The sequence below is a fragment of the Candidatus Villigracilis affinis genome (genome assembly GCF_016705895.1).
GTDB classification, from domain to species: domain Bacteria; phylum Chloroflexota; class Anaerolineae; order Anaerolineales; family Villigracilaceae; genus Villigracilis; species Villigracilis affinis.
On record NZ_JADJKT010000023.1, the window covers coordinates 55,397 to 170,739 of the forward strand.

Genomic DNA, 115,343 nt, shown 5'->3' on the forward strand with positions numbered 1-115,343 from the left:
TTCATGCGCGCCATCCACGGCTATGCCGGTGGGATATCCAACCTATGATCCATTTCTCCCCATCTCGGAGGGGACTTTCGTTGCATCGCCCAACATCCCCACAGTAACGATCACCAGTACACCGCCCCCTCCGACCGCAACACGCGAACCCACCCCGACACGCATGCCGCTGACCATCATATTGCCAACTTCAGCGCCCACAGACCAGCCACTCACCTCACCCACGCCCGATGTGGAACGCGTACTACCAACCCCGAGACAGGATGAAGCCCAATATGTAGTCCAATTCGGTGACACACTTGGCGGAATCGCATTCATGTACGGCATCAGCGTGGAAGCGTTAATGGAATCCAACAACATCACAGATGCAAATCTATTGGATGTCGGCATGACGTTAAATGTACCCGCTCCCAACCCCGGTGAGGGCGGAACGGCATTCAAAGTAATTCCCGATTCTGAAATGGTATATAGCCCCGGCAGTGTATATTTCAATATTCAGGAATTCATCAACAGCCAGAACGGATATCTGGAAATCTACGAACAGGATGTGAATGGATTCATATTATCGGGCTATGAAATCGTCTGGATCGTAGCTCGCAACTATTCAGTGAATCCACGCCTGCTTCTTGCGCTGCTTGAATATCAAAGTGGATGGGTCACCAATCCCGAACCATTCAACACAGCCTACCCAATGGGGCTTGCTGACGATGCGCATTATGGCCTGTATCGGCAACTGACATGGGCTGCAAACACCTTGAATCAGGGTTATTACCTGTGGAGGGCAAATGCGGTTTCAACCTGGGTTTTAAATGATGGAACAGTTGTCCCAGTCGACCCGACCATCAATGCCGGCACGGCTGCCTTGCAATATTTCTTTGCCCAACTCGATGACCGCGCCGTCTGGGAACAGGACGTCAGCGGCACGGGCTTGCTTCTTTCTTATTATGTTTTCTTTGGCAATCCGTTCGACTATGCCATTGAGCCGCTTGTATCGCCCTTCCTATCACAGCCGACCATGTATCTGCCATTCAACGAAGGCGAAAGCTGGTATTTCACAGGCGGCCCACACGGCGGCTGGGATTACGGCTCAGCATGGGCCGCGCTCGATTTCGCCCCACCCGGAGATAACGGCGGCTGCGGGACGAGTCCGCTTTGGGTTACGGCAGTTGCCGACGGCCTCGTGCTGCGTGCATCCAACGGCGCCTTGATTCAGGACCTCGATAATGACGGTTACGAACAAACAGGCTGGGTCATCCTTTACATGCACATCGCTGAGGAAGACCGAGCAGAGCCTGGTGAATACCTGTTCGCTGGTGAACCCATAGGCCATGCCTCCTGCGAAGGCGGCGTATCAAACGCCACTCACGTACACCTCGCCAGAAAATACAACGGCGAGTGGATCGCAGCGGATGGACCGTTGCCTTTCAATCTCGATGGCTGGATATCAAGCGGAGGCGGCCGGGAGTACGATGGATACCTCACACGCGGAAATATCACCATCGAAGCCCTCGACAGCGCCAACGAGCTTAATCTGATCTATCGATAATTCATCTGGACTTAATCCAGGCGGATATAATCAACATACTTATGTATCGTCCACTCGCCATTCTCATCATATTGTCGCTCATATTGTCGGCCTGTATATCGTCTTCCCCCTCCATTTGGGGAGTCCCACAGACGCCCACACCCAACACTTTGGATCAGTTTTCGCTTCCCATCGACCCGTTTGCTGTTCAAGACAACCCGATCATTTTCCCCACCTCGACCATTCCACCTTCGATCGCAACGGAAAATGCATACACTCCGACCCTGACCATCACACCAAACAGTTCAACCCCGGTCATCGAACCGACGTATACCCTTGCCTATGACGCCGCTCCTTTTCTCTACTACGCTCAAAGCGGTGACATGCTCTCCGCTGTGGCAAGCAGATTCGGCGTGGACGAATCCGAGATCACATCGGATGCAGACCTGACCAAAACCACACTGATCGACCCCGGTACCCTGCTGGTCATCCCCAATCGGATCACAGAGGCGATGACACCCAACATTCAGATTATGCCGATGCCGAGATCATCTTCTCGTACACAGCAGTTGACTTTGACGTAAAAGAATATGTCCAGCAATCTGACGGGTACCTGAGCGATTTCAAAGACTATCTCGGCTCGACAGGTTGGATCGATGGAGATGCAGCTATCGAACGCCTTGCAATCGAAAACTCCATCAACCCACGTTTGATTCTCGCCATGCTTGAATTTGAAAGCCGCTGGGTACGCGGCCAGCCCGTGGACGAACTTCACAGAGATTATCCAATGGGCTTCAACGACTATCACTACAAAGGCATGTCGGTGCAGTTAGTGTGGGCCATCAACAACCTCGCCATCGCGTATTACAGCTGGCGCGCAGGCACACTCACTCACCTGGAATTCCCCGATGGCTCGACAATTCGCCTTGACCCGCGCCTGAACGCAGGCACGGTTGCGATCCAATATTTTTTCTCGCGCAATCACAGCCGCTCGCAATGGGAGCAGATCATCGATCCCAATTCAGGCTTTCCCGCCATGTATCTGGAAATGTTCGGCGACCCATGGGCGCGCGCCGACGTGGTCAATCCCATTTTCCCATCCGCGTTAAATCAGCCGACGTTGGTGCTGCCCTTTGAACCCGATGTGGAATGGAGCATGACGGGCGGTCCGCACAATGCCTGGGGGCAGATCAACCCAAAGGTGTACGGACCAAAAAACAGTGTGTTTGCCGCGATCGATTTCGCTCCAGCCACCGATCACGGCGGATGCGATCCCACTCCAACCTGGGTCACGGCCGCGGCGCCGGGTCTCGTTGTACGTTCGAACAATGGCGCGGTGATGGTTGACCTGGATGGCGACGGCTACGAGCAAACAGGCTGGAACATTCTTTACATGCACATCGGCTCAAGAGACCGCGTGCCCGTGGGAACCTGGCTGGAGGTCAATGACAAGATCGGGCATGCCTCTTGTGAAGGCGGCGTTTCAACAGGGACACATTTACACTTTGCGAGAAAATACAACGGCGAATGGGTAACCGCAGATGGTCCCATCCCGTTCATCATGAGCGGCTGGCGCGTGGTCGCCGGTGAAAAGGCATACGAAGGTAAACTTGTCCGCGGGGATGAAGTTGTGATCGCCGATCCCGTCGGGCAAAAATGGTCGAACATCTTCCGAAAAGAGAATGAATAATTTCCCAAAAATAAAACAAAGACTGCTTCACGCGCTTTTGGTTACAACATTGTTTCTCTCAGCCTGTGATCTTGAAGCCTCGGCTGAAAAACCAGTCAGCACTCCTACTTCCAATATCGCCCCGTATAGTTTCGCGGCAACCCCGCTCCCCACGCGCCCAACTTACAAGCCCGGGGAACTGGTGGATTACAACGCACAAAACGGCGATACAATCCCCGCGCTTGCAGCACGTTTCAACACCACCGTAGAGGAGATCTTTCAGGCCAATCCACAGATCCCCCGTGAGGCAACCACCATGCCGCCGGGGATGCCGATGAAGATCCCCATTTATTTTCTGGCGCTATGGTCCAGTCCATTTCAGATCATTCCAGATCATGCCTTCGTAAATGGACCCACGGTAACAGGCTTCAACACATCCGCATTTGTGGCCACGCAGCCTGGCTGGCTGAAGGATTATCGTGTTTATGCCGGTGGAGAGTGGCGCAGCGGCGCAGAAATGGTGGATTATGTCTCCATCAATTACAGCATCAATCCGCGTCTTCTGCTCGCGATCCTTGAATATCAGGGCGGTGCGCTCACTGCGGCTGAGCCTCCTGTAAAAAAGAATCTGCTCGGCTTCACACGCCGCTATTGGGAAAACCCATATCTGCAACTGGTGATCGCCGCCAACACATTGAACAACGGTTATTACGGCTGGCGCACCGGTGACCTGATCGAATTCGAAGATACAAACGAGATCATCATCCGACCCGACCCGTGGCAGAATGCCGCTTCCGTCTCAATCCAATATTATTATTCAAGATTATTCGATGGAGAAAAGTACGCGGTCGCCGTTGGACCTCAGGGCCTGTTCCTGACATTCGAGAAATATTTCGGCAACCCGTGGCAGGACTCGATGATCATCATCCCAGGCAGCTTGCAGCAGCCGCAGCTCCAACTTCCATTCCCAAGCGACCAGACGTGGTATTACACGGGAGGTCCGCATACAGGCTGGGGAACTGGCGAGCCGTTGGCTGGCGTGGATTTTGCACCACCCTCCGACAAATCAGGCTGTTTTATCGCAGACGATAAAAACTTTTCCACGGCCATGGCCGACGGACTTGTTGTACGCTCCAGCATTGAGGGCGTAGTTCTTGACCTTGATAAAGATGGAAATGAACGCACAGGCTGGGTTATTTTCTATTTGCATCTTTCATCCAAAGAGCGCGCACCCCTTGGCGCCGAGCTAAAAACAGGAGACAAGGTCGGCTATCCATCCTGTGAAGGCGGACGTGCCACAGGTTCGCATGTTCACATTGCCCGCAAATACAACGGTGAATGGATCATGGCAGATGGTGTTCTTCCTTTTGTTATGAATGGCTGGGTCACTCACAACGGCGCCCGCGAATATCTGGGCACACTCACCAAGGGTCCGTCCATCGTCACCGCCTGTGAGTGTGGGGATGCCTTTACGGCGATCAGCGGCAGTTTCCCATAACAAAACGGAGATTCAATTTAAATTGAATCTCCGTTTTTCTTTATTTATCTTCGTTTTTCACAAATTCATCAAACCGATTCATGTTTTGCGAAGTATTCGCCTTCGTTGATAACTTCCCCGCTGTCATTCAATATCTTATATGTCATCCGAATGGGGAATGCCTTGGAAAGCATGGCCTGCGCGGGGCAATACTTTTCGGCAGAAAGCTCGATAGCGCGCAACAAGGCAGCCTCATCAACATCACTGCCTGTCACGAGATATTCGATTATTGCCTCCGTGAACACCTTGGGATGTTCATCCGCCCGCTCGGCATGAAGCTGAACTTTGAAATCAGAAACAGGCTGTTTCTTCTTCTGTAAAATGGAGATGACATCCATGGCGGTGCAACCCGCCAGCCCAAGCGCGATGAATTCCATTGGGCGGGCACCGCTATCATCGCCGCCGACGGAAGCGTCCGTATCCAGTTTCTGCACAAACCCCGAACCACCCACCCCTTCAAATAACATTCTGCCCTTCCAATTTAGTATCACATCCATTTTCTGTTTACTCCTTAATCAGATCAGGTACATATTTTTCAAGGTTTCGTTTTGAGATTCCGCCGATCCACATCAGGCGGACCCTCCCCTCACGGTCGATCACATAAGAACTGGGAAGATTCATCGTTTTAAATTCACGCTGAGCCAGATAATCGATATCCAGCCAGACGGGGAAGGTCAATCCAAATTCATTTATGAACGGCTCAACAACTTCGCGAGTCTCTTCCTGGTCAATGGCAAGCAGGACAAATCCATCATCCTTATATTTCTCATAGAAGGTTTGCAGGGTGGGCATTTCCTCCCTACATGGCGGGCACCAGGTTGCCCAAAGGTTGACCAATACCACGCTCCCCAAATAATCATCGAGAGAGACATCCTTTCCCGAAAGATCGACGAGATCAAGATCAGGAGCGGCATAATCCACTTTGACGGGGACTGCCCTTAGCAGCATGAAGAACATGATCCCCACTGCGATCAATCCGACACCGATCATTAAACCAGCCATGAATCGTGCTGTAGGAGGCTGGGAAGGTTGAAGAGATTCTGTCATTGTTCACATCCAATAATATTTGCCCGCACGGGACAAACGGAAATTTATCAGGTACACCCGCCGCCTTCACCATTAACAAAACCACATGCGGGGCACTCCAATTGCAGCAGTCCGTTATAGTCGAGTTTACCTATATTACATTTTGGGCAGATCAAACCTTTTCGAAGTGGTTCAACAAGATCAAGCGTAGCAGGCTTATCGATTCCAAGCAACAGCCTTTCGAGTGAGGAGAGTTTGCTTATTTCAGTCATCTTATCTTTGAAGAGGTCAAACCTTGGAAAATTACTTATTTCACAAAGTATAACCGAGGAAAAATGTCACATTCTGAAAGAGGAAAAATGTCATCAAGTTTATGATATTTGATACTGGATAGTTGTAGAGACATTGGTTACCATGCTATAAATGCTTGATATCTTGCCAAACATCCCACTTTTTGAAAACCTTGACCCAGCACAAATAGCCCTGCTCAAACCACTTTTTGAGCAATTTATCCGCCCTGCGAATACAACGATCTTCGAGCAGGGCGAACCGGCAAGTTATTTGTATTTGCTCATCAAAGGTGAAGTTATCATTCGCTTCAAACCTTACGATACCCCGCCTATCACATTGACCCGCCTGCGGGCGGGGATGTCTTTGGCTGGTCGGCCGTGCTCGGAAGCACACACTACACATCAAGCCTTGTGAGCGAAACCGAGATCGAGACCATACGCATTCGCGGCAGCCATTTACTGGCACTGGTACGAGACCATCCCGAAACTGGAAAGATCATTATGGATCGCCTTGCAAATGTAGTATCATCACGTTGGAAGAACGCGCGCACTCAGGTTCAGGCCCTTTTGAATTCAACCAATCAAGATAAACGGGAGTAAAGCCATGGTCGCACCAGAAATCAAGACTCAGGAAGCTCAACTGCGTGGTTTTGCTTGAAAAACTCAGCGCCTATGTGGAGCAGTTCCACGGCGGCACGGTAGAGTTTGGATCGTTTGACGGCAAGACCCTTCGAGTCCATCTCGGCGGAGCCTGCCTGAACTGTCCGTTGCTCCCCTCCACCCTGCACGGCTGGGTGGCAGGAACGGTCCATCAATTTTTTCCTGGCATAGAAGTCGTTGAAGAAAAATAGAATCAGTCACAGACACGAAAATGCCTCCGCGACCGCGGAGGCATTTTTATTTTTCGAGAAAAAATTTCTACGAACTTCGGCTGGAGAAATAACGGAAGAGCATGAAACCGCCCGCTATGATCATAACCACTGCCCAAAGATAATTTGCCACTTCCAACAGTGAGACGATACCGAGCAAGCCCATGATGCCGAGACCAAGTGCAGGCCAGTAAGCCCAGCGCATGCCTGCCAAAACCGCCACAAGCAGGAATGTGATCGCAAGCCCAAAAAAGAAAATGCCAGCGGTTTGGAATTCACCAAAACGTTCCGCGGCAATGGTGACCACTGCGAGCGTAGCCAATACCCCGGCGGGGATCAATGCCCACCAACGCCCGTCACGATCTGTGAGGAAGACGATGAGGAAGGCAATGCCAATACCGCCAAGGAAGATCGCCCCGCCCAGGTCTTCATATCTTTCGGCGGCAACGATCATCACCGCCAGGGCAGAGAGCACACAGGCTGGAATGATCGCCCACCATCGATCCGCGCGATCCGTGAAGTACACATACCAAAATGACAAGCCAATGCTGCCGAGGAAAAGTGCCCCGCCAAAATCATCAAGAGATTCAGGCAGAAGTATCAGAGCGCCAAGGCCCACAAGGGTGAAACCGGGAAAAGCCGCCCACCAATGTCCGCCAAAAAGAAGGGTGAGAAAGACTAGGCCAATCGCAAGGAACGTGCCGCCCCAAAAAAGGCCTGTTGCATTCTCAAGATAACCCATGGTCTGTGCCAGCGCCAAACCGCCGCCCACCAACAGCAGAAAACCAAAAACGATATTTGGATCAAACCTTTTCATTTCATACCTCGCTATTTGATCTTTATCGAAGCCGCGCCTGCATCCACGGTCAGGTCAACGGAATTGGCGGCGGTGTCAAAGTCTTGCGATTGATAATAACCGCCATTGCGCGGAAAGCGCATCTCGTCCACTTTCAAATCAACAGCGCCAACGGAAGTGCGGATTCGAGCGGAGAGTCCTTCGGGGATGATCACTTCAAGGGAAGCCGCACCAAGATCGAGGTCGGCGCGGAAGCGGCCGCGCGATGGCAGAGTCAGCTTTGTTTCGCTGGCACCCGTTTCCAGTTTCAAGTCAGTGATATTCATGTCGCGCAAATCCAGCGTGGCTTTGTTCGCACCGAGATTCATGGTCAGCGCAGTGGGGATGTCTGCATTCAGAGCGACGTCCCAATCGAGGCGATTTTGAGGGCCAAAGAAGGGGAAGTCGACAAAATCTTTTGCGGGTCTCATGCGGACCTCGAGACTGTCACCGTTTCGAGAGGCTTTTTGATCCAACCCGCCAGAGAACGTGCCATGCATGATCTCATTCGAAGCCGCGCCGCTGTGGATCTTCAACTCACCCGCGCCGTGATTGATTCGCACGCTGGCAGATGAAGCGCCTTGAAGATCGATCGAGGCGTTTTCATCCTCGATCTTGCCGCGCATAAATACACCAAACAAGATCCAGCCGCCCGCCAATAATAGACCAATTGGCCAGAAGAGACTGGAAATCGAGGAGCCGTTCGGGAGCCTTACGCCCATGGCATCGACAAGTAATAGCAGCCCCCACAACAAGAGGACCGAACCCCAGAATAATTGACTGCGGCGCATGTTATTCCTCCTCGCTTCGGTTTCGGAAGGAACGATATAGGCCGCGTCCCAACACATACACGCCGAGCAGGATCAGCAGGATCGGAGCGCCGTAATTGCCAAGCACATTCCAGCCGCCGAGGAATGCCGAAAACACGAGGAAGAGCACTGCACTTACGACCATCAAATTCAAGCCGCGCCGCAGGTTGTAGGCGGTATTCTCACCGAGCAAACCCTGCAACACCGTGCCGACCCCCACAAAGCCCGGAATGAGCGCCCACATGTAAGACCATGAACCAGAGTCTCTGGTCATTTCCTGATAATAGAAAATGCCGCCGATCCCCGCCACAATCGCCGCAGGGACAGACAAACCAGGCTGACCCAAAACCAAACCGACGATGAAAATCGCGCCGCCGATCAACAGCATGTTGGTGGGCCATTCGGTATATTTATCGAAAAAACTGTGAAATGCTGGCATTGTTCTATCCAGCAGGAACCAGGCGCCCAGCAGAATCAGGAGGACACCCAGTGCGAGTTGTGTACGACCTTGTTTGTTCATAATTAAGTTCTCCTTGAAATGCGGATTTCGAATTTAGTTTATTACTGTTCGAACGAAAAGAAAAGTCCAAGATAGTATACGCAGAAAAACGGGGAAAGTTGTCAGGCCAAGGGTGCAGAGGCAAACTCGAGGACGGCCTCAAATAAAGCAGACAGGCCAGCCTGCGCAGGACGCAAATCGCCAGACATGCTCCACCTGCCGCCAGCCAGCGAATCTGAAATGGAAAAGGCAGCCAATGCGGGCAATCCATTTGCTTTTGCAACCGCGTACATGGCCGCCGCCTCCATATCCACCGCCAAAACACCACGCTGTTGATAGGCAAGCACATCCCTGCGTAACTCACGAAAAGGGGCATCCGTTGTCCATGTGAGACCGTGAAAATACGAGTGATTCCGTTTTGAAAGAATTGCCCCCACTCCCTCCGCCATTTCTTGAGACGCCTCCACAGATTCTGCCTCGGGAAGATAATGCCGCGTCACTCCCTCGCCGCGAATTGCTCCTGTTGAAAGAATCAGACTCCCCGCTGAAAGATTCTCCTGCAACCCACCCGCCATGCCGATCAATGCAAAGCGGCGAACACCCAGCGCAACGAATTCATCTGTCAGTCCAGCGATGACAGGTGACCCTATGCCAAACCCAGCGGAAAAGGCAACCCTCCCATTGCTTTTTTTAAGCAGGTAAAAACTGCCTAAAAATCCCTTCACCTGCCTGACCCAATATTTCCGAAGGACATAATCGGCGAGGCTTTTTTGTGGCACGAAAATGACCGTTTCAGGCGGGGGAAAATTCTGCAAAGACTTCGCTGCACGACGATATGCAAGAAGTTCAACTGGCGTAAGAATGGGGTCATCAAGGTTCATAAATTCGTAATCCTCCTGAGATAATAAACTGTAAACACAGACGCCTGAAGGCATTCACCGATCAGGGCAGACCAGATCGCCCCGCGCAATCCAGCAAATGGAATCAGAGCCAGATATAGAATGACGTTTCCAAAAAGCGAAACCAAGGCAGATTTAACCACATCAGATTCATATCCACGGACAATGAGGCTGTAGGAAACGAAAGAAGAAATCGTGTACGGAAGTAAACTCCAACCGAGTAAAACAAGCAAAGACGACGCTTGAATAAAATCTTTCCCATACAAAAGCAAAATGATCGGGCTGGCAAGAAAGGTTAATATAGCAGAGAAAAACAGGCTAACCGCCATCAAAAGGATAAAAGCCCTGCGGAAACTATTCCACGAAGCGGAGTTGCCGCTTGAAAGCGCAGGGAGCAAGGCACCCAAAATGGCGTAATGTCCAAACTTGAGTCCATCCACCACGCGGGTGATGGAAGAAAATAACCCTGTTGCCGCGTCATCCAGTATGGCTGAGACAAATAAAATACCAAGCCGCTGGATCAAGACCAACAGAATCGTCAACGCGGCAAAAGGGAGAAGCAACTTGAGGATGGGGTCAAATCTCTTAATGGGAAACAGGTTGAAGGTCGGCAGGGAGGAGCGGCAGATCGAGTAGGAAACGGCTGAAAGGAGAATCTGCCCGATGAAAAGAAAAAGGCACAAAGTCAGGACATCCGCAGCAAGAAAAGCAGCCAGAATTTGGATCGCGCCATTCAAGAGGCTGAGCCGCCAAAATAAATCCATGCGATTCAAAGCGCGCAGTAAGGCGTTATTGACGGAAAAAATTGCCAGCGGAAAAAGCGCAAGAGAATAGAATAACAGAGGTGCATTGCGGAAGGCAATCATCGCAAGGCAATACAACAACGAAAGCAGCAACTGCAAACTTAGCGCCTGCGCCGCAATTTCAGTAATCCGTCCCGCACGCGCGATCTCGCGGACAAGAAATGTGTCTGTGCCAAAATTGGTGAATGTATTGCCGATCAAAACAAGGGAAGCGATGAACGAGAATTTTCCAAAATCATCCACGCCCAGTTTGCGCGCAATGACGGCCGTAAACAAAATCGCAAGCGTCTGCGCCGTGAAACGCGCAAGCAAAAGCCAGAATGAATTTCGCCGTATTGACGCGGCCACGGGGAGTAAAGTCTCCAAATCTGAAATCAGCGACTTATGCCGTTTGAAGCCACAAGAGACACGATCGTAAAATCACCCCAATATTTGAACGGGAATCTTGATGCCAGCACATCATCGAGCTTACTGAGAGTTTCAAACAAATGCGGACGCTTAAGGGCGAATTCTTTATTCGTGGCGGGCGGAGTGATGACCGAAAGTGCCTCGACTGTTTCGAGGTGATATTCATTGCCCCATGCTTTGGCTACCTGTTTGGGGGTGTAGTAAAAAACAGGGTAATTCAAGCCTTCCTTAAACACTGTGGATTTGCCAGCAAAACGACGGGTGGCAAGTTTGAATTTTCCGCGCAGGAGCATGGCTGATTCCCACAAGCAAAATGGGGGCATGAGCGCCCAAACCACACGCCCGCCTTGATTCATCAACGGACGAACGCTATCGGCTACAAGTTTCATATCGGCAACACAATTCAAACCGCCAAAGTTGGAGAAGGTCAGGTCGAAGCGGCCAATATTGGCTTCCTTCAAATCGGTGTAGGATAATTGCTCGAAGGACAAACGGTCTTGTAGATTCAAGTCCTTCGCTTTTTGTTTTGCGCGCTCAAGCATTTCACCCGAAATATCCACACCGAACACGGAATATCCATTTTGCGCAAGCCAGACCGCATCGGTGCCAGTGCCACAGGCAAGGTCGAGAATGCGTGAACCTTTTGGCAGCCGCGCCGTGATGAATTTATACACACGCTGACGCATCCGCATGAGATTGGGATTGTTCTCGATGAATTCATCGTACTTATCGGCATTACGGTCGTAGGCGTCAGCAACAATCTGAAAAGCAGGGTTAATCAGGGGCATAGGTCTCCAAATTCAGTAAATCAGCGGTTCAATATATCAGCGTATTGTTAAGTCGGCAGATTGGGTCGAAGTAAATCTATGCAATTGCAGATCACTCTTCAAAATACCAAGCAAATAGTATGGAGAGCGGATAATTCCCCGCATATCTCGTTTTCGCCATGCGCGGCGCATGCGGAATTCATGATGGACCCGTCCGTGCAGCACCCGATAAAAATCCTGCGGAAACGGTCCGCGATAAAGCATGGCGAGGTCATCCGAATCCACCCAGTTCTGCTTCTCGCCCAATTCCATTTTCACGCGCTCGAAAAAACTTCGTGCCAGGCAGTGGATATGAAACCGAAATGCCAATATCATCGGGCATACATTCGCGCACCATTTTCAAGGTTTTTTGCACATCGGCCCAGCTTTCGCCAGGGTAACCAAATTGCAAAAAGAAACCAACCTCGATTTTATTTTCGTGCAGCAGATGCGCGGCAAGGTAAATATCCTCCACCTTGTCCCCTTTATCCATCGCATCCAAAATTTTCTGCGAACCTGATTCGGCACCAATCCACACAGTTTTACAGCCCGCCTTCGCCAACGCCAACGCAGTTTTCTCCGTCACAAGGTCCGCCCGTTTCAAACATTTGAACGGGATGACAGCATTCAACTCATGTAGCAATTCCGCGAATCTTTCCACCCAATTCGGCTTCAATCCCAAAATATCATCGGCAAACCAAATGTGATCGGGTGCAAAATTTTCCTTCAACCATTTCATTTCCGCGGCCACATTCTCAGGCGAACGCGAGTTATAACGCTGACCCCAGATCGGCTTGGCGCACCAGTTACAATGATACGGGCATCCACGTGTCGTCACCATATTCATCGAAAAATATCCGTGCCGCTCACGCCAAAGCATTTTGTATTTTTGAACATCCACCAGATCCCAGGCAGGAAACGGAAGAGAATCAAGTTCCTTGATATCGGGTCGACGCATATTTTTGACGACGGAAGATTGTCCTTCGTCAGCATACGCTAATCCTAGAATCGATGAAAATCCCGCATCCCGCTGACCCGATAACTGATCCAGCAATTCTGCGAGAGTCTCCTCCCCTTCACCAAGCAGGCAGTAATCCGCGCCGCGTTCGAGATATTGATCATAATGATCGGTCGCATCCGCCCCGCACAAGATGACCACGCATCCGTGTTCCTTCGCCATTTGGATCATCGTGAACGCCGCTTCACGCATCCGCAGCAGGCACATCTTGGAAAGATAATTGAAGTTATCTTCAAAAATGACCGCATATTTCGGCTTGTGTTCATCCAGTGACTTGGCCCCTCCTCCTCCGACTCGGCCAACATGGCATCGAAGAGCGCTACGTCATATCCACGCGAGCGGATGTAACTGGCCGCGTACAAAGTGCCGAGAGGCGGATAAGGCATCATCGCATCCCAAAGTTTGGGGTCGAAACGCAGATAATAAGATTGTCCAAAAAGGATCTGTGTCATTTTTCAACCTGTAAACCGATCAACCGATCTTCAAGAGCTTTCAACGCCCATAAGCCGTGATGGTCAAAATTGCCCTGGCAAATATCTGCGGAAAAATTCGTCTCTGCGCCATAGCCTTGCTGTTTTTTGAAGCGGGCGATCTTGCGATCCATCTCCCATTGTTCAAAGCGATCACCTAATTTCCCGTTGAAGAAAAATTCAAAGAGATTGCGGCGGTTGGGGTTCGAGCCTGTCTCGAACCTATCAACACTCGGAAAAGCATTGGGCAAAAAATCAGTCACCCACGCATTGACCTCGATCAGGCGGCGATACACATCCATCCCACTGATGGGAATCATCTGCGCGAATTCACGGGCGGCGTAAATATTCCTCGTGTTCCACTCAAGTGTCCGTTCGGAAACGATCACGTTCGGGCAAATGACATCGCCAAAAAGACGCGCAATCCGATCCAACAGCAAGGCAAAAGCCCGAGCCGTCCACACCCGTCCATGCCTGGCGACGATCAAATAATCCATGTCGCTATTTTTCGATAGGTTGAGCATGGCGAGAGAGCCAGTCAATGCCGCCATGCGGATGAACGGCAGGCGGCCAAGAATACGCCCGTAAAACACGGCACGCTTGAAGGCTTTTTGTGAATGGACTTCACGCGTCTGTCGAATATCCAAAATCTCTGTGCGGTGAGCAAGGAAGTAATAACCATCTTTGCAAGCCACAGCATCCATGCCTGCAGCGCATTTCTCGATCTCATCTTGCGGCGCAGAAGCAACCAAAAATTTGTGGAGTTCACCCAAAGTCAGCGGGTGATCGAACACATCGGAATACGCCAAAGTCTCGAGAATAGCCTGTTTCAAGTTCATGATATAGAAGATGAAATATACTTTGCAAGTGAAAATCCCGCAACGTACATTTATATGGATACACGTTGTCTAATTCGCATATTAATGGAATAATCCCAGCCTCTTATGCATCTAACCGTAGTCAGCCCGTTTCCTCCAACGATCACAGGTATTGGACAATACGGATTCCATATCACAAGGGCAATCGAAAAGTCAGGTCTATTTTCACGCATCACCGTCCTCGCAGGCGCGAAGGCTGGCAGTGACCACACCCCTGTGTTGAATCACGCCGAGATCGATTATTGCTGGCAGCCCGACGATCTGAAAACACGCAAGATCATCCTCTCACGCTTGAAGCACCTGAAGCCCGACCTGGTCTGGTTCAACCTCGGCGCAAGTGTCTTTGGCAAATCACCACTGGCGAATTTATCGGCAATGTTCACGCCCATGCTCACGCGGAAAATGGGACTCCCAACCATTGTCACTCTGCATGAACTTGTGGAACTCGCCGACCTACGCGCGCTCAATGCACCTGGCGGTTTTCTCGCCCCTCTCGGCGCACGGCTCCTGACGGAGGTCGCAACACAAGCCGACCTGGTCTGCCTCACCATGCAACACTACGTAGACTGGCTTTCCGCCCGCCACATCAACTGCACGCACATCCCGATCGGCTCCTATCACGAGCCCGAACTTTTGGAAGAGACCGACGAACAGGAGCTATTATTCTTCACCACGCTCGCCCCATTTAAAGGATTGGAAATCCTGCTCGAAGCCTTCAAGGAACTAAAGCTCGAATTCCCAAATTTACGTCTTTCCATTGCAGGGGCAGAACATACCCGCTTCCCGAATTATTCAAATGATCTTAGAAAAAAATGCGACGCATCAAATAACATCCGCTGGCTGGGGCAGGTTCCCGAAGAACAAGTCAAGGAACTGTTCCAGAGTGCGCAGATCGTCGTCCTGCCATATACAGCCTCAACGGGATCATCCAGCGTCTTGTATCAATCCGCCACCTGGGGGCGCGCTATCGTTGCATCAGACTTAAACGAACACAAATATCTGGCAAAAGAAAACAACCTGCAAATCCAATTCTTTGAAAATGGAAATGTACCAAGCCTGAAGAATTCCCTGCATGAATTGCTCAAAAACCGTGAACTTCGCAAACAACAAACCGCGCACAATCTCAATGCGATCCAAAAACTAACCCCCAGCGAAACATGCAGACATTACATCCAGGCATTCAATCACGCGCTTGAAACATGCAGCAGCCAAAAGCGGATCATCGTACCGCACAAGGAAATGAAGCTTTCATGATCCCGCGCCGCGTACTTCTCGCCGTTCTGTTCGCTTTCCTGCTGCACGGATTCTTCATCCTCACTGCGCGCTACCGCTTAAGCTACGACGCCTTCACCCACATGTTTTTCGCCGACCATTATGCGAGAGATTGGTTCTCCTTGTGGGAAACGCGCTGGTACACAGGTTTCAGCGTGGTTTCGTATCCGCCGCTCGTGCATCAACTCATCGCCATCTTCATTCCCATTCTCGGCTTCGACAAGGCCTATGCCCTGATTCTATGGGTCGTCACAACCTTATTTCCGCTGGGCATTTACACATTCAGCAGGATCTTCACAGGCAGAAACGCATCTTCCTACGCCGCCATTACATCGGCCATTTTGCTTCCCATTTATGTCACAGCGCATATTTTCGGCCAGCTTCCATTCCTCACCGCAACGCTCATTACGCTTTTCGGAATGGCCGCCCTCGCAAAGTTTTTACGCGAAGGAGGCCTGCTTAATTTTTTACTGGCAGTCTCGTTTACCGCAACCACCATGGCCGCACATCATGCCACATTGATGATCCAGCCATTTTTTATTTTCGCAATTACGATTTACCAGCTCAATAAAAACAATTGGAAAAAGCTTTTCATCAGGCTTGCTGCATTTTCCCTGGCAGCGATCCCCGCTGGCCTCGCCGTCATCTGGCCTTTCTGGAAATGGGGCCTACAGCAGCAAATGCAAACGCCCATTGACCACCTCTCACGTCACAACTTCATCGCCGAGCCATTCGCCCTGCTCATTTTTTTCTGGCCTTTTTATCTTCCCATCGTGATCGTCATCCCATTTATTTTTCGAGGTTGGAAAAGGAGCTTTCTCGGCCTGCAAATTTCCTTTGTCATCCTTTTCATCCTCGGCCTCGGCGGCACAACCACGCTCCCCGCTCTCCTATTCGGCAAAGGCTGGGAATGGCTCACGTACGACCGCTTCGCATTTTGGGCATCCCTTACCCTGCTTCCATTCCTCGGGATTCTTTTCATTCGCTTCCGAAGATTCAAGCGGATGAAGAGCCGCTTCGCGCTTAAGCCGATGCCTGCCACGCTTCGAAGGAAATTGATCTCCGCCTTTGCATTCATCCTCTTTTCGGGGACCGCAACCCTGCTCTGGTTCATGCCTCTGGTTTTCCCCACCCAGCCCGACCCCATAGACATGCAGCCCATCGTCGATTTCATGGCTGCTGAAGATCATTCCTACTGGCGTTACATTACCTTTGGTTTTGGCGACCAGTTCGCATACCTCAACCTGCTCACCGAAAAAGCCGCCACCCTCGATGGAAGCTACCACACCGCGCGCACCATCCCCGAATTGCGCGAAAGTGGAATCGGCCAAATAGACACAGCCTATTGGGCAAAAGAAGGCATCCCAGCCATCGGACCGATCTTGCAAGCCTCAGGCAAATACGGTGTCCGTTGGGGATTTGTCAATTTACGCGCATTCGTCCCCGAGCTTAAAAAGAACGGCTGGGAATTTTTCAAATATCTCCCAAATGGGATTCAAATTTGGGAGAATCCAGATTTCACCTTCCAGAAGCCGATCGTTCCACCCACTGACCCATTCGAATCCTTTTCATGGGGCTTTTTCCCAATGTTTTCATTGTTCACAACGCTTACACTCGGCATTACTGCTCTCAGGCGTGAACGCGGCATAAAACTCATTCGAAACGTGCATGCCGTCATTATTGGCCTGCTTCCACTTAGCCTCGGATTTTGGTATTACAAGATCATCTTCGAATTCAAACATGAGCAGGTTTATTTCACCTACGATCACGCCCTCTTTTTTATAAGCGACGGGCTGGCATTCCTGTCGATCATTCTCTGGCTTGTTATAAAAGTGCAAACCAATGAAATGCCCAGGATTCTTCCTTTCCACAAATTGATCTTCACCCTTTGCGCGTGGATCACACTCAGCGCAACCTGGTCCATGGACTGGCGCACATCCCTGTACATCGCAGCCCATTTCTGGCTGATCTCCCTGCTGATTCTTTCCCTGCAAGATCAACCCAAAGCATGGAACGGCGCTCTGGCTGGCACAACCCTTGCATTACTTGTTCAGGCTCTTGCTGGCTTCATCGAATTCAACTCTCAATCCACGCAATTTCTTAAACCGCTCAATTTACACTGGCCAGGCTTGATCGATGCAACCTCCAAAGGCGCCAGCATTTTGAAATTCGCAAATGACGAAAACTTCCTGCGGGTATACGGTTTGTTTCCGCACCCAAATATTCTGGCAGGCTTCGCATTGTTTGGAATTGCGGCGGCAGTCGGTTTTATTTTCAGCAGTAAAAGAACAAGCTGGTTCATAGTGACGCCATTTCTAATGATCGGTACAGCCCTGCTTGCAGTTACATTTTCCCGCTCCGCATGGCTTGGGCTTGCCGCCTTCTTTTTGGTACTCCTATTGAAATCAAAACTACTCGACAGAAAAAAAATATGGTTTGCAATCTCCCTCTCCCTCATTGTGTTTGCTTCGGTCATGATTCCCCTTCGAGAATTGTTTCTTAGTAGAACAACTTCTCCCACAACCAATATCGAAAAGTCTTCACTGGTTGGCCGCACCTGGCTCAACCAGCAGGCACTGAGTTATGCAAAAGAAAAACCGTTGACAGGCATCGGTGCGGGATCCTTCGTCATTCAACTTGCAGAGCGGGCGGGTGAATTCAACTTCGTCGAGCCAGTTCACAACGTCCCGTTGCTGATTCTCTCCGAGTTAGGGTTGATCGGGATCGTCATCCTCATTGCACTCGTGTTTTTGATTGCAAAAAGTATCGTAAACGCCAACACCCCGCAGGCGATCATCGCTGGTGCACTTCTGACTGGGTTTGGGGTCATCGCGCTTTTCGATCATTATCTCTGGTCGCTTGCGCCAGGCCGCATGATGCTAGGCCTCGCCCTTGGTTTGTGGCAGGGACAAATGCAGGCCGCCGATGAGTAACATCGCCACGAACGGCCGCTGCCTCACCCGCCGCATCACAGGCGTGGAACGATACGCCCGCGAGATCAGCAAAAGGCTGGAGGCGAATCGCATCATCCAACCTCAAAACGGAACAGGTCAAATTGCAGGGAATCTTTGGGAACAGGTCGTTCTGCCCAATCAACTGAAACGCCATGAAATTCTCTGGTCACCCGCCAATGCAGGGCCGTGGTTCGTAAAAAATCAAGTGGTCACCATCCACGACGCGAGTGTGTTCGACCACCCCGAATGGTTCAAACCCTCCTTCGCCGCATGGACGCGGCTCTCGTGGAAGATCCTCGCGCACAGAGTCAAAGCCATCATCACCGTTTCGAATTTTTCCCGCGAACGGTTGAAACTTCATCTGGGAATTCCAGCACAGAAGATTCATGTCGTTCATAACGGAGTCGGAAAACCTTTTGAGCCGCAGGCACAAAATCAAATTGAAGCAGTGAAGTCAAAATACGGGATTCAAAAACCCTATTTCCTTTTCGTCGGCACGATCGAGCCTAGAAAAAACCTAGGCGGGCTGTTGAAAGCCTGGAAACAAGCGAACATCACAACGCATGAACTTTTCATCGCTGGCGCAAAAGGCAGGGTTTTTCAACCCGTAGGCGGCACATTAAACGTGGTCTACGACGTACACGATGACGACCTGCCTGCATTGTATTCAGGCGCCGCCGCTTTTGTCATCCCATCGTCCTACGAAGGCTTTGGCCTGACCGCGCTTGAAGCCATGGCCTGTGGCACGCCTGTCATTGCTTCGAACACCAGCGTCTTCCCAGAATCACTCGGGGATGCGGCATTGCTTATCGACCCGCACAACCCAGGCGAACTTGCAGACTCAATGAGAAACATCCTCGAAGATAGGTCACTTGCAGATACCCTGCGTGAGCGCGGACTGAAACACGCCGCGAAATTTTCATGGGATGAGTCAGCAGGAAAAACGCAGGAAATACTTTGTCACTTTGGCGGCTCATGAATCTTGCGATCATCCATGAATGGCTGAATGTGTTCGGCGGCTCCGAACGCCTGCTCGCGGAGATCCTCGGCATATATCCGCAGGCCCAACTACACGCGCTGATTCACAACAGCGAAAACCTCATCGGCACACCGCTCGAAAATCGCAGTGTCAAGACATCCTTTATGCAAAAGATTCCGCAAGTCGAGAAACTCTATCGCGGTTTACTCCCCCTCATGCCGCTCGCCATCGAAAGCATGAATGTTCGCAGTCACGATGTTATCCTTTCGATCTCGCACGCGGTCGCGCATGGGATCAAAACGCGCAAGGATCAGATCCATATTTCATATGTCTGCACGCCGATGCGCTACGCCTGGCATTTACAGGATGATTACCTGCACCTCCATCATTTGGATAAGCCCCTGATCGGGGCCGCCGCACGCCTAACCCTGAGCCTGCTCCGCCGTTGGGACAGAGAATCAGCGTCTCGAGCAGACCACCTGCTCGCCATCTCCCACTGGACGGCACAGAAGATCCAGCAAGCCTGGGGGCGCGAATCACAAGTCATTTACCCGCCTGTGGACATTTCCAGATTCGATCCCGCAAAAGAGCGCGGTGATTTTTACCTGCACGTTTCCCGACTCGTGCCCTACAAAATGACCGCTGAGATCGTCCGCGCATTCAATGAATTGAACCTGCCGCTCATCATCATCGGTGATGGGCCTGAGATGCCGCACCTGCAAAAGCTGGCGAAGGAAAACATCAAACTGCTCGGGCATCAACCTGATGAAGTTGTCGCTGACCTGATGAATCGCGCGATGGGATTCGTATATATGGCCGTTGAAGATTTTGGCATCGCAATGGTCGAGGCACAGGCGGCGGGCTGCCCAGTCATCGCCTATGGAATGGGCGGCGCGGCGGAGATCATTCAAAACGGAGAGACAGGCCTGTTGTTTCAGGAGCAGTCGTCCCGTAGTTTGATCGAAGCGGTTCTTCAATTCCAAAAGATGAAATTAAACAGCAAGACCGCATCTGAGAATGCGGCCCGCTTTTCATCCGAAAGATTTAGAAACGAATTTACAGCCTATATGGATTCGGTTACAGCATCCCGATTCCCCGCGCCATCAACGGGGCAGCAAACAAAATAAGCACGAGCCCAGCCAGCTCCAGCCACAACATCAGGCGCACATTCCTAAATTCAGCTTCGGGGATTTCAGGCGAACGATTTTCAGACAGGACAGAATTCCATTTGATAAATCGAACGGTGGGGTAAATTGAAAGCAGCCCGACGATGGTGAACAATGCCATCTTCGTCCAGAAAATATAGTTGTTGAAATAAAAGTTCGAACCTTTTTCAAAGAAGAACACGCGCAGCAAACCGACCGCGATCAGCAAGCCCGCTGAAATCCCGTAGACCAGATCCACGCGCTGGATCCTGCGCGCCTCTTCAACGCCCAGACCTTTTCGATAAGCAACAAATTCATAGATCAAACAGGCGGTCAGCACGAACGCGCACAAGTGATGTAGAGTTGCCATGATGGAATTTACGATTGCCATTTCTCTCTCCTCGCTTTTTTCTCACTGAAATCTTTAGCAGTGATCTATTGGTTACTTCTTTTCAGGATGACTCTTGTACCAGGCAACCGCTTCTTTGATCGCCGTCTTCATGGGTGTGGCTTTCACATCAAATGTCTTTTCGAATTTGCTTGAATCTACAATAAAGGGCTGCTCGAACTCATACATCATTTCGACAGTTTCCTTCGCCTCAGGGATGAACAAGCCGCCGATTCGCATCATCGTTTTTCCCATCGCGCCCATCTTCGCTGGGATGCCCATTTCAGCCGCGATCATCTTCACCATCTCCCGTTGGGTTACATGCGGGTTATCGTTCGGCACATGCCAGGCTTGTCCATCCGCTTCAGGGCGTTCACCAAGAACCACCAGCGCTTTTCCGAAATCGGGCACGTAGGTATGTGTGTGTGGAACATCAATATTTCCAACCAACCCCGCCGCCTTGCCATGCAGCATCGGGTAGAACGTGCGCTCGCCCATCGCCGCAGTCGGCAGCCCCCACGGGCCAAAGAAATCGGAGCCGCGCGCGGCAGTCACTTTCAACTTCCCAGCACAATGCGCTTCGAATGCGGCTTTGCTCAATTCGCTGCGAGTCTTTCCCTTTTTTGTATGGGCATTGTGCGGCATGTCCTCGGTCATGGGTTTGCCCTGGGTGTCTCCATACATGTACAGGTTTTCAACGAGGACCAATTTCACATCATTTCCTGTCAGCCCATCGATGATCGACTTCTGCAGGGACGGGAATTTTTCGGGCCATTGTGTGTACTCGGGCTGGGAAGCCTGATACACCACCTTGGCACCAAGCGTCACTTCCCTGACCCTGGACTGATCATACAGATCCGCAGCCACCACTTCCACCCCATCAGGGACTTCGTCCATTTTTCCAGAGCGGTTCACCATGCGCACAGATTCACCGCGTCTGACGAGTTCATTCATCACAGCGCGGCCAATCGCGCCCGTTCCCAACACCACATGATTTGTTGTCATCTAAATTCTCCTTTATTTCAACCAATCCAAAATAATTCTATTCACTTCATCGGGCTTTTCCTGATGGACAAAATGGTCGGCATCGAGCATCACGGTCTTCGGTTCATGCTTGAGCCAGCGCGCATTGTGCTCATGCCCCGATGCAATCAAGAAACGGTCACGCTTCCCGTGAATCACCAGGGTTGGCGCTTCGATCATCGTCAAATTTTCATCCAATGCATACGGCTCGCGCGGATAACTCAGCCGATAAAACGATGTAATCGCATCGGGGTCGGTACGGCGGTCTGCCGCAAGATACAGCGGGAACGCAAGCGGGTCGAGTAGTAAGCTGATTTGCCATGTGCGAAACATTGGCTTCGCGCCTTCCTTCGACATTGTCCGCGCATACTCACTGGCCTCGTATTGCTCGCCGCGCTCTGCAAGTTCTTCGCGCAATGCATTGGGATGGGGAACGCTCAGGATGACGAGACGCTCCGTCAATTCGGGATGGATCGCCGCGAAATGCCACGCCAGCCAGGCCCCCGCGTCATGACCGACGATCACGGCCTGCTTCCGTCCGAGATGCTGCATCAACGCTGCGACATCTTCTACCAACCGCTCCACCCGATACCCATCTGTAGAAGCGGGTCTACCCGACTCATTGAATCCGCGCTGGTCAATTGCCACCACTTGGTAATTTGCAGATAACGCCTCGATCTGATGCCGCCACGAATACCAAAATTCAGGGAAGCCGTGAATCAACACCACAAGCGGACCTTCGCCAAGTGTGACGTAATGCAGGCGGATGCCGCCATTCTCAAAGAAACCACCTTGAACACGTCGCGCGACAGGATGAAGCAACGGCCAGTTTTTCGCGAGATTCATAAAGTATTCTCTCTACGCTGGCGGGTTGGGAGCGGTGAAACCTGATTGCATCAACTCTGGCGCGGTGCGCCCAGCGGCATGCAAAGGTGAAGGATGCTTGACCTTGGAAAGTTTGCCTTCGGTCAACATACGGTGGTGGGCATCCTCCCAAGTTGGCAGGTCAGTTTCGAGTTGCTGCCAGCGCGCAACGGAGGCTTCATTGCACAATTCAGAGAGGACGCGCATGGCGATCTGGTGTGCACCAGAACCGCGGTATTTTTTCATTGCGGCTTCATCTGTCCAGGCGGTTTTTGTCCAAACCACGTTGTTTTTTTCGAAGCGGGTTTCCACGCCGAGAATGCCATCTGCTTTTTGCGCCTGTGTACCGGTCCGCAGGGCATGGAGCAGGAATACGGGCATATAAAAGATGGAGCGAACACGAAGACGGGTGATGGATACGTTGTACATTTTTATTTTCCTTTGGTTTCCAATAAATATGGTCTTGCTTTAAGTTGGTCTTGCACACCATATTGTTTGGCCTGCTGTTTCCAGCCAAAGCCGCCGAACATTTTGTAAAGCCAGTTGGGAATGACTGGCTTGGCCAGCAAATCACGCGCAGATTGAGGAATGGGCTGTCCGCTTGCGAGTGCTTCCGCGGCGAGGTCGAGAGATCTCTTGATGGGGATGGCTCGGCCGTCCATTTCAGCGAGTGGGACACCGTGAACCAATCCTTCACCGCCACCGAGAGCAAGGGAGCCCATCCATTCAAGGCCATTGGAACTGGCAAATTCTGCACAGACGGCCAGAGCCGTGTCGTTGTGATGCGCTTCGGGAAATCCACAGTTTGCGATCGCGGCGAATCTTGCGCGGGATGGTTTACCCAGGCAATGTTGATTTATTTTTTCAAGTGCAGAGATCACAGGCGCGGGCAGGCTATCCACATACAGTGGGAAAGCGAGCACGATCAAATCGGCGCGGTCAACCGCCTCGTACATGGTTTTCATGCGTTCCTGTGAATTGAGCGAGGTGTAGATCTGCATGGTTTCTATTTCCACGCCGAGGCGATTCAATTGGTCGAATAAATATCCGCCAAGGGATGCGGATGTGCTCTTGCGCGTACGCGGACTGCCTACAAGAAGCAAGGCACGGCGAACGGGAGTGGCAACAGCGGAGGAAATGCTTTGGGTTGGCAGAGCAGGCACGGGGTCCGATTCGAAGCGTTCGGTTTTCGTCAGCCAGAGATTCAGCGAGGCATCCAATTCATCATGGGTTTGGTTTCCGTAAGCAACTCCACAGACATTCACTTGTGAATACATGTTGAGCGAATTACGGTAGGCCAGATGCCGAAAAACCGATTCGGCATTTGCGTTGGGCCCATCGAGCCAGCCAATGGTGACAACGTGCGGATACGATGCGTAACGCTTCTGGTGATGGATCTCACCGTTGATACTGGTGAAGAAAGGCGAGATGTTTTGAATTTGATGATCGACCATGCGTTTGAGCGTGGAAGAATATCCGCCAAACGTGATGGGCGTGAGATAAATGACAAGGTCGCTTGCAATGATTTTTTCGGCGATGTCGCGATTATCGTCATCCACGTTGCATACGCCAGGGCTGCGCATCCAGCAGAAAAAATCACCTGCGCAGTTGCCGATCTTTTTCTCACGCAAAGTCACCGTCTCGGAAGACCATCCGCGCGCGGCAAGGTTATTTTGCAAATGACTCACGACCCGCCCACCCATCGCGTCGCTCGAAAGAGATCCATCTAGGATTAAAGTTTTCATGGTTACTCCTTTACAAACTGCCTGACAATCGACTCGAGTTCATAATGATAGAGGGCAGACCCATCCACGCCAAAGGGCGGCAGATTGTTAGAGATCTCCAATGAGACCAATCCATGCACACGGCTCCAAATGATCATGGAAACGGAAAGGGAGAGGATGTCGTAATTGCCGGCGAATCCCTTCCAAACTTCAAACTGGGGCTCGTACCCAGGCTGGATCTTCGGGTAATCTTGTGACTGTAATTTATTGGCTATACGCAAATCGTCAATTACACTGACCAACGCACTCAACGAACGTGCCCCAGATGGCAGAACTTCCATTAGGGGGGCTTGATAGCCTGGAAGAGGCGTACCAAAGATCAATTGATACCGCTGAGGATACGTCCTCGCCCACTGACGGTACATTTCGCCAATCGCTTTGAGACGCTCAATGAGCTGATCAGCGGGAATCGCATCGCGCGCGGCGAGTTGAAAATCTCCAAAAGAAGTGTAGGCATCAATGATGAGCGCAGTCACCAGCGCATCACGGTCTGGAAAATAATTGTAGATGGCGGGCGCGGTGATATTCAAGGCTCGCGCAATCGCCCGCAGGGATAAGGCGGGCGCACCGAATTCAGCGATCTGATTCCATGCCGTTTCTTTGATGGCTTCTTGAAGATTGGGTATCTGTTGTTTTTTGCTGGGCCTGACCATATTGACTCCTTATTTACTATACACTGTAAATATACGGCGTATAGTAAATTTTGTCAAGGGTAAATCGTGGCATTTCGCCGATTGGACGGAATAAAAAAGGCCTCCCAGTGAATTTGTCAGCCATCACAAACTTCACCAGGAGGTCTATCTTTTCTGACATTTTTTTCAACGTGTCAGAATCATACTGTTATTCTTTCTTATTAAATCTAGTACTCTATCCCCTGCTTATCTCATTCGTGTACATGATACGGCACGTTGATAATTACAATGCCATGTTGACGCTTCAGCTGACTACGAAGCAAGTCAGCTGTATTCGTATGCAATAAAGCGGTCACGCGACTGTCTGAAACAAATTCAGGCACAACAATCGTGATGGTTTCGCCGGGCTGACGTTGACGGGAAATGGCCGAAATATATCCCAGCAAAGGTTCAAGAAAGAGTCGATATGGAGAAGCCAGCATCACAATGCGGACCCCTTCACCCCATGTCTCCCATTTCTGGCGGACCTTTTCCGCTTCCGCTGGTTCAATTGTGACATGAACCGCTGTAATATCATCTGATAACATGCGCGCATAATGAAGCGCGGCCAGTGTACCCTGATGGACACCACTCACCGGCACAATGACACGATGGCGAATGGCTTGCGGGGGAATGGCCCCGAAATTATCAAGGGAGAGCTTTTTGGCAAGCCCCTTGTAGTGATGATGGATCGAAAAGAAGATGCCCACCAAAACTGGGGTCAAAATAAGCACAACCCAGGCGCCTTCCGAGAATTTTGTGACGGCAAAAACAACCATCACAACTGCTGTGCAAATGGCACCGAACCCGTTAATCAGCATTCTATATTGCCATCCACTTTCATACTTCAGCGTGGAACCAGGCTCGACGATCTCGACACCCTCTTTCAGATGACCTATCTTCCACCAACGGCGTGCCATACCCGCCTGTGAGAGCGTGAAGGAAAGGAACACGCCAATCGCATAAAGCGGAATAAGACGAGTCACACTGGCCTGAAAAATAATGATCAACAAAGAGGCAATGACCGCCAGAGACACAATACCACGCGAATAAACCAAACGACTCCCACGATACGTGAGCTGACGCGGAAGAAAGCCATCGCCCGCGTGAAGCGCTCCCAGGCGGGGGAAATCTGCAAAGGCCGTGTTCGCAGCCATGATCAAGATGACCGTTGTGCCGGTTAGCAACATCAGGTACGGAATTCCCCTGCCTCCGTAAATCGTCCTCGCCAGTTGGGAGATAACGGTTTCCTCTTCTGAAAACACGGCGTGTACTTTTCCGGTCAAAAATGAAAGCCCGAGAAATAAAGCGCCAAGGATCAAAGACATCCACACCAGGGTAATGCCTGCGTTCTTACTGCGAGGTTCCTTGAAAGCGGTAATGCCATTGGAGATCGCCTCCACACCTGTCAGGGCGGTGGTGCCATTGGCGAATGCGTGAAGCAAAATAAAGGGCGTAATGACCGAGATCACATGGCTGGCTTCAAAATGCGGAGGGTCCACCACCATTCCCAACGAACCGGTAAAGTAGCGGAATATTCCATATCCCACAGTGGCGACCATTAGAACTACAAAGAAATAAGTTGGGATGGCAAACGCTGTGCCAGACTCTTTTACACCCCTCAGGTTTACCAACATGACCAAAAGCACTGCGATCACCGCAATCGCCACCCGATATGGAAACAACTCAGGGTAGGCAGATACGATCTGGGCGACACCCGCAGAAATGGAAACGGACACAGTCAGGATGTAATCGGTAAGCAGCGCCGCGCCCGCTGTCTGCGCTGGGAGTTCACCGAGGTTGTCACGTGCCACAATATAGGCGCCACCTCCACCGGGGTAGGCGTGAATCGTCTGTTCGTAGGAAATAGTTACGATCGCCAGCAAGGTAATAATGGCAAGAGAGATGGGAAACAGGTATCCATAGGCAATCGTCCCGGCGGCGGCAATGACACCCAAAATTTCCTGGGTGGCATATGCGGTGGAGGAAAGTGCATCGGAGGCAAACACAGCCAGCCCAACGACTTTGCCAATTGTTTGATGGGATGCATCGGCAGTGGATAAAGGACGGCCAATGAGCCAGGAACGCAAGGTACGCGGCGGTTTGTAATCAATATCCAGTTCAATAATGGAGGTTTGTGAGTTCTTATTTTCGTTTGTATTGATCATATATTCCAACTTAATTCAGGATTCGCTTTCGCGGGCTAATCGACCAGCTTGTTCCACAACCAGATCCCGCCAACTTCAGCAAAAAGGGATAAGTAGAGCAGGAGTGTATGGCTCCAATCATGCGGCAATTGAACGATCCTCGTTTGCAGCCAAAAGAAGCCGAGAACAAGCCCTATAGACCCACCCCAGGCTAAAGTTTCAGAAATCCACTTTGAAGGCAGGCGAGATTTCTGACGGAGAGCGCCATCAAGTACATAAACTGTGGATTTCAAATTCGATTCCAGAAATTGGTGCAGAGGCTTGCGGGCAAAGCCCGGGTATTGCGCCGAGAAACAGGCGATCACATCCTCATAACGCAGCTCAGAGTGAAGGGCATTCGGCCAATTGCTGCCAATTTCGACCTTTGAATCAACGAGGATATGTTCGTCCCTTAACATTGCAGATAAAGCCACAACCTGTCTGCGCAGACCTGGCTCATGTGTGGCATCCTTGCTCAGGCCAAACAGAAGGATGTGATTTCCAAAAGCATTCGCTAATTCCCTGAGTCTCCGCGCCACCATGGCAATATCCAAGTCGGATTCAGGAACGAGCACGATCAGGCGACGAACAGGTGGAAAGTCCGCGGGAGAAGCGGTGGACACAACAAAAGTGGGAAGGTTTACATCGGTCTTTTTCATATCACCTCACAGATACGTAAATCCTATCCACTGCGCATAAAACGGTGACAAAAATTCCAGGCAATCGTATAAAGAACAAATAAAAACGCCCTTTTGCAAGGGCGCTGTAAGGTAGAACATGAATTTCAATTTATTTATTCATCCGCGATGAAACGATAGCCAATTCCAGGCTCGGTGAGGATATACTGCGGGCGCTCAGGGTCAAGTTCCAATTTCTTACGCAGCTGGCGCATATACACGCGCAAATATTCGGTGTGATTTGCATCGGCCGGGTCCCATACATTTGAAAGAATACTTTGGTGTGTAAGCACACGCCCATGGTTGCCAGCCAAATAAGCCAGCAATTTGTACTCGGTACCCGTCAATTTGACTTCATCATCCCCGCGTTTGACGATGTGCCAAGCCAAGGTCGATCGTCAACTCCCCAGCCCTGACCACTTTACTTTGGGCTCCCTGTCTTCCTGCAGAATGGCGCAGCGCCACACGCACACGCGCCAACAACTCCTCGATACCAAAAGGCTTCGTCAGGTAATCGTCTGCGCCTTTGTCCAACGCGGCAACCTTATCGTGCTCGCTATCTCGTACTGAAAGAATAATGATCGGGCATTGTGTCCACTCGCGCAAGCGGATGCAAACCTCCACGCCGTCCATATCAGGCAGACCCAGATCTAGGATCACAATATCGGGTTCATTTGTCGCAGCCAGCGTAAGCCCTTCATTTCCACTGCTCGCTACGGTGACCTTAAACCCCTTTTCTGTCAGAATGGTACGTATCGCGCGCTGGATCTGCGGTTCATCATCCACGACGAGAATATGCGGTGCATTACTCATTCGGTCTCCGTGTCCATCGGAAGTTTGGGAGGCGACATGCCATCCCAGATCAAGGGCAGAGTGAAATTGAAAGCCAACCCATCGGAAACATTTTCCGCCCAGAGCCGCCCATTATGCGCTTCGACAATTCCCTTGCATATCGAAAGTCCAAGCCCGGTTCCAGTCACACGATCTGCGGCAGTGATGCGAAAGAACTTATCGAATATTCGCTCAAGGTGCTCCTGTGGTATTTGAGGACCCTGATTGCCGACCACGACATGGACAAAATCATTTTCCACAAAAGCCTGCACCCGTATCAGGGTATTCTCTGGAGCATATTTCACTCCATTGCTCAACAGGTTCGTAAATACCTGTTCCATTTGTACATAGTCCACAGGCACAAGCGGCAGGTTCTCGGACACATCCACTTCAAGGCGATGGCCATCGGTCAGGTGCTTCATACGCGCCAGCACACTCCCGACGATCTCGGCCAAAATATTCCACTCACGCTTTGGCTTAAGTGCACCCGACTCGATCCGCGACATATCAAGCAAATTGCCAACCAGAATATTCAAATGGTCGGCCTCATCATCAATGGCGGCGATCAACTCCGGCCGCACGGGAGAGTCCCAGTTAATTTCATTGCTCCGCAAACTTGAAGCCGCTGCTTTGATGGTGGAGAGCGGCGTTCTCAATTCATGCGATACGGAAGATAAAAGAATAGATTTCAAATGATCGCTCTCTTCCAGGACGCGGGCACGGGACTCTGCTTGCGCAAGCCGTGCCCGCTCAAGGGCCACAGCCCCCTGGCTGGCGAATGTTTGCAATAACCGCTTCTCGCTGGACGTTAGGGCTGGTCCTGTTCTCCAAACACGGATCGTCCCGAGAACACCTCGAGCCGCTTCTATGGGAACAACCCATTCAGGGAATCGTTGAGGCGGGCTGGCATCAGGCAGGTTAAATTCAAAAGGCTTCCCCCCCACAATGCTTACTTCAACTGCCTCCCCTTGTGAAACCGCCTGTACTTGTTTTGCCAGTATCTGCGCAATAACAAGCTCATCATGCAAGCCAGCCAAAGCGGCGCTCAATTCATAGAGTTGAGTGGCTTCACGCTCGCGCGCAGTTGCGGCGGCTAGGCTAACTTGCATCCGCCCAACCAGCTGACTGATCACAATTGCCACGATCAAAAATATGACCAGGATCACCACATCCGTTGGGCGATGTACCGCAAAAGTGTAGTAGGGTTTTATGAAAAAATAATTGAATGCCAGGAATGTCATCAATGCGCTGGCGATGCCGGGGCCAAATCCCAGAAAGGCTGTAACCAGCCCAAGCGGAACTAAGTACAAAAGTGCCACCAGAGTGGTATCCAGTGCCTCACGTAAAACGAACAAGACCGCCGTTACAAATGCGATTACGAAAAAAGCAAAAAAGTACTGAGCCGAACGCATGATAAAAGACAAGTTTCGCATGATGGATAGAGGTCATTATACCTTTTTGAACAATCCATTCACTTAAGCGGATTTGTACAATCCTTAATGAAACAGGCCGTGTATATACACGGCCTGTCATCCAACTCCTCACAGGGAAGGAAGAATCTACCCAAGTTCGCGGTCTGCTCTTATGAGGATTTCATCCAGCCTGCTCACGATCTCATCAGACAATGGGTCCAACAGCGGCCCGGCAAGGATCTCCTCCACTTTTTTACGAGCGGTCGAATACATGGACGGTTTTCCAAGCTGCAGCCATTGATCGGCTGTATGGCGATCCAGTAAGTTGGAGAAATAGACTTCCTTGCTGCGCGCAAATTCGAGCGTGGATTTACGCGAGAGGAAATTTCCGCCTGGGCCTACATTTTGAATGTCGTTGGTAAGGACTCTACCGGGAGCAGAATCCACCCCTTGAAAGATGCGCTCACAGAAATGCGCAATCTCATTATCAACAATGATCTGTTCGAGGACAAGGAGCTGGTCGCTTTCGATGACGCCGATGCCGAGAATGATATCTGAACCTGCCAGCACCGGCGGGATGGTGGTGATGATCTTCTCGAGCACGGCATCTGCCCCTGGCTCCCGTGCGTCGGCTGTGCAACCAGCTGAGGTGGAGGGAAGATCGTAGTAACGTCCCATTTCAATCAGCGCAGCAGACATCAATCCCATTTCAGGCGTGCCGCCCAAAAATGCGCCATTCCGCATATCCATTGTGCCTGTGGCGCTGCTGAAGATCATTGGGCGGCCCGGGTGTGCAAGTTGATATGTGACGATCGACGAAAGCGCCTCGGCATCGGCAAGACAAATCGCGCTGAATAGACTTGCAGGACCTGTCATACCGGGTGCAGGCATGGGAAGCACCATGATGGGGACATCCAAACTTCCCACTTCAAGATATGCATCCATCATGGGGCCATCATGAATGAGCGGGGAAACGGGACAATAGGTCAGAGAGTAGGCATGCCGCGCGCGGACTTCATCTTCGCTTCCAAGAACGGTTGTGAGCATCTCGGCAAAATACGGAGCCTGGTTGACGAAATGCAGTTCGTGTTCGCCGTGCTTCGAACAAAACTTCATCATCGCCGCCCATTCATGCAGCGGACGGGAGTAGGCGGGTTTGTCTTCGGCGGAGGTGGGAGGCCAGGCCATCACACCCATATCCATGGTTTGAAAGATACGCAATCCATTTTCGTTGTCTTTTATTGTGCCGTAGCGATGTTCACCCGTATAAAAATCCTGGGCAAAGGACCCGGTACCATCGAGACAAAACCGCGAGACAGGCGAGGGCATGGGGTAGTCGAATTTAGGATTGCGGGCTCCCAGTACAAAAGATGACGGTGTTGTCTTGAGTGCCTGCTCGACCAATTCAGAAGGAATGTATGCGATCTTTTTGTCCCAGTCGATGCGGGCGCCATTTGATTCCAATAATTTCAAGGCTTTTTGGCTGTGAAATTTTGCGCCTGTATTCTGCAAAATATTTAATGCCTCTTTGTGAATCTGTTCCTTTTCAGAATCGCTTAGAAGCTGACTTTGAAAACGCATGGGATGGCTCCTCTTTTTAAACGATCTTTATTCCGTCACGGGCGCGCTGCTCGATCTTTTCAAGTTCGCGTTCGACATTCTCATCCAAAGGCAGTGAGACGTGGGAGTTTAATATCTCCTGCACTTTTGGCTTTAACTCATCCATGAGGGTTGGTTTTCCTGAAGCAGACCAGGCTTCGTAGGAATCGCGCGCGTCGTAGTCTGTCATATATACTTCACCGTTTCGTAGTGCATTTCGTGTGGATCGGCGACTCAGGAAATTTCCACCGTGCCCAACGGAGGCAAGATCAACTTCGAGCCATTCTTCGACGCGGGTGTCAATTCCGCGCGAAAGCCGCGACGAACGATGAAATACTTCCACATCGATCAACAGTTGCTCAAGGCTGAGGAGCAAGGATCCACCCAATTGACCGGGACCCACCAACAGGTCTGGCCATGACAGCGTGGCCATCACCCAATTCAATGCGCGTTCATAGCTGGCGCGGACGCCCGGCACGTAATGTCCCGTGCTGCCAGCGGATGTTTCAACAGGCAGGCCATACGAGCGCGCCATCTCTGTTATGGCTGCGCCCATCAGGCCGTGTTCCACTTCGCTGCCTGTAAAACGGCCGGTGTATGGATCCATGATCGCAGGCGAGGCCGCATAGATGACCGGCGTACCCGGTGAAGCAGCCTGCACCAGACAAAGCATGGCAAGCGTTTCACAATTGGCCAGCAAAACAGTGGAGATCAAACTGGCGGGAGACGTTCCGCCCATCATCGGCATGGGCATGATCGCAACGGGGATGCCCCAATCGACCATTTCAAGATACGCGTCGGTGTGCTCTGCTTCGAACACCATGGGCGAGATCGGTGTGACCAAAAATGAAAACGGATTCAATTTACGGATGTTTTCTTTTCCGCCAAACACGGTGCTCAACACTTCAAGCAACCAGCGCGATTCCTCCACGGTGTGCGTGCAATCCTGCAAGTGCTTCGAAAAATTCCGCACCATCTGGCGCAGATAACCGACATAATCACCGCTTGATTTTTGAAAAAAGCCCGGGTCCACCATCGCCCAATAGACGCCCACATCATCCAAAGAATCGATCATGCGTGTGGCACCCAACCAGTCCTGATAATTTGCCTCGCGGCGTTCCCCAGTCTGTTCATCAATCGCAAAGGATGCGCCGCCATCGGCCACGAGCGAACAACGATTGGCGTTCAACGGGAATTCCCAATTGGGCCGCCTTCCACCCAAAGAGAACTTACGCGGAGCCAGTTTCAAACAATCTTCCACCATGCCGCGCGGAAAACGCACAACATGTGAAATGGGATTAACATCCGCGCCGGCCTTTTTGAGAAGTTTTCGACCCCGCTCCGTATCCACGCGCACGCCGGTGGTTGCAAGAATCGAGAGCGTGCGTTCATGAACTTGCGTGATCTCGTTATCCGATAGAACCCTCAAGTCTGTTTCCATGGTTTTCTTTCTTGAATCTTATTTCGTAATAAAACAGGCGTTCATTTACCACGAAGGCACAAAGACATGAAGACTCAAAGTTTTCTTGGTGACTTGTTGCCTTCGTGTCTTTGCGGTTACCCCAATTCTTTATCCGCTGCGGCAACGATGCGAGATAGTTCTTCCTGCTGGCTTTTTTCGAGCGGTTCGGGCTGATGATTTTCGATGATCCAGCGTACACGCTCACGCGCCACTTCAATGGGATCACGGTATTTATTCTGCGCATCCAGTTCATGGGTCACGCCGCGTACGAGGGATGTCTTCATATGAGCGCGGGTATGTTTCTGTCCGAGGAAATGTCCGCCCGGCCCAACATTTCGAATGGCCTCCATTGCAAGCGAATCATCATCTACATCCATGCGCTGTAAATATGCGCGGGCCCGCTGGTACAGGTCATCATCGAGAATGATCTGCTCGGGAAACAGACGCGTGTATGTACGTGACAACCCCATACCCGTGACGATCTCCGGACTGGCAAGCCCCGCAAGGAAGGGGTCAAGTGCAGGCTCAGCGGCCGCCTGCCATGTGCCAGTGATCACCGAGTCTGTGCCATAACAGGCGCCCAATGAAGGCATACCCCAATGATGCGCCATATCCACAACGCCATAACGGCCGCGCGCATCACGCGGATAACTGACATAGCCGCCGGTCCGCATATCAGCCCACGCCTGCATCATCGAATGATAGATCGGGCAGCCGGGGAACATCAACTGCATGAGGACAGTGGCGCTGATGATCTCCGCATCGCCCATGGCCAATGCGCCCGCCTGAGTGGACGGAGCGGTCGTCCCTAACGTTGGCATGGCCAAAAAACCGACAGGGATTCCCGCCTCTGCAAAAACCATCGCGGCCTCAATGCCGGGCTGGTCCTGCATGAGCGGCGAGACCGTACAAATCAGCGAAGATAATGGAGGCCGTTTGCGCAATTCCTCCCTGCTGCCCGAGATGACCGTCGCCATTTCCACAGCATAAGCCGCTTCACGCCCACCCATAATGGTCTCGGATTGAAAATGCTTGACCGTATTATTCCAGCCCACTTCCAATTCATGCAGCGGAGAGGTGCGCCCGCAATCCTGCGCGCTGACCATCGGCCAGTAAAAGCCGATCGACGGCAGGTAATCGGCAACGCGCGCCATCATACCCACATCCGCCTTGCTTGAAGGGCGGTATTGTCTGGTTTCGAGGTCCACCACTTCCACGCCGCAGCCATCAGTGGTGAAGTAAGTCGTTCCCTCCTGAAGGTTTAAATCATATTCGGGAAGGCGTGAACCCATCACAAAAAAACGCGGCACGGTTTTCATCGCATTGAAAACCATGTCGCGTTTTATTTTGACAATCTGAGTGGCCCGGTCAACCTGCGCGCCGTGTTCAGCAAACACATTCAGCGCCTTCTCTGAAGGGAATTTTATGCCAACATTTTCAAGGATCTCCAGCGTGGCATTCTGAAGTTTATCCAACTGCTCATCGGTGAGATACTGGACTCGAAATGCAGAACGAAGTGGCTCAAGTGCGGGTCGATTGCCAGACATACAATTCTCCTTTGTGCGAATATTTACAGTGCTTTATCGGTAAGGAACAGCTCTAACCCCGGTGCTGCAAGGAACCAAAACGTGCTTACACTTCTCCAACTTTTTCAAGCACCTTATAGGGATCGAACGCATCGCGCAAGCCATCACCGATGTAATTAATGGAAATGATGCTCAAGAAGATCATCAACCCCGGGAAGATCGCCAGCCACGGATATTTCGTGAAGTGTTCCTGCGCGTTGCTCAACAAATTACCCCATGAAGGCGTGGGCGGTTGAATACCAAACCCCAGAAAACTCAATCCAGACTCTTCGATGATCGCGTATCCGAATTCCAATGTGGCTTCCACGATGATCGGGCCAATGGCATTCGGCAGGATATGACTGGCGATGATCCGAAGGTCAGATCCGCCCAGGGCACGCGAAGCAGATACAAAGTCCGTTTCGCGAAGCGTGAGGAAGGTCGCCCGCACCAATCGCGCAAATGTGGTCCATCCAAAAACGCCGATGACCATGCTGATCGTCAGCACGTTATTGCGCTCAAATAATGGAGCATCCACCTCACGCAGAATTGCACTAAGCAAAATGAGCACAAGAAAAGACGGCAACGAAAGAAAGGAATCCGTGAAGCGCATCAGGATGCCATCCAAAACGCCGCCATAATAGCCAGCCAACGCGCCAATGGGAACACCGATCAAGAGTGAGATCACAACGACCAGCGCGCCCACTGTCAGTGAAATGCGGCCGCCGAAAAGCACACGGGTAAACAGGTCACGTCCCAGCGCATCCGTGCCCATCGGGTGACTCAATGAAGGTGCATTATTTCTTTCTGGAAGGTTCGACGCTTCAGGGTCATACGGAGAAAGCGGTGCAAGCAGGGTCAGGGCCGCCAATATGAAAATGACGATGAAGCCGAAGATCGCACCGGGATGTTTGCGGAAACGCTTCCATACGCCCGCTCCCATGCTTGCCGATTGAAAAGTAATGGCGGATGCCTGTAATTCGCCTACAAGAGGATGATTGGATTCTGGTCTGTTCATCGGCTACTCAAAACGGATGCGGGGATCAAGATAGGCATAAACGATATCGGCCAACAGGTTCGAGAGAATGATGAACCCCGCGCCGATGATCAACACAGCCAACAAAATGGGGTAATCCCGGTCAAGCGCGGCTTGATAATACAACCTGCCCATGCCCGGCCATGAAAATAGGATCTCAACGAAAATCGCGCCGCCAAAGATATAAGGAAGGTCAAGCGCCAGCAAGGTGACGAGTGGAATGAGCGCATTCCGCAGGGCGTGTTTGTACATCACCTTGATATTCGAAAGTCCCTTGGCACGCGCCGTCCGAATGTAATCTTGATGGATCACTTCAAGCATGCTGGAGCGGAGAAAGCGGGAATACCATGCCACCCAGCCAAGTGCGCCAGTGGTCACAGGCAAAATAAGGTGAAGGATGCGGTCGCCAAGGTCAAAGCCGACACTGTTGGTGGAAGTCATGCCGCCCGGTGGCAGCAATGGCTCGCCTGTAAATGGATTTTTCAACCAAGCGTAGAAGATCAAGATCAGGATCAATCCCAACCAAAACTCAGGAATGGCCTGTCCCGCAAACGAAAATGTCGTGACTGTGATATCGAAAGTGGAATACTGCCGAATGGCTGAAATGATGCCGATGGGAAGCGCGATCAGAACCGCGACTCCCATCGTGATCGTCATCAGGTAGATCGTGTTCGGAAGGCGCTGACCGATCTCGGTCAACACCGGCTGGCGGGTGCGGAACGAAAAACCGAAGTCACCGCGCAAAATGCCGTGCCTTGTGCCGTAACTATCCAGTGTTCCATCACCATCCTTATCCACCTGCATCCAATCATTCCCCACCAGCCAGACGAGATATTGGGTCGGCAAAGGTTTATCGAGGCCGAATTGACGCTTCAACAATTCCGCTTTGTCTGGATCAATATGGCGGCTCTGTCCCTGACCTGCAAGCGGTCCGCCCGGCGCAAGGTTGACCAGCGCAAAAAGCAGGACACTGAGCAAAGCCAGCAAGCCGACTGTTTGAAGCAATCGCCGAAGAATGTAGGTAGCCAAGTTACTTCAAAACCCAGTTTGCGGCGTTCCAGGTGACAAGGTCATTCGTGGAAGATTGCACGTTTTCCAGACGAACCGTGTGCGCATCGGCATTTGAAGCGGTGAAGAGCAGCAGCTCAGGCAATTCCGCATCCAAAATGGAAGCCATCTCGCAGAAATCCTTCTTGCGCTGTTCTTCATCGAGCGTGTAAACGCCGCCCAGCAGGGTATCGAATTGCTCGTTCGACCAACGGCTGTAGTTATAGCCCGCATCTGGAACAGCGGCATCTGTGGAATAGTAGCTCCAAAGATAATCGGTCGGGTCAACACCGGCATAGCCGTCATCCCAAATATCCATATCAAAGTTACCGCTTTGTTCGATGCCGCCGTCTGTTGAAGCAGCCCACAATACACTGCCCTCCACAACGGTCAGATTAAGTTTGATGCCGATCTTGCCTAACAACTCGGCAATATATTGCTGTGTCAATTCCAGGGGTTCGCCGTATTCCGCATAGGTGATGAATTCCATTTCCATCACGTAGCCTTCCTCGGCGGTTTTACAGCCGCGGCATTCACGGACTCCATCGCCGTCCGTGTCCTTCCAGCCTGCTTCATCCAACAAGGCGGATGCGGCAGCGGGGTCAAACACGGGGCGCGGAATATCGCACACATAAGGCGGGCGGAAGAATTCAGTCCAAGCGGGCTTGGCATACCCGAGGAAGAATTCCTTCGAGATCGTATCCACGTCAATTGCGGCGCGGATTGCCTGCCGCACGCGCAGGTCAGACAAAATGGGATGAGGTGTCGCCACTGGGTCGGTAGTGCCTTTGGCCGCAAGGTTGAAAAAGATACGCATCACCCAGCGATTGGTGGGGCTGGGATCCACGCTCACATTAGCCTCGCCCTGCAGATCAGAGACCATTTGCTCGTTCGTCCACATGTCGAGATCGGCGTCACCGTTAATGAGCATCGTCTTGCGCACAGATTGATCGGGAATGATACGGATCGTCACCGTATCGATGCCAGGCTTGCCCTGCTCGAAATATTTTTCATTCTTCACAAAGGTCATATGGTCGCCATTGACCCATTCGGTCAAAACGAAAGGCCCGTTGCTTAATGGCTTGCGGGCACATTCCCACGAAGCAAATCCCTGCGAAGCATCGCAGTAATGCGCAGGCCAGATCACAACCTGCTCGCCGCCAAACTGGGTCAGGTAACCAGGATAAATGCTATTGTAGGAAATCGTGAAGGAATGGTCGTCCACTTTCTCCACACTGTCGATATAGTCAATGCCTGGGATCCAGCCACCCGTTTCGGGATTAATGATCGATTCGTAGGTGAAGATCACATCGTCAGCGGTGACAGGAGTTCCATCCGCCCACTGCACATCCTCACGCATTTTCCAGGTCACGGTCATTGTGCCTGCGTCCTCATTCATCACAACATCCCCGTTTTCAATGGTGGGGAGTTCTGCCGCCAATTCAGGGAAGACCTTGCCTTCGGGGTCAACATCACTCAACCCCAACATGACCAGTTCCATCACGAGGGCATCGTAACCCGTATCGGCAATAATGGGGTTGAAAGAGGGTGGGTCTTCAGGGATGACGATCGTGATGCCGTTCTGCGCGGAATTGGCAGGAGCATTTTGCTGGCAACCAAGCAAGCTGGTCACCACGAATATAATAATAAAAAACAACGATGTAAGTTTCAGTCTGTACATCTCTCCTCCGAAATGGCGTGGATTTGTTATTACGATTATATGGGTCGTGCTTTAATTTCCGAAATTATTGCATACTTTACCTTATATGTCATGTGATTTTAATCTCTGTTTTGCGGATGTGAACCCGCATCCATCCCAGCCGACAGTTGATCGGCGAACAATAAAAATTCTCTCCCTGGAAGTGAGGACTTAAGTCCGTACTCCTCAGGACTTCACTCTTTCATTCTTCGGGTCATACAACGGACGCAATGATGCTTTTGCAGAATACATCACGTTGTTGACCTCAACCTCAAACTTGCTGTTCTTGATATATTCCTCGTTGATCGGCTCATCATCCTCAATGATGGACAGTCCCACCGCCCCACCCAACGTAAACCCATACGCCCCAGAGCGGACGTAGCCGACGATCTTTCCGTTGCGATAGATCATCTCACCGTAATACAGCAAAGGCTCGGGGTCATCCAGAATCAATTGGATGAATCGCTTCTTGAGCGGACCTGCTTCTTTTTGTTTGAGCAGTGCTTCCTTGCCGATGAAACCGTTCGGCTTGTTGAAGTCCACAAGAAAGCTCAAGCCTGCTTCGAGCGGAGTATCCGTCAGATCAATATCGTGACCGTAATCGCGATAGCCTTTTTCGATGCGGAGGGTGTTGAGGGTTTGCATCCCTGCCAGTTTCACGCCCAAGTCTTTGCCTGCTTCGAGAAGCGCGTCAAACGTTGTCGGCGCAAATTCGGTGGGGATGTATAACTCGTAGCCAAGTTCACCCTGATACGTCACGCGGAACGCCAGCGCCTTCGCATAATGCACATCGATCTCTTTCATGGACATGTACGGGAAAGACTCGTTCGACAGATCCGCGCTGGAGAGGCGGCTGAGCAACTCACGGGATTTCGGTCCCTGCACGTTGATGAGCGCATACGCCGAAGTCATATCCACGATGAAGACTTGCTCATCCGCTTCGATGTGACGCTTCATCCACGTTTCCACATGGCGATGCGCAAGGTCGGAGCAAACCACCATGAAGGATTCTTCGCCGATGCGGGTGACGGTCAAATCCGCTTCGATGCCGCCGCGGACATTCAGCCACTCGGTATAGACGATCTTCCCGACTGGCACGTTGATATTGCTGACGGAAATTCTATCGAGCATCTTTTGCGCGTCGCGTCCCTGCACAAGGAATTTGGACATCATCGAAGTGTCCATGAGAATCACATCTTCGCGGCAGGCTTTGTGTTCGGCGGCGTTGTACTCGAACCAGTTCTGCCTATCCCAGCTATATTTTTCAACTTTGGCTTCTTTTCCTTCGGGAGCGAACCAGTCCGCATATTCCCAGCCCGCGGACGAGCCAAAGAACGCGCCGAGCTTCTCCAGCTTCTCATGCAAAATGGATTTGCGCACATTGCGCGCCGTCTGCAACTGCGAGTTGGGGAAAGTCTCCTTGTACATCATGCCAAGAATTTCCACCACACGGTCATTCAAATAGCGCTGATTATTTTGATACGGCAGCATACGGTCAATGTTGATCTCGCCCACATCCAGCGGCGGGACTCCGTCCACGATCCAATGCGCGAGGGTGTGACCGACTCCGCCGCCGAGCAAAATGCCGAGCGAGTTCATACCAGCGGCCACGTAGAAATTCTTCAATTCAGGCGCTTCGCCGACGAGCATGGTCATATCGGCGGTGAAACTTTCGGGGCCGCAGAATAGTTTTTTGATGCCCGCTGTTTTCAGCACAGGCACGCGCTCCATCGCGGCTTCGATATACGGCGACATGCGATCCCAATCAGGTTGAATTTCTCCGAAGGCAAAGTCTTTGGGAATACCATTCACGCCCCACGGTTTGGCAACAGGCTCGAACAAGCCGAGCATCAATCCGCCCACTTCTTCGCGGAAGTAGGAATACGTGTCCACATCTTCGAGGATGGGCAGGTTCGGATGCACGCCTTCGATGGGTTCGGTCAGCAAATAATAATGTTCGGTGGCTTGCAGAGGGACATCCACACCTGCCAGCGCGCCGATCTTCCGTCCCCACATGCCGCCGCAGTTGATCACATATTCGGCGGCAATGGCGTGACCTGTGGTGGTGGTCACACCCACAGCGTAACCATTCTTCTTCGTAACAGAAGCAACTTCAACGTTCTCAAAGATGCGCACTCCCATGTCGCGCGCGCCCTTCGCAAGGCTCATGGTCACATCCACAGGGTTGGCGCGTCCATCGTCGGGGAAATAAAATCCAGCGGTCACACCTTTGGGGTCAGCCAGCGGCCAGAGTTCCTTGAATTGCGATGGCGTAATCTCTTGCGCCTCGATGCCAAGCGAGCGGGCGAAGGCGGCGTTCTTGCGAAGAAATCGCAAACGAGACGCAGAACTCGCAGCCTGAATGTAGCCGATCGGTTTGAATCCAGTGGAGACGCCAGTTTCTTTTTCGAGGTTGCGATATAACTCGCGGGTGTAATGCGCAAGTTCGAGCATGGTCTCGGTATAAAATCCGCCGCACACCACCAGCCCCGCGGCATGCCATGTGGTTCCAGAGGTAAGCTGTTTGCGTTCGAGAATGACGACATCCGTCCAGCCAAGTTTTGCAAGATGATACGCCGTGCTGCATCCGATAACCCCGCCGCCAATAATGACCACCCGTGCCTGTGTAGGAAGAACCTGTTCCATTTGCCGCTCCTGTGTAATGAAATGGTGTTACAAAGAACTCCGCTGCCTCAGCAAAGGATACAGGAATTTTATATTTGGGGCAAGTGGTAAAAAGATCAGAACAAAGAAAGTGTTCAAAAAACGACTGCAAACCGGGTTGACTTGTGTGTCTGCATCCTGTATACTCTAGTTACTCCGATGGGGAGTAGCCACCCGTCTCTTCGGGATGGGCAGTCGTCATGACGGAAAGAGATTTCCCGGCTGTCTGAAATGAAACGCAAGACCATCGCTTTCTATAAGCGTTGGTCTTTTTTGTTTTTCAGGAAAGGTGTACAGCATGAAAGCATTTCTGGTATTCAGGATATTGGACCTCATTCTAATGATTACCTACGGCGCTGCGCTCGCCTATTACGCCATTCTTCATGGATTTGAAAAAACCGTAAAACAGGCGGTACAGAATGATTATGAAATCAAAAACCCGCGGAGAAGCTGAAGCGGAAATCACCCAGGCATTGGTCAGGTTCGAGAAGGAATATCTCGGGCATGGCCCGGTGGATGCACGCACATTCTTCATCAACGACATGGTCCTGATCCGACTGCGCGGCGTTCTTACAGCAGCAGACCGCAAGCTCGCAGAAACCACCGAAGGACAGGCATTAGTCAAAGAGACGCGCCGTAAGTTGTTCGAAACCTCACGCCCGGTCTTCGATGAAATGATCGAAAAAATTATCGGCTGTAAACTTATCAGCTTTCATACAGATATGAGCGCCAAAACGGGCGAGCGTGTGATCGTATTAACGGTGAGCACCAATCTCGATACACTTTATCGGTAGGCACAATCCAACTCCGGAAGACAAGGCGAAGCGCAAGCCTCTAAAGAAGCAGGCGAGTCGCATAGTAGGCCGGGATTCCTCTCATGGATGGGAGGAATCCCGGTTTGTGTTTTACAAAAAAGGAGATGACATGTCAAAAGCAACTTCACATTCCCTGCACTTCCCTGGATTTCGTCGGATCTGGAAGCCTGCCGCCATTACCGGCGCAGGCGGCACGGCAGTCGCCATCTGGTTCGAAGAGATATTAATGTTCAGCCAGGAAATCCTCGCACTGATCTTCCTGCCCATCATGGCGGGAGTGATCTATCTGCTGGATATTTCCATATTCAAATCCCGCCTTCCGTGTCGAGAAGATATGGAACAAACCACCCACAAAGGAGCAAAAGACAGCCCATGACCCCAAAATTCTGGCACACCCTCATCCTGGATGAGGTATTCCTGCATTTAAAGAGTCAGCCCAACGGACTTGGCAAAACCGAGGCAGACCTCCGCCTGGCGAGCTATGGTCCCAATGAATTACAGGCCGCTCACCGAATTTCGCCGTGGGAAATTTTGCTGGAACAATTCAAGAATGTGCTTATTTTGATCCTGCTTGGGGCCACGGCGATTTCTCTTTTTCTCGGGCATGGCGTGGAATCGATTGTCATTGCGGTCATCGTGCTGTTCGCTGTGGTGCTGGGATTCGTTCAGGAGTATCGCGCCGAACGCGCCATTGAGGCCTTGCGGAAGATGGCGGCACCCACAGCCAGTGTCCTGCGGGATGGGGTGGAGATCAAGTTGCCGGCACGGGAATTGGTTCCCGGTGATGTGATCCTCCTGCATACCGGTGACCGCATCCCGGCAGACGCACGCCTGCTTGAGTCGGTCAACATGCAGGTGGAGGAAGCTGCGCTCACAGGTGAATCGGTCCCTGTGGAAAAACACATCCAGGCATTGACAGACGAAGACCTTTCACTCGGTGATCGCAAGAACATGATCTATGCAGGGACGGCCGTCACATACGGGCGCGGACGTGGAATCGTAGTAGACACCGCCATGCAGACAGAGTTTGGCAAGATCGCTCAAATGCTGCAAGCCGTTGAAACAGGTAAAACACCCCTCCAACAAAATCTCGACAGGGTTGGCACAGTGCTGGCGCGCGCCGCATTTGTGGTTGTAGCAATTATTGTTGGACTGGGGTTAATGCGCGGACAGCCGTTCATCGAAATGCTCATCTTCGGAATTGCATTGGCAGTGGCAGTCGTCCCTGAAGCCCTGCCTGCCGTGGTGACAATTTCTCTGGCAATCGGTGTACAGAAGATGGTAAAACGCCACGCACTCATCCGACGGCTGCCAGCCGTTGAGACGCTTGGCAGCACCTCGGTCATTTGCTCGGATAAAACAGGCACATTGACCAAGGATGAAATGACCGTGCGCAAGATATATTCCGGCGGACAGATGTTCAAAGTTTCGGGTGCGGGATATGCCCCGGAAGGCGTGTTCTCCATTAATGGAGGGACGCCTGTTCCTCCTACAGATGCGCTCAAACAAATGTTGACTGCCGCCACCCTTGCGTCGGACACGCAGATCTTTAATGGAGAAAATGATTCGGGTAGTTACTGGGATATTAAAGGCGATCCAACCGAAGGCGCGTTGGTGGTCGCAGCGGCAAAGGCCGGGCTGCAGAAAGAAGCACTCGAGACTGAGTCGCCGCGGGTGCACGAGATCCCATTCACATCCGAAACAAAACGCATGACCACCCTGCACAAAACAGCGGAAGGTGTAATGGCCTACGCCAAGGGTGCGCCAGAGATGATTTTGGATGGATGCGATTTTGTGTTGACTGAAAATGGCGTTACAGATTTGGATGCCTCAGGCCGTGAGCAGATCTTGAATCACGCGCAGGAAATGGCAAGCGACGCTTTGCGGGTGCTGGCAATCTCTTCGAAATCAAACGCCACACGTGAAACTGCAGAATCAGGAATGACGTTTTTGGGGCTGGCAGGCATGATCGACCCGCCGCGCATGGAAGCGAAGGAAGCAATCGCCATTTGCGCCGAGGCGGGCATTCGCCCAGTGATGATCACTGGCGATCATCCTGTCACTGCACAGGCGGTTGCGCGTGAACTGGGCCTGCTGCGCGACGGCGGTCGTGTGATGACCGGTGCAGAGTTGGAAGAGTTGACTGATGAGCAATTCCACCAGGAGGTTGAAAGCATCAGTGTTTACGCACGGGTATCGCCCGCCCACAAATTGCGCGTGGTGACCGCCTGGCAGGCGCATGGCCATATCGCCGCCATGACGGGCGATGGCGTGAACGACGCCCCTGCTCTTAAAAAGGCAGACATCGGCATCGCAATGGGAATCACCGGCACAGATGTCACAAAAGAAGCCGCAGCCATGACACTGACCGATGATAACTTCGCTTCGATCGTGGCCGCCGTGGAGGAAGGACGCGGCGTTTTCGGCAACATCAAAAAGTATTTGATGTACCTGCTTTCCTCGAATATCGGCGAGATCGGATTAATGGCAGGCTCGGCGTTGTTGGGATTGCCCCTGCCTTTGACAGCCGTTCAAATTCTGTACGTGAACCTTGCAACTGACGGTTTACCCGCCCTTGCGCTTTCGGTTGACCCGCCCGAAAAAGATTTAATGAAGCGCAAACCGCGCGATCCACGCTCAGGGATTTTCACACGCCCCGTGGTTATATTGATGGTCCTGGGCGGCATCTGGTCTACCATGGTCAACTTGGGATTATTCACCTGGGCGTTGAACTCCGGGCGCGGCCTCGAAGAAGCCATGACAATGACCTTTGTATCGCTGGTGCTGATCCAATTCTTCAAAGCCTACAACTTCCGCTCAGATCGTCACTCAGTGTTGAACAAACCGTTTGCCAATAAGTGGTTGAATTTGGCCGTAGGCTGGGAAATGGTTTTGCTTGTGCTGATCATCTACCTGCCTTTCCTGCATGAGGCCTTCAGCGTCTATGCCCTGCCCTGGATGGACTGGTTGATCGTCAGCGGACTGGCCGTGACCATTGTGCCCGTGCTCGAAATCGCCAAGTGGATGGAGCGAAGAGGTTGGTTCGGTGTAGTGGATTAATGGACGAACACTTGCCAATCTAACAGAAGCAACCGAAATTTATCTCGAAGACTTTTACAAAACGATCTTGTAAAAGTTGAGAAGTAATCTCAATCGGAGTCGAAAGGCTCCGATTTTGTTTGACTACAGTTGGATGTAAAATATCCCCACGACAACTTTCTCATCAACCGATCTCAACATCGCCGCGTGGACACGCGCAGCACACAGCTGGGTTGAGATCGGACAGGTCGATTCTTTACCGTGAAAAAGAGGATCGTTTGACATGACCTTATTGCACATCACCACAGAACGGCTGGTCTTGAAGCCGCACACACAAAACAGCCTGGTATGGCTGAATACCACCTTCAACAACCCCGAGGAGGATTACTTCAATGGAGATGACCCTCCCAGGGAGAGCCCCGAACCGCTCGAGGTGACGCAGAAACTGCTCGACCGCATCCTCAACCGCCCGCCAGATGCAGACATCATCGACTACGCCATCCATAAAAAGGGACACTGATGAGTTGATCGGCTGCGGAATGATCGCCCACATCAATCACTACAACCGCCGTTGTGACCTGGGAATTGGGCTGGGCTGGAACAGGGATAACTGGGGCAAAGGCTATGCCAGCGAAACCCTGCAAGCCATCGTCGCCTATTGTTTCAATGAACTCGACCTGAACCGCATCGGCGCGGAAATCTATGAGTTCAACGAACATTCCATCCGATTGTTCGAGCGGAATGGGTTTCGCCGCGAGGGTGTCTTTCGTCAGTATATTTTCAAGGACGGGATATTCAAGGATGAGTATCTTTACAGTCTGGTGAGGGAGGATTGGGAGAAGCGAGCAGGCGCGGACAGGTAAAATACCCCATGACAAATTTTTCATCAACTACCCACCCCCTCCTGCCTCCCCCAAATCCGACACATTAAACGTTTGGTTGGCATATATAATTTTCATCGTCGGATTTGGGGGAGGTGCCCGCTAGGGCGGAGGGGGTAGATTGAAATTGGACAAGATGACGATTCCCAATCCTTCGTCCGTGCGCTGGACATGGGCGGAATGGTCTGGGAAGGTAAACCCAAATACAAAACAGTGGACGCTGCCCTTGATGATTGGACAACCTCAGTGGCGCTATGGGCAGAATTTATCAACCCAATTGATCCAGAGATCATTTCAATAGTAAATTGTCATCGATAAACTATTGTGACAAATCAAAAATTGCTTTCCTGTTTAAACAAAAACATTTGGACCTTGATTTGACTTGATGACTTGGAATTGCTCAAGCTAATAAATTGGAGGTTTCAAATGGCAAGCTAAAGGGAGAAGCTTTATAAATTTTATGTTACATGTCAGAAAATAGGGAAAATCTAAGTCTGGTGAATTCATTGATTGATTTTCATCAGACGAGTAAATCTTTTGATATGAGATTCAAAAATGAATAAATTTGATAATTTCTCAATGAATTAAGTGGAGATGAAACGGAGGGTTTTGAGGTATCTGTTTGAAACCCTGGAGTTAATGAAAACCTTTAGGAAACACTAAAAAGATGAACAATATGGATTTATAGGCAAAATTTTGTGGTTCAGCAAATTTTTTGTACTGGATATGGTTTATTGATAGTTGAACAGAGTGTTTGGAATGTTCAAAGATTTTAGAAGTGGATAAGCAATTCGTTTAGTTTTGGGTGGTTAAACTAAAAATGGACCTTAAATTTCATGCAAAGATTCTTGGAGATAAATATGGACAAAGAGTTTTTTCAAAATGTTAGTAAAGGTTTGGCGTTTTGTTCAATATGCCTTTGAGATAATAGACTGAAGGTTCTTGGTTTGCAGAAATGACATCTGTGAAACAAATCATTGTTGAAGCATTTCCAACAAACATGTAGGCAATATCCTTTTGATGGGGTAACATATCAATTATTAAAACTTGTTTGATACAGTCTTCATAACTTTCTGACTAAAATCAGAAAACTCTTATGAAGGTAGGCGAAAAATGAACAGGAAGTCTAATTGCGACAGATTATGGTCTAAAATTAAAGCAAGGATTTAATGCTATTTCAGAAAAGATTTGGATCCTGATAATAAAACAGTGGTTTACCCGACCAGTTTTGATGGCTTTGTGAACAAAAGCGACTAAATGAATGGCCTGTGTTCCATTATCAGTACGTTATTGCAAGTTACAGCATCTGTTGCAAAATAGGGAGGATAATCACTACCTACCCATCCTTATTTCTCCTACACTTGGGATATGAGCCGTCCCAATCTCCAATTACCAATTACCAAAATCCGCGTCGGCTGCCCCGCCCACAACTGCGGCGGACGTTGTCTGCTGATCGCGCACATCGAGGATGGAAAAATCGTCCGCCTCGATACCGATGACCGACCCGACACGATAGCCGCTCCGCAGTTACGCGCCTGCGCCCGCGGACGTGCCTATCTGCGCCGACAATATCATCCCGATAGGTTGTTGTATCCGCTGAAACGGGTGGGGAAGCGCGGCGAGGGGAAGTTCGTCCGCATTTCGTGGGACGAGGCTCTGGGCGAAGTCTCCAGCCAGATGGTTAGAATCAAGTCCGAGTACGGCAACGATGCGCTTTTCGTCCCGTACGGCACGGGGAGTTATAACCAGCTCAACGGGTCACACGTCGCCCGCCGTCTGATGAATCTCTTTGGCGGCTGTCTCGGCATTTACAACTCCTATTCGTGGGGCGCGACCAACATCGCCACGCCCACCGTCTACGGCACGCTCGTCACGGGCAACCAGCGGCAGGACTGGCTCAACAGCCGCTACATCATCATGTGGGGCTGGAACCCCGCCGAGATGCGCGACGGCACCAACTCCGATTACTTTGTCAAACTTGCGCGGGAAAACGGCGCGCGCGTGGTTTGCATTGACCCGCGTCACTCGCTCTCTGCCGCCGCCCTCGCCGACGAGTGGATTCCCATCCGCCCTGGCACCGACGCCGCGATGATGAGCGCGATGGCGTACGTGATGCTGACCGAAAATTTGCACGACGCCGATTTTGTCCGCACGCATTGCGTCGGCTTTGACGCGAGTCAAATGCCCGTCGAGGGCGCCGAAAGTTACTCCGATTACCTGCTTGGCGCGCGCGACGGAATTCCCAAAACGCCCGAATGGGCAGAAGCCATCACCGCCGTCCCCGCCGCCACCATTGCGCGGATTGCCCGCGAGTACGCCACGTCCAAGCCCGCCGCGTTGGTTCAGGGCTACGGGATGCAGCGCCGCGCCTATGGCGAGCAGGTTGTCCGCGCGGGCTGTGTGCTGGCGGCGATTTCGGGCAACGTGGGAATCTCTGGCGGCTGGGCAAGCGGATTGGGATTGCAAGCGGACGATGGTGGACCTCACTGGACTGTTTTTCCGCTGGGAGAGAATCCTGTCCGAGCGAGCATCCCCGTCTTTCTCTGGACTGAGGCTTGTTTGCGCGCCCAAGCCTTGACCTCCGCTGAGGGAGTCCTTGGCGTGCCGCGCCTGCAAAATAATATCAAGTTGATTTATGCCGTCGCCACGAACTGCCTCATCAACCAGCACGCCGACGTGAACCGCTCCGCTGAAATTTTGCGCGACGAATCCAAAGTGGAGTTCATCGTCGTGCAGGATAATTTCCTCACGCCCACAGGCATGTTCGCCGACATCATCCTGCCCGCCTGCACGCAGTTCGAAACCTGGGGCGTCGAAGACGGCTGGAAGTACGGCGACGAAGTGATCCTGCAACCCAAACTGGTCGAGCCGCCTGGCGAGTCAAAATCCGATTACCAAATCTGCGCCGACCTCGCCGAGCGACTCGGCATCCGCGAAGCCTTCACCGAAGGACGCGATGAAAAAGATTGGGTGGATTATTGTTTACAGGTTTTCAGGTCAACCCGTTTTCCTGAGTTGCCAACTCTCGATGAGTTCATCGAAAAAAATCTTGGCGCGTATTCCAACCCCGTCACAAATCCAAAAATCGCCTTCGCCGATTTCCGCGCCGACCCGACGAAATATCCGCTCAACACCCCCAGCGGCAAAATCGAAATCTTCTCCAAAAAACTGCACGACATGGGAAATCCCAACGAAATCCCCGCCGTGCCGAAATATATTCAGGAATGGGAGAACCCATTTCGGGCTGAGCGGAGCTGCGAAGCAGCGCAGTCGAAGCCCCTTGTTGGTCAAAATGCAATTAACCACGGAGGCACTGAGACACCGAGAAAACCAAAAGAAAAACTCCGTGCCTCTGTGTCTCAGTGGTTAGCGGGTTTGCGTGAAAAACGCCCTTCGACTCCGCCGCCAAAAGAAGGCGGCTCCGCTCAGGGCGAATACACTTTGCAAGCCATCGGACATCACACCCTTGCGCGAGTCCACTCCACGCACGCCAACAACGACTGGCTGCAAGAAGCATTCCCGCAACGAATATTCATCAACTCGATAGACGCCGCCGCAAGAGACATCCACGACGGCGACCTTGTCCGCGTGTGGAATGAGCGTGGAGAGTTGGTTATCCCTGCCAGAGTCACCCCGCGCATTTTGCCTGGCGTGGTGGACATTCCGCAGGGCGCATGGTGGAAACCCGATGCCAACGGCGTGGACCACGGCGGCTGTATCAACGTGCTCACGTCCCATAGATGGACTCCGCTGGCATTTGGTTCGACTCAGCAGACGATTATGGTGGAAATTGAAAAACGGGTTGGACGGTTGAAGGTGATTGATGGTCCTTCAACTACGTCCATCGTCGGGGTTCAAAATGACCTACGCCTTCACCTTCGACTCAAGCGCGTGCTCTGGCTGCAAAGCCTGTCAGGAGGCGTGCAAGGATAAAAATAATTTACCTGTCGGCGTGATGTGGCGGCGGGTGATTGAGGTTTCTGGCGGGGGATGGGCTCAGGATGGTGCGGCTTGGACAAATAATGTCTTTGCCTACAACCTGTCTATTGCCTGCAATCATTGCGTACACCCCAAGTGCGCGGGGGTATGTCCCACCGATGCGTATGTCCACCGCCGCGATGGGATTGTTTACATTGACCCGCCAAATGTATGGGATGCGGTTATTGCTCGTGGGCTTGCCCGTACAATGCTCCGCGCTACAACCCTGAACTGGGACAAATGTCAAAGTGTAATTTTTGCTTCGATAACATTGACGCGGGATTGCCTCCGTCGTGTGTGGCGGCTTGTCCGATGCGGGTGCTCAACTTCGTTGAAATGGACGAGTTATCGTGATCGTCAGTCGTCATGGTCAGAACTGTGGGAATTACCCGCAAGCGAACATCCATTTCCGCTGCCTAATAACTCGCGCACCGAGCCGCATTTGATGGTCAAGCCGCATGTGGCGATGGGGAATGATTTGGAAAAGAAGATTTCCAATTATGAAGAGATTCGTCCCAAACACCAAAAGAGTGAGATGCCTTTGGTGGCGTTTACGCTGTTGGTTCAGATGGCGGTTGGCGCGCTTTGGGCTGCGCAGTGGATGTTTACGCTGTTATGGAATCTCGTTGAATTTGATGCCTGGCTATTGCGCCTTGTTCCGTATTTGATCATCGGTGCATGTTTGGGGCTGGGTGGATTTTTCTCATTTCTCCATCTCGGTGCAAAACGCAATGCGTGGCGCGCGCCGTTCCATTTGAAGAAGTCATGGTTGAGTCGTGAGATTTTGCTGTTTGGTTTGTTCGGCGCGGGGTGGCTGGCAGGGTTTGTTCTGCCTGAGATGAAGTGGATTACATCTTTGCTTGGCATGGGATTAATTTACAGCATGGCGAAGGTTTATCAATTACGTCCAATGCCTACGTGGAATACGTGGCGTACGACTGTGGGATTTTTTATCACATCCGCTTTGTTAGGACATGTATTGATGTGGGGAGTTTTGGCCTACGAAACACAGTTCACAGGAATCAATATTCCGTCTGCTATTCTTGCGGGAATTATGGTTGTATTCCTTGTGGCAGAGTTGGGGCTGTTGCTCTCAGCTAAAGAAAGTGCCCCTCGAGCAGTCAACAAGCTGAGGGGCGGATTGATCGTCGCCGCGATCATCGGGGCGGTAATCACAGCCAGTCAATTCAATTTATGGAACACGGTCACGGTCTTTGCGCTGGTCCTGATCGAAGAGATCATCGGGCGCTGGCTGTTTTACCGCGCTTTACAAGACCGAGCTTTTTGAGCCGCAGAGACACCAAGCTTGCGGAGAATTTTCCTCTGCGCGCCTCGTGTCTCTGCGATTTTTTTAGGCGTTAATCACCCATACGACTGATGGAGCCTGCGCCATTGACACTGCGATCTACAGTGGGAGAGCCGTAGTACGAAATGGAACCTGCACCATTGATTTCAGCATCAAGGCTGGTTTTCACTTTCAATTGAATGTTTCCAGCGCCATTGATGGTCAAGTCGGCAGTCAGGCTTTGCAGGTCGTCGCCATAGAAATTGCCGAAGCCATCGATCTCAACGCTGACCTCATCGGCAGTTCCAGTTGCTTTGATATTTCCTGCGCCGCCCAGCGTGCAATCAAGAGACTTGGCATTCACGTCAACCAATTCCACTTCACCCGCGCCGCTCAGGTCAACGCTCAACGAATCGGTTTCAAGTTTTTCGATGCGGAGCTTCCCAGCCGTGGTGAAATTCACATCACGTAACTCCTTCACGGTGATGGTGATCTTGATGGTGTCAGATGCCTCCACCCGCTTCGACCAATCGGTTTCCTTGTTCTTGATGACAAGCCGTCCGTCCACTACTTTGGTGCTGAGTTGCGGCAGAAGGTTGTCATCGGCCTCCACTTTTACGGATTCGGATTTGCCTTGAACCACGATCACTTCTGCGGGGTAATTAATGGAGATCGCATCGAACGACTCCACTTTGCGGGTTTCTGTTTTGATCTTTCCAGAGCCTTCCACTGCGCCTGTGAAGTTACTGCCGATCTTCCAATCGGGGCCGCCTGCCCAGCCAAGCTGCGGAGCAAAGACCACGGCCAGCACAGCCCCAACGACGACCAGTGTGGAAACGATCAGCCCTGCGCCTTCCCAAAAGCTGCGCAAGATCAACCCGAGGCCCATGACAATGAGCAGGAAGGGCCAGATATGGGTCAAGGCCCACAGGTTTGTGGCGGGCATTAAGTTCATTTGGATCAACAGCCAGAGGACCCCTGCTGCGATTAGTGACAATGGAAAAAATAAAGAGACACGTTTTTTCATTTCTTTCTCCTTTTTATTGTTGAGGTTGGGAAGAATCAACGGATGCAGGTTCTTCCATCTTTTTCTGATTCGGCAAAATCCCTGCGCGGGAAAGGACCAAATATCCCCCGACCAGAATCAGGGCAACGGGGAAGATAAAGCGTGAGAAACTCCACGAGTTGAAAATCGACTCAAAGAATATACCGAAGATCACAAACAAGATCGCGCCAATCTTCATCACACGCATACCGGATGCGCGCTGACTGGCGTCTTCTCCGTACCAGCCCATGATGAAGATCCCCAGGCCAACCGACATCAGGATGATGGTCCAGCCATAGGACCAACTCTCAAAATGATTGAACAGGTTTTGCAGGAACAACATCAAACCGATGGCGGTGATGATTGAGCCGGGGATCGCCAGCCCCGAAACCGATCTTCCGCCAGCGAACATGCCTACAAAGAACATGGCACCGACACCGACAATGAATAACGGCCATAACATTCCCCAGAAATTCAACCCTTCAAATATCTGTCCAAGCAGGGCGAGCGCCCCGAACACAACAAGCAATGCTCCCACAACCAACGAACCCGTATTACGATGATTATTTTCCATGGTACTTTCCTTTCTTTTGACTTTTAATAGCTTATACGAAGTCCATCTCGGTTGGGTTTCTCGAAATACGGGGAAATCTTGAATTTCGGCAAAAACAGTTCTCTGGGACTGGTCTACAGATAAAAAATGGGCGGCTTTGAGTTGAAAAATGAACACACAAGTTCCACATAATTCCTCCACCCTTATGTAATTCTCCAGTAGGAAAATAAGATTCAATAAAGCGTTCGCTTTATCTACTGCCCGCAAAGGCAGGAAGATACCAAAAATTATTACTGGAGAAAAATATGAAAAACAGAAAATGGTTGACCTACACCTTGGGAGCCTTACTGACCTTGATTGTTCTTGCCGCGGTTGGTGGAGCTGGGTTCCGCGTTGGGATGATGCAGAATGTCTCTAACATGACGGGACGCCCCGCCTTCACCCACAATTTCGATGGTGATTTCCAGCCGCCGATGCAGGGAAACCGCCAGAATGATGGAAGTCCCAAGGGCGGACAGATGAATCCACATCAGGATAACTTCCGCGGCAATGACCGCCGTGGCGGTGGAATGCCCTTCATGTCCCCCATCTTCGGGCTGATCCGCCTGGCTGTGTTGGGCGCCTTGCTCTGGGTTGGATACAAGTTTGTACAGAAGAGCGGCTGGAAATTGACCCGCGTAACGCAGGCACAGGCCACCGCAGAAACAACCGCCGCGCCGAGGGAGCCCGAAGCCGCAGCGCCCGTCAGCGATGACGAAAAAAAGGATGAGGCGTAGAGTCAGCCTCTTGAACAGGATCAGACACCCGCTTCGTTTGAGGCGGGTGTTTTAAATCCACACAATTTCTTCACAGCCACATCCCGCCTCCTTATGAGATAATGCAATTAACAAACTTTATAACCTTCAAACCTGTAACATTTAATTAGAAAGCACTGCCATGCCTCAAACCATCCTGATCGTTGACGACGAAAAACGCCTTGTTTCCCTTGTGCAAAGTTATCTTATGCAGGAGGGCTATCGCGTCGTCACGGCTTATAACGGCAAGGACGCCCTGCCGATCGCACAAAAAGAAAAACCTGATCTGATCATTTTGGATATCATGATGCCCGAAATGAATGGCTACGATTTTATGCGCACCCATCGCGCTGAAGCCGATACGCCCATCATTATGCTGACCGCCAAAGTGGAAGATGATGACAAGGTCATCGGACTCGAGCTCGGCGCGGATGATTATGTGACCAAACCTTTCAAGCCACGCGAACTCATGGCGCGTGTACGCAACGTGCTGCGCCGCACAGGGAAAACCGAGGCAAAAGCCAAGACCCTGCGCGCAGGCGAGATCACCGTCAACCGTGACTCTCGTGAAGTGCTTGTGGTAGACCGCAGCATTGACCTGACTCCATCCGAATTCGATCTACTGACTGCACTTATGGCGACGCCCGGGCGCGTTTTCTCGCGCCTCGACCTGCTGGATGTCATTCAGGGCGTGCGCTATGAAGGCTATGAGCGCACCATCGATACGCATGTCAAAAATCTGCGCGCCAAGATCGAAGATGACCCGCGCAAGCCGCGCTACATCGAAACTGTGTACGGCGTCGGGTATCGCCTGAACAAAGGCTGAACATGAAATTAACCTCCAAATTGATCCTGGCATTTCTTGTCGTGAGCCTGTTCAGCACAGGCATTATCGTTTTAATAACACGCGTCGCCACAAACCGTGAATTCGACAGATTCATCAGCGATCAATACAAAGCAGAACTGGTGGAGCAGATCGCAAACCATTATCAAAAAAATCAAACATGGGAAGGTTTGGAAAATAATTTCAAGCCGTTCGATAACGATCACTACAAACCAGGTAACGACCGCCCACTGTTTTTCTCCATCGCCGATGTCAACGGCAAAATCGTCGTCGCTGGCTCTGGATATTGGCTTGAAGACATCGTCAACGCCAGGGAGCTTGATGAAGGCACTCCAATTCAAGTTGAGGGTGAAACGGTGGGCATCCTGCTGATCGACTCGGCGCCTGAAAAAAACCCAATAGAGGATGAATTCATCCATCGCCTCAACGATTCCATTTTCTTCAGCGCGGCTGGCACAGTCATACTTGCACTCATTCTTGGCACGATCCTCTCACGCACCATCACACGCCCCATCCGCGAGTTGACGAAAGTCACCCATGAAATGGCCGATGGCAAACTGGGACAGCAGGTGCCTGTGCGTTCCCGTGACGAGATCGGCGAACTTGCGTCCTCATTTAATAAAATGAACAATGAATTGGCGCGCTCGCTCAACCTGCGCAAACAAATGACCGCCGATATTGCGCACGAACTGCGCACGCCGCTCAGCCTGATCATCGGTCACGCCGAAGGGGTGCATGATGGCGTACTGCAGCCTTCACATGAAAATTTCGAGATCATCCGCGAGGAAGCCGACCGACTTGAAAAACTCGTCAACGACCTGCGGACGTTGTCTCTTGCCGATGCGGGCGAGCTTTCGGTGGAATTCCAACCCGTGGATATCAACGAACTATTGGGCGATATCAAAACCCATTACATGACCCTGTTCAATCAAAAACGCATCACACTGGACCTTGTGCCTGCTCCTGCAACGCTTCGCGTGAAAGCAAATCTTGACCCGATCCGCTTTTCGCAGGTGCTGACCAACATCCTCGATAATGCCCTACGCTACACTCCCGAAGAGGGACAGGTTGTCATGGCGGTAAGCAAGGTTGAGAATCAGGTCGAGATCTCCATTCAAGACAACGGCGAAGGCGTGACCCCTGAAGAAGCCGCGCATCTCTTCGACCGTTTCTATCGTGCGGATCCCTCACGCACTCGTGACCGTGATGCAGGCGGTTCCGGGCTGGGACTTGCAATCGCTAAATCCATCATCGAAATGCATCAGGGCAGGATCTGGGTTGAAAGCGAAAAAGGCAAAGGGATGAAAACCATCATCCGCCTGCCTTTGGCTAGGGATTAGCATTCAATCCGCAGTATTTAATTGGGACGCAGAAGAACGCTGATTTACGCTGACAAAAGTTAACAAATCACCCCGAAATATTAGTGAACTGAACCCAATAGACAAGACATAAAAAGAAAGCCCCCGAGTAGTCTATGTGGACAGACACCTAGTTTCATAAGGTGTCTGTCTTGTTTTTAATTGTAATCGCTCGTAGTTGTAAAAGCTAATGTAGTCATCAATGATCAAACGGGCTTCTTCAAAGGTTGGATTACGGACCTGTCGCAAGGCTTCTTCTTTCAAGTGTCCAAAAAGTTTTCCATGGGCGCATTGTCCCAACAGTTGGCGCGGCGAGACATGGAAGGTGTGATGGCATATTCTTGAGTAAGGGCAAAATAAGCCTGCGAAGTATATTGATGTCCCTGGTCGCTATGGAGGATCAGCCCTGCAGTAACCTTTTCATTTTGTTTGGCTTGTTTGAGGGTGTTCAACACTAAAGTTCGTGAGTTCTGCCGTCCAAATTGATGTGCGACAATAAACCCGTCGAATAAGTCCTGAATGGTGGACAAATAGCCCCAGCCTTGTTGAGTACGAACATAGGTGACATCGGTCACCCATTTCTGGTTTGGCTGGGTCGCCTTGAAATCACGCTTGAGCACATTGCGATAACGGTGGTAGGTATCTAACTGGGTCAAGCGCATGTGCATCTTGCGTTTGCGGGCCACTGAGTGGATGTTGAGCTTGTCCATTAGCCGCAAAACTGCTTTGTGATTGATGAAAATCCCCTTTTTTGCGAAGCCACAACGTAATTCGTCGATAACCATAGGTGCGGCGAGATTTTCTGTACGCTTCTTGCACAAGTTCCATTTGATCCTGATCTGGATCTGGCTGATCCAAACGCTTGACCCAGGCATAGTAGGCCGCTCGCGAAAGACCAAAGAATTTACATGGCCTTCACTTCGTATTCTTGTCTTTGGTAGTAGATGACCCGATATTGCGTTTCACGAGCACCTGCTTTCGCAATTCGGTATGATATTTTAGCAACGCATTCTCCATCTCCAATCGTGCGATGTAGGTCTGCGTATTCTCCTTCTTGGGTGGGCGACCTAGACTGACCTATTCTTCATCCTGTCAAATGCTTCTAGCCCTTCACGCCGATAGGCTTTGACCCATTTTTTGACACGGTATTGATCCCGAATTCCCAAGACCTCGGTGATGGCACCCTGGGTCATTCCTTCTTCGTAATACATCCGAATCGCTTCCAGCTTTACTTCTTTTGGATAGTGTTTTCCCATAATAAAAGCACCTCCTGTGCTATTTTCTCACAGGAGGGCTTTCTTTTCGTGTCTGCTTTTTGGGGTTCAGTTCATAGTTTCGGGGTGATTTCTATTTGATCGTTCAGCCTGCTCCGCCGCTTGCGGGGGTCGGTTTAGGGGCCTTCTTTTTCTTTTTGAAGAAACTCTTCGGCAAAGCAATAACAGTCACCAAAACACCGATCACGATCGTATCCTTGACCATGCCAGTAGCCAGCCGTCTGTAGTTGTTGATTCGAAAACTGCGCGTGCCGCCTTCGCGATCTCCGTCGTCGCCTTCGGGTCTGAAATTTTCATCGCCGCCCTCTCCCGGCGGACGAAGCTGGGCCCCACCTCCATCAAAACGCGGACCATCTGAATCGATGAGATTCCCAGCCGTGTTGACCACCATCACCATCAAAAACACGGTCACCGAGAATACGGCGAGAATGACCAATGTGCGCACCAGCGTTTTCATATGACGGCGTCCTTCTTCTGCTTCGAGGAAAACAGACCCAGAATAGGTTTGAGCACGTACCGATTCACGGTGTTGACGATCCAACTCCAATGCAAGGCGGTGTGGATTCCCAGCATGAGCAGGCCCAAATTGGCAGATAGGTCATGCAGCCTGCGCCATGCGAATCGTGCGGGTAGTTGAATGCCCATCGCAGGCAGAGCCACTTCCGAGATGAGCACACCAGACACAATGAGCAGAGTCCCGTCGAAGAACAGCAACCAGTTCAAGATGTAGTTGATGCGGTTTTGCGTCCCCAGTTTCCCCAGAAAACGGCGCGAGATCTCGGTGATCCAATCCCAGCTTAATAGCAGGTGGACGATCATCGTCAGCACCATCGCCAGGCTCAGCCACTCATGAATGGCAAGCCCGCTCGGGTGCGGTTCCATCGTAATGAGGAACGCGATGAAAAGGACGACATCCAGCCATAACTTGGTTTTGGTTTGGACTGGTGTGTTTTTGATAACTTCTGTGGTCATAGTTCTCCTTGAAATTCATTGCCAACCCTGTGAACATTTTCTTTCGGGTCTTGGGCGGTTTTTACAAGCTGCCCAATTTTATGAGGTTATTATATTTTGTGATGAGGGTTTTGCGGATTAATTGTGAAGAAGTTGTAAACACTTTCCCTAACTGGCAAGCTGGGGAAAGTGTTTTGGGGTGTTTATAAACTGGTTGGCATGGCAGGCTTTTTCCTGCCGAAGTATTTGGTGATGTTCAAGTAGACTGTAGCAACAACGGTCATGATTACCAGGCTTTTGATCATCTCGGCTGGGAATTGCACCCCGTCATCGAAATCTTCACGGTCAGGCGGAGTGAATTCGCCATCGAGTGGAAAGTCACCTGGCTGCGGACGTTCTTGCAAGATGGTTCCATCCGTCCCTGAAGAGGAGGCGGTCACGGCTCCGTAGAAGGCTCCGCCGATCATCACCGCAACGACAAGGATCAAGAGTATTTTGAAAATAGTCTTCATGTGCGGGCATCCTTTCGCTGAATGGATAGGACGGGAGATGCGGTCTGCGCGGGGATGGATGGAGTGAAAATGCGTTTGAACATATTGACGATCCAATTCCAGTGTTGGGCCACATGCAGACCCATCAAGATCATGGTGATGTTCGTGGATACCTCATGCAATTCCTTCCAGGACATATTTTGCGGCAAGGTCAACCCGAAGAAAGGCACCACCGATTTTGAGATCATCAGCCCCGAGAGCATGATCATGATTCCGCTGGCGAACAGCGCCCAATTCAACACGTAGTTGAAACGCGAGTTTTTAGCAGACTTCGTGAACAATCGTGCGGTGACTTCCACGATCCAATTCCAATTCAAGAGCAGATGGACGACGATCGCCCCGCCCAGAGCCAATGACAGCCACTCGTGAATGGTCTCGCCAGTAAAGCGCGGCGCGCTGACCACCAGCAGTGTGATAAATGTGCCCAGATCGAGCAATAGTTTGTTTATGTTTTGTTTTGACATAGGTTTCTCCTTGATGAATGATGCCGTCATTCTATAACCAGGGAGAATCAACTGGGTGGTGGAAATGCGGAAGAAATATGAGGAAGTTGTAAAAAGCCTCCCGAAAGGGGGGCTTTCTTGCACCATTTATTCTAAGTTGAACAAACACTCATCGCGCAGAAACTCGCATGTCCTCCCCAAATCGCCTGATTTGGGGAGGTGCCGAAGGCAGAGGGGGCTATATCTTAGTTCCACATACTTAAAATTGAATTTATTCAATTCCTCAGGCGGATTTGGAGTTAAAGGCTTCTGCCAAAAAACAGGGCGAATATATCCTTCATCTTTATTCTGTTTTAGAGCATATTCCCATTCTTGCTTGCAGTTTTCGGATTGGCTGTAATTCGCTGACCAAAAGATTTGGAAAATCTTCGCGCGTTCAATTCTTCGCTTGAGTTCTTCTTCCCATAGTTGACCAGACCTAATATCATCTACATCAAGAAATACATCCAGACCTGTACCCTCAAGAACGGTCTTGAAGGTGCGGGCAACCTCTGAATCCTTGCGGCTGTATGAGATAAAGACATCATCCTTGCCATACATCTTTGCATGTTCTTCGTGATCGGGATAGGCTGGACATCTTCCTTCTCGTTGAACAACATGGCAAATTTCAAAGCGCCAATGATGAGCGGACCACATATATATCTTCCTTTGCCGCGTCACCTGACAGGGACTTATCGCTTTAAACGGAAATCCGCCGATGGAAATCTTCCATCCATTTGAAACTGACACGCTCTGGATTGAAGGTGCTCACAGATGGAAATAGTAAGTTCTGTCCCAGGATGTGGAGCGTTTCTTTAGGTGACTTAATCGTCCATTCTCCCCGCTTTTGCGGCAGCGACCAATGCGGGCTTTGGTTCCTCCGCCCACCGTCCCCTCAAAATCATCACACAACTTATTGACCAAATCTTCAGTTTCCTTGAAGAAATAATCCCAACTTTTGCGGTTCAAGGCGCGATAGCGCGATAGATTTAGCAAGTCATCGAGATTTCATCTCTGAACGGGACTTGATCTTGATGATGAGCCTGCCTCTGTTGAGTTACGGACGTATTCAAACAGGTCTTCGATCTTCTCAGCAAATTCTTCGATGAGTTTGCCGACGATGGCTTCCTGTGCGTTGCGGGCTTCGATAACTTTCAAGATGTCGAATTTATAGTTTGTGTGCCAGGGGCTTGGGGCCTTGGTTTCTTCTTTTTTCTGTGGGGGTTTTACTTCGATAATGCCGATCTGGTTATCGAAATACACCTCAATCGGGTCTTTGGTTTCTTCGGAGCGGTTGAGAGTGTTGTAGAGTGCGTTGAATTTGCGCCAAAAGTAGAGGAAACTTTTTCCTGTATTTTTATCAATCTCGATGACATATTCAATGCGGTTGAGGATGGAGAAGTACTGGGCGGACTTGGCTTTGGTATCTGCCGTGCGCTTGGGGTTGGCGTTGATATGCTTTTCAAGGCGCTTTCAAAGGCAAGGAAACTTTCGGGATTGTCACGTTTGGCTTTGTCTTTGAAAATATCACCAAAGCGCTCAAAGAACTTATCGTACACATCTGACTTTTTCAAATCGCCATACAGAACTTCTTCGAGAATGCGCTTGTCGCCGAAGGGATCGAAATCACTAACCACCACATCGGAGAAATGCTCGAAGGCGTCCTTGATTTTTGGATATTGACGTTGTTATAAGAGAAATCTACGATCTTGCAGTCGTGCTTGTTTTTGGTATAGCGGTTGACGCGGGAAATGGCTTGAATGGCGCTGATTTCCCTGACTTCCTTGTCTAAAAATAAAGTGTGGAGTCTTTTCTCGTCGTAGCCTGTTTGTAGTTTGGCAACCACGATCATCAAGCCGTTCTTTTTCTTGGCAAACTCTTGCAAGACTTTCTCTTCCGACATGCCTTCGTTCAGGTTCGAGGCGTCTTGCTCATCCTGCCCGCCTGTGAAAATGACGTAGATTGGGGCGTCTGCATACCGTTTGTATTTCTCGTCCTTGACCAACTTCTTGTAATGCTTGGTGACTGCCTCTTTGTAGGCAATTGCCGCTTTGATGGAATAACCGCAAGCATGGCTTTGCCTGTGCCACGGATTGGCCGGTAGACATCCTTACCACAATCGCGACATATTCCGCAATCGCGTCAATACGCTCGCGGTTCTCGTAAATATCCTTTTTGTTGATGTCTTTTAATTCCTGTTTCTCAAAACCTTCCAGCGGATTTTGAGGCAGGTCAAAGAGCATTTTGGAGGCAATCGGGACAATGTTCTTGATCGGGTTGAGAATATAGCCATCTTCAATTGCTTCGCGCATGGTGTAGGCGTCGAAGGGAACCCACAACTTTTCATTCTCGGCAAACTTGCCAAACTCACCGAAACGCGCAAGGGAGTTATCGTCGGGGGTGGCGGTAAAACCGACGATGAGGTTTTTCTTTCTGCGGGCAGATTGATACGCGGCGTTTTGATCGAAGGGCGTTTGCAGTTCATCGAAGATACTGACCATCTCTTCGTTCTGGTCGCCGCTGTGAGAGCGGTGGATTTCATCAATCAGAAAGACCACGCGCTTTTGAGTTAGGGCTTGCAGGGTTTCGCCGTCGAACATTTCGCGGATGGAGCCGAACTTTTGCAGGTTGACAATGACCATTCTCAGGTCGGAGTTGAGCGCTTCGAGGAAGGTCTTTTTGTTGCGCGCTTCCATGAACATGCTCTTGTCAATGTTCATGTTGCGCATTTTGGTATCGATCTGGCTGCGGAGTTGCAGGCGATCTACGATGATAAATATCTTGTCGTAGACGTATTCAAAATTGCCGTTGTACGGGCGGCGCAGGTCTTTTAGTTGCAGGGCTGTCCAGCCGATGATGTTGGATTTGCCGAAGCCAGCCGCGTATTGGAGCAGAAGCGAGTAGATGTTCTTGTTGTTGGAATAGGCGCGGCGCTTTTCGAGCAGTTCCTTTTTCTTCGCTTCGGAAACGCCCGCGAGTTGCCTTTCCAGCAGTCTTTCAAAATAATCGTCTTCGTTTTCGTGCGCGAGAAACTCGTCAATCTTGGCGAGGATTTTATCGGTGCCGAATTTTTGTTTGGGACGCGGCGAGATCAACACACCAGGTTCGTTCTTGAGTTCCTTGGTATCGCCTTTCACGACCACATCGCGCTCGATGAAGTTGTAGTATAGGATTTCCTTCTCGACAAATTCCTTGCCGTAATGCGCGTTGAAGATTTCCTTGAGTTTGTCTTTCTTTTCCGCGTCACGATTCAGAAGCGGATAGGGCTTGAAAACTTTCTGGGCTTCCTTCTCGAAATTCTCGCGGTCGAATTTTTCGGCGCGGCAGGTTTCGAGAATTTCAGGGAAGAAGTCGCTGATGGTGCGGATGACATAGGTCTCGCCAACGTCGGTGGTGGTGAGGTGGATCGCCTTCTCGAAGATTTTCAGGAAGTCGCGGCGGTAGAATTCCTTTTCGCGTGGCTCCATGTTTGGGTCGCGGTCAACAACTTGATGGTAGACCCGAACCGCGTCAAATAATCCTTGATGACTTTGCCGCGCCCGTTCCTTCTGGCGTTCTGACTCATGTAATTGGACTTCAATTCGCTGTAGCCCAAATACAAGCCGTTGACGAAGAAGCACAGGTCGGGGCGGAAGGAAAAGATTTGCCTGCCTTCGTAGACGTATTTGTAGGGCAGTTCCTGCACGACCGAAAAGATATTCTGGTCGAATAGGGCGTTGTCGTAAATGGCGCTGTCGCTGGTGTAGAACAGGTAGAGTTTTTCCCCGTTGAGCGTGACCGACTTGTTGGAGTTGATGAAGAGCGCCATGTTGCGGCTGCTGGCGGCGCGTTCTTGAATCAGGGCGATGAGATCGGCGAGCAGTTGTTTGCCGTCGCCGCCGTATTTGCGCAGGAGGGTTTCGTAGGGCTTGCGGTTCATCTCGGTATCGGAGATGAACTTTTCCAAATCCTCTTCGATGATCAGGGAACTGCTGACCGTGTTGGCTCTCACTTCCTGATAGCCAAGCGTATCCCTGAAAAAGGGGAGCAGAAATTTATCTTGTAGGTGAAGTTCATTGGGGCCCGGGGCCCGGGGTGCGAGCGCCGGGGGGCGCCCCCCGGGGCGGGGTGGTGGGGGGGGGGGGGGGGGCCGTGCCCGCCCCCCGGGGGCCGGGGCTCTGGGGGTTCGTTCCGGCCCCGGCCGTTTTTGGGGAGGAGTTTTCCCAGAACAGCACACCTTTTCTCTCTGCAGGGGGGGCGGCAGGGGAACTGCCCCTGCTCCCTCGGTCCACCCCCGGGGCCGGCTTTTTCTTTTTGGGGCCCCGGGGAAATCCCCCCCTTTTTTTTCCCCGGGGGGGGGGGAGGGCCCCCCCGCCGGCCGGTCACAGCCGTGCGGCCGGGGGTTGTCGGGGCTGGTGTCCCCCCGGGCCCCGGGGGCTTCCCAGGCAGCCCCAGCGCGCTTTTTAAGGGTGTTTTATTGGGCTCAACCCCTTCAGCCGCCCCAATTGTGTCAATCAACCATTATGTGGGTTTATAAAATTGTTGAGTTGTCCTTTTCAAAGAGGTTCCGGAAGATTCCATAAAATCGGCATCGCCGCTTTGTTCTGCCTCTCCCGAAAGGAATGATCTCGTAATCCTTTGTGTGGGCGTCAATTCCACAGTGATTTCAAAACGTTCACCCTGCTTTTTGTTTGCGCTCTTATAAGCCGCCTTCACTACAATTTTTCCGCAGCCGAGGGCTTTCTTTTTGCCCTTGCTTTCTTCAATCAAAGTTTCCTGCTCATTGTCGTAATAATATTTGGCGGTTGAGGTGTCACCACCAGGGCTGTTCTTTGTAATCCAGTGAATCAATAAAGGGTTTGATGTCCGTTTCAAAGCATGTAAAGATCGTATTTTGCTTCATGTCGCTGGCAAGCCCCGCTGTCCATTCTCCAATTTGATTGGGGAAAGTTTTACGCTATCGGTAAATTTTTCTCATCAACATTGTGAGCAAAATTGCCTGTTTGTTGAAATAGAGATTCTTATCAAAGACGCGGGCGAAGTCGTTATCTTGAAACTTTGCAAGGTTTCCACAATTTCAAGGGTTGTTATCCATTTCCTTGCCTTCGAGCCTTGTTTTTCATTGACTTGAATTTTGGCGTTGATCACATCCCCTTTTGGTGGGCTTTGTTTTGTTCAAGACCCATAGGTAGGTGTAAATACCTGAGTTGAAAAATTCTCGGGCAACTGAATTACGGCTTCCAATGTCAGCGTCCAACATCCATTTGCGGATGTGCTTTCTGCTCCCGCGTCGCCGGAGAACAGGTCGAGCCGTTGTGAACATGCACCGCGCCATTTAGAGATCAGGTGTTGGGTAAAAGAATTGTCCATCGCCAACGGACGGCAAATTTATAGCGTCCCGTCTTGTCGTTGCGGATGTCGGTTTGAAAGCCTTTCAGTCCACGCCAAAGGGGGTTGGCGGAACGTCAAACTCATCATTGTAGAATTTGTCCGTCAGCGTGTTGCCGCTTCGATTTGAGTCTTCACGGAAGCGGCCTCCAATCTTGGCAAGCGCGAAGAGGGCGTCGTTCAATTCCCCAAGGTTTGGGTATAGGCGGGTTCTCGGTCTTCCACCCAGGTTCCCCGCCACAGGCAGGGTCATATATTTTGAGCAGGGTTTCTTTTGGTTCGATCTTTGAGCACAATATCGCCATCAAGGCAATGCATCATCGGGCGTGTTGCCTCCCGCTCGGGACATGTCCGCCCACGGCGCTTGAGTGTTCTTCCAGCGGGTGATGTCGAGTTGCTGTAGGCTTTAGGTCATCTCGCTCCACTTTTTGACATATCCAAGCAGGACTTTCTTCGCCTTCAAAATGGAGATGTAATTTTTGATGTTGAGGAATTTTTCGCCTTCATCGCCAGGCTCCACGCCGAGCAGGTCTTTGGTCTCTTCGTCAAAACCTTTCAGGTAGGCGTCGTCAATTTCAGGTCTTGTCGTTGGCGCAATTCGCCACGTTTTCTGCCTCAAAGAGGTATTTGTTGTACCCTGCTTTTGGTCGAGTGAAAAGTGCAGCCTGTCATCCTCGCGCATGTTCAAAGGCTCCCGCCACCTGCGCGTTCGATTTCCTTCAAACAAGCGAAGTAAGCGGCTTACGTCAAACAAAAAAATGGCATCATGTAGGATGGCCGATCTTGTGCCGCAGCGTAACAGGTCAGCGGTGCCCATTTGATGTATTGAGGATGTGCCGTTGCCATTAAGTCATTTGCCTTTTCTACGATGCATTTTTTTGCACATTAAATCACTGCCCAATGCAATAATATACAAGTATAACCACCCTTTCCTACATGGTCAAGCCTCCACTTTCAAAACGGGTGACAGCCATCTCGGAAATGACTGTCACCCTTTTCAACTACAAACCAGCCACCCCCAGCGACCACCCGACTAACTCTCCCAACTCAACGAAGCAATGTTCCCAGGCAAATCCCGTGCCGTCACCACGATCTTCGCCTCACCTGCAACGGCGGCCGTCGTCGTATAAGCCCACCATGCCCCTTCGGCCCGTACCGCCGCGCCTTGCTCCAGCACCGCATCTTCCGCGTCGGTAATCACCACATTCACCTGAGTCACCTGCACGTTATCCACAGCCTGAATGCGGATCACCTGCCCAACCTGTCCGCTCCACGCCTCGGCATCGATCTCCGTCACCTCGGGCGCATGGAACCAGTCCGCCATTGCCACATTGGAAGGCGTCTGTGGCGTCCCCTTGGCCTTCTCCACATATACTTCCTCATCCTTCGCGCCTTTGGCATACACAGAAGCATCGCGGAACTTCTCCTGCCGCTCCAACTGTGCCGCCGAAAACGTACGGTTTGGGTCCACTGAAGGCGGCACCCCCACAATCGTCCGCCCAGCCTTATCCTGCTTAATCACAAGCTGGTCACCCAGCGAACCGCTCAACCCTTGGATGATAATGTTATTGCGTACCTTAGCCATGTTAAAAGTCTCCTTTTTGCGTATAGTGTTTGAAATGACATTCCTTCGACTCTCCTTCGACTCTTCTTCGACTCACTCACATCTCAAATAGGCCCTCCTTTCTGCAAGACTACGCGCAGAACCAGATTCCCCCGCGCACGGAAACATCCCCGAACGCAAGGCTCGCAAATGGCAGGCAAGAAATGTTCAAAACGATCTAAAGTGGAAATTACTTTCTATATCCCGCCATTGATAAAATCATATACAAAACCCCGCCAGTTTTCAATCCCCCTAAAAAATCTGTAAGCCGTCCTTCCTCCCCCAAATGCGACTGAAGTTCGTCGCACGCTTCGCGGGGGGAGGTGCCCGCAGGGCGGAGGGGGTCGGGCCGCATTACACTCACCGCAAATCAAAACCAATTCACACACAAACCCTACTCTCTACTCACTATTCTCTACTCACTACTCTCTACTCCCCATTCCCCAATCATAGTTATAATCACTCCATGCGTTTCAACATCTTCCGTCAATCCGACGTCCCCGAAAAATACCGCTCCAACTTCGCCCACCTCTACTTCGACATCGCCTGGTTCGGCGTCCTCAGCGGCACCGCCGTAAACTTCCTCAACGTCTACGCCACGCGCCTCGGCGCAACGGGCTTTCAGATCGGCCTGCTCGCCGCCATGGCCGCCGTCGTCAACCTCTTCCTCGCCATCCCCGCAGGCCGCTGGATCGAAAAACGCCACACAGGCCGCGCCGTCTTCTGGTCCTCCGTCGTATTCCGCATCGGCTACTTCTTCTGGATTCCCCTTCCCTGGCTCTTTGATGCGCAAGGTCAAATCTGGGCGCTCATCATCCTCGCCTTCCTCATGGCCATCCCCTCACCCCGCTTGGCGTCGGCTTCAACGCCCTCTTTGCCGAATCCGTCCCCGACCGCTTCCGCGCACAAGTGGCAGGCACGCGCAACGTCACCTTCGCCATCGCATACATGCTCACCTCGCTCATCGCAGGTACCATCCTCAAAAGCCTACCCTTTGAAACAGGTTATCAAGTCATCTTTGCGATTGGAGCATTCGGCGCGGCGATGAGCAGTTACCACATTTATCATGTCACACCCCTGGAAGAGACCGCCCCGCTCTCTGTCTCACCGATACCTGCCCCAACACCCCAAACAGACTCTCCCCGTGGCATCCACTCCGCCCTCCGCCTCGACATCTGGAAGACCCCATTCCGAAATGTTCTGCTCGTGCTTTTCTTCTTCCATTTTACGCATTTCCTGCCCACGCCCATCTATCCGCTCTACAACGTGCGCGTCCTCAACCTCAACGACAACAATATCGGCATCGGCACCGCCCTGTATTACCTTCACCGTCCTCATCGGCTCCACACAATTCCGCCGCATCGCACACCGCTACGGCAATAAGCTGGTCACTGCATGGGGCGCGGCAGGCATGGCGATCTATCCGCTCCTGCTTGCCTTCTCTGAAAACACCTGGCAATTCTATGGCCTCTCCTTCATCGGCGGCTTCCTCTTCGCCATGATCAACGGCGCCTACATCAACTACATGCTCGAAAAAATCCCCCCCAATGACCGTCCCTCGCACCTCGCGTGGTACTCCATCATCCTCAACACCGCCATCCTCACAGGCTCCCTCATCGCCCCCGCCATCGCAGATATGGCAGGCCTCGTCAACGCCCTCATCCTCATCGGCATCCTCCGCATCCTCGCAGGACTCTCCGTCCACAAATGGGGCTAACACACCCACCCTACTCACTACTTACTATTCACTATTCATCCTCGCACTTCACTTATGCTAAAATCAAACCGTGACAGAAGATATTAAAGTAATCGCAACCAACCGCAAAGCCAGCTTCGAATACTTCCTCATGGAAAAATTCGAGGCAGGCCTCGTCTTGCATGGCTCGGAGATCAAATCCATCCGCGCCGGACAGATCAGCATCCAGGAAGCCTTCATCGATATTCCCAATGCCGAAGAAGCCTGGCTGGTCGAATCGCACATCGCTCCCTACGAACAGGCTGGGAAATACTTCAACCACGAACCGAAGCGCAAGCGACGTCTGCTTCTGCACAAAAAGCAGATCCGCGAACTGTGGAACAACGTCCGCATCAAGGGCAATACCGTCGTGCCGACCCGGGTCTACCTAAAAGACGGTCGCGCCAAGATCGAGATCGCCCTCGCAAAAGGCAAAAAAGCCTACGACAAGCGCGCCACCATCGCCAAACGCGACGAAGCCCGCAGCAACGAACGCGCGACAAGAGTGAGATAGTCGGTTAGTCACTAGCCAAGTGGTCTGCCAGTCCGACTACAAGACTATAAGACTAGCAACAAGGAGACTACACCATGCCCCCCTCCACCATCGGCGGAATCAATCTGCTGCATGAATCAGAAAAGCGCGCCATTTACGCGCGCTATATCCCCACAGCCCTTTTGGAAAAATATAATATCCCGCCGCTCACCTCAGCCGCAGGGTACAACTTGTTGCAATTCCGCTTTGCCACTGGCTCAACAGACGTGGAAATGCGCCTCTATCACCAGGTCGATTTTCCCGACCCCATTTTGTACGCCCACCTTACCGACACCCTCAATGGACAGATCCATGTCCTGCTATACATCCTCAACGACCCAGACTCTCCCCGCTTCAATGTGGACAAAATGCCGAACGGCTCCCCAACCAAATTTGGCACCCTGCAAAGAAACATCGCAGCGGAAACAGAAGCTCTCGAAGCGGGTCTGGCTCCAGGCCAGGTACGCCGCGGATTAAGATTATTGGGTCAAGCCATTGAAGCCTTTGAGGGTTTCGTCACCGCGCTTGGGCACGACATGTATTTCGTCGAACCTTTGTATTATCACAACGCGGTCATCTTTGAACGCTACGGCTTTTCATATCAGGTCGGCAAACGTCTCATGGATAGCATCCACGCAGGTTTTCAAAGCAGAGGTGACCTCGCCGCAAAACTCGACGGCTCAACTCCATTCCGCCAACCCGAAGCCGCAAATGGAATCCGCAAACGCTCTTGGGCCATTCATGATGGCCTGCTCGATGAGCCATTCACCAATGTAACGATGTACAAACGCGTTGGAAAATCTGCAGGCATCAACACAACCCCCGACTGCAAATGGTAGATATAAAAAAAAAGAAGAGACCTTTCGGTCTCTTCTTTATTTAGTAGCGGGGGCAGGATTTGAACCTGCGACCTTCGGGTTATGAGCCCGACGAGCTGCCACTGCTCCACCCCGCATCGTATAGTAAAGCCCGCCGATATTACCATACACATCATATAAAAGTCAAGCAAAGCAATAAAACTGTTATTGTGAGAAACCTGTGCACGACAATTCAATTAATATGGAATAGTACCTTTGATTAAAAACAATTTGTTAAGATTTAGTGTATAATACCAAAACCTTAACAAAATCAACTTACTCAAATCAACAACAAATTGTTAAGTATTTCTCTATAGAACACAGGCATCATCCATTCACATATTATGAAGACCACAACACTTCTGGTCATTGAAGTTCACCATTCAGAAATCCCTTCCTTTGCATCTGATTTGCAAAAGAAGGGATTTGATGTACAAACTGCTCCAAATGGCAGTAAGGCGGTTGCGCATCTTAAAGATGTCAGCCCCAGCCTTGTGGTAATCAATGCCGCATCCCTGCGCAGCACGGGCCTGCGCATCTGTCAGGCCATTCGCGAAAAAGATGCAAAGCTTCCCATTATCCTGATCGTTGAAAACGAAGGCGATGTAAATAAAGATGCAGCAGATGCCGTGCTTGCATTGCCATTCACCGTACAAAAGCTTGTCAACCGCATCAAACCGCTTTTACCAGGCGATGGAAAGAACGTTTTGCATGTCGGCCCCATTCGGCTCGATCTGGAAAAACGCCGCGTACGCTGCCTCGGCAGAAGCACAAAGCTCACCCCGCGCCTTGTGACCTTGTTACATTTACTAATGGATAAACACGGCGAAGTCGTCGAACGCGAACCCCTGTTCAAAAAAGCATGGGAAACAAATTACACCGGCGACACACGTACGCTTGATGTACACATCTCATGGCTTCGACGCGCCATAGAACTTGACCCTGATAATCCAAAATTCCTAAAAACGATCCGCGGCGTTGGGTATCGCCTAGATATCTAGCTGGACCTGTTTTCCCTGAACCGTCACCAATCGGATACAAGCCTTGCGCTTGTGCCCGATTTTTATTTTTAACTCCAGGGGAATTTCACCGCTTCTCACGTGCCGTTGAACCTGCGCCACGCTCTTGAACACTTTCCCATCCCAATCAGGGTCCACTTCCCAGAAATCCAGTTTCCGTTTGGTTTCCAAGCGAATGGAATTTTCAGAGACGTGTACCTTTATGTTCTTTGCTGCTGTTACAAGATCGCTCTTTATGGAAGCATCCCGCTCAAGCGAGAACACGGCATCCATGTCTGTCAACCTTCCGCGCGCGGTATTCACGGCGCGAATAGCCTTATCACTGGTGATGAATTTTCTGCCATGTTTTGCGGCCACCAAGGCAGTTGTCCCCGAACCGCAAAAGAAATCCGCAACCAGATCGCCTTTATTGGATGACGCAAGGATGATCCGCTCCATCAAAGCCTCAGGCTTTTGAGTCGGGTATCCTGTGCGCTCGTTGTGAAGCCGCGCCACAACGGGGAAATACCACCAATCTTCAGGCACTTTTCCACGCTCAAGATTGGGAATCTTTCCAAACCCTGCTTTACGCGATGATTTGAATGTATTGATCGTGCTTTGGTTATACGGCTCGCGGACAGCATCCACATTGAACGTATAATCCCTGCCTTTTGCATAAGACAGAATCGTATCGTGCTTTCGATTGAACGCTGTTTTGATCGGAGATGGACCGTGATAGGCCCAGATGATCTCATTGATAAAAACCCCCTCCGAACCCAGCAGTTCATCAAGAATCAAACGAGCGTAAGCGTCTGCATGCCAATCCAAGTGGAGATATAACGTCCCATTTGGTGAAAGCAAACGAACCATTAACGCAAGCCGTTCGTACAAAAACTGCAAATATGAATCAAGATCAGGCCAGGCATCGTGATACCCCTCGGCCAGTTTCCATTTTGAGGGTTTGCGCGAATCTTCGCCGCGGCCAATACGCGCGGAAAATTTTCGGTTTGTGAAAAACGGAGGATCGGCGTAGATCAGGTCAATACGGCCTTCGTATTCGGGGAGAAGCGCCGCCATAATGGAGAGGTTATCCCCCAAAATGACTCGTCCATCGGGACGGGCTTTGGGATAGCCGTTTCCTTTCGGGTAGAGAATGGCATCTTGAATTAGAGAAGCAGGCGCAGGCGCGGCGAGATGCTTTCCCTTCCAGCTAAGAATAGGCATAGGGGTTGTCAGATCTTTGGGGTGAGATTAAGGATGAGGGCAGGAAATCCACAAAAGAATTAATAATGGATTTCCACTTTTGTGCCGCGTCCGCGATGATTGGAGACCGCATCGGGGCTGTGATCTGGCTGTACCCAGCGGAAGATCCAGTTGGCTTCATTGGTGCGCATGTTGATACAACCGTGGCTCATCTCCTGGCCAAAGTTCTCGTGCCAGTAGGTTCCATGAAAAGCATGGCCGACAGGAGTGAAAAACGTCGACCAGGGAATGCCCGGCAGCACATATCCGCTTTCGTCGGTGGTTACATCGCCGCCTTTTCCAATGCTGAAGTAGCTGTAACCCATGTGCTTGGCTGGGACCTTATCCAAAACGGTGAATTTGCCGTTCGGTGTTGTCGTGGAAATCCCCTTCTCACCACCCAAGCCGCCGCCGCGAATGCCCGAGGAAATGTTCGTCTGAAAAACGGACTTTCCATATTCATAGGCAACCAGTGTTTGCGTTGTGAGATTTACTTCGATCAATTTATCATCGTAAGGAACTTCAGGTGTGATCGGTTCAAAGTAGCTGGTTGGCAAAACACGCAAATGGATGGCGGGCACATAATATGGCACATTCGAATCCAACTCATCATAAATGCGATACCATGCGCCTGTGTAATCGGCCATCTTGGGGCCTTCCGTCACCCCATCCACCCAGTGTACCGAACCATAATAGATCGGGGGAGTAAGAGCCTCCCAACCTCGTGCTTTTGTGAAGCGATACGGAGTAGTATAGGGAACCGTGGATTCAGTAAGAAGTCTTTTTCCTTCAGGGATGCTGGATACAGGAGTTTGATAAATGGTCTTCACGCGGTGCAGACGCCCGCGATGCAAATAACCACCCCACACGCGATACCAGACGGGGTTATGTTTTGGTTCTTCGGCTTTCACTTCTTCGTACACATGCACAAGGTCATCGCGATACCAAGTTTGATAAATTCGGCTTTCATCCTTCGGGTCGGAACGCACAGGCATTTGGTCGGTGGCGATACGCACCACGAACCCATCGTCAAAATCGGTCAACCCAGGCAGGAAGGGCGAAAACGCCAGCCCACCCAGGGTAAGCCCGCCAAGTTTTAAGAAGTCGCGTCGGGAAAATTGTGATTTCATAAAGAAAATTGTACACCAAAAAGTTTAGGATTTACTGAGAATTCCATGGGAGTGAGCAAATCAGCGAAGCAACAATTCAGCGGTCCAACAGGGTAATACAAAAAAACTGCCCTGCGCATTTGCGGAGGGCAGCCTCAGTATTCAGTTTTTAGGCTTCAACAGTCTCGACAATCATGCCTTTGAGCAGGATCTCCAGCGCCATTGAGTGACCGCAGCGCTTATGGGTAATGAAAAATTCGCAGTCGCAATTAAAAACACCTTTATTGTAACTAACATGGTGCTCACTATTATCGCCGTGGAAATTAAGGTCAAATTGATTAAAGAGGAAGCGGTGTCGGTCCTCTGCGTAACGTTTTGCCTTTTCTACTTTTCCAATCAGTCCAGAATCCATTGTATGTATCTCCTTTTTTGGGGATTATAAAAAAACACACGCGGGGATATCCGCGTGTGTTTAATCAACTTGCCTGAGTATTTCCGTGAAATAAGCGCATATGGGCGTTACCTCGATGTGATGAGTATAGTACTTTTCAAAATGCAAGTCAATAACAAATATCCGATTGTCATGGATTCGTATGGTATTTGTAGGGTTTGAGACTTTCACAATAAATTGACTACACGCAAACCAGTGCCCGATTCAGGCTTAGCCGATAATTGCTTCTACATTAATAATGAGTTCCCTCCTATACAAACTCTGATCGCCATCATGAAACCAAAAAAGGAGGTCTCATGAGAGTTTCATGAGACCTCCTTTCAGTTACTTCTACTTCTTTTTTGTCGCCGCAGAATTTGAGCTTTTTTTCCTGACAGGCTTCTTTGCCTTTGTAGAGACAGTTGGCTTTTGAGCTTCCACTTCCTTCTTGGACTTCTTTGCAATCGGCTTTGTCTTTTTCACAACCTTCGCCTTGGCAGGGACAGCCTTCTTGGTTTTTACCGCAGGCTTTGCATTAGGTTTCTTCGTTTTGGGCTCAGCCTTCTTGACGGCGGTCTTTTTTACAATTGCTTTCTTTTTGGCAGGAACCTTCTTCGCCTTGGCTAAACTCACTTCTTTCTTCTTTCTTCTTACTTTCTTGACTGACGCCTCCACAACTGGAGTCTCTTCTTTGGCAGCAAACATTTCCTTCCACTTATCCTGCATGGATGGGACGCCTGCGCCGTTCAGTTGATCGCAAATGGCCTGCCATTCGCTGTCGCCGACAAAGCGGAAATCCACGAAGGCGTGGCATTGATAGGCGCCGAGTTCGATGTACATACCTTTTTCCCAAATCTCCTTGCAGGAACGGATGTATTCGAGTTGGGAAGAATAATCTTTGAAAATAACGTGCCCCACGCGCGGCAGGCTGAGTCCTTCGGCAAGATTCTTGCGGACGGTTCTACCCGAGGATTTATCAATGTATGCGGCGGAGGTTTTGATCCAGCCGCTGGTGTTGGCGAAACGGTTGTGATAAACGATGAGTCCGCGTTCGTCGTTGTGGCGGTTGGAGTATGCGAATACATCTTCGTTCACATTGCCGCTTGAGGTGTAAAAGTCAAAGAGCAGAAACTTCTCCACGTCAGCGAACAGGTGTCGGCGGTGAAGAAGCGGGAAGATCCGCCATTCATGACCACGAATGAGGCCATCATCAGCAGTTTCATCCAGTTTGGCGCGGCGATATTCCATGCCATATTTTTCAGCAAAGCCTTCCACCTGTCCATGTCCGAACATGGGCAAACCAGGCAGCGTGGAGAGAACCGTGCAAATGCCGAAATATTTATCACCGCTGCCGAATTGCTCAACGGCGGTCTTTTCGTCAGGATTGTTCATGAAGTTGACATAGCGCTTGAGGATCTGCGGATCGAATTCAAGCGTGTTCTTGATGGCAAGGCGATACTTGGCATTGTCTTCATCACGCAGCATGTGCATGAACGCAGAGTTGTAAACGCGGTGCATACCAAGCGTGCGCACAAAATACCCCTCCATCAACCAGAAAGCCTCTGCAAGCAAAAGCGTGTCGGGAACTTCAGCAGCGACGCGATCTACAACCTCACGCCAAAACTCTTCTGGGACTTTATCCTCAAATTCAGATTTGGTCATGCCATATTGCGAGCGTGATGGAATCGCGCCACCCGCGCCAGGTTCGGGAAACCATAATCGTTGAACGTGCTTCTTGGCGAGAGTCATCGCCGCATCAAAGCGGATGACGGGAAAATTGCGCGCCACATGCAAAATGACCTGAATGACCGCTTCGCGCACAACGGGATTGGTGTAATCCAATTGTGCTGTGTCATTCCATGGGAAGGATGTGCCGTCGTTACCATGATAGATATAACGCAGATCGCCATTTTGCAGGTCGCGGCGCTGAAAGACAACAGAGGCATCGGTCTTGTCGTAGTAATGGTCTTCGAGATAAATGCCAACCCGCAGATCATCGGAAAGATTTTCCGAGCGGAATGAATAAGATGGATATGGGGAGTTCGGGGTGGACAAGAACCAATCAGGATGCTCTACTACCCAGGTTGAGTCGATGCCCATGTGATTGGGAACCATGTCAGCAGAGAGTCGAATGCCGCGCGCCCATGCACGGGAACGAAGATTGTTCAACGCGTTCCAGCCGCCAAGATCACTGGCGATGTCATAGGAGTGGAGCGAATATGCCGAAGCAACCGCATCTGCCTGCCCCATGCGTTGTTTGATAAGCTGTGAAGCGCGGCTGCGTTCCCACAGACCAATGAGCCACAAGCCGGTAAATCCACGTGAAGCGAGCAAGTCCAACTCTTCGTCGGGGATCTGGTCGAGGGTGACGATTTCACGCTGATATTTTTTGGAAAGCTGGCTGAGCCAAACATAGGAATTCTTTGCGAGTAAAACGAGACGCGGCATCCACTCTTTGTCCGGGCTGTAGCGTTCGTATTCAGCGTATTCGCTGCCGCCAAAGCTCGGCACATAAGTCTCAACTTTTTGAGAAGAATCGATCTGTTTGGTTTGCAGGCGGATGGTCTCTTCGCGGAGAAAATCCATGCCACGCAGTAATTTTGAGGAGAATGACTCGCCAAGCAAATGTCCCCACTTTTGAACGATAAATCGCAGCTGGCCTTCGAGCGAATCAGGAGAGGCTTTGATGGGTGCGGTCAGCAGTTCATTGAGGGTTTCGCCCAACGCAAATTCCCCATTCCCGAACCCCGGCTGGCGGGCAAAGAAATCAAGCAACAATTGCACCAGTTCTTTGTAAGCCGAACCGGCCATCACCGATTCGTCGATCAGGGCCTTATAGCGGGTCAGGGCCGGATTGTTATTGGAATTATTGATCAGCAACATTTCTTCGACAGCGGCGGCACGTACACCATGACCGAAATCGCCGAAGTTCGGAAGTTTCGTAGCGAGATATACGCCTGCGGTTGTCTGTCCGAGGAAGACGGACATGGGCGGAAATTCCTCGATGAATTTGCCGAGAGTCAGGTCATATTTTGAACCGAGGTTGGACTGCAACACCCCCATGGCGCGCCCCATGACGCCGGTGTATCTACTGAAATAATGTTTGAGGATGATGTGGTAGGCCTCATCCAGCAGGAAAAATGCATATAGGTCAGAACCAGGTACCGGGTCAGTACGAGGCGCTGACATTTGTGCGGCAAAGGCTCGGGCGGCGGCGAGATCCGCGAAGGTTACGTGTCCGTCCGGGCGAAAGAAATCCACAGAAAAATTGTATTTAAGACGGGATGCGCGGGAGATTAGCATAACAACAATGATAACCGATTAACGAATTTTTTCGGGTAAAATCCCTCCCTGCAAGCATGAATACATCACCCACATTATTCGTTTTATTGCTCCTTTTGGGAGCCTTATATCTTCCCATTATTTTCTTTGCCATGCAGCGGCGAGACGATGGTCATGGCGCATCCATATGGCTGGCGGCCTCCTTTGCCTTGATCGCAATGGTCTTGAATGTAGCCGAAGCGATCGAAGCCTCAAAAGGCAGCGCACTGCCATTTCAGGAAATCCAGATCTATGTAGCATTCACGCTCATAACAATACTGATGCTGGCCTTCCAAACATTCATGAAGCATGAAAATTGGTGGATCTGGGTCGGTGTGTGGATCCTCTGGATGCTTGGGCTTGCGCTGATATTGACCAACGCGCTCAAACTTCCCGATGTGCTTTGGTCCAATGGCACACTGACATTACAGCGTGAACGGCTCGGGCCAGCGTGGGCGATCTTGGGCTGGCTCATTATTTCGATCTCGCTGGTGCTTGCCATTTCAAACGAAAACAAACAAGCGCGCCAGCAGTTGTTCCGTAATCGCTTGAACTATTGGTGGCCGACCGTTTTTCTGTTGTTCATCAACGATGTATTGCTTTTCTCCAACACATTCATCGCAGGCCAGCCTTTGCGTTTGATGGCCGCGGTTTTGATGGCCTATGTCATCGGCACGCACAACGTCCCCGACTTGAAACAAATCTTTCGACGCCTCCTCGCTTACGCCTTGATCTCAATCGTCATCGTCGGTGTTTATGCGGCGGGGTATTTACTACTGCAGGCCGTTTTCGGGACATCGAAAAACTTCAATCCACTGCTCGCAGGTGCTTTTATCGCATTGCTGCTTACTTTGATGTTCGCTCCGATGCTCAATCTGGTTTCGCGCGCGGTCAATAATTGGGTAAAGGGCGATCAATATAACCCCAGTCACACCATCCATAAATACAGTGAAAGCATCAGCAACATCTTGGACATGGACCGCCTTGCGAGCATCGCAGTCGGCATCATTCTTGAAGCCATGCAGATCGAGCGCGGATTTCTATTCCTGGTGGATTCAGACCGCGAAGCAGACGGACATAAAACCTACAGGCTTCGCTCGGCGCGCAGTCCCGAAGAACGACAAATGATCGCCGTGGAATTGGATGAGAACGGGATCATTGCTTCGTATTTCATTCGGGAACAAAAACCGCTTCTTCAATATGACCTTGACCTGCTCCCGGTATTTCGGTCTGCTTCGCCCTTTGAGCGGGATTGGTTCAACCAGCTTCACACCGAAGTGTACATTCCCATCTTTGCAAAAAAACAATGGATCGGCCTGCTCGCATTTGGTCCAAAACTCAGCCGCAACCGCTACACCAATGAAGACCTCGTCACCCTGGGTTCACACGCGAATCAAACTGCTGTCGCGTTGGAAAACGCAAGGCTGGTGGACAACCTCATGCGTCTGAACAACGAACTGCGTCAGGCTCGGCGCGCACTGGAAAAGAACAATCGCGACCTCGAACGTATCGATCAGGCAAAATCCGACTTCATCAGCATTGCTTCGCATGAATTACGTACACCATTGACCGTAATCAAAGGCTACACAGAAATGCTGTTGGAAGATACCAACCTCGACCCGAACTTCAAGCAGATCATGAACAGCATCCACGATGGCACCATCCGTCTGCACGAAGTCATGGACTCGATGTTCGACATCGCCCAGATCGATGCGCGCTCCCTCAAGCCGCACATCCAACCCGTTGAGCTTGGGCATTTGATCCAGGAAATCTGTATTGAGCAGGCCTCTTCGATCAAGGAGCGAAAACAATCGCTCACCATTGACCTGCCCAACCTCCCGCATGTCAAATCTGACCCCAATTTGCTGCGAAAGTTATTCCATCACCTGATCCGCAACGCGGTCAAATTCACGCCCAATAATGGAAAGATCACCGTCACCGGGCACAGCATCCCCGCGATCATTGACCTGCCCAACGGCGGTCTCGAGATCGTCATCGCCGACACAGGCGTCGGTGTAGACCCGAATTTCCGCGAGATCATCTTCACAAAATTCTATCAACCCGGTGAACTGGGCAAGCACTCTACCAGCAAGACCCGCTTCAAAGGCAGCGGTGCAGGCCTGGGGTTGGCGCTTGCAAAAGGAATTGTCGAAGCGCACGGCGGGCGAATTTACGTGGAAAGCCCGGGCTATGACGAAATCAACTTTCCCGGCAGTCAATTCCATGTCATTCTGCCATTGAGCAAGCTCGAAGACGGGGAAGAACAAAAGACAAGTTCACCAGTAAAATTCCAGGTGTAACCGACAAAAATGGCCGCGACGAAGCTCGCCCGGCCATTTTTTATCTACCCCACCGATCGCAACTTAAATATGAAACAGAAAGTAATTCCAAGGGCGAAAAATAGTTGTCCGTGCTATACTTGGAAAAAATCCTCTACCTCGAGATCCCATGTCTGGAAAAACACATCAAGAATTACTGCAGAAGTATGCTGAAGCGATCGTAAAAGTAGGCCTGAACATACGCGCAGGTCAACGCCTGATCATCACTCTTGCCGCCACACGCGGCGTCCCATATCAATTTGCTCCGCTGGTTCGTGAAGTTGCCAAGGCCGCATACGCGGTCGGTGCAAAGTATGTGGAAGTGCTTTGGAGTGATGAAGAAATGATGCGCCTGCGTGTTCAAAATGCGCCGCGCGATTCCTTCGATGAATATCCAACCTGGCAGGTGGACGCGGTCATGAAAATGATCGAAAATGGAGATGCCCTGCTTTCCATCAACGGCTCGAACCCAGACCTGCTCGGCGGTCTTGACCCTGAAATCGTCGGGGCCATGCAAAAGACCCATTTAAATCACTACAGCAGGGTCGGTGAAAGAGTCACCACGAATGCCGTCAACTGGTGTGTGGTGGCCGCAGCTGGTGAAGAATGGGCAAAGAAAATTTTCCCGGATCTTGAACCAGAAAAAGCCCAGCAAAAATTATGGGATGCGATTTTCGAAACCACACGCATCGACCAACCCGATCCCATTGCCGCCTGGGAAGCTCATATCGTCAATCTTCGCAAACGCGGAAAATATATGCAGGCAAAACAATACACCGGCTTGCATTACTCCGCGCCCGGCACAGATTTCACTCTTGGTCTTCCAAATGGACATCAATGGATCAGCGCACAATCCATGGCACAAAATGGCGTGATCTTCACAGCCAACATGCCCACTGAGGAAGTGTTTACCCTTCCCGATAGAAACCGCGCCGATGGCATTGTGACATCCACCTTCCCGCTAAGCTACGGCGGCACATTGATCGAAGATTTTCAAGTGACCTTTGAAAACGGACGCATCGTCAAGGTCAATGCAAAGAAAGGCGAAGCCGCCCTGCAAAGACTGGTGGATACAGATGAAGGATCGCATCGACTCGGCGAAGTGGCACTCGTTCCTGCCAGTTCCCCCATCGCAAAACGCGGACACCTTTTCTACAACACACTCTACGACGAAAATGCATCCTGTCACATTGCGATCGGAAGAGCCTACCGCTTCACACTTACGGGTGGAGCGGAGTTGAATGACGAGGAATTTGTCAGCGCCGGTGGAAACGTCAGCCTCAACCATGTCGACTTCATGATCGGTTCCCCGAAAATGGACATCGACGGAATCAAAAAGGACGGGTCGCGCGAACCTGTCATGCGTCAGGGCGAATGGGCGTTCGAAGCATAAATCAAAACTCCTGCCGAATTTCATTCGGCGGGAGTTTTTTATCTCAATAATTAAAGGTGAATCATGAACAAACAGGAATTCGACCGACTCCTCGAAAAATACGCCGATGTCGTCGTCAAGGTCGGCCTGAATCTGCGAAGTGACCAGAGCCTGTCCATTCGGGGAATTATCGAAGACGCGCCATTCATCCGAAAGGTCGCCGAAAGTGCATACAAAGCCGGCGCAAGATACGTGGATGTTCTTTGGGACGATGAAAACATCAAACGCATCCGCTTGCAATATGCCGACCCTGAAACGCTGACCAGCCTGCCCGAATGGCTGCTCCACCGCTACGAAGAATATTACAAGCGCGGTGATGCCGAACTCGCCTTTCACTCACTTAACCCAGATCTGTACAACGGCATCGACTCAGACCGCATCGCCATCACCAGAAAAACATTGTCGCAAAAAATCGGCGAGCCTCTTCGCAAATACAGCAACCACTCCAACTGGTGCGTCGTGTCCACGGCAACCCCTGCTTGGGCCAAAAAGGTATTTCCCGATCTTCCCGTAGAGGAAGCTCAAGAAAAGTTATGGGAAGCGATCTTTAGCGCCTGCCGCATTAACACCCCAGATCCGGTACAAGCGTGGAAAGAACACATCCAAAAGCTGGACAAATACAAGGATTACCTTAATCACAAAAAATATACCAGCCTGCGCTATAAAGCACCCGGCACCGACCTGACCATCGGCCTGCCAGAGGATCACGTTTGGGGAGGTGCGCAGGAATCCTTCACCAATGGGATTACCGGCACGGTGAATCTTCCCACCGAGGAAGTCTTCACCCTGCCGCACAAAGACAGGGTCGATGGCATTGTCACCGCCACCCTTCCATTGAATAATCAAGGCGTCTTGATGGAGGAATTCAGCATCCGTTTCGAAAACGGACGCGCGGTTAATTCCTCCGCGAAAAAAGGCGAAACCGATCTCCGCAAACTCATCGAAACGGATGAAAACGCAGGCCGCCTCGGCGAAGTGGCTCTCGTCCCCAATAGTTCACCCATCAGCCAGAGCGGAATCCTTTTCTACAATACCCTCTTCGATGAAAATGCGTCGTCCCACCTTGCGTTGGGCAACGCCTACAAAACATCGATGCAAGGCGGAGCAGATATGACCGATGATGAATTCACATCGCGCGGCGGAAACAAGAGTCTGATCCACGTGGACTTCATGATCGGGTCTGCGGAGATGGATATCGACGGAATCAAACAGGACGGTTCGCGCGAACCTGTCATGCGAAAAGGCGAATGGGCATTCAACGTATAAGTGAAGCCATACTGAACAGCAACCCCTAACTCAATCCACATTGGAGGATTTATGAATAACGCTGAATTTCAGAAGTCTCTTGAAAAATATGCCGACGTGATCGTTAAGATCGGCGTCAACCTGCGCGCAGGCCAGCGCCTGTTCATTGCCGCGGGCATCACAGATTATCCGCTGGTACGCGCCATAACGAAAAGCGCTTACACAAACGGAGCAAAACTCGTCCACGTATTTTATGGCGACGACGAGGTGCATCACACCCGCATGAAGATGAGTTCCCGCGAGAATCTCACTGACGTGCCTTCGTGGATCGTCCCAGCCTACACAAGTATTATCAAGGATGGAGATGCCTACATCGGTATCACCTCTGAAAACCCAGACCTGCTTGCAGATGTGGACCCCGAAGCCATCGCCATCTATCGCAAGACAATGGGCACAAAAATGCGCAAGCCGATGCAAGCCATCATGCGCGATGCCATCAACTGGTGCGTGATCTCCTACCCCGCAGCAGATTGGGCGAAGAAAGTCTTCCCAAAAATGTCCACTGAAAAGGCACAGGAAAAATTATGGGAAGCCATTTTCCAAACCTGTCGCGTGGATCAACGCGATCCTGTCGCCGCCTGGGAAAAACATATAAAGGAATTAACTGCCAGAAGCACTTACCTAAACAAGAAGCGCTACACAGCCCTGCATTACAAAGCTCCCGGTACCGACCTCACCGTTGGCCTGCCCAGCCAGCATCTATGGATCGCCGCTCAAAGTAAAGCCGAAAATGGGATTAGTTTCACAGCCAACCTGCCCACCGAAGAAGTGTTCACCATGCCCCACAAAGGCAAGGTTGACGGCGTAGTCAGTGCATCTCGTCCGCTGGTTGTTTCGGGTAAGACAGTGGAAGACTTCGCGCTTACATTCGAAAAAGGCAAGGTTGTGAAGGTCACCGCCAAAAAGAATGGGGAGACTCTGCAGAAGTTGATCGAAACCGACGAAGGCGGATCACACCTCGGGGAAGTTGCTCTGGTCCCGAATAGCTCACCCATCAGCCGACGCGGACATCTCTTCTACAACACCCTCTTCGATGAAAATGCCGCCAGCCACATCGCACTCGGGGCCGCCTATCGTTTTACGATGAAAGGCGGAGGTAAACTGACTGAAGCCGAATTCCAAAAGCGCGGCGGCAATCACAGCATCATCCACACCGATTTCATGATCGGCTCAAAAGACATGGACATTGACGGCATTCTTGCAAATGGAAAACGCGAACCCATTATGCGAAAAGGCGAATGGGCGTTCAAGATCTAGAGAAAAATATTTATGCAAATCAAGCCCGATGGCCGCAACCATCGGGCTTTTTTATCGGCGTTATAATAAAGACATGCCAGCCAAATCTTCTCAAAAAGCATCCCCGCTATCAAAAGATTCAATGGACATTCTGATCGCAGAATACAACTACATTGCAGAAACAGCGGCACAGTCCAATGAAGACCGCGCCCGGGTTTCATCCTTTTATCTCGTGGCAGTCGGTTCTCTTGTGGCGGCGTTGCTTAGCACACAATTCGTCAGCAATATTCTCGATAAAGGTTTGATCAACATCCTTTTCAGTATTCTATTTCTATTGCTCACCCTGCTGGGCACGACTACCATCCTGCAATTGACCCGCCTAAGAGTGGCCTGGTTTGAATCTCTGATCGCCATGGATAGGATCAAGGAATTCATGATCGCCAGAGATAAATCACTGGCGCAGGCCTTCAAATGGCGTATTCAAAGCGCGCCCGATCTTTACAAGCCAAACAGCGTTTCATATTTACAGACTGTGGAAGTGGCCATCTTGAGCGCATTGACCTTTGGAACGGGTGTCTTTTTCTTTCAGAAGGGAATTCAATATAACTGCGCTCTGTGCAACTGGGCCTACTCCGTTTCGCTGGGGCTGCTCGCCTTCTTCCTGCAGCTATGGGTATACAAAAGGCAATTAAAGCTCGAAAAAATACGCCTGCAAAAGGAATTGGACAAACACCATGACTCGTAACTATCTCGGCCAGCCGCCCACCGCATTTCAAAGAAGGCCGCATTTGACGCGCGATGATGAATGGATCGGCGCCCTCCTTAAAGTAGCGCAGGTTGGACATATTGCGTCGTCTTACGACAACCAGCCTTTCATCAACCCGACCACGTTCTGGTTCGATGAAGAAAACCATCAGATCGTCTTCCACTCGAATATTGCGGGGCGAGTGCGCTCGAATATTGAAGCCAACCCAAAGGTATGTTTGGAAGTAAGCGAGTTGGGAAAACTGCTACCGTCGAATGTTGCGCTTGAGTTCTCGCTCCAATATCGCAGCGCAGTTGTCTTTGGCGAGGCGCGCCTTATCAGCGACCCGAGCGAGGCAAAGCAACTGTTATACGGCCTCATCAGCAAATATTTTCCAAAGATGACCGCGGGAAAGGAATACCGCGAGATCACCGATAAGGAATTACGAGCTACATCCATCTACGCGATCGAGATCGAATCGTGGAGCGGGAAAGAAAACTGGGAAGCGCGCGCCGACCAATCAGATGAATGGCCTGCGCTGGACGAGAAATGGTTTGAATGATCTTTTACAAAGGAGAGCAAAATGCCTGATAGTTTTCGCACTGAAGAATTCAAAGTAGAAGGCGAGAAATTGATCGCCAAGATAAAAGAGTTGATTCACGAAGGAAATATCCGCAAGATCATCATCAAGGACAAGGAGGGAAAGACCGTGATGGAGATTCCCATGACCTTTGGGATCGTCGGGGTATTACTGGCCCCGCAACTGGCCGCCATCGGAGCGGTTGCAGCACTCCTGACCGAGGCCACGATCGTGGTGGAAAAGAACGAATAACCGAGGTTGGAAATGACCATTTTCAAAGCCATCTTTTGGATCGCCATCATCGCTGAAATGGTGATCCGCGCCCCGATCAGCAAAAAACAACGCAAAGAGGCGAAGTCAGAACAAAGGGTTTCCACACAGGAAAAGACCTTGCTTGGCGTTCTGTTTCTCGGAATGTTCTTCGTCCCATTGATCTATTCGACAACCAGTTGGCTCGATTTTGCAAATTACTCCCTGCCCGCCTGGGCAGGCTGGCTGGGTACGGCCTTAATGGTCTGCGCGCTTGTCATCTTCTGGCGCGCTCACGCAGATTTAGGGTTGAATTGGTCGCCGTCGCTGGAGATCCGCAAGGAGCATACGCTCATCAAAAATGGGATCTTCGGTTATATCCGCCACCCGATGTATGCCTCGCAGTGGGTTTGGGTCATTGCCCAGCCGTTGCTTCTGCAAAACTGGATTGCCGGGTTTCTCAATCTGCTGATTTTCATTCCATTCTATATTCTGCGGGTCCGCGCTGAAGAGCAGATGATGCTGGATACCTTTGGCGATGAATACCGCAAATACATAGCCGAAACTGGGGCAATCCTTCCGAAGGGCAAATGACCATGAACAGGGATTTTCAAACTGCAAACAACGCATCGCGCGAAAAAATGCGCAAACTCATCGAAGGCATGAGTGACGAAGAACTTGCTCTGCCTGCCGTTGCTGGCTGGACAGTCGCAGCAACGTTTGCACATGTGGCGTTCTGGGATTTTCGAATCCTGTATCTGTTGAATCATTGGCAGGAAAACGAGATCGCCCCTTCACCTTATGATGTGGATGCGATCAACGAAGCGCAAAAACCGATATGTCTGGCGCTTCCTCCCCGCGTTGCGGCAGAACTCGCCCTGCAGGCTGCGCTGGAAATTGACAGTGAAATCGAAGCAGCCTCAGACGAATTGGTGAAAAAGATACAGGATGCCAATGTCCAGTTCAAGTTCGAGCGCAATGGGCATCGCGAATATCACATCAAGGAAATTGAGCAGGTATTGGCAAATCACAGGGCAAAGTAAACGCCCACTGACTTGAGGTTTTTGCAGATTCTCCCTCCGGGGAGAATCTGTTCGTTTAACGGGAGCAGGTTTCAGGGCGGTTTGAAACGATGGACTTCCTTCATAAAAGATAATGACATCCGTCCATGTCCAAAAACAGGGGTCTCTGAAATAATAAGGTCAGCCATAACATTTTTGAGAGGCCAGCCTTATGACCATCCAGTATTTAAGCGAAAGCACGGAGATGTATTTGAAAGCGATGCTTGAATTAAGCGACCGTGACAAGGTGGCTGTGGGTCGTTTGGCTGAGCGGTTGAGTGTAACGCCTGTCTCGGCAAATGAAATGGTGCGCAGGCTGAGCGAGCAGGGCTTGATGGCACACACACCCTACAAAGGTGTGGCATTGACCACGAAAGGGACGCAAGGCGGCCTGCAATGTGGTGCGGCGGCAGCGTTTGTGGGAATGTTTTTTATACGAGCATTTGAAGATCGAATGGACAAAAATTTATGAACTCGCCTGTTCTCTTGAACATGCCACCGCCCCCGAAGTGACCGAGGCGTTGGCTGTTTTTTTGGGAAATCCCAAAACATGCCCGCGCGGTAATCCGATCCCTGCAACGGATGGTTCGTTCACACCACTGGAAGGCGTGCCGCTCAGCACAATACAAACAGGCAAAACCGTCGATGTGCTGGCAGTGAACGCCACCGCAACCGATGTGCTGAAATATTTATACGAGCGCGATATTCTCCCGGGGCGCAAGTTGAAACTTGTGGAAGCCGCTCCACTTCAAGGTCCGCTCACTTTGCAAGTGAATGGAAAAGAAGTGGCCCTGGGGCTGGCAATGGCGGAATTCATTGTCGTGAAAGTAAGTTAGCAAAAAGTCCTTTTCAGAACAATCAATAAAATAAACAAGGAAACAAAGCAATGCCCGATTCGATCCAACTGCATTTACTACAACCCGGCCAAAGGGCAACCATTCTACGCATCAACGGGGCAGGCTCTTTGCGCCGCCGTTTCATTGAAATGGGAATCGTCAAAGGGGAAACGATCCTGATCGAACGCAACGCACCGCTGGGCGACCCGGTGGAGTACTTCATCAAAGGCTATCATCTGGCGCTTCGCAGGGAGGAAGCCGCACAAATCGAAGTCAGCTTGAATGGAGACAGCTAATGGCAGACCTCACCATTGCACTGGCTGGGAATCCCAACGCAGGCAAGACCACCATCTTCAACCTGCTGACGGGATTACATCAACACACGGGGAATTGGCCTGGAAAAACCGTTGAAAAAAAAGAGGGCGAGATCGAACACGGCGATATGACCATCAATATTGTTGACCTGCCTGGCACATACAGCCTCACCGCCTATTCCCCTGAAGAGATCATCGCCCGCGATTTCATTATTCAGGAAAAACCCGACGTGGTCATCAACGTGATCGATGCCACCAATCTTGAACGCAATCTGTATCTCACTGTGCAATTGCTCGAACTCGATGTGCCCGTGGTGCTGGCGCTGAATATGACCGACGCTCTGAACAAAGGCGGTTCAAAGATCAACGTCGAAAATCTCTCACAATTTCTGGGCAACATTCCGATCATATTCACGGCAGCAAACAAAGGCAGGGGAATTTCCGATCTCATCGGCAAAGCCATTCAGGCTGCGCACAAAAATTAAAGAGGCATCATGTCCAACCTATCATCGCAGCATCTCTTTCAACTTGATTATGGCGAAAAGATCGAACACGAGATCGAAAACGTGCTCGCAGCTTTCGAGAAAATGAAATTCGATACAGGCCAATACTCCAAACGCTGGCTGGCCATCAAGTTGCTGGAAAAAGATGAAGATATTCTCGAACGGATCCAAACCATAAAGGGCGGCACTGAAGTCATTGCATTCGCAGCGGATCGGGCACAGCAAATCGAATCCATGCTTGGCGATGACATGGATCTGCTCACCGCCGACCGCCGCTACGGTTTCATCAACGGAATCGTCCGCAAATCGCTGCAACGTCCGCTCATCGACCGCATCACCCTCACCGACCGCATCGACGATATCGTCACACACAAATGGCTCGGCCTGCCTTTCTTCTTCACCATCATGTATGTGATGTTTCGATTGGTGATCGACGTATCGTCCCCGTTTTTGGATTGGACCGACGCTGTTATCAATGGTCCGATCGCCCATCTCTTCTCGTTCCTGCTGGACCTTTTGCAGGCTCCCGCGTGGATGCATTCGCTTGTCATTGACGGGATCGTGGCAGGCGTGGGCGGCGTGCTGGTCTTTGTCCCCGGGTTGTTGATCCTGTATTTTTTTCTCGCACTGCTGGAAGACTCGGGCTACATGTCGCGTGCCGCTTTTGTGATGGACCGTTTCATGCGCGTCGTGGGCCTGCATGGCAAATCCTTCATCCCAATGATCCTGGGCTTCGGATGCGCCGTCCCTGCGGTATATGCCACTCGGACCATTGCCAGCCGTCGGGATAGGATTTTGACCGCGCTCCTCGTCCCATTGATGTCGTGCTCGGCACGCCTCCCTGTCTACGTTGTATTTGGTCTGGCGTTCTTCGGCAGCCACGCAGGGACAGTGATCTGGGCCATGTATGCGCTGGGCATTCTTGTTGCGATGTTGGCGGGAATGGTCTTTACGAAAACCCTGCTCAAGCCCGATTCTACATCCGCGTTTGTGCTTGAACTGCCTCCCTACCGCCAACCCGCACTCAAGAGCGTTCTCATTCATATGTGGGAAAACACACGCGAGTTCATCCGCAAGGCGGGCACGGTTATCTTTGCCGCTTCGGTCATCATGTGGCTGTTGTTGAATCTGCCGTGGGGCGTGACCAATCAACGCGATTCGTATTTTGGAAAGGTCAGCGGTGTGATCTCCCCCATCTTTGCGCCGCTCGGTTTTGGAAATTGGCAAACCAGCGGCGCACTGGTGACAGGTTTCATTGCAAAAGAGATCGTCGTTAGCACGATGAGTTTGATCTACACAGGCAACGAATCAGCGACACCCACGGAACCCACTACATTCAGCGAAGACATGATCGAAATTGGCTATGGTTTTGTAGATGCATCCATCAACTCGGGAAAAATCTTGGTCAGCATTCTCCCCGGCGTAAACCTGATTCCCGAAAACGAACAAGCAGAAGACACCGCCTTGAGCGTAGCTTTACAAGGAGAGTTCACCCCCTTGAGCGCAACTGCATTGCTGGTATTCGTACTGCTCTACGTCCCGTGCGTAGCAACCTTGGGCGCGATCAAACATGAATTTGGAAACTCATGGGCAGTCACATCTGCAGTGTATCAAACAGCCATTGCCTGGGTCGCCGCCTTCCTTGTTTATCAAGGCGGGAAACTGCTGGGGTTTGGATAAGGCCGTGCTCAATCAACTTCTGAAACTACTTGAAAACAAGGAAAACGGTTTGAGTCTCTCGGAAATCAGCCGCAGCTTGCAAGCACAACCATCCGCTGTGATTGCAATGCTTAACCTGCTCGTGCAAAAGGGAAAACTACTGGAAATCGGCCCCGACGGCGGGCATTGCGCCACCTGTGGAGTCGTATCCGACTGCAATTTACTTGCAGCAAGAGGGAAGAGATACCTTATTAATAGCTGATCAATGCCCCATCACAAATGGAATGTCAATTCTTTTTCAAGATTGCAATTCTGTTGGTTTTATTTAGGAGCGATATCACATCGATTACTCGTTGGTATAATTCAATGAATTCAATATTTGGGAGAACGCAAAGAATACAGTCATCTCAAATCTGTCTGCGGGGAACACAATGATGAAATATGTGGGAAGGGGGGCAGACAAATTAACTTGTGTGTATTCCATACAAGTTTTCCCGAACACACAACTCCAAATAGGACAATCCAGGTGAACTAGGAGGAAAATATGGCGGCAGGCAGTTCGACAAAAGGTGTCATGACGATTCACGTTCCCAGCCAACCCGCGCGGCAGGTTGAGTTAACTCGCACGTCCTACAATATCGGACGACAAGAGGATAACGACATTGTTATTGCCACCGAAGTTGTATCGCGCCAGCATGCGTTATTGGAATTTAATGGCCTGGATTGGATCATTACAGATCTACAAAGCAAAAACGGTACCTACATAAACGGCTCAAAGGTGGATAAATTTACCCTGAGCGATGGCATTTCTTTGCAAATGGGCAGGAATCCAAAAACCGCGATCACAATCACCTTTCAACTGGCTCCCCAGTCAGCGATATCAGCTTCCCCGTCAGCGATGGATACTGCCATAGAACCGCGCGAACCCACCACAGGTCTGGTAAAGATGCGCTCCCTGCCGTCTTCCAACAAAAATCATCAGATCATTGGCCGCGATCCTGAAGCAGATATCAATTTGCCATCCCCCTCTGTTTCGCGCAGACATGCCGCATTGCAAGCATCCCAGCCTGAATGGCAGCTTGTTGACCTCAACAGTAAAAATGGAACATTCCTAAACGGGAAAAGAATCACCAACCCGCAAAAATTACGAGCAGGCGACATTATCCAAATTGCATCCTATCGGTTGATCTACGAGGGACAGGGAAAGGTTACGCCATTTGCCGCGGAAGGCTTGCGGCTGGACGGCCTCCACTTAACCTGGGATGCTCCCTCCGCCATCACGTGGGACGATATCAAAAATCTGAACCTAAATGTCTTGTTCAACGGTAAAAAGAAACGCATTCTGGAGGATGTCAACATATCCTGCTATCCGCGGGAATTTATCGCTCTGGTTGGAGGAAGCGGTGCGGGAAAATCCACAGTCATGAAGGCATTGAGTGGGATTTTACGGGAACACACAGGTAAAGTGAAAGTAGAGGGAGATGATCTCTACGAAAATTACGATGCCTACCGCGCCATGATCGGTTACGTTCCACAAGATGATATTCTCCACATGGACCTGACAGTGGTACAGGCTTTGCGCTATTCCGCCCAGATGAGGCTGCCAACCGATATTTCGTCAGCAGAGATAGAAAAGCGTATCGACAATGTCTTGAAACAAGTTGAATTGCAAGGACAGAAAACTACACAAATCAAAAAGCTTAGCGGCGGACAACGCAAACGCGCCAGTATTGCCGTTGAATTACTTGCAGATCCGCCCCTCTTCTTCCTGGATGAGCCCACTTCCGGGCTCGACCCCGGGTTGGAACAAAAAATGATGAAGATGCTGCGAGGGCTGGCTGACAGTGGCAAGACGATCATTCTGGTCACTCACGCCACAGCCAACATCACGGAATGCCATCAGGTCGCATTCCTGTCACAAGGCAGGCTGGTCTATTATGGTCCGCCGCATCTGGCTGGAGATTTTTTTGAGGTGGGCAACGATAACTTTGCCGGTATTTATAGGGAAATCAGCGACTCTGAACCCGCGATCGCTGTGGAAAAGGCCATCCTATGGGAGAGGCGTTTCCGCATGTCTTCATTTTATAAAAAGTATGTCACAGATCGTATTCAAACGGGTGCAAGCATTAATAACACAAATACCCAGCAGCGAAATTCAAAAAAGTGGTTTACGCCGATCGAATCGATCTATCAATTTGCGATCCTCTTTGCAAGATATACAAATCTTGTGTTTCGGGATAGAACTCTGCGCACCATTCTTTTATTCCTTATGCCAGTTCTTGCTCTGCTTATCCTTGGAATTGCCGAACCAAACTGGTTAACTGGAGACTCGGCGGAGGTCATCAATCAGCAACTTAATTCAGACATCGCCGCTGGGGAACAAAGCGCCAGTTATCTTGTTGTAGGCAGCAGCCAAAAGCTTCTCTTCATTATGGCATTGACGGCAGTGATGCTTGGGCTTTTTTCGTCAGCGTATGAGCTTGTAAAGGAAAGAAATATTTTTGGACGGGAAAAAATGGTCTTTTTGCGGCTTGTACCGTATCTGGCTTCGAAAATTGCTTTGCTATCGGCATTTGCAGCCCTCCAATGCGCCTTGTTTCTGGCGGTCATAGGATGGAATGTAAAGTTTCCATCTTTTGGGGTATTCCTTCCCATCTCGCTGGAAATGTATATCACATTGCTACTTGGGGTCATCACAGCCATTTGTCTGGGTTTGCTGATCTCAGCAATTGCTTCAAACGAAAATACTGTCACCTATATCATTATGGGATTGCTGTTCATACAAATCACATTTGCCGGTGTGATCTTTGACTTGCCCGGTGCCGCAAAAAGCCTTTCGAGCATTACGCTCACGCGCTGGACCATGGAAGGTTTGGGAACTACGGCAAATCTTGCACACCTAGATACCCTTTCACAAACTCGCATCCAGCCTGATCCAGTGACACAGGAAGTATCTGTTGAAGTTGACAAACCAGCTCCCGGGTGGGAACCCGTGACCGTATCCACAGAGATGAAACAAGTGGATGGATGCGTAAATCCCATCCCCATGCTCTCCGTAATTGAAAATGAATTGGTTGAGGTCAAGGAAACCGTAACCGAATCTGTGACCGTGGAACCAGACCCAGTGGATATTATCACCCCATATGGATTCACGATCAACTATGACCGCACCACCTCTCATCTCTTCAGCACATGGGCGATGCTGGGTATATTATCACTCGTCTTTTTTAGCGGCACTGTCGCCGCACTAAAGATAAAAAATCCCACATAATAAAGAAAACGGCTTGCGATGCAAAATATAATCGGTCAATCACTTGGACGGTATCAGATCCTCGAGCAACTGGGCGAGGGTGGCATGGCAACTGTCTACAAAGCCTACGACACACGATTGGATCGTTATGTTGCCATAAAGGTGATCCGCAACGATCTTTTCGGTCCCACCCTGCTGGAGCGCATGCTAAAGCGTTTCGAACGTGAAGCCAAAGCTCTTGCCAAACTGTCTCACCCAAATATCGTCAAGGTACTCGATTATGGCGAGCATAACGGTGCACCCTACCTTGTTTTGGAATATTTACCCGGTGGCACACTTAAAGGCCAGGTAATGGGCAAGCCCATCCCCTGGCAAGAGGCCGTGCGTTTACTGCTTCCAATTGCGGGCGCACTGGATTATGCACACGAGCAAAAGATCATTCATCGCGATGTAAAACCCGCCAACATCCTGCTGACCGAAAAGGGTCAGCCCATGTTAAGCGATTTCGGGATTGCAAAAATCCTTGAGATGAAAGAAGAGTTCACACTCACAGGCTCAGGCACTGGGATTGGGACCCCTGAATACATGGCTCCCGAGCAGGGCATGGGGAGAGAAGTGGACGCACGAACGGATATCTATTCTTTGGGAATCGTTCTTTACGAACTCGTAACTGGTCGCAAACCCTATACAGCTGACACCCCCATGGCAGTGGTTCTCAAACACATGACCGACCCATTGCCGCGACCACGTCAGTATATTGCCGACTTACCGGATATCGTCGAGCGTGTTCTATTAAAAGCATTAGCCAAAGATCCACAGGATCGGTATTCAAAAATAAGCGAATTCGCTGACGCACTGGAAAACGCCGATCAATCACGCAACATTGCCGACAATCAGCCGAACGCTCCAACATCATCGACAAACCTCACGCAGCTTTTACAGCAGAAAAACCTCAATCGACTGTGGCTCGCATTTGGCGTGGTTGGCATTGTATTCACCGGTGTTTTGATAGGCTGGCTGGCAAGAGGTGACAAAACAACAGAAGTCCCCCCTACTACAACGCCATCCTCCACATCAATACCAATCAATACAACGACTCCTTCCGTCACAATTAATCCTACAGCAACCAGAACACCATTTCCAACAGCCACACCCAAATTGGATATTGGATCAACGATGACAGGCAACGATGGCATGACCCTGCTTTATGTGCCTGCAGGTGAATTCACCATGGGAAGCGAAACAGGCAAAGATGAAGAAAAGCCAATTCATACAATATATCTGGATGGCTTTTGGATCGACCAAACCGAGGTGACGAATCAGCAATATGCACTTTGCGTCACAGCTGGTCAATGCACCTCCCCAATTGAAACCGATTCAAGCCTGCGCTCCATTTATTACGGTAATTCTGAATTCGATGATTATCCTGTCATCTATGTAAATTGGAATATGGCAAAAACCTACTGCGAATGGGCGGGCAGAAGGCTGCCTACTGAAGCCGAGTGGGAAAAGGCCGCACGAGGCATGGACGAAAGAACTTATCCTTGGGGAGAAGATATCAGCTGTAATGAAGCGAATTACGATCCCAAGGATAGCTGCTTTGGAGATACGACAATAGCTGGAAACTTTACAAGTGGAGAAAGCCCGTATGGAGTTTACGATATGGCCGGTAATGTTTGGGAATGGGTAAGCGATTGGTATAGCGAAACCTACTATCAGGATTCACCGTTATCCAACCCATTGGGGCCGGACTCTGGCCAATATCGGGTATTGCGTGGCGGCTCGTTCGACAGCAGCACCAGTGGTGTTCGTACGACAAACCGATACCGGTACGAACCAACATACACTCTCCTCAGCATCGGCTTTCGCTGTGCCAGTTCCCCTCCGTAGGTACAAGATCATCCTTTTCGTTTGGCCATAGCCAGAGACAATATGGAAGAAATAAAATCGAAAATTATGGGAAACATATGACAGACATCATTGGACAGGATTTTGGGCGTTATCGTATTGCCGAAAAAGCTGGGGAGGGCGGAATGGCGATTGTTTACAAGGCTTACGACAAACGCCTTGAAAACTATGTTGCCCTTAAGATTATTCGCATTGACCGGCTCACGCCTGAAATGGCAAAAAAGTCGGTTGTACGGTTTGAACGCGAAGCCAAATCGTTGGCACAGTTGGGACATCCCAACATTGTCAAGGTGTTGGATTATGGCGACGTACAAGGCAATCCATACATTGTGATGGAATATCTGCCAGGCGGCACATTGAAAGAGAGATTGCCTAATCGCCCGATTTCCTGGAGGGACGCCATCAAATTCCTCATGCCCATAGCTGAGGCTCTGGAGTTTGCCCATCAACGCGGGATCATCCATCGCGATGTAAAACCTTCCAATATTTTAATTAACCAGATCAAACAGCCTGTTCTTTCTGACTTCGGGATTGTCAAATTATTAAGCGATGAAACCACACAAGACCTATCCTCGACAAGTGTCATGATCGGAACACCTGAATATATGTCGCCGGAACAGGCAATGGGTGAAACATTCGATCATAGGGTGGATATATATGCTTTAGGGATCGTATTCTACGAAATGGTAACCGGCCGCAAGCCATTCAAGGCCGACACCCCGGTAGGCGTATTAGTAAAACAAGCCAGTGAAGCATTACCCCGACCAAGTCAATTTAACAGTAATCTACCTCAAGGCGTGGAGAAGGTGCTGCTTAAAGCACTTTTCAAAGATCCTCGTCAGCGCTATCAAAACATGAATGAAGTGATTCTGGCCTTCACTGGGTTGTTGGATAGTGATGGACAAACCGGAGCAACTCGCAACAAGCTTCCTGACAGGAATAACACAATTACAGAGAATTTATCTGCAACTACAAGGCCTAAGGTATTAAAGAATTGGCTGGTCGGTCTATTAATTGGCGGGTTGGTACTAACCTTACTCTGCCTGGCAGGTCTAGCTTCAAACGGGATGCTGGGAGTTTTATCTGTTAAATCACCAGAACCAACACTCATACACACTGCCGTTATTTCGCCTACCAAACTCATTCTTGCTCCCATTTCTTCAGAAACCATTACACCAGCCCTTCCGCTTCCAACGGAGGCAGCAGCATCACCTACTTCAACTTTAATACCAGCAACATCCACAATGCCCCCCACACCAACATTAAGCCTGCCTTCCTGTTCTTTGGAAATGTGCGACAATAGTACTGAAGACATTTGCGTCTTTGGTATTTCGCCCCAGCCTGCAAGCCTGATCATTTCCTTTAAATTCAAGCAGGAATTAGACCCACTAAATCTCCCGCAATTACTTGTAGGAAGTCAAAAGTTTGTATGCGAACTACTCGTCGGTTATCCAGGAAGGCTTTTCTGCAATGGCGCAACTACAGTAGGAGAAAACGAACTGATACTTTTATCCTCAACAAATAATGCGATATGTTCCGGGGTATTTAACATCCGAGAATACGTTGAGCCTTCACCCACAAAAAGAAGTTCAGGAGGAAATAATTACCCCTAACCCATTCGACAGGAAATCTCTGTGAACACAATTTTGATGTTACAAGGCAGCATTACAAATATTCTGCAAAATTGGAACTTTTTTCTAAGTTTGTGGATTATACAGGGAGCCTTTACAGTGCTGACCTTGTGGCTTATGTCGGATGCTTTATTGGACAAAGACGTAATTTCCGTTCTGTCTTTTTTAGGCGGCATACTAGGGTTCACCCTTTTTAGTCTTGTGATAACAATCGGAAGAATCAAGCCTTCCCCAGCATTGGGAATAGCTATTACAGTCATCGCTTTGCTGATATTGATATGGCAAAGACATCAATTCCGCAGCCTTATGACATTTAATCTGGCGGGATTAATAATATTCTTTCTATTCATTCTTCTTTTACGGTTGATATTCATTCGAGATCTATTGGTCCCTGCCTATTCAGATTCGGTCCTGCATTTGCAAATTGTTCGGGATCTCCTAAATCCTGAGCAAGCACCACAAGCCTTTTACAGGCTTTCATCTGATCCAAGGCATTATTACCATGTCGGCTTTCACTCACTTGCGGCTTTTCTTAGCGGCGGTACTTCCACATCCGCTGAACAAACAATTCTTTTACTTGGCCAATACTTCCAATCCCTAGCCATCATAGCCGTGTTTCCACTGACGCGAATCCTGACTAAAAATTCGCTTTCCGCCTGGGCAGTAATGAGTATCGCCGGGTTAATCCTGACCATCCCCGCTTATGCAAGCAATTGGGGTAAATATCCGTCTATTGCCAGTTTGACCGGGATCATTTTTGGACTCACACTGTTTATTGCCTACTGTGACAACAAGGCCGTATTATCCAAAAAACTATATTTTTTGACCTTCCTTGCAGTCCTATCAGCAACCTCCCTGCACAGCCGAAGCCTTTTCGTGTTTTTGCTGGCAATACCAGCGATCTTCCTATACTCCAAATCAAGCGCCATTTTAGAGAAATTAGAGATAAAAGAAAATAACACGGAGAATAAAATGATGATTATCGTCCTCTGGGCGATTATGCTTCATGTTCTTGTTTTAGCGCTTAAATTTCCAGACTCTCAATATCAATACTTTCCCAGTTTTCTTTTTCTTATACTTACCATATTCTCTTTTTACTCCAACTTTGCACTAACCTGGATAGTTATTTCCTTCTTCTTGACCATGGGTCTCAGCATCCTCATACCGCTGCCGCTTTCGTTTCTTCCCGTTCGTTATTCCTCACTATTTGATCGCCCGTTCTTAATCGTATTTTTCTACTTACCAGCCAGTTTTCTGATCTGGCAGGGTATTGAAGGCGGGCTTCGCCTTGTTGCCAAAAACACTTTCGAATCCTGGAGGCAGAGGCTTTTTACGATCGTTTTTTTCATCTGTTTGTCCAATGCCATTTTCATACAAAACCATCAACCCTCTGATTGCTGCATCTTTATGGACGATAACGACCTCTTCTCTTTTCATTGGATGAAAAACAACATCCCCGAAGATGCGCTGATCGGAATCGCTGCCACTGGAAAAACCGGAAGCCTGCAACCCGCTGACGGCGGCGCCTGGGTTGAATTATTTACCGGAATCTCTACACGCAAAATAAAACTATTCAACGATATTACAAACCATAATATCAGCTGGAATATTGATTTTGCCAGCGAGGGATTAAGGTTATGCAAAGAGGGTGTTGACTATTTCTATGTGGACGGGTTGCAGAACAGCTTCGATGAATATACTCTCGTGAAAATCGGATCAAAGTATGAGTTTGGATTAGGTAATATAAAAATCTATCATTTGGAGTGTAAAGATGGGATTCCATAAATTCCAACTTATCATCCTTCATCCGCCAGCGGAATACTCAACGAAACCACAACCCCGGGACAATCTGCGCGATTGGAAATCGTTACCTGTCCACCCACCTGCCAGATAATTGATGTAACTGTAGGCAAACCCAACCCCATACCGGGCGTCTCGCCTGTAAAAAATTTCTCGCCTTGAAAATACGGCAGGCGCGCCCAATTAAGTTGTTCAGCCGTCAATCGGATCCCGTCATCCTTGACCGCCACCTGAATCATATTTTCCATACCGACAGGTTCAACCATGATCTCAATTCGAGGGGTTTGTTCTGGATGGAATTTCTTGCTGTTCTCAAGTAATTCACCCAGCACGAGTTCAAAAGCGTAATCTGTGATTGCCAAACAGGAAGCGGATAAGCCCGGATGAATGGTCAATTGAATATCATTAAGACCCAATTCAACTTGTGCAGATTTTATGATTTCAGGCAGGGAGCGAATTTCCAAAGGGATACTGCTCTCCATCGCCAGCGGGGTATCGATATAATCCAAAACCCTGTTCACATCACGAGTCAGATAATTGATCGAATCCATGGAAAGCCGTACAAACTCCTTGATCTCATCTTCAGAGATCGTTTGCAGTTTGTTCTCCAGCATGCTCATACTCATCACAAGTGTGGAAAAGGGAGAGCGCAATTTGTGAGTGACAGCCTTATGGAACTTGCGCATATCGTGATGCGTGGACATGGTTTCTGTAACATCTCGAACACGAACAACACGACTGTTATCGCTCTTTACAGGCATATCGATCGCTTCCAGCAACAGCCAGTAGGCGCGCGCATTAAGAGTTTCCGTCTGAACAAGGTAACATGGAGCCGGGGTTTTAAGCCATTCATCCCAGATATCAAGGGGATATGGGGAATAATGTTTTAAAATATGCGGGGTAATATCGATCCCGGCACATTCATGGGGAAGATGAAGGAAGGTCTGGGCACTTGAATTAGCGTATTGAATAATTCCATCCGAGCTAAGGAGCAAATAGCCGTCATTATTGTTTTCCACGATCCAGGAAAAGCGTGCACGCTCAGCCATCAAACGTCGATACCGGTTGATACGGGTGATAGTCTTTAGCCGTAAATGAAGTTCAAGTCTGTCGAAGGGCTTGGTGATGAAATCGTCGACACCAGCCATAAATCCTGTGAGACGCGCATCCCGGTCATCCAAAGAAGTAAGCATGACAATATGGACCTCATTCAAATTTGGGTCCTGCCGAAGAATTTGGCAAACTTCATAACCGTTCATACCGGGCATCATCACATCCAACAAGATGGCATCCGGCTGCAGTTTTTGCGCAATTTCAATTCCGCTCTTTCCGTCTTCGGCAAAGACAAGGCGGACATCATCGCCTGTCAAGAGCGCTTTGATGGTTTGCCTTACAATGGGGTCGTCGTCAATTACTAGGATGGTCGGCAAATGATAGATCATTTTTTTCTCTTAATTCATTCTCAAATATGGGGCGATGATGTGACAAGGCCGGTGTTGATGGCAAACTTCACCAGATCGGCGTGCGAGTTAAGGCGCAGTTTTTTCATGGTATTAAAACGATGCGATTCAACCGTTCGTATACTCAATGTCAACTGGTCTGCAATGGACGAGTTGGTTTTTCCCTCCCCAACAAGCTGTAAGATCTCACGTTCGCGGGGTGATAGTAAATTCAAGGCATCCTCCTCCTTCCCAGCACCTGCCTTTAAAAGCAGATCAAGCACTTCCTCAGCGATTTCGGGACTTAAATATCTTTTGGAGATCAACACATTCTGAATTGCATGCAGGATCTCGGAAAAATCCGAATCTTTCAGTATGTACCCCAAGGCACCTCCCTGCAGGGCACGGACAGCATATGTGGCAGTGTCGCACATGGTTAGAATGAGTATCTTTGTACGTAGACCACGCTGATTTACGAGCCGTGCAATCTCAATTCCATTTAAATTCGGTATCATCATATCGATAATTGCGATATCCGGGGAAACACGTTCGATCAATTCAAATCCCTCCCGTCCATCGTTGGCCTCGCCCACTACTTCATATCGTTGTTGAGCTTCAAGCAAAGATCGAATACCTTGTCTTATTAATTTATGATCATCCACGAGGACAATGGTGACTAGGGACATATTACACTCCAATGAGTGTATATATTAACCAAGCAATTGCGCAGTTACCATAGGTATTATTACTTAATTTTCCCCACCAACTGTTCGGAAAATAACACAGGAGTAAAAGAAGAAGGAATTTCTTTCAACAATTAAGTAAAACTTGTCGAGATAGTTTAGGTACAACTGAATTGAGGTTATTTAAAACTTGCAAAAGGATGGCGGCTGGGTAAACATGAAATACAGTCAACGTACACGCCATGAATAGAAAACTATTTTAAACAGAAACCACGTTCTGAATCTTTGTTTGACCCACTTGGATCAAAACCACATCCTCAAGCTGCAATGTGAAATTATCCGGCACAAGGCAGGTGCCCGTCATCAAAAAGACTCCCTGTGGAAAATCCAATTCACGCGTGAGAGCCTCCACCAGTTCAGGGAAAGTCCGTTTCATGGTGGAAGTGTTTGCCTCGCCATTGAAGATCGTCTTACCCGCCCGCTGAATTTCCAATCGAATCTGAATATCTCTAATAGCATCGGGCTCGCAAATCAACACACCATGTCCCAAGGCACAGGACCCGTTGTATATTTTCGCCTGCGGTAAATACAGCGGATTCTCACCTTCAATATCGCGTGAAGAAACATCATTCCCAGCACAATAACCAACAATTTCATTATATCGATTGATTGCCAACACCAACTCAGGCTCGGGCACATTCCATTGACTATCCTTACGAATACGTATCGCCCCACCATTGCCTGACACACGCCACCCCAATGATTTTGAAAAAATCTCAGGCCGCTCTGCTTCATAGACCTTTTGATACATATCCGCCACCTTGGATTCTGCTTTGCGTGCATCACGACTTTGCAAATAAGTGACTCCAGCCGCCCATACTTCCTGATATGGATCAATCGGCGCCTCATCCTCACCGAAAGCTGATTCGCCGCCCGACAAGTTGGTCAGCGCTTCAAGCATTTTCATGCGCCGCATTTCAAGCAGCGTACTCAAGTTGTAACTCGCTGGAAGAAAATGCCCATCCACCGCCCAGCGTGATCCGCTTGTTGTTTTGTGTTTTGTGAGCAGCATTACGCACCTCCAATTTTTTCAAGGATTTTATCGACATCATATACACACCCACCCCATGTGCCGCCGCTAATGTTCTGTAACGCCGCCCACAAACGTGTATCCTCAGGCAGATCAGGATTTATCTTCAGGTCTGGATGAGATGAGCGTGAATTCAATAGGTTAGTTCCGTTGGCTATATCACCATTCACTATCAGATCCACCGACCCTGAAAGATTTACTCGGTCTACAACGATCCGAATTAAATCCCCATCTCGTAGCTTTCCAAGCGGACCACCCGCCAACGCTTCAGGCCCAATGTGACCAATGCATGCACCCGTGCTTACGCCACTAAAACGTGCATCTGTGATAAGTGCAATCGTATTGCCGTGCGGCAGATACTTCAGCGCAGCGGTAAGTTGATAGGTTTCCTCCATCCCCGTACCCATGGGCCCACAACCAATAAGCGCAATAATGTCACCTGCATGGACAGAATTCCCACTCAAGCCTTTTACCGCGGCAATCGCGGCGCGCTCGCTGGTAAACACGCGAGCATGACCAATTTTCCGATACACGCCATCGGCATCCACAACACTGGGGTCGATAGCGGTACTTTTTATAACGGCTCCTTGCGGTGCAAGGTTCCCGGTAAGAAATGTGATCGTGCTGGTCAACCCGCGCTCAAGCGCCTTTGTTGGATTCATAATGACATCATCGGGATCAACGCCGTCCAATTCCTGAAGTCGTTCGCGGAGCTTTTTTCGGCGTTCGCTATGTTGCCATTCATCAAGTGATTCGTCCAATGTGGTACCGCTCACAGTATGGGCATTTAATTTAAGCAAGCCCAGTTCGCGCAAATGCAGCATCACTTCAGGAACACCGCCCGCGAGAAAAACCTGTACTGTGCCATAGCCAGTTGGGCCGTTAGGTATCACATCCACAAGACGGGGAGTGGCGCGATTGATCCGTGACCAATCATCTATACTGGGACGCGATAACCTCGCAGCATGTGCGATAGCGGGGATATGCAACAATAAATTCGTACTTCCGCCAAATGCGGCGTGAGTCACCATGGCATTATGAATGGAGTCCTCTGTGAGAATGTCGCCAGTGGTTATATTTTGGGTCGACATTTCCATCAACGCATGCGCAGAGCGCCTCGCCATGTCCAACCATATCGCCTGACCCGATGGAGCCAGCGCAGAGTGTGTGATAGCAAGCCCCAACGCCTCAGCCACAACCTGACTAGTCGCTGCTGTTCCAAGAAACTGACAACCACCTCCGGGTGACGCGCAAGCACGGCATCCGAAGTCGGAGGCTTCTTCCAACGAGATAAGCCCGTGCGCAAAACGCGATCCCAATGACTGAATCTTCCCTGCATCCTCGCCTTTTTCTGGAAGCAGTGTCACCCCGCCGGGAACGATGACACAGGGCAAAGATTTTTGTGCCGCAAGTGCCATCATCATCGCGGGCAGGCCTTTGTCGCAAGTGGCAATGCCAAGAACACCTTTTCGAGTTGGCAGGGAACGAATCAACCTGCGTAACACGGTTGCTGCATCGTTACGATAGGCAAGGCTATCCATCATGCCTGGGGTGCCTTGAGTACGTCCATCACATGGATCACTTACAAAACCTGCAAAAGGAATAACATTGTTTTGTTTAAACTCATTTGCGGCGGCTTGAGCAAGCAATCCTACTTCATAGTGCCCCGTGTGATATCCAAGCGCAATGGGAGAACCATCTTCTGCACGGATGCCTCCCTGCGTACTGAGGATAAGGTATTCGTCTTTTCCCAAATCAGAAGGATTCCACCCCATTGCCGCATCCTGCGTCCAACCAAAGATGTGCCCACTTGGGGCGCTGGTCAAAAATTCGGATTGCAGGGGCAGGCGTCCCGTAGGCCCTGAGGCGTGGGTATGTACGTCGAAGAGTTTCTTGTCCGGCAGATAATTTCCCATAGACGACTCCGAATTACTATATCCAATTCTTAAAAATAGTTGACTTTTCAAACAGGCTGTGCAATAATAGCGGTATCGTTACCGGTAACGATACCGCTATTCTATCATTTTCGAAGAGGAATTGGTATGCCGAAGAAAAAACGGACGGTGACAATTCAGGATGTGGCTAAAAAGGCGAAGGTGTCTGTTTCGACTGTTTCGCGTGTGCTCAACGGAAAGGTGGATGTTGCAAGCGACACGCAGGAGCGCATCCTTTCAGTAATCGACACCTTGGGCTACACCACCAACCTGGCGGCGCGGAGTATGCGGAGTCATAAGAAAAATCTGGTGGGACTGATCATGCCAGATATTGCCTACCCATTTGCAATTGAGGTAATGAAGGGTGTCAACCGTGCAATTGCCGAGTCTGAGTTTGATCTATTGGTGTACACGACCGGTGATGTTCGGAAAAGTGGACGTGCCTCCCACGAGCAAAAATATGTTTCCTTATTAACGAACTCTATTTCAGATGGTGTAATTATTGTGGCACCAGTAGCCGGGGAATTTTATAGCGATGCACCCATCGTTTCAATTGACCCACTTGCCAGTAATCCGAATTATCCAGCAGTCTATGCAACCAACTATCAGGGTGCGATGGAAGCGATGGAGTATCTGCTTGGGCTAGGGCACAAGCGCATCGGATATATCAGCGGACGCGCAGAACTGGAAAGTTCCAATCGCCGCTTAATGGGATATCGTGATGCATTGAAACAAGCAGGAATTCCCATTGACGAACAACTAATCGCCTCAGGTGATTACACAACGGAAACAGGCGCCAGCGGTGCGCGACAATTATTGACGCTTGAGAAGCCCCCTAGCGCCATATTTGCTTCCAACGATCAAATGGCAATGGGTGTCTTTCAGGTCGCCGAAGAAATGGGGTTGCGAATACCCAATGATCTGTCTGTCATTGGTTTCGACAATATTACCGAATCCAAATATATGGGATTAACAACCGTCGATCAGTTTATTGCTGAAATGGGGTATGTGGCAACCAAGATGCTTACCGACATCATTAACAAAAAGCATCCGGAAAACCAGACTTACAAGGTGCAAACCAAACTTGTTATACGCAATTCTTGCATGAAAATGGCGGCATAGACGATGACCACAGCCGCGTTTTATTTAGGGATGTCTGAACATACCATTATGCAATTAAAGGAGGTGAGGTCGAGATTAATATGAAAATAAATAGCAGGTCCCCTCTTCAACCCTGAACAGATGGAAGGAGGACCTGCACTTCGGTGCGGAGCAATGCTCCACACCGCGACAGTATAACCTACTATGAATTAACAAGGAGAAGAAAAATGTTTCGCAAGTTCCACATATTTTCAAGCATCATATTAGTTGTCGCGTTTTTATTGGCAGCGTGCGGATCGCCCGCTCCCGCGACTGAAGCTCCAGTCGCCACCGAAGCCCCAGCGGTGACCGAAGCCCCAGTCGCTGCAACCGAAGCTCCCATAGCTGAATTGGAAGGCACCTTGAATGTTTGGTCCTTTACAAATGAAATTCGCACAATGGCAATTGCCTTCCAGGGCAGGCACCCCAAGGTAAAAGTCGTTTACACGATGATTCCGATGACCAATGGTGAATATCAAACCAAGGTAAAGGCTGCTTCTGGCACTGCTGACTCACCCGATGTTGTCGCATTGGAAGCTGCTTTCGTGAAAGAATGGGTCGAATCCGATCTTTTAGCTGATCTGAGCGGCCTTGTTCCTCTTACCAAAGAGCTGAAGACCTTCCCATCTGTGGTTGAGGTCGGTACATATGAAGGGGTTACCAAGGCATATTCCTATCAGGCCACCCCAGGCGCCTTCTTCTATCGCCGCAGTATTGCAAAAGAGTGCCTCGGCACCGACGACCCGGAACAGGTACAGGCAATGGTTAGTGACCTTGATAAATTCGTTGAAACAGCAGCCAAGATCAAGGAATGCGGCACAAGCGACTACTACACGGTCGGCACCTCGGGCGAGCTGTTCAACCCCTTCCTTGCCAACCGCGAACAACCGTGGGTTGTAGACGACACCCTTGTCCTTGACCCCATGGTTGAAGAATATGTCAAATTTGCCAAACTTATGCGTGACAATGGCTACGAATCCCAAGCCACCCAATGGAGTGAAGGCTGGTTCGCCGGTATGAACGACACCTTGGTGGATGCAAATGGCACCTCCAAGAAAGTATTCAGCTACTTCCTCCCCACCTGGGGGCTTCCCTACGTTCTCATCCCGAACTCCAAGTCTGATACCACCGACACCGGTGGCGACTGGGCAATGATCAATGGCCCCATGGCCTATCAATGGGGCGGCACCTGGGTTGGCGCTTTGGAAGGCAGCCCAAATTCTGAACTCGCAAAAGAATTCGTCAAATTCGTTGCTCTTGATGAAGAGAACCTCACCAATTGGGCTACCGGTGTTTACACCAATGAATACCTGAAGGCCATTGACCCCTCCACACCAGATGACCAACAGCAGGCTCTTGGCGACTTTGTTTCCAGTCAGGTTGTGGTTGAAAAAATCACAAACACCTTTGATGGCTCAGACCTTGCCAAATGGCTTGGCGGCCAGAACTCTTATGCTGCTTTCGGCCAGGCCGCGCCGAACGTCAACGGCGCCTTGATGACCGGTTCCGACGACGCGATTCAGCGCGCGCTCAACGATCCTTTGGCAAGTTACCTCAACGGCGATATCACAGAAGCCGAAATGTGGGTACAGTGGCTGGATGCAGTCCGTAACGAGTTTCCAGACCTGATTCTCCCCGAGCCTCCCGTAACCCAATAAGAACTTCATAATTACAGTGGGTTGGCGCAATGCGCCAACCCACTGTAGTTGATTTACCCATACAGGAACGTTTTTATCACGAGGTGGCAGCATGAGCATTGCCAAATTCAAAAGAAATTATTACGGGTATTTCTTTATTACACCGTTCATCATTGGTTTTCTGATTTTCGGCTTATACCCGGTATACAACACACTGGCCCTTAGTTTTACAGATACGACCCTGATGAGCAAAAATGCTGATTTTGTCGGGTTAAAAAACTTCGAACGTCTCTTTGCCGATGACGTTTTTATGAATGCCGTCAAAAACACCTGGCTGATATGGATTCTGAATTTCTTCCCCCAGATTGGCATTGCCCTGCTGCTTTCAGCATGGTTCACCAATGTACGGCTTAAGATCAAGGGAATCGGCCTTTGGCGGGCATTGTTCTTCCTGCCTAACCTGCTTGTGCCTGCTTCAGTTGCCGCATTATTTTTTGCCTTTTTTTCCTTCTATGGGCCTGTCAATCAATTCATGGTCAGATATGGATTCCTCCCAGAAGCCATGCACTATTTACAAAGCATCCCCATCACGCGCGGATTGGTGATCTTCATCCAGTGGTGGATGTGGTTTGGTCAAACTGTGATCATCGTCATGGCAGGCATGACGTCCATTCCAATCGCTCTGTATGAAGCCGCCATGGTGGATGGCGCAACCGCATCGCAAATGTTCAGGCGCATCACCCTGCCATTATTGAAGCCCATCCTGATTTATATTTTTGTCACGTCGCTGGTTGGTGGAATGCAAATGTTCGACATCCCCTTCCTGCTGACAGATGGCAGGGGGTCCCCCGGCGGCTCGATCCAAACAAATAACATCCTGATGTACATGAAGTTTGCAAGCAGCAAGGGACACATCGGTGCAGCATCTTCTGTCGGTGTTTTGGTCTTTATTATGACCAGTATATGTGCGCTGGGCATATTCTATTTCCTGCGTGAGAGGGATGATACGGTAGTGATTAAGTCATCGAAAAAATCCCTGTTCAAAAAGAACACCTAAAAGGCGGTAGATATGTTCAACTATAAACTTGCCACAAACATACAACGCACTTTCATCTATATAGTCTTGTCCATCCTGCTCATCGTCACCATAGTTCCCATCTGGCTATTGATCGTGAACGCAACCCGTTCAACCACCGAGATACAACAGGGGCTGAGCATTTTGCCAAGCACGCACTTGATCGAAAACTACAAGATTCTGCTCGGAAAAGGGTTAAACCTTCCCAGAGGGTTTGCCAACAGCATGTTCCTCGCAGTCACCTCCACCATCGTCACAGTGTACTTCTCCATGCTCACGGCCTATGGAATCGTGGTGTATGAATTCCAGGGGAAAAAATTTTTCTCCAACTTTATCGTGGTGCTGGTCATGATCCCCATGCAGTTATCCATTATCGGTTTCTATCAATACATGTCCAAACTTGGATTGACCGATAATTACGCAGCGTTGATCCTGCCTCTCATCGCGAATGCGGGCGCGGTATTCTTCGGCAAGCAATATCTCGAATCGATGATCATGCAGGATCTGATCGATGCAGCACGGATTGATGGCGCGAGCGAATTGGGTATTTTTCATCTTGTAATGATGCCGCTGGCCGTCCCCGGCGCTGCGACCATGGGCATTTTCGCATTCGTCACTTCATGGAATAACTTTTTCAACGCCTTTATTCTGATCTCTTCCATTGATAAATATACTCTCCCCATGCTGGTTCAAACCCTGCGTGGTGACGTGTATCGCACGGAGTTCGGAGCGATCTATTTGGGCCTTGCTGCGACCATCGTACCGATCATCATCATCTATGCTTTGTTCTCCAGATACATTGTCAGTGGTATTGCAATGGGCGCTATCAAGGAATGAGCAGGGATCCAAGAACATTGACTGAGTAATATCGATTAGGTTCTTTTACTTCAAGTAAATTCCAGTCTGCTCGCAGGCTTGAATGATGTACCATGATCATTATGGTGCAATTTTCTCCTCTTGTCCCTCGCTTTATGGTGAAGCGAGGGACACTAGAGAAGGCGGGTTGAGATTGTTAGTTGCTTGATCAGAATATTGAATTTATTTAAAAGGAGCACTTCATGAGTGTGACCAGCACATCAGAAAAAATTTCATACCTTGACACATCACTTCCGTTTGCCGAGCGGACAAAAGATTTGATCGGCCGCATGACCCTTGAAGAAAAAGTGGGGCTGATGAATCACCCGTCACACGGAATTCCCCGCTTGAATATCCCCGCTTACAACTACTGGAGCGAAGCTCTACACGGCGTTGCCCGCAACGGACGCGCCACCGTCTTCCCACAAGCAATTGCCATGGCGGCTACATGGGATAAGGAATTGATTTATCAGGTAGCTTCCGCCATTGGAGATGAAGGGCGCGCAAAATATCACGCAGCGCTAAAACGCAATGGATACACAGCCCAATATCAAGGCTTGACTTTCTGGTCTCCCAATGTGAATATTTTCCGTGACCCCCGCTGGGGGCGTGGACAGGAAACCTGGGGAGAAGACCCTTTCTTGACCGGGGAAATGGCATCTGAATACGTAAAAGGATTACAAGGCAACCATCCCAAATACCTCAAGGCAGCAGCCTGCGCCAAACACTACGCTGTTCACTCAGGCCCGGAAAAAGACCGCCACTGGTTCAATGCCATCGTAACCAAACGCGAGTTATATGACACATACCTGCCTGCCTTCAAAAAACTGGTAATGGAAGCAAAAGTCGAATCGGTCATGGGTGCCTACAATCGCACACTGGATGAAGTCTGCTGTGCCAGCGAACTTCTGCTCGATAATATTCTGCGTGGCGAGTGGGGCTTTGGCGGGCATGTTGTGTCAGACTGCATGGCGCTCTCAGATTTTCATCTCCATCACAAGGTCACGGAAGACGCGGCAGACTCTGCCGCACTGGCATTGAAATATGGCTGCGATCTCGGATGCGACCACGTTTTCAGTGAGATTCCCACAGCCATCAAACGAGGTGACACCACGGAAGAATTGGTAAACCGTGCCCTCGAACGCACACTCGGTACCCGCTTCAAACTCGGCATGTTTGATCCTGATGAAAAAGTGCCGTTCGCATCTATTTCAATGGACGTGGTTGCCTGTGATGAGCATCGTCAACTGGCCTATCGCGCGGCAACAGAATCGGTTGTATTGCTCAAGAACAAAAACAATATCCTCCCGATCAAACCTTCCACAAAAAAGATATTTGTCACGGGCCCTACCGCCGCAAGTATGGAAGTTTTGCTTGGCAACTATTACGGTATCAATAATCAGATGATCACATTGCTTGAAGGTCTCACCGGGCGTATCCCCGAGGGTATGGGCATGGAATACACATCAGGTGCAATGCTCAAACATCCTCGTGAGGTCAAAAATACCTGGGCGGCAAGCATGGCGCAAACCGCAGACTTTGCAATCGTTTGCGCCGGCCTCTCTTCATTTCTTGAAGGCGAAGAAGGCGAGTCGTTGCTTTCCCCGGAAAACGGTGATCGTGAAAGCATATCGCTTCCCCAAAGTCAAATTGATTACATCAAAGAACTTGCGATTCACGGCGTGAAGATTGTTCTCGTGCTTACAGGCGGCAGCCCCATTGCACTCGGCGAAATCGAAGACATGGTAGATGCGATTCTTTTTGTTTGGTATCCCGGTATGGAGGGTGGTCGCGCCGTTGCTGATGTGCTCTTCGGTGATGTTTCACCTTCAGGCAAGCTACCCATCACCTTCCCCAAGTCCCTCGACCAACTCCCTGCCTTCGACGATTACAGCATGAATGGCCGCACCTATCGCTACATGGCCGAAGAACCGCTCTATCCCTTTGGCTTCGGTCTGAGTTATAGCAAGTTCGAATATTCGGATTTACAACTCGAAACACAAACACCCACTCTCGGTGATTTCCTACACCTCAGCCTGACTCTGACCAACAGCGGCGCATCAGACTCAGCCGAAGTTGCCCAGCTTTACTTGAGCGACCTCCAAGCCTCGACCATTGTCCCATTCCATCACCTCATCGGTTTCGAAAGGGTCTTTCTCAAAGCAGGCGAGACCCGCGTTTTGAAATTCACCGTCACCCCTGAAATGATGTCGTTTTATAACGATGACGGCAAACTGACCCTTGAACCCGGCCAATTCCGCCTCGAAATCGGCGGCTGCTCCCCTAGCAAGCGAGGACAGGAGTTGAACGCCCCCAAACCTCTCTTCGCTGTGTTTGAAGTGAAATAAGTACGGCAAGATTTACACAAAATATAAAGGAGTATTCCATGACAAACTACACACCCAAACCTGAACACAAATTCACCTTCGGCCTATGGACCGTGGGCAATACCGGGCGCGATCCGTTCGGCGGCCCCGTACGTGACGCAAAATCACCAGCCGATCTGGTGCGACTACTTGGCGAAGTCGGCGCATACGGGGTCAACTTCCACGACAACGACCTTATCCCCATCGATGCAACACCCACCGAAAAGGATGCCATCCTCAAAGAATTCAAGAAAGCTCTTGCTGAGACAGGCATTGTCGTCCCGATGGCAACAACCAACTTGTTCACAGAACCCATCTTCAAAGATGGCGCTTTCACGTCAAACGACTCAAAAGTCCGCGCGTACGCCCTGCAAAAAACAATGAATGCCATCGATCTTGGTGTTGAATTGGGGGCAAAGATATACGTCTTTTGGGGTGGACGTGAAGGCACCGAAACCGATGCCACAAAGAACCCCATCACCGCAATCAAACGATCACGTGAAGCGATGAACTTCCTCTGCGAATATGTGAAGGACAAGAAATATGATCTGAAATTCGCGCTCGAAGCCAAGCCCAACGAACCCCGCGGCGACATCTACAATTCAACCACCGGCCACATGCTGGCATTCATTAACACACTGGATCATCCCGAAATGGTGGGTGTGAATCCTGAAGTAGCGCACGAACACATGGCGGGACTCAATTTTGTTCATGGTGTGGCGCAGGCCATGGAATCAGGCAAGCTTTTCCACATTGACTTGAACGATCAAGCCTTCGGTCGCTACGATCAGGATTTCCGCTTTGGCGCCGTGAATCTCAAGAGTGCCTTCTTCCTGGTAAAGATGCTTGAAGATAACAAATACGACTCAAGCCGCCACTTTGACGCTCATGCCTATCGCACCGAAGATTACGAAGGCGTGAAGGATTTTGCCCGTGGTTGCATGCGCACCTATCTAATTCTGAAGGAAAAGGCCGCACACTGGAACGCAGACAAGGAAATTCAATCGATCGTGGCTGAGATCAATGCGGATGATGGATCCATGAATCAATACTTTGGGAAATATTCTGCCGAGAAAGCGAAAGCACTCCAAGGCCAGGTATTTGACCGCTCCGCAATTGCCGGGCGTGGATTGAAGTACGAAAAACTCGATCAACTGACGGTCGAAATCCTGCTCGGTGCGCGATAAGAATTCAACAGCCAGCCGACTCAAAAAGTCGGCTGGCTATGAAGAATAGGAGAAAATATTTATGTAATAAGGAGGTCGTCGATAAAGATAACACAAACGATTTCAAGCCCGTCGAATTCAACAATCTATGCAATAAATAGGAGAGAAAGTATGAAAGCTAAACGTATTTTGATCGCTATTTTTTCAATGGTCGTCATCGCATCCATGGCGCTGACAGCTTGCGGCGGTAACACTGCAGGCGGCAGTGGAAAGACAAAAATCGGTCTTTCCTTCTCCGATTTTGCGACCGAACGCTGGAAGAATGAAGAAGTCTTGATGCGCAGCCTGTTGGAAGAAAAAGGCTACGAAGTCATTTCTGCTGAAGCCAATCATGATGTCAAACTTCAGAACGACCAGATCGACAACATGGTCAGCCAGGGTGTTAAAGGCCTCATTGTTGTCGCAGAAGATGGCGATGCCATCGTCACTTCAGTGGATAAAGCCGCTGACGCGGGCGTGAAAGTAATCGCCTATGACCGCCTGATCAAGACCTCCAAGATCGCCGCCTACTTGTCCTTTGACAATGTTGAGGTCGGAAGACAACAGGCCCTTGGTGTCATGGCAGCGATTGATGCTGATAATTGGGATGTCGACGCAAACGGTCCAGCGCGCGTCGTACAGCTTGCCGGCTCACCCACAGACAACAATGCCACTCTTTTCACCAAGGGCCAGACTGAAATCTTACAACCTTATGTTGACTCTGGCAAGATAGAGATTGTCGCCCAACAGGGTGTGGAAAACTGGGATGCCGCCAACGCTCTCAAGTTGATGGAAAACATCCTCACCGCTCAAAACAATGACATTGACGCGGTAGTTGCCTCCAATGACGGCACCGCCCTTGGTGCTTTGCAGGCAATGAAAGCACAAGGCTTGGCCGGCGTCGTACCGATCTCCGGTCAGGATGCAACTGCCGATGGCAGCAACAGCATCGTCAAGGGCGAACTCACCGTGTCCATCCTCAAGGATATTCGCAATTTGTCGCCTTTGGCCATTGATGTGATGGACAAGTTGATCAAAGGCGAAGCAGTCGAGGGCATGAAGAACTTCTCCCTCGCCGAATTGACCGTGGATGACACCAAGACCGGTGAAGTCCCCTGCGTATTCCTTCAAGTTCAACAAGTCAACAAAGGCAATGTCTATGACCTCGTTGTGAAGAGCGGATTCCAATCTTACGATGATGTTTATCGTGATATCCCCGAATCTGAACGCCCCGCCAAGCCGTAAGACAATGTAAGCAATCCGATACCCGATCCTCAAAGTGAGGGTCGGGTATCCCAGAAACAAATCTTTGAGTCTCAGGAGTTCAAAGTGGATAATGATATTATTCTCGAATTCAAGAACGTAACCAAGAAATTTCCTGGTGTAGTAGCGTTGAACGATGTATCATTTAAAATTCGTCGCGGCGAGATACATGGGATCTGCGGGGAAAACGGTGCAGGGAAATCCACTTTAATGAAAATACTTTCGGGTGTATACCCGCATGACACCTACGACGGTAGTGTGATCTTTAATGGGGAAGAGTTGCGATTAGGCGATAGTGCCATTAAGGAAGCTGGCAATAAGGGAATTGCAATTGTTTATCAGGAACTTACTCTGGTGCCGACCATGTCGGTTGGAGAAAATGTTTTTCTAGGCCGTGAACCAGTGGAACATGGCTCAATTAATTGGAACAAACTCTATGCGGATACACGGGAAATCCTGACAAAATATCAACTGGATGTTTCCCCGCAAGTAACGGTCAAAAATCTCGGGGTCGGCAAAATGCAAATGGTGGAAATTGCCAAAGCACTTTCTGAAAAGGCTTCCATCTTAATTCTGGATGAACCTACCAGCGCCCTGAGCGAAACTGAAATCGACAAGCTAATGGACATCCTTGAGATTCTCAAGAGCAATGGCATTACTTGTATTTATATAACACACAAATTGGATGAACTTTTTCGCGTCACCGATCATATCACTGTTTTACGGGACGGTAAAGAGATCGTGACCCAGGAAACCAAAGCATTGACCCAGGAAAAATTGGTCAGCTATATGGTGGGACGTGAAATGAAAGAGCGTTTTCCGAAGTCAAGCCGTGCTCCGGGTGATGTGGTTTTTAAAGTTGAGGACCTCCATGCGCTTGATCCCAATGAGACAAGTCGCAAGGTATTAAATGGGGTTAGTTTCAATGTGCGTAAGGGAGAAATTCTTGGGATCGCAGGTTTGATGGGGGCCGGGCGGACGGAACTTGTAATGACCCTATTCGGCGAATACGGCAAAATTGTGAACGGGAAAATTCTCTTAAACGGACAGGAAATCAGGCCTGCCAATGCACGCCAGGCAATTGATGCAGGATTAAGTTTGGTACCCGAAGATCGCAAAGGGATGGGGCTTGTCCTCATCCAATCGATCCTGAAAAATATCTCCCTGCCCAATCTGGATCAATTTTCTGGTTTCTTTAGAATTGATGCCGACGCGGAATTAAAAGCCAGCATGGCGCAGTCGAAAAGCTTGACCATCAAAGCTCCCACTCTCCAAGTGGCAGTTGAGACGTTATCGGGCGGGAATCAGCAAAAGGTCGTCATCTCAAAATGGCTGCTGTCAAAACCAGTGGTATTGATCATGGATGACCCGACCCGGGGCGTTGATGTCGGCGCAAAGTATGAAATTTACAAGTTGATGAATGATCTGGCTGAAAATGGTGTTGCGATCATCATGATCTCCAGTGACCTGGAAGAAGTGCTTGGAATGAGCGACCGCGTCATGGTAATGTGCAGCGGACACTCAACCACCACCCTGCCTGTCGCCGAAGCGACTGTGGAACGCGTGATGTCATTAGCCACAGGTATGTCGTCATCCTAAGAGAAATCCATAAAATCCAAACGAGGTAATTCCATGGGTATTTCCAACCAAACCGTACAGGATAAAACCAACTTCAAGTCCGAGTTGTTTCAGGTGTTGCGCCTCAATGTTCAAACGTACACGATCCTGCTCGCGCTGATCGGCATCTGGGCGATCTTCTTCTTCACCACCAAGGGCACGTATCTGGCTCCCCAAAACATTTCCAACCTGTTCCGCCAAATGTCTGTAACAGCATTTTTAGCGGCCGGTATGGTTCTGGTCATTGTGACGGGCAATATCGATCTTTCCGTAGGAAAACTTGCAGGATTCGTTTCCGTCGTCGCGGCTTATTTGCAGGCGAACTTCTGGTACAAATACCTGCCTGATCAGCCACTATTATCCGCAGTACTTACCGTGATCGCCAGCCTTTTGGTCGGTTCATTGTTCGGTGCCATTCAAGGGTACATCATCTCCTTTTTGCGCGTACCCTCATTCATTGTGACTCTGGGCGGTCAGTGGCTTCTTACCGGGCTCATCCTGTTGGTCACGGCCGGGAAAACGATTCCGGCAAATCAACCCTGGTTTTCAGATATCGCCCAGGGATATGTACCGGTAACCTGGGGCTGGATATTTTGCATCGTTGCAATCGCCTTCCTCTTTTGGAATATGTTCCGCAGCCGCCAAAACAAGCGCAAACACGGTTTTGAACTTCAAAATATTTATATTGACCTGCTGGCCGTGGTCTTTGCCGCAGTAGTGATCCTTGTGTACGTCTATAACGTGAACAGCTATAAGGGCATTCAGAATCCGGTGTTGCTGCTCGCGATCACCGCGATGATCATGATTTATGTTTCGAACAATACCCGTTTTGGCCGCTATTCCTACGCCATCGGCGGCAATCGTGATGCGGCACGCCTTTCCGGTATCAGTATCTCGGGAATGGTCTTCAAAATTTTTGTTTTGATGGGCTTCCTCTCCGGCGTCGGTGGCGTCGTGCTGGCATCCTATGTAGGCTACGGCACAACAGCCGCCGGAGCAGGATACGAACTGGATGCGATTGCCGCTTGCATTCTCGGGGGAACTTCCACATTGGGTGGGATAGGCACCATTCAAGGCGCAATGATCGGTGCCCTGATCATCGCCAGTCTCTCCACCGGTTTGCAAATGATGAACGTAGCGCCTGCATGGCAATATGTTTTGAAGGCCATCGTGCTGGTTCTGGCTGTGCTTGCAGACGTGTACTTCAAGAAGAATCGATAAATTATTGAAGTGACAGTTGCTTGCAGCGACTGTCACTTTTTATTTTGAAAACCATGAAAACTGAAAAATTTCTAGGACATGATTGTGTCTCGTTGGAAAATGGGATATTGAAACTTCTTGTTACCCAATCCATCGGTCCGCGCATTCTTTCCCTTGGCTTTGTAAACGGCGAAAACCTGCTGGCGGAACTTCCAAACTTTGTGACCGATTGCCCCGGCAGCGGCACATTCCATTTTTATGGTGGACATCGTCTCTGGCATGCGCCCGAGGAACCCAGCCGTACCTACCTTCCAGATGATGAGCCGGTGACCATTTCCATATTTCAAAATGGATTAAAAGCCACGCAGC

General features: G+C 50.3%; 109 protein-coding genes, 1 tRNA gene and 2 pseudogenes (2 of these 112 running past the window's edge). 56 read left to right on the top strand and 56 right to left on the bottom strand.

The annotated features are described in order from the left end of the window. The 4 genes from IPI86_RS09425 to IPI86_RS09440 all read left to right on the top strand — a co-directional run. Window positions 1-1,546: the 3' portion of a LysM peptidoglycan-binding domain-containing protein gene (locus IPI86_RS09425; protein WP_345297748.1), read on the top strand. It extends 77 nt beyond the left edge of the window; only the last 1,546 of its 1,623 coding nucleotides appear in the window; the start codon falls outside the window, past its left edge; its stop codon occupies window positions 1,544-1,546. A 41-nt stretch (window positions 1,547-1,587) separates the two neighbouring features. After that, a complete protein-coding gene (locus IPI86_RS09430; RefSeq protein WP_345297749.1) occupies window positions 1,588-2,109 on the top strand; it encodes a LysM peptidoglycan-binding domain-containing protein in 522 nt (173 codons plus the stop codon). Between the two features lie 137 nt (window positions 2,110-2,246). After that, complete coding sequence (locus IPI86_RS09435; RefSeq protein WP_345297750.1) at window positions 2,247-3,215, top strand: M23 family metallopeptidase; 969 nt, start codon at window positions 2,247-2,249, stop codon at window positions 3,213-3,215. Further along, a complete protein-coding gene (locus tag IPI86_RS09440) occupies window positions 3,208-4,692 on the top strand; it encodes a LysM peptidoglycan-binding domain-containing protein (protein ID WP_345297751.1) in 1,485 nt (494 codons plus the stop codon). Before IPI86_RS09435 ends, IPI86_RS09440 begins: the two co-directional genes overlap by 8 nt. 68 nt (window positions 4,693-4,760) lie before the next feature. On the opposite strand, the gene IPI86_RS09445 is transcribed toward IPI86_RS09440, so the two are convergent. Continuing rightward, entirely contained in the window at window positions 4,761-5,228 is a 468-nt protein-coding gene (locus tag IPI86_RS09445; RefSeq protein WP_345297752.1) for an OsmC family protein, read from the bottom strand. A gap of 7 nt (window positions 5,229-5,235) precedes the next feature. Continuing rightward, complete coding sequence (locus tag IPI86_RS09450) at window positions 5,236-5,778, bottom strand: TlpA disulfide reductase family protein (RefSeq protein WP_345297753.1); 543 nt, start codon at window positions 5,776-5,778, stop codon at window positions 5,236-5,238. Between the two features lie 402 nt (window positions 5,779-6,180). Between IPI86_RS09450 and IPI86_RS09455 the strand changes: the two genes are divergently transcribed. Genes IPI86_RS09455 through IPI86_RS09465 form a run of 3 tightly spaced genes read left to right on the top strand, consistent with a single transcriptional unit; the run spans window position 6,181 to window position 6,898 of the window. Then, window positions 6,181-6,462 (top strand): cyclic nucleotide-binding domain-containing protein, encoded by a 282-nt coding sequence (locus IPI86_RS09455; protein ID WP_345297754.1) that lies wholly within the window; start codon window positions 6,181-6,183, stop codon window positions 6,460-6,462. Then, complete coding sequence (locus tag IPI86_RS09460; protein WP_345297755.1) at window positions 6,459-6,647, top strand: hypothetical protein; 189 nt, start codon at window positions 6,459-6,461, stop codon at window positions 6,645-6,647. The genes IPI86_RS09455 and IPI86_RS09460 overlap by 4 nt, the downstream gene beginning before the upstream one ends. Window positions 6,648-6,691: 44 nt before the next feature. After that, window positions 6,692-6,898 carry a NifU family protein gene (locus tag IPI86_RS09465; protein ID WP_345297756.1) on the top strand — a complete coding sequence of 69 codons (207 nt, stop codon included), beginning with the start codon at window positions 6,692-6,694 and terminating at the stop codon, window positions 6,896-6,898. 67 nt (window positions 6,899-6,965) lie between these two features. On the opposite strand, the gene IPI86_RS09470 is transcribed toward IPI86_RS09465, so the two are convergent. The 10 genes from IPI86_RS09470 to IPI86_RS09515 all read right to left on the bottom strand — a co-directional run bounded on the left by IPI86_RS09470 (window position 6,966) and on the right by IPI86_RS09515 (window position 14,302). Then, window positions 6,966-7,733, bottom strand: coding sequence for a hypothetical protein (locus IPI86_RS09470; protein ID WP_345297757.1), 768 nt, complete (start codon window positions 7,731-7,733; stop codon window positions 6,966-6,968). 11 nt (window positions 7,734-7,744) lie between these two features. Next, window positions 7,745-8,542, bottom strand: a complete 798-nt coding sequence (locus IPI86_RS09475; RefSeq protein ID WP_345297758.1) for a hypothetical protein — start codon at window positions 8,540-8,542, stop codon at window positions 7,745-7,747. A gap of 1 nt (window position 8,543) precedes the next feature. Further along, the gene (locus tag IPI86_RS09480; protein WP_345297759.1) at window positions 8,544-9,080 is read right to left on the bottom strand and encodes a hypothetical protein; all 537 of its coding nucleotides are present in this window, start codon (window positions 9,078-9,080) and stop codon (window positions 8,544-8,546) included. A 101-nt stretch (window positions 9,081-9,181) separates the two neighbouring features. After that, window positions 9,182-9,940 carry a nucleoside phosphorylase gene (locus IPI86_RS09485; protein ID WP_345297760.1) on the bottom strand — a complete coding sequence of 253 codons (759 nt, stop codon included), beginning with the start codon at window positions 9,938-9,940 and terminating at the stop codon, window positions 9,182-9,184. After that, on the bottom strand, window positions 9,937-11,109 hold the full coding sequence (locus IPI86_RS09490; protein WP_345297761.1) for an oligosaccharide flippase family protein: 1,173 nt from the start codon (window positions 11,107-11,109) through the stop codon (window positions 9,937-9,939). The genes IPI86_RS09485 and IPI86_RS09490 overlap by 4 nt, the downstream gene beginning before the upstream one ends. A gap of 26 nt (window positions 11,110-11,135) precedes the next feature. After that, window positions 11,136-11,957 carry a methyltransferase domain-containing protein gene (locus tag IPI86_RS09495; RefSeq protein WP_345297762.1) on the bottom strand — a complete coding sequence of 274 codons (822 nt, stop codon included), beginning with the start codon at window positions 11,955-11,957 and terminating at the stop codon, window positions 11,136-11,138. Window positions 11,958-11,993: 36 nt separating this feature from the next. After that, on the bottom strand, window positions 11,994-12,221 hold the full coding sequence (locus IPI86_RS09500) for a hypothetical protein (RefSeq protein ID WP_345297763.1): 228 nt from the start codon (window positions 12,219-12,221) through the stop codon (window positions 11,994-11,996). Next, window positions 12,208-13,185 (bottom strand): radical SAM protein, encoded by a 978-nt coding sequence (locus tag IPI86_RS09505; RefSeq protein WP_345297764.1) that lies wholly within the window; start codon window positions 13,183-13,185, stop codon window positions 12,208-12,210. Before IPI86_RS09505 ends, IPI86_RS09500 begins: the two co-directional genes overlap by 14 nt. After that, entirely contained in the window at window positions 13,161-13,445 is a 285-nt protein-coding gene (locus IPI86_RS09510) for a hypothetical protein (protein WP_345297765.1), read from the bottom strand. Before IPI86_RS09510 ends, IPI86_RS09505 begins: the two co-directional genes overlap by 25 nt. Next, on the bottom strand, window positions 13,442-14,302 hold the full coding sequence (locus IPI86_RS09515) for a hypothetical protein (RefSeq protein WP_345297766.1): 861 nt from the start codon (window positions 14,300-14,302) through the stop codon (window positions 13,442-13,444). The genes IPI86_RS09510 and IPI86_RS09515 overlap by 4 nt, the downstream gene beginning before the upstream one ends. 105 nt (window positions 14,303-14,407) lie before the next feature. Here IPI86_RS09515 and IPI86_RS09520 point away from each other — a divergent pair, with 105 nt between their 5' ends. The 4 genes from IPI86_RS09520 to IPI86_RS09535 are packed head-to-tail and all read left to right on the top strand — an operon-like array spanning window position 14,408 to window position 20,673. Beyond that, complete coding sequence (locus IPI86_RS09520) at window positions 14,408-15,595, top strand: glycosyltransferase (RefSeq protein WP_345297767.1); 1,188 nt, start codon at window positions 14,408-14,410, stop codon at window positions 15,593-15,595. Continuing rightward, on the top strand, window positions 15,592-18,546 hold the full coding sequence (locus IPI86_RS09525) for an O-antigen ligase family protein (RefSeq protein ID WP_345297768.1): 2,955 nt from the start codon (window positions 15,592-15,594) through the stop codon (window positions 18,544-18,546). Before IPI86_RS09520 ends, IPI86_RS09525 begins: the two co-directional genes overlap by 4 nt. After that, window positions 18,539-19,546 carry a glycosyltransferase family 1 protein gene (locus IPI86_RS09530; RefSeq protein WP_345297769.1) on the top strand — a complete coding sequence of 336 codons (1,008 nt, stop codon included), beginning with the start codon at window positions 18,539-18,541 and terminating at the stop codon, window positions 19,544-19,546. Before IPI86_RS09525 ends, IPI86_RS09530 begins: the two co-directional genes overlap by 8 nt. After that, window positions 19,543-20,673: a glycosyltransferase gene (locus IPI86_RS09535; RefSeq protein ID WP_345297770.1), complete on the top strand. Its 1,131-nt coding sequence runs from the start codon at window positions 19,543-19,545 to the stop codon at window positions 20,671-20,673. The genes IPI86_RS09530 and IPI86_RS09535 overlap by 4 nt, the downstream gene beginning before the upstream one ends. Here IPI86_RS09535 and IPI86_RS09540 read toward each other — a convergent pair. From IPI86_RS09540 to IPI86_RS09625, 18 genes are all read right to left on the bottom strand, one after another. Then, on the bottom strand, window positions 20,624-21,082 hold the full coding sequence (locus IPI86_RS09540; RefSeq protein WP_345297771.1) for a DUF2214 family protein: 459 nt from the start codon (window positions 21,080-21,082) through the stop codon (window positions 20,624-20,626). The genes IPI86_RS09535 and IPI86_RS09540 overlap by 50 nt on opposite strands. A 51-nt stretch (window positions 21,083-21,133) precedes the next feature. Beyond that, complete coding sequence (locus tag IPI86_RS09545; RefSeq protein ID WP_345297772.1) at window positions 21,134-22,084, bottom strand: NAD(P)H-binding protein; 951 nt, start codon at window positions 22,082-22,084, stop codon at window positions 21,134-21,136. A 12-nt stretch (window positions 22,085-22,096) separates the two neighbouring features. After that, entirely contained in the window at window positions 22,097-22,948 is an 852-nt protein-coding gene (locus IPI86_RS09550; RefSeq protein WP_345297773.1) for an alpha/beta hydrolase, read from the bottom strand. 12 nt (window positions 22,949-22,960) lie between these two features. After that, entirely contained in the window at window positions 22,961-23,395 is a 435-nt protein-coding gene (locus IPI86_RS09555; RefSeq protein WP_345297774.1) for a hypothetical protein, read from the bottom strand. A gap of 2 nt (window positions 23,396-23,397) precedes the next feature. Further along, entirely contained in the window at window positions 23,398-24,711 is a 1,314-nt protein-coding gene (locus tag IPI86_RS09560; RefSeq protein ID WP_345297775.1) for an NAD(P)H-dependent oxidoreductase, read from the bottom strand. 2 nt (window positions 24,712-24,713) lie between these two features. Beyond that, on the bottom strand, window positions 24,714-25,403 hold the full coding sequence (locus IPI86_RS09565; RefSeq protein ID WP_345297776.1) for a TetR/AcrR family transcriptional regulator: 690 nt from the start codon (window positions 25,401-25,403) through the stop codon (window positions 24,714-24,716). 230 nt (window positions 25,404-25,633) lie between these two features. Continuing rightward, window positions 25,634-27,589: an APC family permease gene (locus IPI86_RS09570; RefSeq protein WP_345297777.1), complete on the bottom strand. Its 1,956-nt coding sequence runs from the start codon at window positions 27,587-27,589 to the stop codon at window positions 25,634-25,636. 35 nt (window positions 27,590-27,624) lie between these two features. Further along, window positions 27,625-28,266, bottom strand: coding sequence for a hypothetical protein (locus IPI86_RS09575; protein ID WP_345297778.1), 642 nt, complete (start codon window positions 28,264-28,266; stop codon window positions 27,625-27,627). 134 nt (window positions 28,267-28,400) lie between these two features. Further along, complete coding sequence (locus tag IPI86_RS09580) at window positions 28,401-28,673, bottom strand: winged helix-turn-helix domain-containing protein (RefSeq protein WP_345297779.1); 273 nt, start codon at window positions 28,671-28,673, stop codon at window positions 28,401-28,403. Then, window positions 28,642-29,097 (bottom strand): response regulator, encoded by a 456-nt coding sequence (locus tag IPI86_RS09585; protein WP_345297780.1) that lies wholly within the window; start codon window positions 29,095-29,097, stop codon window positions 28,642-28,644. The genes IPI86_RS09580 and IPI86_RS09585 overlap by 32 nt, the downstream gene beginning before the upstream one ends. Further along, window positions 29,094-30,548 carry an ATP-binding protein gene (locus tag IPI86_RS09590; protein ID WP_345297781.1) on the bottom strand — a complete coding sequence of 485 codons (1,455 nt, stop codon included), beginning with the start codon at window positions 30,546-30,548 and terminating at the stop codon, window positions 29,094-29,096. The genes IPI86_RS09585 and IPI86_RS09590 overlap by 4 nt, the downstream gene beginning before the upstream one ends. Before the next feature lie 126 nt (window positions 30,549-30,674). Further along, complete coding sequence (locus IPI86_RS09595; RefSeq protein WP_345297782.1) at window positions 30,675-32,108, bottom strand: trimethylamine methyltransferase family protein; 1,434 nt, start codon at window positions 32,106-32,108, stop codon at window positions 30,675-30,677. Window positions 32,109-32,124: 16 nt separating this feature from the next. Further along, window positions 32,125-33,567: a trimethylamine methyltransferase family protein gene (locus IPI86_RS09600; RefSeq protein ID WP_345297783.1), complete on the bottom strand. Its 1,443-nt coding sequence runs from the start codon at window positions 33,565-33,567 to the stop codon at window positions 32,125-32,127. Between the two features lie 116 nt (window positions 33,568-33,683). After that, window positions 33,684-35,135 carry a trimethylamine methyltransferase family protein gene (locus IPI86_RS09605; protein ID WP_345297784.1) on the bottom strand — a complete coding sequence of 484 codons (1,452 nt, stop codon included), beginning with the start codon at window positions 35,133-35,135 and terminating at the stop codon, window positions 33,684-33,686. An 85-nt stretch (window positions 35,136-35,220) separates the two neighbouring features. Further along, window positions 35,221-36,171 carry an ABC transporter permease gene (locus IPI86_RS09610; protein WP_345297785.1) on the bottom strand — a complete coding sequence of 317 codons (951 nt, stop codon included), beginning with the start codon at window positions 36,169-36,171 and terminating at the stop codon, window positions 35,221-35,223. A gap of 3 nt (window positions 36,172-36,174) precedes the next feature. Continuing rightward, entirely contained in the window at window positions 36,175-37,218 is a 1,044-nt protein-coding gene (locus tag IPI86_RS09615) for an ABC transporter permease (protein WP_345297786.1), read from the bottom strand. Between the two features lies 1 nt (window position 37,219). Continuing rightward, window positions 37,220-38,917, bottom strand: coding sequence for a peptide ABC transporter substrate-binding protein (locus IPI86_RS09620; protein ID WP_345297787.1), 1,698 nt, complete (start codon window positions 38,915-38,917; stop codon window positions 37,220-37,222). A gap of 204 nt (window positions 38,918-39,121) precedes the next feature. Beyond that, entirely contained in the window at window positions 39,122-41,581 is a 2,460-nt protein-coding gene (locus IPI86_RS09625) for an FAD-dependent oxidoreductase (RefSeq protein WP_345297788.1), read from the bottom strand. A 443-nt stretch (window positions 41,582-42,024) separates the two neighbouring features. Between IPI86_RS09625 and IPI86_RS09630 the strand changes: the two genes are divergently transcribed. From IPI86_RS09630 to IPI86_RS09665, 8 genes and pseudogenes are all read left to right on the top strand, one after another. Next, window positions 42,025-42,393, top strand: coding sequence for a DUF2294 domain-containing protein (locus IPI86_RS09630; RefSeq protein WP_345297789.1), 369 nt, complete (start codon window positions 42,025-42,027; stop codon window positions 42,391-42,393). A gap of 130 nt (window positions 42,394-42,523) precedes the next feature. Then, window positions 42,524-42,790, top strand: a complete 267-nt coding sequence (locus IPI86_RS09635; protein ID WP_345297790.1) for a hypothetical protein — start codon at window positions 42,524-42,526, stop codon at window positions 42,788-42,790. Next, a complete protein-coding gene (locus IPI86_RS09640) occupies window positions 42,787-45,474 on the top strand; it encodes a cation-translocating P-type ATPase (protein ID WP_345297791.1) in 2,688 nt (895 codons plus the stop codon). The genes IPI86_RS09635 and IPI86_RS09640 overlap by 4 nt, the downstream gene beginning before the upstream one ends. A 262-nt stretch (window positions 45,475-45,736) precedes the next feature. Further along, window positions 45,737-45,973, top strand: coding sequence for a hypothetical protein (locus tag IPI86_RS09645; protein ID WP_345297792.1), 237 nt, complete (start codon window positions 45,737-45,739; stop codon window positions 45,971-45,973). A gap of 19 nt (window positions 45,974-45,992) precedes the next feature. Further along, complete coding sequence (locus tag IPI86_RS09650) at window positions 45,993-46,316, top strand: GNAT family protein (RefSeq protein ID WP_345297793.1); 324 nt, start codon at window positions 45,993-45,995, stop codon at window positions 46,314-46,316. Between the two features lie 1,386 nt (window positions 46,317-47,702). After that, entirely contained in the window at window positions 47,703-50,267 is a 2,565-nt protein-coding gene (locus tag IPI86_RS09655) for a molybdopterin-dependent oxidoreductase (RefSeq protein WP_345297794.1), read from the top strand. Window positions 50,268-50,289: 22 nt separating this feature from the next. Next, a pseudogene (locus IPI86_RS09660) lies at window positions 50,290-50,666 on the top strand (4Fe-4S dicluster domain-containing protein). A gap of 181 nt (window positions 50,667-50,847) precedes the next feature. Next, window positions 50,848-51,600 carry a DmsC/YnfH family molybdoenzyme membrane anchor subunit gene (locus tag IPI86_RS09665; RefSeq protein ID WP_345297887.1) on the top strand — a complete coding sequence of 251 codons (753 nt, stop codon included), beginning with the start codon at window positions 50,848-50,850 and terminating at the stop codon, window positions 51,598-51,600. 70 nt (window positions 51,601-51,670) lie between these two features. On the opposite strand, the gene IPI86_RS09670 is transcribed toward IPI86_RS09665, so the two are convergent. Together IPI86_RS09670 and IPI86_RS09675 are read right to left on the bottom strand one after the other, a co-directional pair. Beyond that, the gene (locus IPI86_RS09670; protein ID WP_345297795.1) at window positions 51,671-52,624 is read right to left on the bottom strand and encodes a DUF2807 domain-containing protein; all 954 of its coding nucleotides are present in this window, start codon (window positions 52,622-52,624) and stop codon (window positions 51,671-51,673) included. Window positions 52,625-52,637: 13 nt separating this feature from the next. Next, window positions 52,638-53,216, bottom strand: coding sequence for a hypothetical protein (locus tag IPI86_RS09675; RefSeq protein WP_345297796.1), 579 nt, complete (start codon window positions 53,214-53,216; stop codon window positions 52,638-52,640). A gap of 284 nt (window positions 53,217-53,500) precedes the next feature. Here IPI86_RS09675 and IPI86_RS09680 point away from each other — a divergent pair, with 284 nt between their 5' ends. The 3 genes from IPI86_RS09680 to IPI86_RS09690 all read left to right on the top strand — a co-directional run bounded on the left by IPI86_RS09680 (window position 53,501) and on the right by IPI86_RS09690 (window position 56,173). Beyond that, on the top strand, window positions 53,501-53,971 hold the full coding sequence (locus IPI86_RS09680) for a hypothetical protein (protein ID WP_345297797.1): 471 nt from the start codon (window positions 53,501-53,503) through the stop codon (window positions 53,969-53,971). Window positions 53,972-54,131: 160 nt separating this feature from the next. After that, window positions 54,132-54,815, top strand: a complete 684-nt coding sequence (locus IPI86_RS09685) for a response regulator transcription factor (RefSeq protein ID WP_345297798.1) — start codon at window positions 54,132-54,134, stop codon at window positions 54,813-54,815. Between the two features lie 2 nt (window positions 54,816-54,817). After that, window positions 54,818-56,173 carry an ATP-binding protein gene (locus IPI86_RS09690; RefSeq protein ID WP_345297799.1) on the top strand — a complete coding sequence of 452 codons (1,356 nt, stop codon included), beginning with the start codon at window positions 54,818-54,820 and terminating at the stop codon, window positions 56,171-56,173. Window positions 56,174-56,451: 278 nt separating this feature from the next. On the opposite strand, the gene IPI86_RS09695 is transcribed toward IPI86_RS09690, so the two are convergent. The 15 genes from IPI86_RS09695 to IPI86_RS09765 all read right to left on the bottom strand — a co-directional run bounded on the left by IPI86_RS09695 (window position 56,452) and on the right by IPI86_RS09765 (window position 66,401). Further along, window positions 56,452-57,012, bottom strand: a complete 561-nt coding sequence (locus tag IPI86_RS09695) for an IS3 family transposase (protein ID WP_345297800.1) — start codon at window positions 57,010-57,012, stop codon at window positions 56,452-56,454. A gap of 246 nt (window positions 57,013-57,258) precedes the next feature. Then, a complete protein-coding gene (locus tag IPI86_RS09700; protein ID WP_345297801.1) occupies window positions 57,259-57,447 on the bottom strand; it encodes a transposase in 189 nt (62 codons plus the stop codon). A 103-nt stretch (window positions 57,448-57,550) separates the two neighbouring features. Continuing rightward, window positions 57,551-57,922: a hypothetical protein gene (locus IPI86_RS09705; protein ID WP_345297802.1), complete on the bottom strand. Its 372-nt coding sequence runs from the start codon at window positions 57,920-57,922 to the stop codon at window positions 57,551-57,553. Continuing rightward, window positions 57,919-58,437: a DUF4405 domain-containing protein gene (locus IPI86_RS09710; protein WP_345297803.1), complete on the bottom strand. Its 519-nt coding sequence runs from the start codon at window positions 58,435-58,437 to the stop codon at window positions 57,919-57,921. Before IPI86_RS09710 ends, IPI86_RS09705 begins: the two co-directional genes overlap by 4 nt. Before the next feature lie 182 nt (window positions 58,438-58,619). Further along, complete coding sequence (locus IPI86_RS09715) at window positions 58,620-58,928, bottom strand: hypothetical protein (RefSeq protein ID WP_345297804.1); 309 nt, start codon at window positions 58,926-58,928, stop codon at window positions 58,620-58,622. Then, window positions 58,925-59,431: a DUF4405 domain-containing protein gene (locus tag IPI86_RS09720; RefSeq protein WP_345297805.1), complete on the bottom strand. Its 507-nt coding sequence runs from the start codon at window positions 59,429-59,431 to the stop codon at window positions 58,925-58,927. Before IPI86_RS09720 ends, IPI86_RS09715 begins: the two co-directional genes overlap by 4 nt. Window positions 59,432-59,557: 126 nt before the next feature. Beyond that, window positions 59,558-60,106, bottom strand: a complete 549-nt coding sequence (locus IPI86_RS09725; protein ID WP_345297806.1) for a toll/interleukin-1 receptor domain-containing protein — start codon at window positions 60,104-60,106, stop codon at window positions 59,558-59,560. A 351-nt stretch (window positions 60,107-60,457) separates the two neighbouring features. Beyond that, complete coding sequence (locus tag IPI86_RS09730; protein ID WP_345297807.1) at window positions 60,458-60,712, bottom strand: hypothetical protein; 255 nt, start codon at window positions 60,710-60,712, stop codon at window positions 60,458-60,460. Between the two features lie 307 nt (window positions 60,713-61,019). Then, window positions 61,020-61,454 carry a hypothetical protein gene (locus IPI86_RS09735; protein WP_345297888.1) on the bottom strand — a complete coding sequence of 145 codons (435 nt, stop codon included), beginning with the start codon at window positions 61,452-61,454 and terminating at the stop codon, window positions 61,020-61,022. Further along, window positions 61,381-62,916, bottom strand: a complete 1,536-nt coding sequence (locus IPI86_RS09740) for a DEAD/DEAH box helicase family protein (protein WP_345297808.1) — start codon at window positions 62,914-62,916, stop codon at window positions 61,381-61,383. Before IPI86_RS09740 ends, IPI86_RS09735 begins: the two co-directional genes overlap by 74 nt. Further along, window positions 62,874-63,665, bottom strand: a complete 792-nt coding sequence (locus tag IPI86_RS09745) for a type I restriction endonuclease (RefSeq protein ID WP_345297809.1) — start codon at window positions 63,663-63,665, stop codon at window positions 62,874-62,876. Before IPI86_RS09745 ends, IPI86_RS09740 begins: the two co-directional genes overlap by 43 nt. 284 nt (window positions 63,666-63,949) lie before the next feature. Further along, a complete protein-coding gene (locus tag IPI86_RS09750; protein ID WP_345297810.1) occupies window positions 63,950-64,279 on the bottom strand; it encodes a hypothetical protein in 330 nt (109 codons plus the stop codon). 583 nt (window positions 64,280-64,862) lie between these two features. Then, complete coding sequence (locus IPI86_RS09755; protein ID WP_345297811.1) at window positions 64,863-65,000, bottom strand: hypothetical protein; 138 nt, start codon at window positions 64,998-65,000, stop codon at window positions 64,863-64,865. A gap of 222 nt (window positions 65,001-65,222) precedes the next feature. Next, on the bottom strand, window positions 65,223-65,498 hold the full coding sequence (locus IPI86_RS09760) for a hypothetical protein (protein ID WP_345297812.1): 276 nt from the start codon (window positions 65,496-65,498) through the stop codon (window positions 65,223-65,225). Between the two features lie 351 nt (window positions 65,499-65,849). Next, on the bottom strand, window positions 65,850-66,401 hold the full coding sequence (locus tag IPI86_RS09765) for a hypothetical protein (RefSeq protein ID WP_345297813.1): 552 nt from the start codon (window positions 66,399-66,401) through the stop codon (window positions 65,850-65,852). A 927-nt stretch (window positions 66,402-67,328) separates the two neighbouring features. On the opposite strand from IPI86_RS09765, the pseudogene IPI86_RS09770 reads away from it, so the two are divergent. The 4 genes and pseudogenes from IPI86_RS09770 to IPI86_RS09785 all read left to right on the top strand — a co-directional run. Further along, window positions 67,329-67,661 (top strand): annotated as a pseudogene (locus IPI86_RS09770) (hypothetical protein); the annotation flags it as partial. Then, entirely contained in the window at window positions 67,615-68,136 is a 522-nt protein-coding gene (locus IPI86_RS09775) for an MFS transporter (protein WP_345297814.1), read from the top strand. The pseudogene IPI86_RS09770 and the gene IPI86_RS09775, both read left to right, overlap by 47 nt. Window positions 68,137-68,206: 70 nt before the next feature. Further along, the gene (gene smpB / locus IPI86_RS09780; RefSeq protein ID WP_345297815.1) at window positions 68,207-68,668 is read left to right on the top strand and encodes an SsrA-binding protein SmpB; all 462 of its coding nucleotides are present in this window, start codon (window positions 68,207-68,209) and stop codon (window positions 68,666-68,668) included. A gap of 74 nt (window positions 68,669-68,742) precedes the next feature. Continuing rightward, window positions 68,743-69,525, top strand: a complete 783-nt coding sequence (locus tag IPI86_RS09785) for a hypothetical protein (protein ID WP_345297816.1) — start codon at window positions 68,743-68,745, stop codon at window positions 69,523-69,525. 44 nt (window positions 69,526-69,569) lie between these two features. On the opposite strand, the gene IPI86_RS09790 is transcribed toward IPI86_RS09785, so the two are convergent. After that, window positions 69,570-69,641 (bottom strand) — tRNA-Met (locus tag IPI86_RS09790). A 246-nt stretch (window positions 69,642-69,887) separates the two neighbouring features. Between IPI86_RS09790 and IPI86_RS09795 the strand changes: the two genes are divergently transcribed. Then, window positions 69,888-70,544: a response regulator transcription factor gene (locus IPI86_RS09795; RefSeq protein WP_345297817.1), complete on the top strand. Its 657-nt coding sequence runs from the start codon at window positions 69,888-69,890 to the stop codon at window positions 70,542-70,544. Here the strand turns inward: IPI86_RS09795 and IPI86_RS09800 are convergent. From IPI86_RS09800 to IPI86_RS09815, 4 genes are all read right to left on the bottom strand, one after another. Beyond that, the gene (locus IPI86_RS09800) at window positions 70,533-71,765 is read right to left on the bottom strand and encodes a site-specific DNA-methyltransferase (protein WP_345297818.1); all 1,233 of its coding nucleotides are present in this window, start codon (window positions 71,763-71,765) and stop codon (window positions 70,533-70,535) included. The genes IPI86_RS09795 and IPI86_RS09800 overlap by 12 nt on opposite strands. A 59-nt stretch (window positions 71,766-71,824) precedes the next feature. Then, window positions 71,825-72,913, bottom strand: a complete 1,089-nt coding sequence (locus IPI86_RS09805) for a L,D-transpeptidase (protein ID WP_345297819.1) — start codon at window positions 72,911-72,913, stop codon at window positions 71,825-71,827. 148 nt (window positions 72,914-73,061) lie between these two features. Continuing rightward, window positions 73,062-73,304 (bottom strand): hypothetical protein, encoded by a 243-nt coding sequence (locus IPI86_RS09810; RefSeq protein WP_345297820.1) that lies wholly within the window; start codon window positions 73,302-73,304, stop codon window positions 73,062-73,064. Window positions 73,305-73,673: 369 nt separating this feature from the next. Further along, the gene (locus IPI86_RS09815) at window positions 73,674-76,625 is read right to left on the bottom strand and encodes an alpha-amylase family glycosyl hydrolase (RefSeq protein WP_345297821.1); all 2,952 of its coding nucleotides are present in this window, start codon (window positions 76,623-76,625) and stop codon (window positions 73,674-73,676) included. Window positions 76,626-76,681: 56 nt separating this feature from the next. Here IPI86_RS09815 and IPI86_RS09820 point away from each other — a divergent pair, with 56 nt between their 5' ends. The 19 genes from IPI86_RS09820 (at window position 76,682) to IPI86_RS09910 (ending at window position 97,455) form a co-directional block, all read left to right on the top strand. Further along, complete coding sequence (locus IPI86_RS09820) at window positions 76,682-78,943, top strand: ATP-binding protein (RefSeq protein WP_345297822.1); 2,262 nt, start codon at window positions 76,682-76,684, stop codon at window positions 78,941-78,943. 148 nt (window positions 78,944-79,091) lie between these two features. Then, window positions 79,092-80,354 (top strand): aminopeptidase, encoded by a 1,263-nt coding sequence (locus tag IPI86_RS09825; protein ID WP_345297823.1) that lies wholly within the window; start codon window positions 79,092-79,094, stop codon window positions 80,352-80,354. Window positions 80,355-80,417: 63 nt separating this feature from the next. After that, window positions 80,418-81,659 (top strand): aminopeptidase, encoded by a 1,242-nt coding sequence (locus tag IPI86_RS09830; protein WP_345297824.1) that lies wholly within the window; start codon window positions 80,418-80,420, stop codon window positions 81,657-81,659. 51 nt (window positions 81,660-81,710) lie between these two features. Next, on the top strand, window positions 81,711-82,955 hold the full coding sequence (locus IPI86_RS09835) for an aminopeptidase (RefSeq protein WP_345297825.1): 1,245 nt from the start codon (window positions 81,711-81,713) through the stop codon (window positions 82,953-82,955). A 121-nt stretch (window positions 82,956-83,076) separates the two neighbouring features. Beyond that, window positions 83,077-83,679: a hypothetical protein gene (locus IPI86_RS09840; RefSeq protein ID WP_345297826.1), complete on the top strand. Its 603-nt coding sequence runs from the start codon at window positions 83,077-83,079 to the stop codon at window positions 83,677-83,679. Further along, complete coding sequence (locus IPI86_RS09845) at window positions 83,669-84,241, top strand: pyridoxamine 5'-phosphate oxidase family protein (RefSeq protein ID WP_345297827.1); 573 nt, start codon at window positions 83,669-83,671, stop codon at window positions 84,239-84,241. Before IPI86_RS09840 ends, IPI86_RS09845 begins: the two co-directional genes overlap by 11 nt. Window positions 84,242-84,262: 21 nt before the next feature. Then, complete coding sequence (locus IPI86_RS09850; protein ID WP_345297828.1) at window positions 84,263-84,511, top strand: DUF4342 domain-containing protein; 249 nt, start codon at window positions 84,263-84,265, stop codon at window positions 84,509-84,511. A gap of 12 nt (window positions 84,512-84,523) precedes the next feature. Beyond that, window positions 84,524-85,102, top strand: a complete 579-nt coding sequence (locus IPI86_RS09855) for a protein-S-isoprenylcysteine O-methyltransferase (RefSeq protein WP_345297829.1) — start codon at window positions 84,524-84,526, stop codon at window positions 85,100-85,102. A 2-nt stretch (window positions 85,103-85,104) separates the two neighbouring features. Then, window positions 85,105-85,551, top strand: a complete 447-nt coding sequence (locus IPI86_RS09860; protein ID WP_345297830.1) for a DinB family protein — start codon at window positions 85,105-85,107, stop codon at window positions 85,549-85,551. A 190-nt stretch (window positions 85,552-85,741) separates the two neighbouring features. Then, window positions 85,742-86,041 (top strand): metal-dependent transcriptional regulator, encoded by a 300-nt coding sequence (locus IPI86_RS09865; protein WP_345297831.1) that lies wholly within the window; start codon window positions 85,742-85,744, stop codon window positions 86,039-86,041. Next, the gene (locus IPI86_RS09870; protein WP_345297832.1) at window positions 85,971-86,405 is read left to right on the top strand and encodes a metal-dependent transcriptional regulator; all 435 of its coding nucleotides are present in this window, start codon (window positions 85,971-85,973) and stop codon (window positions 86,403-86,405) included. Before IPI86_RS09865 ends, IPI86_RS09870 begins: the two co-directional genes overlap by 71 nt. Window positions 86,406-86,455: 50 nt before the next feature. Next, window positions 86,456-86,701: a FeoA family protein gene (locus IPI86_RS09875; protein ID WP_345297833.1), complete on the top strand. Its 246-nt coding sequence runs from the start codon at window positions 86,456-86,458 to the stop codon at window positions 86,699-86,701. Beyond that, window positions 86,701-87,204, top strand: a complete 504-nt coding sequence (locus IPI86_RS09880) for a FeoB small GTPase domain-containing protein (protein WP_345297834.1) — start codon at window positions 86,701-86,703, stop codon at window positions 87,202-87,204. The genes IPI86_RS09875 and IPI86_RS09880 overlap by 1 nt, the downstream gene beginning before the upstream one ends. 9 nt (window positions 87,205-87,213) lie before the next feature. Next, a complete protein-coding gene (feoB, locus tag IPI86_RS09885) occupies window positions 87,214-88,902 on the top strand; it encodes a ferrous iron transport protein B (RefSeq protein WP_345297835.1) in 1,689 nt (562 codons plus the stop codon). 4 nt (window positions 88,903-88,906) lie between these two features. Beyond that, complete coding sequence (locus IPI86_RS09890) at window positions 88,907-89,143, top strand: FeoC-like transcriptional regulator (RefSeq protein ID WP_345297836.1); 237 nt, start codon at window positions 88,907-88,909, stop codon at window positions 89,141-89,143. Between the two features lie 282 nt (window positions 89,144-89,425). After that, window positions 89,426-92,152, top strand: coding sequence for an FHA domain-containing protein (locus IPI86_RS09895; protein WP_345297837.1), 2,727 nt, complete (start codon window positions 89,426-89,428; stop codon window positions 92,150-92,152). 18 nt (window positions 92,153-92,170) lie between these two features. Beyond that, window positions 92,171-94,021, top strand: a complete 1,851-nt coding sequence (locus IPI86_RS09900; protein ID WP_345297838.1) for a bifunctional serine/threonine-protein kinase/formylglycine-generating enzyme family protein — start codon at window positions 92,171-92,173, stop codon at window positions 94,019-94,021. A gap of 77 nt (window positions 94,022-94,098) precedes the next feature. Next, window positions 94,099-95,652, top strand: coding sequence for a serine/threonine-protein kinase (locus tag IPI86_RS09905; RefSeq protein WP_345297839.1), 1,554 nt, complete (start codon window positions 94,099-94,101; stop codon window positions 95,650-95,652). Window positions 95,653-95,673: 21 nt separating this feature from the next. Continuing rightward, window positions 95,674-97,455 (top strand): hypothetical protein, encoded by a 1,782-nt coding sequence (locus IPI86_RS09910; protein WP_345297840.1) that lies wholly within the window; start codon window positions 95,674-95,676, stop codon window positions 97,453-97,455. 11 nt (window positions 97,456-97,466) lie between these two features. Here the strand turns inward: IPI86_RS09910 and IPI86_RS09915 are convergent, their stop codons facing one another. The 4 genes from IPI86_RS09915 to IPI86_RS09930 all read right to left on the bottom strand — a co-directional run bounded on the left by IPI86_RS09915 (window position 97,467) and on the right by IPI86_RS09930 (window position 102,598). Beyond that, window positions 97,467-98,912, bottom strand: coding sequence for a response regulator (locus IPI86_RS09915; RefSeq protein WP_345297841.1), 1,446 nt, complete (start codon window positions 98,910-98,912; stop codon window positions 97,467-97,469). A gap of 20 nt (window positions 98,913-98,932) precedes the next feature. Further along, window positions 98,933-99,595, bottom strand: a complete 663-nt coding sequence (locus IPI86_RS09920) for a response regulator transcription factor (protein WP_345297842.1) — start codon at window positions 99,593-99,595, stop codon at window positions 98,933-98,935. Window positions 99,596-99,851: 256 nt separating this feature from the next. Then, window positions 99,852-100,664, bottom strand: coding sequence for a fumarylacetoacetate hydrolase family protein (locus tag IPI86_RS09925; RefSeq protein ID WP_345297843.1), 813 nt, complete (start codon window positions 100,662-100,664; stop codon window positions 99,852-99,854). Further along, window positions 100,664-102,598: a YjhG/YagF family D-xylonate dehydratase gene (locus IPI86_RS09930; RefSeq protein ID WP_345297844.1), complete on the bottom strand. Its 1,935-nt coding sequence runs from the start codon at window positions 102,596-102,598 to the stop codon at window positions 100,664-100,666. The genes IPI86_RS09925 and IPI86_RS09930 overlap by 1 nt, the downstream gene beginning before the upstream one ends. A 126-nt stretch (window positions 102,599-102,724) precedes the next feature. Between IPI86_RS09930 and IPI86_RS09935 the strand changes: the two genes are divergently transcribed. The 10 genes from IPI86_RS09935 to IPI86_RS09980 all read left to right on the top strand — a co-directional run. Beyond that, on the top strand, window positions 102,725-103,738 hold the full coding sequence (locus tag IPI86_RS09935; RefSeq protein WP_345297845.1) for a LacI family DNA-binding transcriptional regulator: 1,014 nt from the start codon (window positions 102,725-102,727) through the stop codon (window positions 103,736-103,738). Window positions 103,739-103,944: 206 nt separating this feature from the next. Next, on the top strand, window positions 103,945-105,414 hold the full coding sequence (locus IPI86_RS09940; RefSeq protein WP_345297846.1) for an ABC transporter substrate-binding protein: 1,470 nt from the start codon (window positions 103,945-103,947) through the stop codon (window positions 105,412-105,414). Window positions 105,415-105,505: 91 nt separating this feature from the next. Beyond that, a complete protein-coding gene (locus IPI86_RS09945) occupies window positions 105,506-106,450 on the top strand; it encodes a sugar ABC transporter permease (RefSeq protein WP_345297847.1) in 945 nt (314 codons plus the stop codon). A 12-nt stretch (window positions 106,451-106,462) separates the two neighbouring features. Next, complete coding sequence (locus tag IPI86_RS09950) at window positions 106,463-107,305, top strand: carbohydrate ABC transporter permease (RefSeq protein ID WP_345297848.1); 843 nt, start codon at window positions 106,463-106,465, stop codon at window positions 107,303-107,305. A 221-nt stretch (window positions 107,306-107,526) separates the two neighbouring features. Then, the gene (locus tag IPI86_RS09955; RefSeq protein ID WP_345297849.1) at window positions 107,527-109,671 is read left to right on the top strand and encodes a glycoside hydrolase family 3 C-terminal domain-containing protein; all 2,145 of its coding nucleotides are present in this window, start codon (window positions 107,527-107,529) and stop codon (window positions 109,669-109,671) included. A gap of 38 nt (window positions 109,672-109,709) precedes the next feature. After that, window positions 109,710-110,876: a xylose isomerase gene (gene xylA, locus IPI86_RS09960; RefSeq protein WP_345297850.1), complete on the top strand. Its 1,167-nt coding sequence runs from the start codon at window positions 109,710-109,712 to the stop codon at window positions 110,874-110,876. A gap of 150 nt (window positions 110,877-111,026) precedes the next feature. Beyond that, window positions 111,027-112,139 (top strand): substrate-binding domain-containing protein, encoded by a 1,113-nt coding sequence (locus IPI86_RS09965; RefSeq protein WP_345297851.1) that lies wholly within the window; start codon window positions 111,027-111,029, stop codon window positions 112,137-112,139. Between the two features lie 84 nt (window positions 112,140-112,223). Continuing rightward, a complete protein-coding gene (locus IPI86_RS09970) occupies window positions 112,224-113,756 on the top strand; it encodes an ATP-binding cassette domain-containing protein (RefSeq protein WP_345297852.1) in 1,533 nt (510 codons plus the stop codon). Between the two features lie 33 nt (window positions 113,757-113,789). Continuing rightward, complete coding sequence (locus tag IPI86_RS09975) at window positions 113,790-114,995, top strand: sugar ABC transporter permease (protein ID WP_345297853.1); 1,206 nt, start codon at window positions 113,790-113,792, stop codon at window positions 114,993-114,995. A 53-nt stretch (window positions 114,996-115,048) separates the two neighbouring features. Then, window positions 115,049-115,343, top strand: partial view of a hypothetical protein gene (locus IPI86_RS09980; RefSeq protein WP_345297854.1) — the beginning only. Its footprint extends 590 nt past the window's final position; only the first 295 of its 885 coding nucleotides appear in the window; it begins with the start codon at window positions 115,049-115,051; the stop codon falls past the right edge of the window.

Bases quoted from the DNA above. Each gene is read 5' to 3' on its own strand.
- IPI86_RS09480 (WP_345297759.1), bottom strand. From the start codon at position 9,080: ATGAACAAACAAGGTCGTACACAACTCGCACTGGGTGTCCTCCTGATT.
- IPI86_RS09675 (WP_345297796.1), bottom strand. From the start codon at position 53,216: ATGGAAAATAATCATCGTAATACGGGTTCGTTGGTTGTGGGAGCATTG.
- IPI86_RS09930 (WP_345297844.1), bottom strand. From the start codon at position 102,598: ATGGGAAATTATCTGCCGGACAAGAAACTCTTCGACGTACATACCCAC.
- IPI86_RS09625 (WP_345297788.1), bottom strand. From the start codon at position 41,581: ATGGAACAGGTTCTTCCTACACAGGCACGGGTGGTCATTATTGGCGGC.
- IPI86_RS09495 (WP_345297762.1), bottom strand. From the start codon at position 11,957: ATGCCCCTGATTAACCCTGCTTTTCAGATTGTTGCTGACGCCTACGAC.
- IPI86_RS09690 (WP_345297799.1), top strand. From the start codon at position 54,818: ATGAAATTAACCTCCAAATTGATCCTGGCATTTCTTGTCGTGAGCCTG.
- IPI86_RS09800 (WP_345297818.1), bottom strand. From the start codon at position 71,765: ATGCCTATTCTTAGCTGGAAGGGAAAGCATCTCGCCGCGCCTGCGCCT.
- IPI86_RS09710 (WP_345297803.1), bottom strand. From the start codon at position 58,437: ATGACCACAGAAGTTATCAAAAACACACCAGTCCAAACCAAAACCAAG.
- IPI86_RS09485 (WP_345297760.1), bottom strand. From the start codon at position 9,940: ATGAACCTTGATGACCCCATTCTTACGCCAGTTGAACTTCTTGCATAT.
- IPI86_RS09895 (WP_345297837.1), top strand. From the start codon at position 89,426: ATGGCGGCAGGCAGTTCGACAAAAGGTGTCATGACGATTCACGTTCCC.
- IPI86_RS09600 (WP_345297783.1), bottom strand. From the start codon at position 33,567: ATGGAAACAGACTTGAGGGTTCTATCGGATAACGAGATCACGCAAGTT.
- IPI86_RS09940 (WP_345297846.1), top strand. From the start codon at position 103,945: ATGTTTCGCAAGTTCCACATATTTTCAAGCATCATATTAGTTGTCGCG.
- IPI86_RS09785 (WP_345297816.1), top strand. From the start codon at position 68,743: ATGCCCCCCTCCACCATCGGCGGAATCAATCTGCTGCATGAATCAGAA.
- feoB (WP_345297835.1), top strand. From the start codon at position 87,214: ATGTCCAACCTATCATCGCAGCATCTCTTTCAACTTGATTATGGCGAA.
- IPI86_RS09595 (WP_345297782.1), bottom strand. From the start codon at position 32,108: ATGCGTTTTCAAAGTCAGCTTCTAAGCGATTCTGAAAAGGAACAGATT.
- IPI86_RS09880 (WP_345297834.1), top strand. From the start codon at position 86,701: ATGGCAGACCTCACCATTGCACTGGCTGGGAATCCCAACGCAGGCAAG.
- IPI86_RS09565 (WP_345297776.1), bottom strand. From the start codon at position 25,403: ATGGTCAGGCCCAGCAAAAAACAACAGATACCCAATCTTCAAGAAGCC.
- IPI86_RS09805 (WP_345297819.1), bottom strand. From the start codon at position 72,913: ATGAAATCACAATTTTCCCGACGCGACTTCTTAAAACTTGGCGGGCTT.
- IPI86_RS09900 (WP_345297838.1), top strand. From the start codon at position 92,171: ATGCAAAATATAATCGGTCAATCACTTGGACGGTATCAGATCCTCGAG.
- IPI86_RS09620 (WP_345297787.1), bottom strand. From the start codon at position 38,917: ATGTACAGACTGAAACTTACATCGTTGTTTTTTATTATTATATTCGTG.
- IPI86_RS09830 (WP_345297824.1), top strand. From the start codon at position 80,418: ATGAACAAACAGGAATTCGACCGACTCCTCGAAAAATACGCCGATGTC.
- IPI86_RS09525 (WP_345297768.1), top strand. From the start codon at position 15,592: ATGATCCCGCGCCGCGTACTTCTCGCCGTTCTGTTCGCTTTCCTGCTG.
- IPI86_RS09445 (WP_345297752.1), bottom strand. From the start codon at position 5,228: ATGGATGTGATACTAAATTGGAAGGGCAGAATGTTATTTGAAGGGGTG.
- IPI86_RS09775 (WP_345297814.1), top strand. From the start codon at position 67,615: ATGTTCTGCTCGTGCTTTTCTTCTTCCATTTTACGCATTTCCTGCCCA.
- IPI86_RS09700 (WP_345297801.1), bottom strand. From the start codon at position 57,447: ATGGGAAAACACTATCCAAAAGAAGTAAAGCTGGAAGCGATTCGGATG.
- IPI86_RS09455 (WP_345297754.1), top strand. From the start codon at position 6,181: ATGCTTGATATCTTGCCAAACATCCCACTTTTTGAAAACCTTGACCCA.
- IPI86_RS09655 (WP_345297794.1), top strand. From the start codon at position 47,703: ATGAGCCGTCCCAATCTCCAATTACCAATTACCAAAATCCGCGTCGGC.
- IPI86_RS09430 (WP_345297749.1), top strand. From the start codon at position 1,588: ATGTATCGTCCACTCGCCATTCTCATCATATTGTCGCTCATATTGTCG.
- IPI86_RS09605 (WP_345297784.1), bottom strand. From the start codon at position 35,135: ATGTCTGGCAATCGACCCGCACTTGAGCCACTTCGTTCTGCATTTCGA.
- IPI86_RS09820 (WP_345297822.1), top strand. From the start codon at position 76,682: ATGAATACATCACCCACATTATTCGTTTTATTGCTCCTTTTGGGAGCC.
- IPI86_RS09835 (WP_345297825.1), top strand. From the start codon at position 81,711: ATGAATAACGCTGAATTTCAGAAGTCTCTTGAAAAATATGCCGACGTG.
- IPI86_RS09610 (WP_345297785.1), bottom strand. From the start codon at position 36,171: ATGAACAGACCAGAATCCAATCATCCTCTTGTAGGCGAATTACAGGCA.
- IPI86_RS09640 (WP_345297791.1), top strand. From the start codon at position 42,787: ATGACCCCAAAATTCTGGCACACCCTCATCCTGGATGAGGTATTCCTG.
- IPI86_RS09975 (WP_345297853.1), top strand. From the start codon at position 113,790: ATGGGTATTTCCAACCAAACCGTACAGGATAAAACCAACTTCAAGTCC.
- IPI86_RS09795 (WP_345297817.1), top strand. From the start codon at position 69,888: ATGAAGACCACAACACTTCTGGTCATTGAAGTTCACCATTCAGAAATC.
- IPI86_RS09435 (WP_345297750.1), top strand. From the start codon at position 2,247: ATGCTTGAATTTGAAAGCCGCTGGGTACGCGGCCAGCCCGTGGACGAA.
- xylA (WP_345297850.1), top strand. From the start codon at position 109,710: ATGACAAACTACACACCCAAACCTGAACACAAATTCACCTTCGGCCTA.
- IPI86_RS09475 (WP_345297758.1), bottom strand. From the start codon at position 8,542: ATGCGCCGCAGTCAATTATTCTGGGGTTCGGTCCTCTTGTTGTGGGGG.
- IPI86_RS09810 (WP_345297820.1), bottom strand. From the start codon at position 73,304: ATGGATTCTGGACTGATTGGAAAAGTAGAAAAGGCAAAACGTTACGCA.
- IPI86_RS09505 (WP_345297764.1), bottom strand. From the start codon at position 13,185: ATGCGTGAAGCGGCGTTCACGATGATCCAAATGGCGAAGGAACACGGA.
- IPI86_RS09685 (WP_345297798.1), top strand. From the start codon at position 54,132: ATGCCTCAAACCATCCTGATCGTTGACGACGAAAAACGCCTTGTTTCC.
- IPI86_RS09965 (WP_345297851.1), top strand. From the start codon at position 111,027: ATGAAAGCTAAACGTATTTTGATCGCTATTTTTTCAATGGTCGTCATC.
- IPI86_RS09570 (WP_345297777.1), bottom strand. From the start codon at position 27,589: ATGATCAATACAAACGAAAATAAGAACTCACAAACCTCCATTATTGAA.
- IPI86_RS09840 (WP_345297826.1), top strand. From the start codon at position 83,077: ATGGACATTCTGATCGCAGAATACAACTACATTGCAGAAACAGCGGCA.
- IPI86_RS09540 (WP_345297771.1), bottom strand. From the start codon at position 21,082: ATGGCAATCGTAAATTCCATCATGGCAACTCTACATCACTTGTGCGCG.
- IPI86_RS09855 (WP_345297829.1), top strand. From the start codon at position 84,524: ATGACCATTTTCAAAGCCATCTTTTGGATCGCCATCATCGCTGAAATG.
- IPI86_RS09510 (WP_345297765.1), bottom strand. From the start codon at position 13,445: ATGACACAGATCCTTTTTGGACAATCTTATTATCTGCGTTTCGACCCC.
- IPI86_RS09860 (WP_345297830.1), top strand. From the start codon at position 85,105: ATGAACAGGGATTTTCAAACTGCAAACAACGCATCGCGCGAAAAAATG.
- IPI86_RS09550 (WP_345297773.1), bottom strand. From the start codon at position 22,948: ATGAATCTCGCGAAAAACTGGCCGTTGCTTCATCCTGTCGCGCGACGT.
- IPI86_RS09955 (WP_345297849.1), top strand. From the start codon at position 107,527: ATGAGTGTGACCAGCACATCAGAAAAAATTTCATACCTTGACACATCA.
- IPI86_RS09645 (WP_345297792.1), top strand. From the start codon at position 45,737: ATGACCTTATTGCACATCACCACAGAACGGCTGGTCTTGAAGCCGCAC.
- IPI86_RS09705 (WP_345297802.1), bottom strand. From the start codon at position 57,922: ATGAAAACGCTGGTGCGCACATTGGTCATTCTCGCCGTATTCTCGGTG.
- IPI86_RS09920 (WP_345297842.1), bottom strand. From the start codon at position 99,595: ATGTCCCTAGTCACCATTGTCCTCGTGGATGATCATAAATTAATAAGA.
- IPI86_RS09535 (WP_345297770.1), top strand. From the start codon at position 19,543: ATGAATCTTGCGATCATCCATGAATGGCTGAATGTGTTCGGCGGCTCC.
- IPI86_RS09935 (WP_345297845.1), top strand. From the start codon at position 102,725: ATGCCGAAGAAAAAACGGACGGTGACAATTCAGGATGTGGCTAAAAAG.
- IPI86_RS09760 (WP_345297812.1), bottom strand. From the start codon at position 65,498: ATGCGCGAGGATGACAGGCTGCACTTTTCACTCGACCAAAAGCAGGGT.
- IPI86_RS09450 (WP_345297753.1), bottom strand. From the start codon at position 5,778: ATGACAGAATCTCTTCAACCTTCCCAGCCTCCTACAGCACGATTCATG.
- IPI86_RS09875 (WP_345297833.1), top strand. From the start codon at position 86,456: ATGCCCGATTCGATCCAACTGCATTTACTACAACCCGGCCAAAGGGCA.
- IPI86_RS09680 (WP_345297797.1), top strand. From the start codon at position 53,501: ATGAAAAACAGAAAATGGTTGACCTACACCTTGGGAGCCTTACTGACC.
- IPI86_RS09725 (WP_345297806.1), bottom strand. From the start codon at position 60,106: ATGTGGTCCGCTCATCATTGGCGCTTTGAAATTTGCCATGTTGTTCAA.
- IPI86_RS09650 (WP_345297793.1), top strand. From the start codon at position 45,993: ATGATCGCCCACATCAATCACTACAACCGCCGTTGTGACCTGGGAATT.
- IPI86_RS09530 (WP_345297769.1), top strand. From the start codon at position 18,539: ATGAGTAACATCGCCACGAACGGCCGCTGCCTCACCCGCCGCATCACA.
- IPI86_RS09520 (WP_345297767.1), top strand. From the start codon at position 14,408: ATGCATCTAACCGTAGTCAGCCCGTTTCCTCCAACGATCACAGGTATT.
- IPI86_RS09545 (WP_345297772.1), bottom strand. From the start codon at position 22,084: ATGACAACAAATCATGTGGTGTTGGGAACGGGCGCGATTGGCCGCGCT.
- IPI86_RS09555 (WP_345297774.1), bottom strand. From the start codon at position 23,395: ATGTACAACGTATCCATCACCCGTCTTCGTGTTCGCTCCATCTTTTAT.
- IPI86_RS09845 (WP_345297827.1), top strand. From the start codon at position 83,669: ATGACTCGTAACTATCTCGGCCAGCCGCCCACCGCATTTCAAAGAAGG.
- IPI86_RS09765 (WP_345297813.1), bottom strand. From the start codon at position 66,401: ATGGCTAAGGTACGCAATAACATTATCATCCAAGGGTTGAGCGGTTCG.
- IPI86_RS09720 (WP_345297805.1), bottom strand. From the start codon at position 59,431: ATGTCAAAACAAAACATAAACAAACTATTGCTCGATCTGGGCACATTT.
- IPI86_RS09590 (WP_345297781.1), bottom strand. From the start codon at position 30,548: ATGCGAAACTTGTCTTTTATCATGCGTTCGGCTCAGTACTTTTTTGCT.
- IPI86_RS09825 (WP_345297823.1), top strand. From the start codon at position 79,092: ATGTCTGGAAAAACACATCAAGAATTACTGCAGAAGTATGCTGAAGCG.
- IPI86_RS09925 (WP_345297843.1), bottom strand. From the start codon at position 100,664: ATGCTGCTCACAAAACACAAAACAACAAGCGGATCACGCTGGGCGGTG.
- IPI86_RS09850 (WP_345297828.1), top strand. From the start codon at position 84,263: ATGCCTGATAGTTTTCGCACTGAAGAATTCAAAGTAGAAGGCGAGAAA.
- IPI86_RS09440 (WP_345297751.1), top strand. From the start codon at position 3,208: ATGAATAATTTCCCAAAAATAAAACAAAGACTGCTTCACGCGCTTTTG.
- IPI86_RS09670 (WP_345297795.1), bottom strand. From the start codon at position 52,624: ATGAAAAAACGTGTCTCTTTATTTTTTCCATTGTCACTAATCGCAGCA.
- IPI86_RS09515 (WP_345297766.1), bottom strand. From the start codon at position 14,302: ATGAACTTGAAACAGGCTATTCTCGAGACTTTGGCGTATTCCGATGTG.
- IPI86_RS09715 (WP_345297804.1), bottom strand. From the start codon at position 58,928: ATGAAGACTATTTTCAAAATACTCTTGATCCTTGTCGTTGCGGTGATG.
- IPI86_RS09630 (WP_345297789.1), top strand. From the start codon at position 42,025: ATGAAATCAAAAACCCGCGGAGAAGCTGAAGCGGAAATCACCCAGGCA.
- IPI86_RS09575 (WP_345297778.1), bottom strand. From the start codon at position 28,266: ATGAAAAAGACCGATGTAAACCTTCCCACTTTTGTTGTGTCCACCGCT.
- IPI86_RS09560 (WP_345297775.1), bottom strand. From the start codon at position 24,711: ATGAAAACTTTAATCCTAGATGGATCTCTTTCGAGCGACGCGATGGGT.
- IPI86_RS09950 (WP_345297848.1), top strand. From the start codon at position 106,463: ATGTTCAACTATAAACTTGCCACAAACATACAACGCACTTTCATCTAT.
- IPI86_RS09945 (WP_345297847.1), top strand. From the start codon at position 105,506: ATGAGCATTGCCAAATTCAAAAGAAATTATTACGGGTATTTCTTTATT.
- IPI86_RS09815 (WP_345297821.1), bottom strand. From the start codon at position 76,625: ATGCTAATCTCCCGCGCATCCCGTCTTAAATACAATTTTTCTGTGGAT.
- IPI86_RS09585 (WP_345297780.1), bottom strand. From the start codon at position 29,097: ATGAGTAATGCACCGCATATTCTCGTCGTGGATGATGAACCGCAGATC.
- IPI86_RS09740 (WP_345297808.1), bottom strand. From the start codon at position 62,916: ATGGAGCCACGCGAAAAGGAATTCTACCGCCGCGACTTCCTGAAAATC.
- IPI86_RS09470 (WP_345297757.1), bottom strand. From the start codon at position 7,733: ATGAAAAGGTTTGATCCAAATATCGTTTTTGGTTTTCTGCTGTTGGTG.
- IPI86_RS09665 (WP_345297887.1), top strand. From the start codon at position 50,848: ATGCCTTTGGTGGCGTTTACGCTGTTGGTTCAGATGGCGGTTGGCGCG.
- IPI86_RS09905 (WP_345297839.1), top strand. From the start codon at position 94,099: ATGACAGACATCATTGGACAGGATTTTGGGCGTTATCGTATTGCCGAA.
- IPI86_RS09635 (WP_345297790.1), top strand. From the start codon at position 42,524: ATGTCAAAAGCAACTTCACATTCCCTGCACTTCCCTGGATTTCGTCGG.
- IPI86_RS09865 (WP_345297831.1), top strand. From the start codon at position 85,742: ATGACCATCCAGTATTTAAGCGAAAGCACGGAGATGTATTTGAAAGCG.
- IPI86_RS09915 (WP_345297841.1), bottom strand. From the start codon at position 98,912: ATGATCTATCATTTGCCGACCATCCTAGTAATTGACGACGACCCCATT.